Here is a 115,343-nt window from a genome sequence, read left to right as displayed (position 1 = left end):
CGCGGATTGTGGGCCGTGGTCCTGATCTGGATGGTCGGGCATTGGTTCAGCAAGTCGGAACAAGCCGCCGGCGGGAAAGTGATGACCCAGCGTCTGATCGCCGCCGGTCTGCTCAGCATCGCCATTGTGCTGGTGGTTTGACCCGAGCCCATCGTCACCTTTCGCTCCCGCGAAAATCGCGTCGGAGAACGATCGAGAACGCCGGGAGCCTGGGCCCAGCGCGCTAGCGTCAGGTATCGCCGGCGAAACGACCGGCCCCGCGGCTAGCGCCCAGCGGCTTGCATATTGTCACATGGCGTTCCGCGAAAGTCGCGTCCGAGCGGCTCAATGTTCTCTCAAGCGGCGTCCATCAATCGCGTCGCAAATGCGCTCGATGGAAACATCCTTGGTCTGGCCTACGCGGCACACGCACGTCGCCGAGCTTCCTTCCGCTTCCCACCGGCGCATAAAAGAAGCCGAGGACTGAAAACAGTCCCCGACTTATCCGTTCTTTCAAAACGTTGAACGTTTGATCAGGCAGCCGCTTTGGCTTCGCCACGGTTGACCAACCACAGCAGAATCGGGCTGGCGACGAAGATGCTGCTGTACGTCCCGACCAGCACTCCGATCACCAAACAGAACGCGAAGGCGTGAATGCCGGCACCGCCGAAGGCGTACAACAACACGACCACAATCAACGTCGTGATCGACGTCAGCAACGTTCGGCTGAGCGTTTGATTGATGCTGCTGTTGATCATTTCACCGGTCAACCGAGGACTCTTGCCCTTCGTTTCACGGATCCGGTCAAACACGACGATCGTGTCGTTCAACGAGTAACCGATGATCGTCAGCAACGCGGCGACGACGGTCAGGCTGATCTTGAAAGGATCGATCAACAAGAATCCCAACGCGTCGGCCAACCAGTAGCTGACGGCAATCGCACCCAGCGTGATCAGCACGTCGTGGATCAACGCACACACCGCGGCGACGCCGTAGATCACACGTTGGAATCGGAACCAAATGTAGGCGATGATCGACAACAGACTGGCGAACAACGCCCCCAAAGCACGGCTGATCATGTCGCCGGCGACACGCGATCCGACGCTGCTGCTGCTGATCCAAATCGGTTCACTACTCAGATCGCTTTCCAGTTGCGACATCACGGCATCGGCTTTGGCCTGGCCCATCGGCAATTGGACCTTCCATTGATCGAACGTCAGTGCCGAATCCGGTGCCCATTCCGATGCGTTGTCGCCCATCGGAGTCAGCTTGATCTCGCGATCACTGACTTCGATGCCTGCCGCCGAGGCGGATTGAACGATCTTGTCGATCAAAGTCTTTCCGTTGATCGCGGCCCCGGCGTCTTCATCGCCGACGCCCAACTGGACCACTGCCGTGCTGAACACGATGCCAGGCAGCTCCACTTCCATCGTTTCATCCGATTCGCCTTCTGCCGAATCGCTGTCGGCGGCTTCATCGCCGTTCGCGTCGTCCTCTTGGGCATACGCGGCAGCCAAAGTCGTTCCCGTTTGCGGGTCGAACAGCCCACGGCTGGGGTCCAGGCTGCGACGACGTGGCAACCAACTGGCGTCACCGGCCGGCGTGATACTGACTTGATACGTGACCAAATCGGCGACGTCGGAGTTTTCAAATCCTTGTTCGATCAACGCTTTCAAATCGTCGACCTGGTCGATCGGCGCGTCGACTTTGAAGACGGTCCCGTCCGGGATGCCTTCGATGCTGACACCGTTGACGGTCCCTTGCAGATCATCACCGCTGTCGCTGACCAACACACCGTCGACGATCGCACGGACCTGGTCCGTATCGACCGGGCGATCGACGCGGAACTGGACCGACGATCCACCGGCAAAGTCGATGTCAAAGATGCTGCTGCCACGCATCACCAAGCTGGCGATTCCCAGGGTGACAAGCAACCCGGAAACCACCATGGCCATCTTGCCCTTGCCCATGAAATCGAACTGACCACCGCCGGCCAGGGACGACCGGATGCTGTTGACAAAATCCAGCATGCCAAGCGAAAGGAAACCCTTCTTTTCGGCGATGTCAAAGATCGTTCGCGAAACATAGATCGCGGTGAACATTGAAAACAGGATCCCCAAGATCAACGTCACGGCAAAGCCGCGGATCTGGTCGGTGCCGATCGCGTACAACACGATGGCCGTGATCAAGGTGGTCAGGTTGGCGTCGATGATCGTGGTCGTCGCACGCCCGAAACCGTTGCGAATCGCCATCCGAGGCTTCGCACCCTTTTTCAGTTCTTCGCGGATGCGTTCGAAAATCAGCACGTTCGCGTCGACCGACATCCCGACGGTCAAAACCAGACCGGCCAAGCCAGGCAACGTCAGCGGTTGGTTGATCAACACCATCGTCGCCAGAATCATCGCCAGGTTCAGCAACAAGGCGATACAAGCGACAACCCCGGAAAACATGTAGTAGACCAGAATGAAGATTAGCACCAACGCCAAGGAAACGACGATGGCCCAAACGCCTTTTTCGATCGTGTCTTTACCAAGCGTTGCATCGATCTGGTTTTCTGCGATCGGCTGGGGCGTCAAAGCCGCCGGCAATTGACCGGCTTCCAAAACCGCGACCAAGCGATCGACTTCTTCGCGAGTGAAGTTGCCCGTGATCCGACCTTGTTTTGAAATGGGCTCGTTGATCGTCGGAGCCGACAACAGGACGTCATCCAGCACGATCCCCAACTGGCGTTGACGCGTTCCCACGGGCGCGTTGTTGGTCGTCAGTGCACGGAAGCGGCCCGAACCTTGGTCCGTCAAGTTGAACGCGACGGCGGGACCGCCACGTTCGTCAACCGTTCCCGATGCGAACGACAGGTCTTCGCCTTTTACGTCCAACAGCGGGTCGACGACCATCAAGATCTCCAGACCGCTCATCCCTTGATCGGCGACCCAGCGTGCCAGAGTTCCGGGTTCGTCGCTGAACAAGGCTTGTGCCGGCGGGTTGACCAAATTGCCGGTGTCCGGGTTGCGCAGCGTGGCGTTACCGACGCCCAGCCGGAACGGACGGACTCCGTCGACTTCGTTGGCTTCGCGGCCCACGGCGACCCAGCGTCCGTACAACAGTCCGTCGGTCGAACCGACGATCTCACGCAACGGGTAATCCGATTCCGCGTTGGTGCGTGCCAAATCGATGATGGCTTGGTGGTCGGCTTGGTTGGCGACAATCGCGAACCGCAAAATCCCGGCTTCTTCGATCAGCTGTTTGATCCGGTCGACTTCACGCTGGTCGACTTCGGGCACGATGATTTCGATTTGGTTTTCGCCGTACGGGCGAATCACGATTTCTTGCGTGCCGCTGGGGTTGATCCGCTGGGTCAGCGGTTCGACCAAGCTTTCGGATTGAATCCGCTGGCCCCCGTCGGCTTGTTTCTGTTCGTTTTTGGACGGGTCGATTTCGTAAACCAGGATCGTTCCACCACGAAGGTCGACACCCAGGCCGGGCAGCTTGTTCAGCAAGACCACGGCACTGGCGGTGACCGCCAACAGGATGAAGCCCAGGCGGGTGGCCATCTGTGGCATCCGCATCGCCTTGGCCAAGAATGATCCCACCACGAAAGGCAAGATCAGGACGGCGGCGGCGATCGCGATGGCGATCCACGGGCCGGCGGCACTGGGCTGATCCGCCGCGACATCGCTGGCGTTGACCGAAGCGGACTGGGCCAGAATCATCAGCCCATCGGTGAAGTTGCAGTCCATCGTTAGTTTCTTGAATCCGGTCGAATGGTTGGGGGCCGTGTTGTGACGCCATCATGGCGTCGCCGGCAGTGAGAGAGGTGGTGTGGGAGATAAAAAAATCGGGGACGCGATTCGTTTCCTAAGCCTTTTCCGTGGTCGCGGCCGATTTGCCGTCGGTCTTTGGCTTGTTGGCCGATTCGGTGATGCTGGCGATCGCCGATCGATTGACCTTGATCCTGGTGCCGCCGCCTTCGTCGATCTTCAACGTCACCACGCCGTCATCACCGCCGACGGACACCACCGTCGCGTGAATGCCGCCGATCGTGATCACCCGATCGTTCTTGGACAACGACGCCATCATCTTGGCCTCGTCCGCCTTCTTGCGCCGTTCGGGGGCAATGAAGGTCAAATAGAAAATGACGAACAACGAGATCGGCAACAGCAACGGATTGGCCAACAAACGCTGGACAAAACCGGGGTCTTCGCCGCCTGCGGCGCCATCAACCGCGGCTCCGTCGGCGGCCGCCCCGGCGGCGTCACCACCGATTTGGGCGAGCATTCCGGCGACCGCATCGAAGCCGTCAATAGCCGATGCCATCATCAACGCCGGTTCGGCGGTGATTGTGTCAATAAAAACGTGAACGTGGAAACTGAACAAAAGCGGGCCGCCTTTGCCGTCAGAGGCAATTGGGGGCGTCCGTCATGCGGATGCCGTCTAGCCCCGCACTGGGGCGCGTGAAACGAATGCGGCATGATATGGAAGCCCAAAAAAGGTCACAAGCCCAGCCACCTGAACGACTTTGCGTGGTTTCGTTTCACGCCCCGACGATCGACACCCCGGAACCGGCAAAGCGGATCACCGATCGACGCACTTTTGCTCCGACACCCGATCCCGCCCGGGAAGCGCTGGCATCCAACACGACCAGCGCTTACGCTCGCTCCTCCAAAACTGACTCCAACCCTCCAACGCTATCCCCAACCCGCTCTCTTGCCCAAGCCGCCCGAGCCCTCCTTTCCGACAGGCGATGACCTGTGGCCGATCGCTGCCGAGGAAATTGCCCAAGCGATCCGCCATCGATCCGAACTCGCGGACTGGGCGGCCTACGATTCACCCATCAAGGATGACTTGATCCGATCGCTCTGCGAGACGTTCGGGGTCAATCATGCTCGACCGGTCAGCAGCGGGTCGTTGGCCGTCGAACTGGCGCTTCGAGCCTCCGGTGTCGGCCCGGGCGATGGCGTCGTCGTCGCAGCGTTCGACTATCCGGGCAATTTCCGAGCCGTCGAACTGTTGGGGGCTCGCCCCGTGCTAGCCGACATCGATCCGGACCGGGCCAGCATGTCGGCCACAAGCCTGGACGAGATCGCCGGATCGGATGTGGCGAAGTCGGTCAAAGCCGTCGTGGTGTCGCATCTATTTGGCCAGCCCGCCGACATCGCCAGAATCTCCCAACGGTGTCGCGAACGCGGATGGACTTTGATCGAAGACGCGTGCCAAGCCCCCGGGATGCGGATCGGCGGAAAACCGGCGGGCTGCTTCGGTGACGTCGCGACACTCAGCTTCGGCGGCTCCAAACCGCTGACTTCTGGTGGCGGTGGCGCCGTGTTGACCGATGACGATGCGATCGCGGCGCGACTGCGGTCCCTGGCCGATCGCCCCAGCGACGCCTTCGGGATCTCCACGTTCCAAGCCGCGGTGTTGCTCCCGCAATTGAAGAAACTGGCCGATGCGACCATCGCCCGCGAAGCCCGGGTGGCGCAGCTATTGCAGTCGCTCAGCGGTCGCTTGGATCGGTGGCAACGGGTCGCTGCGCCGGCCGAGTCGTCCAACGATGACGTGGGATGCCATTACAAGATCGCTTGGCTGGTCGCCGACGAATCGACGCGAGATCACGTGATCCGGCTGGGCCAGTCGAACGGCGTGCCGCTGGGCCAAGCGTTTCGATCGATGCACCGATCCAGCCCACGACGTTGTGATCGTCCGGTGCCACTGAACCACAGCCGCCAGTTTGGGGATCGCTGCGTCTTGCTGGATCACCGCGCGATCGCCTCCGCAGATTTCAATGCGGATCGGTTGGCTGACCGCATCGCTGGAATTGAGAAAGAAGCGGAACAGCGATAGGGAACCGCCGCGCCTTTCGCGAACCGAAAGGCGATGATCGCCGCGTGCGTGGGGCAGAATCAGTCGTCGATCGAGTCTTCGAAATCGTCGAAGCTATCGGCGTCGTCCAGATTGTCGTCGTCATCGTCGGAAGCCGTGTTCAGCCCGAATTCCGCGCTGATTTCGTCGTCGATCTCGATCTCGTAATCGTCGTCCAGCTCTTCTTCGAAGTCGTCGTCGAAATCGTCATCGAAGTCGTCTTCGTCGATGTCATCGAATTCATCGATGTCGTCGTCTTCGTCCAGCCCGTCGCCGAACCCGCCGTCACCGGGATTGCCATCGCCGTCCTGGCCGCCATCGTCGTCGAAGTCATCGTCCCCGTCGTCGTCATCATCATCGTCGTCGTCATCATCGTCATCGACCATCGCGGTCGGCGACGCCGTCACGTCCGAAAAGCTTTCGCGGGGGTCGGCCACCGAATCACCGACGCCGGCGGCGACAGCGACGGCGGTGGACTGGGCGATAGCGGTAACGGTGGACGTCGCGTCGATCAGTGACATGCTGGACAGTTGGGGGGTGGAGAAATCGAGGGCAAAAAGCGCTGAAATCAGAATATGGGGATTCTACGTCAACTTCGCCGGTTCGGCCGGTCAGCGAAAAGATGTCGGCATCGCGGCAAATGCCGACCCGTCATCGCCCGACATCCGATCAGATGATCGTGATTGGGGCTTGCGGTGCGGCCGGATCGAATCGCCGCGGAAGTGTTCAAAGGAGCCGGCGACCGGGTCGGGGCAGTGTTCTCGAACGTGACCTGGCCTCCGGCGGCGACATTTTGATAGCTCCGACGCTGGCGACAAGCCGACTGCGAGCCGATTGAGCCATTTTCCTGGCAAACCAGTAGAGAAAACTTGAGTCCGATGTCAGATCAACCCCATTGCAGTGCGACCCAACGTGCCGCGGCACGCTCGAGTCAAGAAACACGCGCCGGATCTGCGACCTGCTCTCGCCGAACCTTCGCCCGCCGTCTGAGCGGCCTCGCTCTGGTTGCTACCACCGGCGTTGCGGCCACCGGATGCGCGTCACACCAATACGGACACATGCTGGCCGCCGACGACAAAGACATGGTCGGCAGCCACGCCGCGGGTGCCGCCACGTGGAACCCGCTGGTCGATGAATCGGTCGCCAAATTGCTGTCGCGATGCCCGCCAAGCGTCCAGCCCGCGGGTTTCGTTCCCGGCGAAATGATGGCTCCGGCGATCGACGGTTCGGTCACCCCGGCACTGTCGACCGGTCCGGCCACCGTCTGCTTCATCGGCCTGGAGAACCGTAGCGCCGAAGAACTGGTGGACTTCAAAGAACAGTTGTACGAGCGGATCGATTCGCAGATCAACGGTGCCCAAACGTTCCGCAGCATCAGCCGGCGAATGGTCGACGCCGCCCTTCGAGAAACCCGCATGCGTCCCGATTCGCTGTACCTGCCGGAAAACCGATCGATCTTTGCCGCCGCCCTGGGCCGCCAAGGCACGCCGGTCGACTACTTGCTGTACGGCACAATCACCACGGGGACGACCGATCGCAACAAGAGCACCCAGCGTGATTACCTGTTGACCCTGGAAATGGTCAACCTTCACAGCGGCGACTACTTGAAGGAGTCGGCGAAGATCCGCAAGGGTTACCACAAGACTCGTGCCGGCAAGTGGTGGAATTTCGGTCTGTTTGACCAAGCCGACGGCTGAGTCGCCCTTTGCCGATGTCGTCCGATCTGTCATCCGCCACCGCGTTTCGAAACGCCCGCCCTGCCCCGGTGTGGACGACCGTCATACTGGCACTGGCGGTCTGCAACGTCGGGTGCGCGGTGCACCGCCCCGACATGGCGACGGCGCGATCCGCCTTTGCCGCCGGCGACCTCGGCGTGGCCGATGCGACGCTGCGTGAAATTGCCGACGGCCGATCCAAGGAAAGCGACGCTGCGTCGTTGGACTTGGCGATCGTCGAACTGGCGTCGGGCGATTCGCTGTCCGCCGAACAACGCTTACGAAAACTGCGTGACCAGTTCGACAGTCGACCGCTGCTGACACCGCTGGCCGATACCGCATCGATGGTCACCGATGACCGAACACGGATCTATCGCAGCAGCGGATACGAGCAAGTGATGATCCGCAGCATGCTGGCCCTGTGTTCGCTGTCACGCGATGCGGCCGATGCGGAAGCGTACACGCTGCAGGCCCAGATGAAGCAACAAGAACTGGCCAAGCACGCCGAAGAACGCGGGTTGATGGAAACGGTGGCCGAAGCGGGCACCCAAGCGTACCAGCCGATTGCGATGACGTCGTACTTGCGTGGCGTGCTTCGCGAAGCCACCCACCGCGACTATGACGATGCGACCAAGGCATACCAGTTGGTCAGTCAGATTCGCCCGGACTTTCGACCGGCCCACGAAGACATCGCCCGTGCCAGCGGCGGCACCCACAGCCGTCCGGGACACGGCGTGATTTATGTCTTGGCCTGTGTCGGTCGCGGCCCGGTGTTGGTCGAACAAGAAGCGGAAACGACGACAATGGCGATGAACATCGCGTCGGCTCTGCTAAGCAACGTCAACAACGACGAAGAGTCTGACGAAGACGACGATGATCGCCAAGTGATCCTGGGCAACATCGCCAGCGTCAAAATCCCCGTCGTGGCGATCCCCGATTCGCCCACCGCCGCACTGGCGACCACGATCGACGGTCAAGTCTACGGAGCGACCCAAACGCTGACCGATGTCGCCGACTTGGCGATCCGCCAAAACGAAATCGAACGGCCTTGGACGATCGCCCGCGCGGTGATGCGACGAGTCACCAAGGAATCGATGGTCGCCACAGCCGGCCGACAACTGGGACTGTCCGGCACGCCGGGCAAGCTGTTCCATTTGGCCGCGGCATCCGCGTGGAGCGCCAGCGAATCCGCGGACACCCGGTGCTGGGGACTGTTGCCTCGCGAAGTCCAGGTCTTACGTGCCGAGTTGCCCACGGGTTCACACGCGGTCACATTGACGCCGCTGGGTTTCGACGGCGGCGAAATCGGAACTCCGGTGCAAACGACGGTTTCGATCGAAGACGGCCGGAACCACTACTTGATCGCCATCGCGCCCGGTCGACACGTCTTCTTGGCCGGCGAACCAACGCCCTAACCGCCAGCCCAAACGTCGCCTTTCGCTCCCGCGAAAATAGCGTCCGCTTGCGCAACTTTTGCGGGAGCGAAAGGCGACCATTCGGATCGAAACTGCCGCCAGCGATCGCTCAATAATGAGGCGGGCGTTCGTCTTCCAGCGTCATCGGTGGCTCGTCCTGGCCACCGCCCGCCTTCAACGACTTGATCTCGTCACGCAGACGACGAATCGTGCGTTCCTGCTGCATCAGCCGCTGGCCGTGTTCCACCACCACGTCGTTCAATTGATCCAACAAGCGGATTTGATGCGCCAGCTGAATCTCCAGCTGAGTCAACCGATGTTCGGGGTCCCGGTTCATGGCATTCAGTCAACTCTGATAACTCAGTCAACCAAAAAACAAAACGGCAAACGTTCAACGCAACGCCGCACGGCGGATTCCCCGGCGGTCGGTGCAAAGCGTGGTTTCGAATCGTGTCGCTTCGGATCGCGCTATTTCAAATCGTCAAACGTCCGCAGTTGGTACGGCAAGTCCACGTAGTCCAACACTCGGCACAACGCACGCACGGCGACGCCCATCCCATCCGGACCGCTGAACCCGCCGAACTGGCCGCCGCCCTTCAGGTGCGGTTCCAAGTCCATGAACACGCCGTCGACGCCGCGAGCCGTCATCCGCTGGTTCAACGTCGGCATGAAATCACGCAGGTCGCGCAAGATCGCTTCGTGGGCACTGTCGCCGCGGTCCGCGGGAACGAAATGGCTGGCCGATTCCTCGTCGACGTGTTCGACGCGACCGGTCAACGCGGGATCGCTGTAATCCTTGATGTGCAGCCAACCCAGGCTGGGCTTCATCGCCAAATACTGGCGGTACACTTGGTCCGGCGTGAAGCCTTGCATGACGATGTTCGCGCCGTCAAAGATCGTGACCATCGCGGGATGATTCACTTGGCTGGCGATCTTTGCCAACAAGTCGCCACTTTGTCCGACCAAGTTCGCTTCGACTTCCAAACCGAACGTCAATCCACGCGCGTCACAGGCCTCGGCGATCGCCGTCAGTTGATCGCAAACCTGGTCCAAGTGGTCTTCCGGTGCGGTTCCCTTGGGATGATAGAACGAGAAACCACGCAGCAACTTGCATCCGAACGCTTCGGCCCGGTCACAAGCCGTTTGAACGTCGTTGGCCAGATATTGGTCGAACGGAATGAACTTGTTCTGCGTTCCGTCCTCTTGGTCCAACAACTTCACCTTGCCGATTGGCGAACCAATGCTGCTGACCTTCAGCCCGTAATCGGCCTGAAGATTGACCAGGTGATTGATCTCTTTTTCCGACAACGCCATCACGTTCTTGATACCGTCGCCGGCATCGACGAATCGGATGCTGTGATACTTCAATCCGATCGCGGCGAACGCGGTGTACTGCTGGATCGCCAGTTTTTCATTGGCGGATTCATCGGCAAAGCCGGACAACAAGATTGGCGGGCAGGTCATGGTGGACGTGGCGGTCTTTTGGGGTGGGAATCTGAAAACGGATGGCCGGCGGTCGCCCGGCGTGCCGTTACGGCTCGGGATATTCGACCGTGATGTTACTGCGCAGACCACCGCGGGGCGTCCATTCGCTGTCAACGCGAGCCCGCCGCGGCTTTACGACGGCCAAAAAGTCGTCCATGATCCGGTTGGTCACCGCTTCATAGAAGATGCCTTCGTTGCGAAAGGCCTGCAGATACATCTTCAAGCTCTTCAGCTCCACGCACACCTGATCCGGGATGTAGGTGAAGATGATCTTGCCGTAATCGGGCTGGCCCGTCTTCGGACACACCGAGGTGAATTCCGGGCAAATGTGTTCGATGGTAAAGTTGCGTTCCGGGTTGGGGTTGTCGAAAACCTCCAACAAGTCACGAAACGAATTTTCGTTTGAATCAGTCACGTTGGGTCCTCCAGAAATCTTTCGCGAAGTTTGCCAGCCGGTCGCCGAATCGGGTAGGGGTGTCGGTCCGCGCGTCCCGATGTTGCCGGTCGCAGAAACCTTCCTCAGTCGGCAAGGCGAAGGCGGTCTGACGGGGACGAACAGCTTTTTCATCCGGCTCAGTGGCTGCAACTTGCGGTGCTGGTTCTGCGACACGCCCTACGCATCCTGGCAACCGACCGGCCAGCGACACACCGTCGGTGAACTGGTCCGCCAAGCGATTCAAGCGTCGCGATCCGGCGATTGTCGGCACGTCGTGCTGACCGGCGGCGAACCGCTGATCTTTCCGGCCGTCGAAACGCTGTGCCGGCGACTCCGCAGCGAAGGCCTGCACGTGACGATCGAAACCGCCGGAACGGCCTGGCGCGATCTTACCTGCGATCTGCTGTCGCTCAGCCCCAAGCTTTCCAGCAGCGGACCGGCCCCGGAACAGCACCCACGCTGGGCCCGGCTTCACGAACAACGCCGGATGCCAGTCGCGACGATGCGGCGATTGATCGACGCCGCGGTGGACCACCAAGTCAAATTCGTCGTCGACCGAATCGACGAGACGGATGAAACCTTGGATATCGTTTCAGCACTGGGGGTGGCCCCGGCACAGGTCTGGATCATGCCGCAGGGGGTCACGGCCGAATCGCTGGACCAGGCGGCGAAGTGGCTGCGTCCCTGGTGCGACCGACACGGGTTTCGGTACTGCGATCGGATGCACATCCGCTGGTACGGCAACCGCCCGGGGACCTAGTGCCGCGAAACAGCAGCCCCCAAAAACGCGGGCTTAGGTGCACGGAAACGCCCTACTTCGACCAGCTCAAAGTTCACCCCTCTTTTTGACCAGCCGGCGTCTTGTTGTTGACAATCATTCTCGATAAGCTGCGGCTCTTCAATGCCCAGCCAGCCACGGCGGATGCGAGATCACCGATCCGACATCGCGCCTAGCCAGCCACGCAACACTGCTTCCTGATTTCTTCCAGGGTTCATCGCTCATGTGTGGTATGTGTGCCTGCGCTGCTGACGCGCGCCGTCGGTTTTTTCGTCCCGTTCACCGCAACGCCGGCTTCACGCTGGTCGAACTTCTGGTGGTGATCGCCATCATCGGCGTTCTGGTGGGCTTGCTTCTTCCGGCCGTCCAGGGGGCACGCGAAGCGGCCCGGCGAATGAGCTGCAGCAACAACATGAAGCAGATCCTGCTGGCGACCCATAACTATGAATCGGCATACAAGCGGCTGCCGCCCGGCTGGACCGAACCGGGCAACGGCAAAGGCTGGTCGATGCAGGCCCGTATCTTGCCGTTCTTGGAAGCCACCAACTTGGCGGACAACGTCAACTTCGGCTTCGGATACACCGAAAGCTTCGTCGATGTCGATGGCGTGTCGACACCGATCGCCGCGGTACGCGTTGCGACCTATCAATGCCCCAGCGATCCCGGCGACCAGCCACGCATGGGTGACGACGGGCCGGAATACTACAAGCTGAACTATGCCGCCAACGCCGGTGTCTGGTTCGTCGTCGACCCGCGAACCGGCGAAGTCGGCGAAGGCATGTTTCATCCCGGCCGGTACTTCAAATTCCGCGACTGCATCGACGGGCTTAGCAACACGCTGGCGATGGCGGAGGTGAAGGGATGGACGCCTTACCTGCGTGACGTGGGAACGGTCGGCGAGATGGACGCCCCCGAGTTCGCCGAAGACGTCTGCGATCTGGGCGGCAGTTTCAAACAAAACACCGGACACACCGAGTGGGTCGACGGCCGATGTCACCAAGCGGCGTTCACGTCCTTGTTCCCACCCAACCACCGTGTGGCCTGCCTGCAATCCGGCGTCGAATATGACATCGATTTCACCAACATGCGTGAAGGCCGTGATCCCAGCAATCCGGCACGCACCTATGCCGCCGTGACGGCACGAAGCTATCACGTCGGGGGCGTTCACGCCGGGGCCATGGACGGTTCGATCCAGTACGTGTCCGAATCGATCGATCGCGAAATTTGGCAACAGCTGTCGACCCGTAACGGTCGTGAAATCGCCCAGTGGCCGTGAAATCACGCAGTGGCCGTGATCTGGCATCGGCCACCGTCTTGAAATCGATCGTCGCCTATCGCTCCTGCGATGGCAGCGTTGCTTGACGCATCTTTCGGCGGAGTGAAAGGCGACTTTGTGAGCCGCACGGCGCTAGCCGCGGGTTAGCCCGTTTCGCCAACGCAGCCCGGCGCCTACACATTCAGCCCAGCGCTACTTTCGGCGGAGCGAAAGGCGACGATGTGAGCCGCAAGGCGCTAGCCGCGGGTTCCGCAGTTTCGGCAACGCAGCCCAGGGCGATGGCTGCATTGCAGGTCCCAACATACGCAACACTACCAACTCTGCACTCGGCCTTGATTCGGCCAAAATTTGGAACAACCCGCGACGCTGAGCCAGCGGACCAACTAGTACGAAAACGTTTCGGCGTCTTCTTTCGGAGCCGGTTGGTAACCCAGTGGTTCCATGCTGCTACCCGCCCTGCCCTGGCTCAGACTGCGAACGGCACTGCTGTAGCCGAACATTTCTTTCAGAGGCGCATGGGCGGTGATCACCGTCATCGCACCCCGCTGTTCGGTGCCGGCGACGATCGCGCGTCGTTGCTGTAGGTCGCCGACCAATTCGCCCATGTAATCTTCGGGCGTCGTGACTTCGACTTTCATCACCGGTTCCAGCAACACCGGACCGGCCTGTTCCAATCCTTTGTCGAACGCGTCGCCCGCCGCGATCCGGAACGCCACTTCGTCACTGCCCTCTTCGGCCATCTCCGCGTCGGTGACTTCGATCTTCACACCCGACAACGGGAAACCGGCGATAAAGCCACCGCCTTCGGCCCGCTGACGGAATTCTTCAATCGCCGCAGTCCGCACGTCATTGGGCAGACAATCCGGCGGCAATCGATCAAACACGATCACGGGCTTGGAAGCATCGTCCAGCGGCGAAAACGTCGCGTTGATGCGAGCGAACATCTGCTTGTCACCGATCTGGCGGTTGCACTGGCCGACGACACTGGCGGTCCCGCCGATCGTTTCGCGATAGTTCACCCGCGGCTTATAGAACTTGACGTTCAAACCAAAGTCGCGCGTCAAACGGTGCTGGATGACTTCCAGGTGCAATTCGCCCATCCCGCTGATCAGAGTCTGGCCGATGTCCTCGTTTTCCACCGCCTGGAACGTCGGGTCTTGTCGACGCAGCATGTCCAGCGTCTCGTCCAACTTCTTTCGGTCCGCCGTGCTTTCCGGTTCGATCGCCATCGACAACACGGTGTCAGCAAACTTGATGCTGGGCAGTTCGATGTTTTCCTTGACATCACAAACGGTGTCACCGGTGATCGCGAACCGCGGCCCGATCACACAGCAAATGTCGCCGGTGGTCACGGTATCGGTTTGGCCGTCGCGATCCTTTTTACTCGCGTGGATTTGCCAAAGCTGAGCCACATTTTCTTTCTTGTCGCGGTTCGGACAGTAAACGCGGCTGTTCTGTTTCAATTCGCCGCTGTAAACACGAATCCAATAGTTGTCGCCGGTCTTGGCGGGCAAGATTTTGAACACCAAACCGCAAAACGGTTCTTTCGGGTCCGGCTGTCGCGAAAGTGTCTTGTCTCGCTTTTTGGGATCGACACCTTGCACCGGAGGCCGATCCAGTGGGCTGGGCAAATAGTCGCCGACACCGCTCATCAACGGTTGGACGCCGATGCCGTGCAGCGCACTGCCACAGAAAACCGGCTGGATGGTGCGCTCCAGCGTTCCCTTGCGGATCGCGGCGATCACCATTTCTTCGGGCACCGGTTTGTCTTCCATGACCAATGCCATCGCCTCTTCGTCGATTTCACAGACGGCTTCCAACAATTGCTCGCGCCACAGCGCCGCGTCATCGGCAAACTCATCGGGGATCTCCGTCTCCGTGACGTTCTTGCCTTCGGTCTCCGGATCGAATTGTCGCATTTTGTTGCGGACCAGATCGATCGTTCCGCGGAACGGGTCGGCGACGTGCGGCGGCCCCTGGCCGACCGGCAACTCCACCGGAACCGGGCGTCCGCCCAGTCGCGGACCGATGTCGTCGATGACGGATTGAAAATCCGCTCCCTCGCGATCCATCTTGTTGATGAACACGATGCGGGGGACTTCGTACCTGTCGGCCTGGCGCCACACCGTTTCGCTCTGTGCCTCGACGCCTTCGCGGGCACTGAACACGACCACCGCACCGTCCAGGACACGCAAACACCGCTCCACTTCGGCCGTAAAATCAACGTGCCCCGGCGTGTCCAACAAGTTGATGTTGAAGCCTTTCCATTGGTACTTCACACAGGCGCTGAAGATCGTGATCCCGCGTTCTTGTTCTTCCGGATCGTCGTCGGTGTCGGTGGTCCCATGGTCGACTCGCCCGACACGGTGCTTCTCACCGCTCAGGTACAGCATGCGTTCGGTAACCGTCGTCTTGCCGGCATCGATGTGCGCGATGATACCGATGTTACGGATCTGGTTGATGTCTTGTGCCATCTGCGGCAGGGGCTCATGCGGCTTTAACGGGACAGCGGGCGCCGAGAGGCATCCGCCATGGGGAAGCAGAGAGAACTCAGCCGAGCAAAATACGGAGATCACGTCCGCGTGTCGACCGAATCGACAAGGTTATCGGCCCGGCCGGATTCTGGAAAGCGAAGGGGGACGCTGCTTTCGCGGGAGCGAAAGGCGACTTTGTGAGCCGCGAGGCGCTAGCCGCGGGTTTTACAGCGTCACGATTGACTCGTTGCCAACCGGACCGGCGGCTAGCGCCTTGCCGCTGATTCGTGAGCCGCAAGGCGCTAGCCGCGGGTTCCGCTTTTTCAGCAACGCAGCCCGACGCCTACACAATCGGCCCAGCATCACCTTCACCCTCCCGCCCCGCGGGAGGGTCGGAATCGAGGAACGAGATTCCGGGGAGGGCTCATCCGCCGCCGCACCCTCCCGCACGCTACTTTCGCGGGAGCGAAAGGCGACTTTGTGAGCCGCAAGGCGCTAGCCGCGGGTTTCGCTGTTTCGGCAACGCAGCCCGACGCCCACACATTCAGCCCAGCAGCACCTTCACCCTCCCGCCCCTTCGGGAGGGTCGGAATCGAGGAACGAGATTCCGGGGAGGGCTCTTCCGCCGGCGCGCCCTCCACTCGCGAAGGCTTTTCGAAATTGCGCTTTTACCCGAGACATTGCTCTTTTTGGTAACCCGAAGCGTGAGCGAGGCGATGTCAACATCACTCCTTCCTCGCTGACGCGTCGGGGTACCAGAAAAACGCAACTTCAAAACGAAGGCTCGCCCCTTCCGGAGGGAGGGTGATGACTGGTTGACACGCCGCGTCAAACGGCCCCCCCCAAATCTACACTGAAGCTAGCTTCGGTCGGCGCATAAAAAAACCGCGGCTCGAGGGGCAAATCGAGCCGCGGAACTCAGCCTGGCGATGGGGCAAATCACCAAGCAAAGTGCGCGAATGCCTTGTTGGCGTCGGCCATACGGTGAGTGTTCTCACGCTTCGTGTAGGCGACACCTTCTTTATTAAAGGCAGCCAAGATCTCATCGGCAAGCTTTAGGTGCGTCGGACGACCTTTTTTCTCACGAATTGCGCCCAGCATCCAACGAATCGCCAGACTTTGCTGACGAGCGCGGTTGACCTGCATGGGCACTTGGTAACTAGCCCCCCCGACTCGCTTGCTGCGAACCTCGATGTAGGGCTTCACGTTTTCCACGGCCGCTTCGAAAACCTCGATCGGTTCGCCGGCATCCGGCTTGCGCTTGGCAATTTCGTCCAACGCATCGTAGAAGATCTTTTGTGCAACCGTCTTCTTGCCGTCCAGCATCAAGCAATTGATGAACTTGCTGGCCAACAGCGAATTGTGGCGAGGGTCGCCTTTGAGGTGAGTATGGCTGGCGGTGAAACGTCCCATAGATTCGGCCTGGTCCTTGGACTTTCGTCAGGTATTTCTGATTTGGTTGGGTCGGATAAAAACAGACGACGACCAGCCCGACAAAGCCGATCGTCAAACAGTGGGGGAAACGAAAGCTCCGCCCGGCCTACTTCTTGGCCCCGTAACGGCTGCGCGACCGCTTACGGCCTTCGACGCCCAACGCGTCACGCGAACCACGGATGACTTGATAGCGAACACCGGGCAAGTCGCGGACACGACCACCACGCACCAAAACGATGCTGTGTTCTTGCAGGTTGTGGCCTTCGCCCGGGATGTAAACGGTGACTTCTTTACCGTTGCTCAAGCGAACCCGGGTGATCTTACGCAACGCCGAGTTCGGTTTCTTCGGCGTCATCGTCTTGACCTGCAAGCAAACCCCTTGCTTTTGAGGGCACCGATCCAAAACGGGTGCCTTACTTTGGGATTTCTTGGACTTGCGTCCCTTGCGAACGAGCTGATTAATGGTTGGCATGAGCGGTGGGAATGTCCGTTTTCGTCCGTATTCTCTACATTCGGTGTTTCATCACGCCAGCGATTCGACCGCTTCGGTCGCAGGCCGCGCGTGAAGATCTGGCGAGGCTTTCGCCAGGGAAGGACGCAAGTATCGGGCCATTACCAACCCTGTCAAGGCCTTTTGCTGGCATCCCTGCCCCATTCGGCCCATTTTTGCCGCCCGATAAACTGTCGTCCGCCACGCATCATTCCTCCAGCCCCATTTCGACCGCACGTTGCCCATTCTGACGATCGAATCCACCTGTGACGAAACGGCCGCCGCCGTGGTCGACCGCGATGACAAAATCCTGGGCCAGTGCGTCGCCAAACAAGACGAATTGCACCGCCATTTCCGCGGCGTGGTCCCCGAAGTCGCCGCTCGGGCCCACTTGGAACGCATCCTGCCGGTGATCGAAACGGCGATGAACCAGGCCGACGTCGCGGGTTCGGATCTGGAAGCGATCGCGGTGGCGGATCGCCCAGGCTTGGCGGGCTCTCTGCTGATCGGATTGGTGGCCGCGAAAACCTTGGCGGTCGCCTGGCAAAAACCACTGGTCACGATCAATCACCTGCACGCCCATTTGTACGCCTGCCAACTGGCCGTCGATCGTCCGGTGTATCCCTGCGTCGGCATGATCGTCAGCGGCGGTCACACCAGTCTGTACCAATGCGATTCGTCCTTGGACCTGACGTACCTGGGCGGGACCATCGACGACGCGGCGGGCGAAGCGTTCGATAAAGTTGCCGCAATGTTGTCGCTGGGCTTTCCCGGCGGACCGGCGGTGTCGAAGCTGGCGGCGTCGGGAAACCCCAAAGCCCACGCCTACCCGCGATCGATGATCCGCGACGACGGGTTCGACTTCAGCTTCAGCGGACTGAAAACCGCGGTCCGCTATTCGATCGTCGGACCGGGCCAGCAGGATTTCAGCCAACTGGATCTAAGCGATGATCAAAAGGCCGACGTGTGCGCCTCCTTCGAAGCGGCCGTGGTCGACGTGCTGGTGGCCAAGGCGGCCAAAGCGGTCCGCCATTGCCAGGCGGATCGATTGATCGTCGGCGGCGGCGTGGCGGCGAACGGCGTTTTTCGAAGCCAGCTGCAAGACGCCGCGGACCGTGACGGTTTTGACTTGGTGATCGCTCCGGCCGATCTGTGCACCGACAACGCGGTGATGGGGGCGATCGCCTGGCAGAAGATTCGTCGCGGCGAATACGCGTCGCTGGACATCGACATCCAGCCGGGCCTGCAACGCGGGTTTTAGGCAGGAACCAGATCTCCCGGGATGAGACACTCTCGCGCTACTTTCGCGCAGCGAGAGGCGACATTGCCGAGCTGTATCCGCGTTAGCCGCGGGTCGATCCTAAGCGGAAAGAAGCCAAAAGGAAAACCACGACGACATCGACAGCCCGGGGACCATCACTGAACCGGCGGCTGGACGATCTTGCGAGCCTGGGCGTTGCGGATGAAACGCTGAATCACCTCGCCGTCCCGCAGCGGATCCTCCGTCTCGTCCTGCCACTGTCGCAATGCACCGGTCAATCGCTGCTGGACGTCCGTCATCGCCGGATCGCCGGCCAAGTTGTTCAACTCCCAAGGGTCCGCCGCCAAATCGAACAACTCATACTCCGGTGCGTCGGCGAATCGCAGGTAACTGGCCTCGAACACCGCCGGAATCGCCTCGCGATCACGCGATTCACTGATCGACGGATCGCCATCCATCCGCGACTGGACGTCTCGGCCGGGCAACAAATTATGAATCAACTTGTACCGTGAATCTCGGATCGCCCGACGCGGATAAAACGGCATCAATCCGTGCGAGTGGAATTCGCCGACCAAGTACCGACGGGCCGTCGATTCATCCCCCTGAGTCAACCTGCGCAGCGAACCCCCTTGGACGTGATCGGGAATCGCCACGCCAGCCGCATCCAAGATCGTCGGCAACAAATCGATCGTCGAAACCAACGCCAAACTGGTTCGCGGTTTGGTCAGCCCCGGCCAGCGGATCATGAACGGAACACGCAGTCCGGCTTCGTAACAAGTCGTCTTGCCACGCGCAAACGGTGCCCCATGATCACTGACGAACAGCACCAGCGTGTTGTCCGCCTTTCCCGATTCCTGCAACTGTTCCAACAGCAAGCCGATCGCCGCATCCAACCGGTGCACGGCGTTGTAATACCCCGCCACGCGGTCCAGATGCTCTTCGGAACGATAGCCTTGGAACGCGAACGGCTGGACATCGCCGGCGGTCATGATCTTTGCCGGAACCCCGGCGACTTGATCACGATAGAACCAGGGCCCCTGACCGTTTTCGCGATCCCAGTGCGGATCGGAATAGTTGACCATCAAAAAGAACGACTGGTCGCCAGACTGGTCGATAAACTCCGCCGCCGCATCGGCCGTCTTGACCACGTCGCGTGTGTTGACGCGAATCCGCTGGTCGAATTCAAACGACGACTCCGGTGCAACGTGCAGTTTGCCTGCGATCCCGGTGCGATAACCCGCCGGCTTCAATAGATTCGGAATCGTCTGGTCACGGAAACGCGGATGCAGCGAATACCCGCTGTTGACCAACGCGTATTGCCCGTTGGTATGCGGGTAGGTCCCCGTGAACATCGCACTTCGCGATGGACTGCATGACGCCTGGGCCACATACGCGTTGCGAAACACCGTCGACTGGGCGGCCAAAGCGTCCAGGTTCGGAGTCCGTGCCACCGGGTCCTCATAGCACCCCAAATGCAGCCCAAGGTCGTCGCTGGTGATCAGCAACACGTTGATCGGCGCATCGTCGCCGACCGCACGAGATGTGACGAACGAAACCAGCGCCAGCGCCGCCAAACCGCAACGCACAGAAAACGGAATCAGGTCGCGGCCGGTCATCAGAACAGTCTCCTGGGCAGTGATGGCGAATCTTGTTCGCCGCCCAGGATATCAGCTCTTCGCTTTGATCGTGCGCAAGTGCAGTTCTTCCAACTGTTGACTGTCGACCTCGCCCGGCGCCTCGGTCATCAAGTCCGAAGCCTTTTGAGTCTTGGGGAACGCGATGACTTCGCGAATGTTCTCCAAGCCCGCGAACAGCATCACCCAGCGGTCAACGCCAAGCGCGATCCCGCCGTGCGGTGGCGCGCCATACTTCAGTGCGTCCAGCAAGAAACCGAAGCGATCCTTGGCGGTTTCCTCGTCGATCCCCAGCAAGTCGAACACTTGTTGCTGGACGCCGGGGTCGTGAATCCGGATCGTACCGCCACCCGCTTCGCTGCCGTTGATCACCAAGTCGTATGCTTGGGCGTGACACTTTTCGGGTTGATCTTTCAGCCGCGGCAAATCGTCCGCCAGCGGTGCGGTGAACGGGTGGTGCATCGCCACGTAACGGTCGGATTCCTCGTCCCGTTCGAACATCGGGAACTCGGTCACCCAACTGCAATTCAGATCGTTGGGTGAGAACAATTCCAATTCGACGGCCATGCGTTTACGCAGCCCCGACAATCCGCGACACGTCACATCCCAGGTGTCGGCCAAGAACATCAGCAAGTCGTTGGGCTGGCCGTCCAGTTTTTCCTTGATCTCCGCCAGATGTTCGGCGTCAAAGTTCTTCGCGATCGGGCTCCAAAGCGATCCGTCTTCTTCGACTCGGAACCAAGCCAATCCCTTGGCACCAAAATCGTTTTGAACCCAACTGGTCAGCTCGTCGATCTGACGGCGTGAATACTTGTCGGCGGCGTTCTTGACGTTGATGCCGCGAACGAATTTGCCGGCGTCGGCGGTCCCGCGGAACACGCGAAACTCCGTCTTCTTGGCCACATCGGTGACGTCGACGATTTCCATGCCGAACCGCAGGTCGGGTGCGTCGCTGCCGAAACGACGCATCGCTTCTTCGTACGTCATCCGCGGCAACGGCAATGCGATGTCTTTGCCCAGGACTTCCTTGGCCGTCGCGGCGACCAATCCGTCGATCAGGCTCATGATGTCGTCCGCGTCGACGAACGACATCTCCAAGTCCAGTTGGGTGAATTCCGGCTGGCGGTCGGCCCGCAGGTCTTCGTCGCGGAAACACTTGGCGACTTGGACATAGCGGTCAAAACCGGCGACCATCAAGATTTGCTTGTACAGCTGGGGTGATTGCGGCAGCGCATAAAATTCCCCGGGATGCACGCGGCTCGGCACCAGATAATCGCGGGCGCCTTCCGGGGTGCTGCGGCCCAGGATCGGCGTTTCGACGTCGATAAAATCGTGCTGGGCGAAATAGTCCCGCATGATTTTGACGATGCGGCTGCGCAAGACCATCGCCCGCTGCATCTCGGTCCGACGGAGATCCAAAAAGCGATACTTCAGCCGCAGATCTTCGCCCGGCAATTCGGCCTGTCCCGGGGTGAACGGCGGCGTCGCGGCGGCGTTCAGGATCTCGAAATGCTCGCTGCGGACTTCGATTTCCCCGGTCGGCAGCTTCTCGTTGGTCTTGCCTTCCAAACGATCCGAAACCTTGCCGCGGATCAGGATCACGCTTTCGGCAGGCACGTGACCCGCTTGGTCGATCAGCGATTTGTCGGCTTCCGGAGGCCCGATGACGACCTGGGTGATGCCGTATCGGTCACGCAAATCGATGAAGACAGCGCCGCCGTGGTCGCGTTTGCTTTCGACCCAGCCGCATAGGGTGACTTCCGTTCCGACGTCTGATTTGCGGAGCTGGCCGCAGTTGTGGGTCCTGAGCACGGGGGATCGTTTCTCGTGGTTGGCTGGCTGGATCGGCGATGCCGAGTTTTTGGAAAGCCGAAGATTCTAGCCACCAAATCCGCCGCGTGAACGGGACTGGTTCGCTGGCACAAGCCGGTGCCAGCGTGTTGGCACTAGTGTCTTGCGATCCTGAACGCACCCCCGCGCACGCTACTTTCGGCGGAGCGAGAGGCGACGATGTGAGCCGCAAGGCGCTAGCCGCGGGTTTTGTTGTTCCGGCAACGCAGCCCGGCGCCTACACATTCGGCTCAGTACCACCTTCACCCTCCCGCAAGCGGGAGGGTCGGAATCGAGGGACGAGATTCCGGGGAGGGCTCTTCCGCCGGCGCACCCTCCCCTCGCTAAGGCTCGACCCTCCCGGAGGAGGTAAAGGGAATAGGCAGCCGCTTCGGCTCAAACCCGCTTCCGGGGAGGGCTCTTCCAGCCGCCTAATACTCCGTCGGTGCCGGGCGTTCCAGCGGATCCTCGGTCGCCTCGTGAGGCACCGGGACCTCCGCATCCTCATGCTCGTGATCGATCTTGATCGCCTTGTAACCGCCGATCGATCGGTAATAGATCAGCAATCCCAAGAACCCGATCGCCATCGTCGCCGGCACATAGGACGTCAGCGTCAACGCACGACGGCCGCCGAACAAATACGAATCCTGAACCGCCGAAAAGTCCGTGTCGGCGTTGGCCAACAACACTTCCTTGTCCGCTTCGTCGATCAGTTCCGCATCAGCCAACGCCTGGGTCGAAACCGGCTTGCCGTCTTCGCCCAACTCCGCCCCATTGGCCGCGTTCAACTTCGCCGCATCCAACGGCCGGTACTCGTAACCCCAAGCGGTGATGGCTTCGGGTTCGGCATAGCGTTCGAATGTTTCTGGCGCGGTCTGCTGCAGATTCTCGCTCATCGAAAACCCTTGCTGAGTCCCGATCCGCGGGCCGGCAATCTGGCCGACGCACAACATCCCGGCCGCTCCGAGGGCCCCCATCGCAACCGATCCACTTTGCGGATACCGTTCGCCCGCGACCCCCAACATCGTCGGCCACAGGAACGCTTTGCCCAGCGAATAGAACGTCGCGGCGACAAAGATCATGCCGACGCTTTGGATCGGCGACCCCAACCACAACAGTCCCAAGCATGCGATCACCGAACTGCCCAACAGCAATCCGATCGGGTTGATCTTGTGGACGATCGGGCCGGCAAAGAACCGCAGCACGAACATCAACATCGACGTGTAAACCAGAATCAGCACCGAATTGGGCAACAGGTTCTCCATCAGCTTCGTCATCCACGAATCGACGCCCAATTCCATGTAGCCGATCAACGCGTGCAGAACGATCAAAACCAGGAACGGGATCGAAGCGAAACACGAGAAAACCGTCGCAAAATCGCTGCTGGATTCGCCCACCGTTTCGGGGAACTTTTCCGGGATCACCATGATGCCGTAGGCCACGACGACAATCGCAAAGCTGGCCAAGGCCCATTGCCAGGGCAATTCGGTGAACCAGGCTTCTTCGCCGATAAACCCAGCCGCAAACAGACCGCCGACGATCATCCCGGCGGGCCATCCGGCGTGCAGGATATTCAAATAGTGTGTTTTATTGTCCGGATACAACTGGGCGATCAGCGGGTTGATGACCGCTTCGTACAATCCCTGACAGATCGAAAACAGGAACGCACTCCAGAACAAAACGTTGAACACGTTCTGCGTCGCGTTCTCCGGATCCGATTCACGCCATCCGTCAAATAGCGGGTTGGCGATGAACAACATGACGGCACTGACCAAGTGCAATACGAACGCCAGCATCAGCAGTTTCTTGTAGCCGAATTTTTCGACCAAGATCCCGCCAAAGAAAATCATCAACCCGAAGCCCAGGAACCCTGCCCCAAGAATCGCACCGAATTGACCTCCCCCGATGTTGAATTCGCGTTCCCAAGGACCACCGGCCGCCGTCCTGGTGGCGAACCCGATGCCCGATGCGACCAGCGTTAAAAAGCTGGCCAGCATCAATTTTCCACGTGCAAAATCCACAGACGAGTCTCCTGGGTTGGATCGAATTCGAGGCGGGATGAAATTCGGAAAGGAATGGCAGACCGCGGATGCTGGGGGTAAACGGTTCGTCCGTCAACCTTGGACCGCGGCTTAGGGGAAGAAATCAAAACGTAATCGGACCACGAGGCCGTCGCCACTAGCACTGCCGGTATACTCACCCCAGAACTTGAAAATATTCCCGGCGGCCTTGTCGGCACGATCCGACGAGTTTCGCCCGAATCGGAAGCTCGTTCGCGAGGCTCAAACTTCGCACGGCCTCGCCGAAGCCCACCCGATCTGACGTTCCATCACTTCCTTTCCCATACCGGAATTCTGCCCATGCGTCTGTTCCTGTCCTGCCTGGTTGCGACCGCCCTGATGACCACGTCCGCCCGCGCCGACAAAGCCGAATCAGCCGAGCACGAATGTGCGTTGAACTTCGAAGTCAAAAATATCGAAGGCGAAACGGTCGACTTGGAAGACTACGAAGGCAACGTCGTGCTGATCGTCAACGTCGCCAGCAAGTGTGGCCTGACCCCGCAGTACGAAAATCTGCAAGCGATGTACGAGAAGTACAAGGACCAAGGTTTCGTGATCCTGGGATTCCCGTGCAACCAATTTGCCGGCCAAGAGCCGTGGGAGGAATCGAAGATCCTGGAATTCTGCACTGGCGAATACAACGTCAGCTTCCCGATGTTCAGCAAGCTGGAAGTCAACGGTGACGGCGCCGCTCCGCTGTACAAATTCCTGACCAGCCAAGACGTCAAGCCGAAGGGAGCCGGCAAGGTTTCATGGAACTTTGAAAAGTTCTTGATCGACCGCGAAGGCAACTTGATCAACCGCTTCGAGCCTCGAACGAAGCCCGATGACAAAATCGTCGTGAAAGCCGTCGAAGCCGAATTGGCCAAGAAGTAACGCCAACCCTGAGCCGAGCGCGCGACCCACGGGTCGCGCATCGGCCAATCATCTCAACCATGCGGCTCACAAAGTCGCCTTTCGCTCCGCGAAAGTAGCGTCCGAGCCCTGAAGCAACGCACCTGAATCGGCCCCGATCCCGCTACCGTCGAGTCGCACGGGCCAAACATCTCAACCATCGGGTCACATAGTCGCCTTTCGCTCCGCGAAAGTAGCGTGCACCCATCAATGACGGTGGTACCGGTGGCACTGCATGCATCCGTCAGGTGCCGCACCCGGGCGATGGCACACCGCACAATCCGCCTTGGTCATCTCTGCAAAACCCACCGCGTTCACCCGCTGACCGGCCGAATCCATCACGGCCGACTCATCCACGCGGTGACAGTGCTGGCAGTCCGACAGTCCCGCGATCTTCAAATGCGGTCCGTGTGAGAACCGATGACCGTCATCCGGCGTCATCGGTTCGTTCCACCGGACGTCGCCCGTCAAACGCATCGGATCCACTGACGCCCCGTCGTGGCACTGCGCACAAGACTTCACCACGGGATCCGCCAAGGTCCGCTGAACCACGGAATCGTCCAGACGCCCCGATCGAGCCATCGATAACATTGCGGTCGCAACGGGATCAGCGTGCCCGGTCGGACGGTAAGCCAGTTTCAGCAGAAAATCATCGCGGTACCATCCGCCCAGCGACAACAACGTGTCACTGTCGAACCGCTCGGCATCCGTTTTCGACGCATCAAACCAGCGTGACTTCAACGCCTGGACCATTTGTGGTGCCAAAGACTTCGCCAGCTCCGATGCAAACTCTTGTTCACAGCCAGCATCGACCAAGCGGCGAAGCAACTCGGGTTGCCCACCTTTAGCGATTGCGTTGATCATTCGCGCGACCGTCGCGGCCAGATTGGTTGCTAATCGCAAATCGCCATCGTCATAAGGGTCCAGCAGCGAAAGATCTTGCACGCTTGCGATCTGGGATTCGGTCCAACCGTCGCCGCGCAACAACAGCGATTGCAAAGCCGACACCTGGCCATCCAAAAACCCGGTCGCCGCATCGGGCCAGCGGATTCGTTGCCCGGAACCGGCCATCGCGTCGACCACATCATCGGGCAGCGACGGCAGTGACAAGGCCACGATCCCCGGCGATGCCGCTGCCCTTAACGACGCATCATGACATTCCGCGCATGCCGCCCGGTAATCCACGTTCGCGAAATCGCCAAACGGCTCACCACTCGGTCTTGCAAGCCCCGACTGGTGACACGCCTGGCATTCAAACGTTGCCGCAACGCCATCGCGCAGTGTCGCCGGGAAATGCTTCACTTGGTGACTAGCGTGGTCAAACGCCACGCGACGACGTCCTGACTCATTCACGTCTGCTGTATCGCGACGGTACGGATACCCACGAAATTCCGGATGGGCCGACGCGAAATCGCCGTAAGCTTCGATGTGGCAACTTTGGCACTGCTGGTCGGACATCGCGACCAAACTGCGATCATCCCCGTGATGTTCCCGATGGCAGACACTGCACTGCACATCCGCATGCACCGTGCCCGCTGTCTGATTCGTTTCGCCACCCAGCCAAGCGGCCGGCGAGAATGACGCCAGCGATACGGCTGGCCGGCCATCGCGGCGACGATCGATCAAGCGTGCGGTGATCTGCTGTTGCTGCGTGGGCGTCCAGTTGTGCGCCGCCAAAGCGGTCGTGCGGTCGATCGTCTTGGCGTGACAATCCAAGCACCGTTGCGATTGTGCGGCGGCGGCATTGTCGTGCTTCGATCCGTGACCAGAAGCCAAACCGAACCAATCGGCCAGTGAACTTGGATCCACCGCGTGACAGGCACGACAATCCGCGGCACCAGAGTTTGCACCGGATCCGTGCAGGCTGCCGGACAAGATCTGCGCATGCGGCGTCGAAAGCGGCCCCGGTCGAATCACCGTTTCAGGCCCCGCCAATAGGCCGGCACTGATCAACAGCAAAAGACTCGCCGCGATCACCCCGCCGCCGATCAATCGCTTGCGGCCTTTCCAAGTCCGTCGCACGCGACATGCACTTGCACCGGAGATCATCGCAAGCGGACAACGTCCCTGCGTCCCGGGGCCACCAGAACACGCATCCTTTTCACCCAATCGACCGCACTGAAAACGACCAGACGGTCGATCCATCGACGGAGGCTTGGGCAGCGAAAGATCACCATGACGCATACGATTGCCCTACCCCGTGATGCCGATGGCGATGACGACATGAACGGTGGCCAACACCACCAACACGATCGACAACGTGGCGTGTGCGGCGACCCAGATTCGCAGTCGCCACTGCAACGCGTACTGAAAATCCACTTGATCACGACGACGGACCAATCCCATCATCTGATCCACTGCCAGGGCTGACGCCTCGTCCAAATACCGACGCTGGTGATTCAAATCGGCCAACAATTTTTGTCTGATTCGTGGCGTCGGATACAGTCGCTGCGACAGACACAACGGCCGTGCCAGATACGGCTGCACTTTGTCGTCGAAGATTCTTTTGACGATCCTCGCGGCATCCCCATCACCGAGTTCGCTGATGACTCGCGTGGCGGCGTCGTGCAATTGGCTGCGATGCCAACCGTACTGGTCAAAGCGAATTTCTTCGCCGACTCGACTGATTCGTCGCGGAACGGTTCGGCTGGCGTACAGCCCGTAAAACCCGCTCAGGCTGGTCGCCAAGAACGCGACCGACAACGTGCCTTCCAGCCAGCCGTCGCCGACCAGAACCGGCACATGCGTGACGTACACCAATGCGGCGAACAACCCGGTATAGATGTGAACTTGAGTCCAAGTGCTGACGCTGCCCAGCGGTAAAACCGGGATCCGCCGACGCATCCCGATCATCACCAATACACCCAAGCATGCCGCCAGCGTGAACCCTGACAACCAGCGGGCATCCCCCAGCGAAGCGACCACTTCGCGATGGAAAGCGGCGTAGACCAACGCAATCAAAACAGTGCTTGCCAGCGAAACCCATCGCCGCCGCTGCCGCTGTGTCCAAACGGTCCGCATCCCCAGTCGGTCCAGTGCCTTGGCCGATGTTGCTGTCGCCCAGCCCAGACCACGACGCATGGTCGATGCCGCCAACAGATTGCGGGTGGTGTTTGACGAAGAACGGCTCATTCGCGCCGCTCCCGCATCAACGTTTGCAGTTCGCTCGTTTCGCTCAGATCGATTCGCACCAATGCATCATGCGGGCAAGCCGACACACAGGCCGGGCCACCGGGCTGCGAGACACACAGATCGCATTTGACCGCTTTACCGATGGGCTTTTCGTTTTGCTGATCCAGGTACGGTCGCCCAGCGCGATCAACGATCTCCACCATCTCGATCGCGTCGTAGGGGCACGCGTTTGCACAGGTCTTGCAACCGACACAAATCGGTTCGTGAATCTGAATCACCCCCGTCGCTTCGTCACGCAGGATCGCACCGGTCGGACACCCGATCATGCAAACCGGATCGGTACAGTGCATGCACGCGTTGACGAACTGGAATTGGTCGTGACGCAAACCTGTGCGAGCGAAACGTGGGTTTCCGTCGTGAGTCGCCGCACATGCTTTCACGCAATCATCACAGCGGGTGCACCGGTCCAAATCGATGACCATCGCCTGGCGACCATTGTTCAATCGTTCTTGAACGACGAACTCCAGCATCGACGTGGAATCCAAACGCTGGGCACGATGATCGGTCACGACGGGCAAACGACTCGATGGCTCGTTATCCCGGCGCGGCTGTCGACGCCGATCCAGGGCTTCGTCACCGGCCCCGGATGCCCCGGTACCGTCATCACGCAACATCTGTCGCCCGACGTCGGCGGGCAGTTCACTGCGCCGCACGAAAGGCAGAATCTCCGTCGCGAAGACTTCCGCGGGAATGTGCAGCGTGTCCAGAAACCCGACTGCCCGCAATTGATTCTGGATCGGTCGTGGTGGTGCAGTTTCGGGCCGAGTCGCGTTGTAAGCCAGCTCCTCCAGTGCAAAGACCTGTCCTTTGCCAAGGTATGCCGTCGTGCGAAATCCGTCACCGTGCGGCTGACACAGACGCCCGAAGCCGGCGCGGACGATGATCAGATCCGTCGGCAACCCGCCCTGCTGGATCACCAACGGCTCCGATTCAATCTGTTGTTTTGGCGATAGCTTTCGCGACTTGCGATACTCGGTGTTCCAAGCCAGACGCCCGAACGATCGCAATTGTGTCGCCGCAACCACCTTGATCATGCGATCATCGGGCAAATGCCGCAGCAGGGGGACTTCGCGCAAATGCAGCGGCAACCATTGGCTGCGGTAATGCTGGTCCATCTGTTCGGCGAATCCCGGGTCGTTTCGCAATAGCTTCAGACCCTGCCAACGGATCTCCAGCAGCGCAGATTCCGTTTCCGCCAACACCGTGGCCGTCCGTGGCGACCGATACATTGCCGCAACTTCGCCGAACAGTTCCCCCGGCCCCAATCGCACCGATTGGTTTTCCGACAGCACAGCATCGACGTCTTGCAGAAACAGAGCCGTGTGATCGTCGTCGTGGTGGATCGTTGACTTTCCGTTTTTGGTCGGACGCACCGCCGCGATCGAACGTGATTCGGGATAGCGACTGGGAAACAGGTATTCCGCCAGTGCCCCGGCCCATGTCTTTTGGGGCGGTGTTTCACGGCCCATTTGTTCTTGCCGCAGCGAATCGATCATCAACCGCGTCTGGCCGGCCAGCACCAGAAAGGCACTGTTCCCATAGTCACCTTCGCGGACGATCAATTCGCCGGCCTGATAACGTCGCAGCCTGCAATCGTTCTTCAACACGCCTTCCAACGGCGTGGATCGCGGGAATTTGGACGAATCCAGCGACGCAAACGGCTGGCGCGACCGCAGCCAAGCGACGTCGCTGTCGCTCATCGACGGATCCATCGGCTCGTCCCATCGTTTGGGCCGAGTCACTGCGATCGAGGGCGAAGATTCCATGCCGGTTGCTAAACCGCATCGATCCGGCGGGTCAAGATCGATCCCCCGGCTTGCCCTGTTTCACAAATCGTCGCTCCATCGCTGCCCGAAACGGGAAACACCAAGCGACACAAATGTCACTTTTGACGGTCGGTCACGACAAATGTGTTGGTTGCAACGACGGGACGCGAATGCCGGTCATCGCCCCACCGAAATTCTTTAAAGAATTTGCCCCTGAATCAAATCCTGCATTCCGACTTTGGGGCATCCAAACCGCGATTGGCCTCGCGTGATGCGACCGGATGACTCTGCTGCATCGGTCCCAAAGAAACGCTCGGCACGGTCCTTGCCAAAGGAACTTCTCTCAACAGGCACTCGCATCCACTGGTCTTTGACGCCGCACCAACGCGTCCCAAGACGCCACGAGCGGGTCGAGTCGCCGCCGTTTGGACGAACACGAAACTCCGAAGCGAGAGGGAATGATGAGAAAAGTCGCGATCTATGGAAAAGGTGGCATTGGCAAAAGCACCACCACACAGAACACCGTCGCCGCCCTGGTCGAAATGGGCAAGAAAGTCATGGTCGTCGGCTGTGACCCCAAAGCGGATTCAACACGATTGTTGTTGAACGGTCTGGCTCAAAAGACGGTCTTGGACACCATCCGCGAAGAAGGCGAAGACGTCGAACTGGAAGACATCCGCCGCGCTGGGTTTGGTTCTTCGCTGTGTGTGGAATCCGGCGGCCCCGAACCCGGCGTCGGCTGCGCCGGTCGCGGGATCATCACCAGCATCAACCTGTTGGAACAGCTGGGTGCGTACGAAGAATCGGAGCAACTGGATTACGCCTTCTACGACGTGCTGGGTGACGTCGTCTGTGGCGGATTTGCGATGCCGATTCGCCAAGGCAAAGCCCAAGAAATCTACATCGTCTGCAGCGGTGAAATGATGGCGATGTACGCCGCCAACAATATCTGCAAAGGCATTCGCAAGTTCGCCGAAGCGGGCGGCGTTCGTTTGGGCGGGCTGATCTGCAACAGCCGCAAGGTCGACAACGAACGCGAAATGATCGCCGAGTTTGCCAACCGACTGGGCACGCAAATGATCCACTTCGTTCCTCGTGACAACGACGTCCAACGGGCCGAGATCCGCAAGATGACGGTGATCGATTGGAACAAGGAATGTCCCCAAGCGGATGAGTATCGCACGCTTGCGGGCAACATCGACAAGAACGACATGTTCGTCGTTCCCAAGCCATTGGAGGTCGAACAGTTGGAATCGCTGCTGTTGGAATACGGCCTGTTGGAAGGCGCCGCCGCCTAGCCATCGATCTTCGTCATACACCAAACACGATTCGTCCGCATTTCATTTTTCCACGGCCAACGCGCCATTCCAGGAGAATTACCGTGTCCGAACACTCACCTTTCGATGACGATTCCGAGGTTGCCGTGACCAGCGAATCGTTACGTGACGACCTGCTGGATGCCTATCCCAAAAAAACACGTCGCAAACGTGAAAAACAGGTCGTCGTCAATCATAAACAGGCGGACGAATCCGGTTTGGTTTCACTGCCGGTGATTGGTGCCAACACACGCACCATTCCCGGCGTGATCACACAACGTGGTTGCAGCTATGCCGGCTGCAAAGGCGTGATCCTGGGGCCGACGCGTGACATCGTCAACATTACCCACGGTCCGATCGGCTGTGGATTCTATTCCTGGCTGACACGCCGGAACCAAACGCTGGCACCGACCGACGAACACGACAACTTCATGCCGTACTGTTTCAGTACCGACATGCAGGATGAAAACATCATCTTCGGTGGTGAAAAGAAATTGGCCAAAGCGATCGAAGAAGCTTATGAGATTTTCAAGCCCAAGGCGATCGCAGTCTTTTCCACCTGTCCGGTGGGCTTGATCGGCGACGACGTTCACCAAGTCGCCGCGGAGATGAAAGAAAAACTGGGCATCAACGTGTTTGGATTCAGCTGTGAAGGCTACAAAGGCGTTTCCCAATCGGCCGGACACCACATTGCCAACAACCAAATCTTCAAACACGTCGTGGGTGAAGACAACACCAAGCGCGGCAAGTGGTCCATCAACCTTTTGGGCGAATACAACATCGGCGGCGACGCCTTCTTGATCGAAGACCTGTTGCAGCGATGCGGCATCGATTTGGTCGCCACGTTCAGCGGCAACAGCACCTACGACCAGTTCGCCAATTCGCACATGGCCCAATTGAATTGTGTCATGTGCCACCGGTCGATCAACTATGTCGCCGACATGATGGAAAAGAAGTATGGGCCGCCCTGGATCAAGGTCAACTTCATCGGTGCCAAAGCGACGGCGAAAAGCCTGCGCAAGATCGCCGAGTATTTCGACGACCAGGAACTGACCGAAAAGGTCGAAGCGGTCATCAGTGAAGAATACCCCGCGGTGTTCGAAGCCCAAAAAACCTATAAGCCTCGGTGTGAAGGCAAACGAGCGATGCTGTTTGTCGGCGGGTCAAGGGCCCACCATTACCAGGAATTGTTTGCTGAACTGGGCATGAAGACCATCGCTGCCGGCTATGAGTTTGCTCACCGCGACGATTATGAAGGCCGCGATGTGCTGCCCGACATCAAAGTCGATGCGGATTCACGGAACATCGAAGAACTGCACGTCGATGCGGATCCCGATCATTACCGGGGCGATGACCGCGCCAAGGCGATTGAGCGTGAACGGGCGGGATACAAGTTCAAAGAATATGACGGCTTGATGGCCGACATGCCGGAAAAGGCGTTGGTGATCGACGACATCAACCATCACGAATCCGAAGAACTGATTCGCCGCATGAAGCCGGACCTTTTCTGTGCCGGAATCAAAGAAAAGTACGCCGTTCAAAAGATGGGCGTGCCCTGCAAACAACTGCACTCTTATGACTACGGCGGCCCCTACGCCGGATTCCAGGGTGCGATCAACTTCTACAAGGAAATCGATCGCATGGTGAACGCCAAAGTCTGGTCGATGATCCAGCCTCCCTGGTCGGACGAGGCCAAGCAGAACGCCCCGTCATCATCGTCGATTCGCCGGGACGGCTAAGCCAGCCGGATCGACCTGTTGATCACGCCGGAACTTTCTTTCCATCTATACCCTTCCATTCACGGATACCATCATGACATTGCTGCGCCATACCTCGGCGGACCAAGACGTCCAGCGTGAAGCGTTGACCGTCAATCCCGCCAAGACGTGTCAACCCATCGGTGCGATGTACGCCGCGCTCGGGTTGCATCGATGCCTGCCACACAGCCACGGTTCCCAAGGTTGTTGTGCCTATCACCGATCCACGCTCAGCCGACACTACAAAGAACCCGCCATGGCGGGCACCAGTTCATTCACCGAAGGCAGTTCGGTGTTCGGCGGCCAAGCTAACTTGCTGGCCGCGATCGAAAACATCTTCACGGTCTATAACCCCGACGTGATCGCGGTTCACACGACGTGCCTGAGCGAGACGATCGGCGACGACGTGCCACAGATCGTCGAGGCCGCGATCGACAAGGGATTGCTGCCCGAGGGCAAGATGGTGATTCACGCCAACACGCCATCCTATGTCGGTTCACACACCACCGGCTTTGCGACGATGACCAAAGCGATGGTCGACTACATCGCACAGTCCAGCGGCGCCGAAAAGATCCGCGACCAAGTGAACCTGATTCCTGGTTGGGTGGAACCGGCCGACATGAGTGAACTGAAACGACTGGTCAAGCTGATGGGGCTGGATCCGGTCACGTTTCCCGACACGTCGGGCGTGTTGGATTCACCACAGACCGGCATCCATGAAATGTTCCCCGCCGGTGGTGCGACGGTCGATTCGATCCGTTCGGCGGGCGATTCCTGTCACACGATCGCATTGGGTCCGATTTGCAGCGGCCCGGCCGCCAAAGCTCTGTTTGCCAAGTGCCAAATTCCGCAAACCACGATGCCACTGCCGATCGGGCTGAAAGCCACCGATCGATTCATCATGAAGTTGCGTGAGATCAACGGCGGCTTTGTCCCCGATGAAATCATGACCGAACGCGGACGCGTGTTGGATTTGATGACCGACATGCACCAATACTTCTATGGCAAGACGGCCGCCTTGTGGGGCGACCCCGACCAATTGGTTTCGCTGGCCGAACTGCTGATCACGCTGGACATGATTCCAAAGTTCGTCGTGACTGGAACACCGGGCAAGAAGTTCTACAAACGCATGGGCGAAGTCTTGGGCGACCACGCACAAGGCTGCAAGGTCGACCAAGGCTCCTGCGCCGACATGTTCCAACTGCACCAGTGGATCAAGAGCGATCCGGACAAGGTGGATCTGCTGATCGGCAACACGTATGGCAAGTACATCGCTCGTGACGAAGACATCCCGCTGATCCGTCACGGATTCCCGATTCTCGATCGCATCGGTCACCAACACTTCGCGACCGTCGGCTATCGCGGGGCGACACGAATCTTGGAACAGATTTTGGACGCTTTCCTAGATCGTCAAGACCGCGACGCTCCCGAATCCGGTTTCGAACTGGTGATGTAGATCGCCGCCGTCATCATCCCGCAAAGTGCAATACGAAGGATGCAACGCCATGCGCGAGGCCATTGATATCCTGGACGCCCGCCGCCGCCAGGTTCACACCAAAGGATCGCAGCCGTTCCAGCTGGACTGTGAAAAACACAGCGTTGCCGGTTCGGTCAGCCAGCGGGCGTGCGTGTTCTGCGGTTCACGGGTCGTGCTGTATCCGATCACCGACGCCCTGCACTTGGTGCACGGACCCATCGGATGCGCGGCGTACACCTGGGACATTCGCGGGGCCCAATCGTCGGGATCGCAATTGCACCGCATGTCCTTTTCGACGGACTTGCGTGAAAAGGACGTCATCTACGGCGGGGAAAAGAAGTGCGAAGCGGCGTTGATTGAACTGATCGGGCGGTATCGTCCCAAAGCCGCGTTTGTCTACGCGACCTGCATCGTCGGATTGATCGGTGACGACTTGGAAGCGGTCTGTCGGCGCGTGACGGCACAAACGGGCGTGGAAACGATCCCCGTGCACAGCGAAGGGTTCGCCGGTTCCAAGAAAGACGGTTACACGGCCGCCTGCGCGGCACTGGATCGCTTGGTCGGTACCAGTGAATCGCCGCCGCCGGACGGACCTTCGATCAACATCCTGGGCGACTTCAACATCGCCGGTGAAACCTGGATCATCCGCGATTATTACGAACGGATGGGCGTCAATGTCATCTCCACCATCACCGGGGACGGACGCGTCGATGACATCCGCCGGGCTCACCAAGCCCAATTGAACGTCGTGCAGTGCTCGGGATCCATGAAAGGCTTGGCCCGGCTGATGAAGCAAAAGTACGACATCCCGTTTGTTCACGTGTCGTATTTCGGATTGGAAGACGTCAGCAAGGCCCTTTACGACGTCGCCGAACAATTCAACGATCCCGCGATGATGCAACGCACGACTCAGTTGGTGCGTGATGAAATCAGCGCCGTGATGCCCCAACTGCGACGCTATCGTGATGCTTTGCAGGGCAAGAAGGCGGCGGTCTACACCGGTGGCGCGTTTAAAGCGTTCAGCCTAGTACGTTCTTTGCGAACGTTGGGCGTTCAAACCGTGATCGCCGGTTCGCAAACGGGCAATCCCCAGGACTATCAGCAACTGGAATCCTTGTGTGACGACGGGACCGTCTTGTTGGACGACACGAACCCGTTGGAACTGGCAAAGTTCATCGACCAGACCGGCGCGGACTTGTTGATCGGCGGTGTGAAAGAGCGTCCGATCGCTTACAAGCTGGGCGTCGCATTCTGTGACCACAATCACGAACGCAAACGTTGCTTGGCCGGATACGAAGGCATGGTCAACTTTGCCAACGAAGTCTATTCGTCGGTTTGCAGTCCGGTTTGGTCCCTGTCACCACGCAAACGACACGCGCCGCCCGTCAAGCGATCAATCGGCCCAGGACCGTTGGTCACAGCCGATGCCGGGTTGCCGCTGAACACAAAAGCCCCGCAGTGCCCAACCGCGGCGACCGTCCCATCGGCGGGTTCCGATTCACACGCCTGTGGCGTTTGTCAGTTGAAAGCTCACTGCAGCGGCTTGGCTGCCCAAGAAACGGAGACGGCATGATGACCGATCAAGGTTCCAGCTTTGTTGCCACCCGAAACGCATGCAAGATGTGCACGCCCTTGGGTGCCTGTTTGGCGTTCAGCGGCGTGGAAGGCTGTTTGCCCTTCTTGCACGGGTCCCAAGGCTGTTCGACCTACATCCGGCGATACTTGATCAGCCACTTTCGCGAACCGATGGACATCGCGTCGTCCAACTTCGACGAACAGTCGGCCATCTTTGGCGGGCAAAACAACCTGTCGATCGGGCTGCGGCACGTGCTGGAAAGCTATCGTCCCAAAGCGGTGGGAATCGCGACGACCTGTCTGAGCGAAACGATCGGCGACGACGTGTCGATGTTCCTGAACGAATTCCGCAACGAACAAGCGGGAAATGCGGACGTGTCGATCCCGCCGCTGATCCACGCTTCGACGCCCAGCTATCACGGCAGCCACTTCGACGGGTACACCGAAGCGGTGGCGGCGATCGTCGACACCCTGGCCGAAGGCGGAAAGCGACAAGCCGACCTGGTCAACATTCTTCCTGGCATCGTGTCGCCTGCCGACCTGCGTCATCTGCGAGAAATCGTTAGCGATTTCGGACTAACGCCGGTTTTGACACCGGATTACAGCGAACGATTGGACGGTCCGCCGTGGCAACAGTACCAACGGATTCCCGATGGCGGTACGCCTATCGACATGATTCGGCGATGCGGAACCGCCGCCGCGTCGATTCAGTTGGGGGATACGCCAACGGGACGTACCGCGGCGGGCATCCTGGCCGACAAGTTTGACGTGCCCGCCATGGTGTTGCCGATGCCGATCGGTGTGCGAGCCAGCGATCAAATGTTCGCAGCGTTGGAAAACATCAGCGGCCGCCCGACCCCCAAACAACACGCCGACGAACGCGGGCGATTGGTCGACAGCTACATCGACGCCCACAAGTACATCTTTGGAAAGTGTGCGATCGTTTTCGGCGACGAAGACTTCGTCGTATCCACGGTTGGATTCCTGGCGGAGATCGGCATCCAAACCGTCTTGTGCGGATCGGGCGGCCAGAGCGGAACGCTGAAAGCATCGATCGATCAAATCGAAATGGGCCCAAGTGAACCGCCGCGAGTGATCGAAGGCGTCGACTTTGAAGACTTGACCGAAGCGGCCGACGACGTTCACGCCGACCTGATGATCGGTCATTCCAAAGGCTACAAGCTGGCCCGCCAACTGGGCATTCCGTTGGTCCGCATCGGATTGCCCGTTCACGACCGCTTCGGTGCTTCGCGATTGCTGCACGTCGGCTATCGCGGCACCCAACAACTGTTCGATCGCATCGTCAACACGTTGTTGGAACAGCGTCAAGACATCAGCGAAATGGGATACACGTACTTGTAGCCCCACATCATCGCAAAAGACTTCGTTCCCCGGTTTCCTTCATCCGACAAGGCCGATTGCCATGAGTGTTCAATGCCATCCGTGCTTTGATCCCGAAGCCCGACACCAATATGGACGCGTGCATTTGCCCGTCGCGCCGAAGTGCAATGTCGGATGTAATTTTTGCAACCGCAAGTTCGATTGCTTGAACGAATCACGACCTGGTGTATCCAGCACGCTGCTGACGCCGGAACAGTCGCTGACGTACCTGAACAAAGTCGTTGACCTGGTGGACACACCGATCACGGTTGTCGGCATTGCCGGCCCTGGCGACCCGTTCGCCAACGCCGACAAAACGATGCGCACGTTGCGATTGGTTCGCAAGCACCATCCGTCGATGCTGTTGTGTGTCGCCAGCAATGGCCTGGAAATCGCACCGCACGTCGAAGAATTGGCCGAGCTGAAGACCAGCCACGTCACGCTGACCATTAACGCGATCGATCCAAAGATTGGTGCAAAAATCTATCGGTTCGCTCGGCTGGGACGAAAAGTCTTGCGTGGTATCGAAGCGGCCGAGGCTTTACTGGACCAACAACTCGACGCGATCGATCTGCTGAAGTCTCACGGGATGACGGTCAAGGTCAACAGCATCGTGATGCCGGGGATCAACGACCATCACATCCCCGATATCGCCCGCTTGGCCGGGCGGCTGGACGTCGATTACCACAACTGCATGGCGTTGTATCCGCTGGCCGACACGCCTTTCGCCGACTTGGACGAACCCGACGCGACGATGATGACCGACATCCGCGTGAGGTGCGGCGAATTTGTTCCCCAGATGGAACACTGCCAACGCTGTCGCGCCGATGCCGCCGGCATGTTGGGCGAAGACAACGCCGAAGTCGTCCAACAAGCGTTGACCGAAGCCGCATCCATGGAAGCTTCACCCAGCGACCAGCGACCCTACGTCGCCGTCACGTCGTTCGAAGGCCTTTTGATCAACCAGCACCTGGGGGAATCCGAACAGTTGTGGATCTTTGGCCGCGACCCCGACGGCAGCTTTCGCCCGATCGAAACGCGTCCCACGCCGTTGCCCGGTTCGGGTGAAAGCCGCTGGGACGAATTGGCGGATCGACTGGACGACTGCAGCGTTCTGCTTTGTGGCAACGCCGGCCAAAGTCCCAAAGTCGCGTTGGCCAAACACGGCGTCCGCGTGCTGGTCGCCGAAGGCATGATCGAAGATGCCTTGCACGCGATCTATCAAGGTCAGAAACCTCGCATGCCCGCCCGCGTGCTGGCACAGGCATCGGGTTGCGATACCGACGGCGTCGGCTGTGGCGGATGTCCCGGTTCGGGCACCGGTTGCGGTTGATGCGATTGAATTCCCAAGCGTTTTCCGACCTGTTTTCGTTCCGTTCGTTTCACCGCGCTTTGCGAAAGGCAATCCGATGGACACCAGTCGTTTTCATTTGATGATTTGCAACAGCTATCGCACCAACGGCGAACCCAAAGGCGTCTGCCATCGCAAAGGTGCTGCGGGGTTGCCACAGTACTTGGAGGACGAAATCATCGACCGCGGCATCGATGCGATGGTGTCGACCACCAGTTGTTTCAAACGCTGTGGCAAAGGCCCATTGTTGGTCGTCTATCCCGAAGGTTGGTGGTACAGCGAAGTCGACGAAGACAAGATCGACGAAATCTTGGACGCGTTGGAAGACGAACGTCCGGCCGAAGCCTTGCTTGCGGAATAGTCACCGTGTCGGCTTCATGCAATCAACCCTCGCCCACGGCAACTTCATCGCCGCGCACCATTCGCTTGGTCGACACCACGCTGCGTGACGCTGCCCAATCGCCCGGCATCGTTTTTTCCGCACAAGATCGGCTGGCCATCGCAAATGCTTTGGCCGAGATCGGCATCGACGAAATCGAAGTCGGCTGTCCCGTCATGGGCGATGACGAACAAGCCGTCATTCGTCAAACGTTGGGCATGGATTTGCCTTGCCGAATCACCGGATGGTGTCGCGCAAGCGTTGCGGATTTGGACGCCGCCGCGTCGTGTGGTCTGCGGTCGGTCCACGTGGCATTGCCCGGATCCGATTTACAGATCCAGACGCTGGGCAAGTCGTGGACCTGGGTGATCGAGACGCTGCACTGTTTGGTTGACTTAGCCCGGCAACATTTTGATTTTGTTTCCGTCGGGTTGATGGACGCTTCACGCTGTGACGACGCATCGATCGTTGAATTTGCACGACATTGCGAGCAACTTCAGATCGATCGTCTGCGTTTGGCCGACACGGTGGGCCTTTGGAACCCGATGACTGCGGCCCACATCGCCGGTCTTGTACGCGAGGCAACCAGCCTGCCATCGATCGGTGTTCACTGTCACAACGATTTGGGCATGGCGGTGGGCAACACCTTGGCGGCGCTGCAAGCGGGCGCAACGGATGCCGACGTGACGGTTCTGGGGTTGGGCGAACGTGCGGGCAACGCGGCATTGGAAGAAGTCGCCGTCGCATTGGCGGCCACCACGGACATTCGCACGGGCATCCGACGCGAACAGTTGTGCCCTCTGTGTCGGCAAGTCGCGGCGGCCTGCGATCGAACGATTCCGCCGCAAAAACCGATCGCCGGTGACGGCTTGTTTGTCCACGAATCGGGCATCCATGTGCACGGTGTGCTTCGCAATCCTGCGGCATTCGAACCGTTTGCCCCTGGATCGGTCGGCCAATCGGGTCGTCAAATCCGCGTGGGTTCGCACAGCGGACGTTCTGGACTGACCGAAGCGTTGCGTGCGGCGGGGATTCCAGCCCGTGGTGACGAGGTTTCCAAATTGATGGTCAAAGTCCGGGAGGAAGTGGCACGGACACGACGCAGCATCACGCCCCAACAATTGGCGGAACTGTACCGGTCCCGCTAGCACAGCGGCACAGCGTCGCATGACGGACAAAACCAGATGCAGGGCATGGAGTGGGAACTCCATTTGCTGCCCCAGCATGATTGATCGATTCGCCTACTTTTCATGCACCCCATCTTGCCGATTCCGTTGCTAATCGATCCACCGGAGTGCGACAGAATTGTCATCGGCCGTATCGTTTCGGCCGGATTCACGCCATTGGATGCTCTGACCGCTTCAAGTACGAAACTTGTACTGTGTCCACCAAGCCACCGCATGACCTGCCCACACATTGTTCATCTCGATGTGATCTGCACAACGATCAAGCATCGGCGCACGCTTGTGCGACGCAAAAAGATCGTTGGCGTCGACAAATGGCCGCACTGTCGTCGATTGCGGAGGTGTTAAACGCACGCTCAGGTCAAAGTCAAACGTTGCACGACATCCTGCAGGTTCTGGAACAGACCCTGGGGATGATGCGGACCACGGTCATGTTGCTGGCGGCCGACCAGCAGCGGTTGGTCATTGGTGCAACTCGCAGTGTCCCGCCCAACGAAACGCAATCGGTGCATTATCAACGTGGCGAAGGCATCACCGGCCGGGTCTTGGAAAGCGGCCGATCCGTGGTCGTGCCCAGCGTTTCGCAAGAACCCGGATTCGTTGACCGCATCCACCAGCGTGCCCGTCGCCAAGCGGACGATAGCAGCTTCATTTGTGTGCCCATCATGGTCGGCCGTGAAGTGATCGGGACACTGGCCGCCGATCTGCCGCCTTGCAAATCCGGTCGACAAGAAGCCGACGAGCTGGACGAAGCCGAACGGGCTTTGACGATCGTTGCCGCGATGATCGGATTCGACGTCCGCGTGCGACGCGATGAACGGGAAGAACACGAGGCACTGCAGGAAGAAAACTTGCGGCTGCGCGATGCCTTGGAAGAACGCTTTCGTCCGGAAAACATCATCGGAAACTCGCGTCCCATGCGAGCCGTTTATACACGGATCCGCCGCGTCGCGACCGGCAACACAACCGTCCTGATACGCGGCGAAACCGGGACCGGCAAGGAATTGGTCGCGTCGGCAATTCACTATTCCAGCGGTCGATCGAACCAGCCCTACATTCGGGTCAATTGTGCCCAGTTGAGTGAAACACTGTTGGAATCGGAACTGTTCGGACACGAGAAAGGTGCCTTCACCGGTGCCATTGAACGGCGGATCGGACGCATCGAAGAAGCCGAAAACGGAACCTTGTTCCTAGACGAAATTGGTGACTTTCCGCCCGCGATTCAAGTCAAGTTGTTGCGGTTTCTGCAGGAGCATGAATTCGAACGGGTCGGTTCCAATGAAACGTTGACGGCGAACGTCCGAGTCATTGCGGCGACCAACTGTGACCTGGAAAGTGCGCTGAAGGAAAAAACGTTTCGCCAAGACCTGTACTATCGCATCAACGTTTTTCCGATCGTGTTGCCCGCACTACGCGAACGACGCGACGACATCTTGCTGCTGTCGAATCACTTCGCCGAGAAATACTCACGCGAAATGGGCAAACAGATTCGCCGGTTCAGCACGCCGGCGATCGACATGTTGATGTCCTATCACTGGCCGGGCAACGTTCGCGAATTGGAAAACTGCATCGAGCACGCCATCCTGTTGGCCGACGGCGACGCAATCCTGGGCCATCATTTGCCGCCGACTTTGGAGATGCCGGATGCGGCCGACGATTCGCTTTCCAGCCGTCTGGATATCCGCGTGGAAGCACTGGAACGTGACATGATCAGCGACGCGTTGAAATGTGCTTCGGGCAACGCCGCCGCTGCGGCACGGCAACTGGGCATCACCGCCCGAATGATCCGGTACAAGATGAAAAAGCTGGGCTTGGAAACTTAGCGTTGAAGCGCCGGCGTTCGCAGCGATCGCATCCGTTTCAGGCGATGACGCCCGCGGCCCACAGTCCCAACGCCGCAACACCGACCGGATAGCACCACCACGCGAACCAGTGCAGTCGGTCCAGGCGGCTCCAACCGATCAGCCATTTCAGCGCGACGATCCCGACGACAAACGAGACGACGGCACCGACGATCAGCAACATCGCTTGGTTGTCCGGCGGACTGCCCGATTCGGGGTCCAGCAGATCTTTGGCGGTCAACACCGTGGCGCCCAGGATCGCGGGAATCGCCAACAGGAACGAAAACGTCACCGAATCTTCGTTCTTCAGCCCCATCAAACGGCCGCCCAAAATCGTCGAACCACTGCGGCTGATTCCCGGCAGAATCGCAAACGCCTGGAACGTGCCGACGGCCAACGCGCCTTTCCAGCTGAGCTGTTGATAGTCACCGCTGCGTGGCTTCAAACGGCCCAAAACGATCAACATCGTTCCGGTCAACAACAGCATTGCGGCGGCCAAAGGCGTGGATTTTAAAACCGATTCGAACGCCAACTTGATGCCCACGCCGATGACGGCCGCGGGAATGGTGCCGACGATCAACAGCGGGATGACGGCCTTGTCACGGCTGAGCAAATTCAGAATGTGCCGCCAATAGATCACCAGGATCGAACCCAGCGTTCCGGCGTGCAAAATGATTTCCAACGTCGCCGATTCGCCCAGTTCCTGCAGCGCCGGCGATTCGTTGATCGTCTGCAGCAGCGACCCCAGCAAGACAAGGTGGCCCGATGAACTGATGGGCAAAAATTCGGCAATGCCCTGGACGATCGCCAGGATCAATACGTTCAGAAGGTCGGCCACAGATCGTCGCTTGGGTTGGCTAGTCGGGCGATGGCGTTTTATCGATCAGCAAGTATGCTCCGTCCGAACCGATTGCGATAGCCAACACGCCGGAAGCCCTGCGACAGAGAACCGACCCGATGACGAACGATTCGATCCGAACGCAAAAACCGGATCAAACGATTGCACCGGAATCAACGGATGAATCCAACATCGCCGGCAAATCTGGCGGATCATGGATGCCCGGACCGGCCGATTTTGTGAACGTCGTTCGCGGTTTCTTCATGGGCGCCGCGGACACCGTTCCGGGCGTCAGCGGCGGAACGGTCGCCCTGATTTTGGGCCACTACCAACGGTTGATCGCCGCGATCAGCCGCATCGACGGCCATTTCGTCTCCTTGGCCGGTCGCGGAAAGTGCGTCGACGCGTTTGCTCACATCGACGGGCGATTTCTGGTCGCCCTGGCCATGGGAATCGCATGTGGCATCGTTTCGCTGGCCGGGCTGATGCACTGGTTGTTGGACCACCGGATGGCCGAAACGTTGGCTGTCTTTTTGGGCTTGGTCTTGGCCAGTGTCTGGGTCGTCCGACGCGAGATCGAAGTTTGGACGGCCGACCGCTGGATCGCTTTGGGCTTCGGCGCAGTCGTCGCGGCGGGGATCACCATGCTGGCCGGTTCGGCCGGATCGTTGTCGTTGCCCTATCTGTTCTTCAGCGCTTCGATCGCGATTTGTGCCATGATCCTGCCCGGCATCTCCGGTGCCTTCATCATGTTGCTACTGGGCGTGTACTATCCGGTGACGGGCATGGTCAAAGACGCCGCAAAACTGAACTTCACGCCCGAAACGCTGATCAAGATGGCGGTGTTTGCGTCGGGATGCCTGTTCGGCTTGCTGGCGTTCTCCAAAGTCTTGCGTTTCCTGCTGGCTCGGTTTCGTGACACGACGATGGCCGTGTTGATCGGGCTGATGATCGGTTCAGTCGGCCGACTGTGGCCGTTCCAAGTCGTCACACCGGAGACCGCGGACTTGGACTTCAAAGCACGGCAATTCGATTACGTTTCGCCGGCAGCCTTCACCGGTTCCGTCCCAATCGTCATCGGTTGCGTGATCGCCGGTGCCGCCGTCGTCCTCATCGCCGAATCGGTCGCGTCAAGATTGCAGCATTCTTGAACCAACCCCATAAGATTCCGATCGCCAGCGCCATCCACGCCAGCGCGGCAATCGCCATTGACGGCCAAAACCAGGCAGGCCGGTATTCCCACCGCACGACATGCCGACCCGCGGGCAGTACCACGCCCTGCTTCAACCGATCGACCGGAACCACCGGCGTTGTCATGATCGATTGTCCGCCGGCGAAATCTTCGGTCGTCACGCTGGCGGTCCAACCGCCGTCTTGCAACACTGGACGGATCAGCAGAATCGGATGGTCGCATTCGACGATCGTTGAAATCGACGTATCACCGTCCGCAGCAAGCTGAACGTCCACACTGGCCTGGACAGGCTGCTGCGGCAGTGTCACGGCAACACTGTCGGCATTCGTTTCAATGGTGGGAATCGGACGGCCATCGCTTTTCCACACGCGATTCAGAACGTCATCGGTCGACACTTGGCGGCTGACCAACGCCGCGGTCGACCACTGAAACGTTCCGTCATCGGTGGCATTGGCGTTCTCTGGACCGGGGTCCGGCAAAAACTTGACGTCACCCACCCGCAACGTCCGACCATTGATCGTCAAACGTTGAAAAGACTCGGTCTGATGAACGCGTCCCCGGATTCCCAGCCAGCGACGAACCGATCGCCAAAACGCTTCGCCTTCCGCCGCCGTCATCGAAGCGGTGATGCGGTTGGCACTGCGCCAAAAATCGCCCATCGCGTGACTGCGGATCGACGTCATGCTGTTCAACACGGCGGTCGAATCGGCCAAGTGCCATCGACCGAACCAGCCCATGCGTTGGCTGGCTTCGACCTCCAACAACCGATCGTCATTCGATGTGCCGCGCCATGCGGACGGCCAGCCCGTTTGCTGCCGGGTGCGTAGCCAGCGTCCGGCGGCCACTTCATCGCCCGGATCGACCGGCGATTCCTTGGCCCAGGCCTCCAAGACTTGTTGCTCGGCCGATCGATTCAGTGTCGGCACGGTTCCGATCGCCGCAATCGATACGTCCAGAGTGATGACCGCCAGCAACCCGATCGTCCATGCCGCTGAATCATGACGACGGTAATGCAGACAAAGCGCCAGGCCACCGAAAGCCAAAGCGGCGTGAATGCATCGCCAACGGATTTCCCCCAGCGCGCCGGCCACGTCCAACGGCCCCCAATATTCGTCGCGGATCGACGCAGCACCGGCACCCATCCGATCGATCAAGCCGTCACCGGCCAGCCACAGGCCCACCGCCCCGGTCATCGACACGCCAGCGACGCAGAAAGCCGTCACCAACGCGGCACGAAGCGGCGGCGCCCCAGCATCCAAACCACAAGCCAAAACGCGACGGTCAAGCAGCCGGCTGGTCACCGCCAATGCGGCGGTCGATGCGAACGCGAACACGGGCAACCATTTAGCCGGGTATCGAAACGCGTCATAGCCGGGGACGAACTGATACAGCCACCAATACGGCCCGCCGATCGCGCTGTCGATGCCCGACGGAAACCCCAGGACGTTCTGCACAGCCCAAACGACACCGAACCATCCCATCGACGCCCACAGGCAGACCCCGGCGATTCCCCACCACCAACCCGCTTCACGCCAAATCCGACGTCGGCGACGTCCGCGACACCACGCCGCCAGTCCCACAACCAACGCCGCCGACGTGTACAGCGACGGCGTCCAAACTTGGCCGTCGCCGGGAATCCGATGGCTGATCCGCCGGTATTGCGGCAACAAACGCCCGGATGCGACCGGCACGACCAGTTCAGTGATATGCCAAGGGGCCACCGAAAACTGATAGCTTTGATACCGCCGACTGCCGACTTTCGGCGGCGCCCACCAAGCCCCCGTCTCCGGTGCATCGGCTAGTTCGTCATGGATTTGTTGACCGGAACGTTCGCTTTGTCGCACCCACGCCATCGATCCGGCGATCTGGGGTGCTGACAGCGCGGCCGCCAAACAGGGCACCGCGACGATCCAGGGTGATGGACTTCGTTGCCAACGACGTGATTCGCCGTTTCGCACTCTCGTCGACTTGGCAAATCCGACCCAACGAACCAGAGTCACCGCCAGAGCGATCAAACCCACGTGCAGCGCCGTTTGTGGATCGCCGCCCAGCACCATCATGGCCATCGCGACCGACGCCCACCATCCATCACCACCGCGAAAGCAACGCCCAAGCCAAGTCGTTGCACCGGAGCGGAACACCACCATCGGCGTGATGGCCCACGGCAACCAAGCCGCCGACACCAAGAATGGCGGATTGACCGCCAACGTCATCACGCATCCAGAAAACGCATAGATGATGCCGCAAGCGGTGGCCACCGACCGGCGACGCGACATACCGATCGCAACATCACGCATCGCGACCGCCGCCAACACCCAATGCACAACGATGTACCACGACATCGCGACGTCGCCATCCAGCGGCAATGCATAGATCAGTGCACGGATCGGATAGAACAGCGCCGTTGTCGATTCACCGACCACGGGAATGCCGGTTTGATCCAGCGGGTTCCACAGCGGCAAGGTTCCCGCCGCCGTTTGCCGTGCCAAGTGATCATACAACGGCGTGTAGAAAAAACTGACGTCGCGAAACGCGAAACGCTGTACACCCGAAAGCACGGGCAAAGCGACGATCACCAGCACGGCGATCGCGAACCAGACGCTGCACGCAACACTGCACAACCGGCCCGCCAGACGTTCGCCGATCGGAACTGTCGAGCGCATCACGCCGGTCGCTGGATTGGTTTGTCGACAACGCCCAGCGCCGCGACGCTACTGACCGACGGTGACGATGCCGCTGCGTGATTGATCCCGCAAATCATCGGCACGTTGGACGACCGTCTCGGTGGGCTGCATTTCTTCGGGGACCAATTGCACGTCCACGATCCGTTCGTCGCGCAGTTCACCCGGCCACAATGTTTCGCTAAAGAATTCCACCACCGGCCACTGGTACCAGGGCGGTCGGATATTCTTGCGGATCGTCTCGGTCCGAAAGCCGGGTTTTTCGATGCGAATTTCACGGGTGCCATAGTAGACAAACGGGGTCGCCGCCGGCGACGTTCCGATCACCTGATTGTCCACCGAGACCTGGGCCCCGGCCGGATGGGTGCGGACCGTCATTCGACGACGCACACAGCCGCTGGCGGCGATCGGAATCAGCAACACGACGCCAAGCGTGCACAACCGACGCACGACCGGTGGGCATCGGCGGACCGACGGGCACTGGCCGAGTGGCGATAATCGTTGTGGCAAAAACGGCATCACGGTTCGATTCCGGCGAATCGGGCCAAACGAGCAATGGGAAACGACAGCAGCGTTGGCACTACCACGCCGTTGGCCCGCGAGGCAACACCGGCTTTCGCCCGCGAAGTCACCCGCTTGATGAAATCTGACGGGAAAATCGTTTTTTTTCGGCGATCCGTCTGGACAAGGCCTGGGTTTAAACGATTGTTTTAAACAGACGTTTAAATCGCTCGTCCTCGTTTCCTTGTCGCCTCATCCGATCACGGTCACGCTTTGAATCAGTCCGCCGATCCGTCATTGATCGACAGCGCCGCGGTTCCCCATCGCACGGGGCCGCTGGGCGAATCCGCCACCCGATTGCTGCAGCACGCCGGGCCGATCTTCGCGGAAAAGGGGTTTCAAGGGGCAACGTTGCGCGAGATCGCCAATGCGGCCCAGACCAATGTGGCCAGTGTTTCCTATCACTTCGGCGACAAGCTGGGCTTGTACCGGGCGGTCATCGCCCAGATGCGATCGGAACGCGAAAAACGCTTTCCGGCGCCCGTCATCCAGACGCCACCGGCGGGCCAGCCGCCCATGATCGTGCTGCGTCCGATCGTCCAAACGATCCTGTCCCGGATGCTGGCCTGTGACGAAAACGGCTGGCAACACCGGTTGATGATGCGTGAGTTTCAGCAGCCGACGGTCGTTTTTTCGCAAATTGTTCACGAATACTTCCGCCCAATGTTCGAACTGATGAAGTCCACATTGGGTCAATTGATGGGGCCACAGGCGGACGAAGCGACCGTGCACCGGATGGTGTTCAGCTTGATCGGCCAATGTGTTTACTACCGAATCGGCGATCCCACGATTCCACATTTGTTGACACCAAGTCAGATCGACGCCGTGATGGACATCGATGCACTGGCGGATCACATCTGCGGTGTGATGTCGGCGGCCATCGAATCGTATCGCCACGGCCATTTCGCCGGCGACGCCGAACCGCCACACGATTCCACCCAGGTTTCGGTCGAAACACTGCCCAGTGATTCGTCCTGCTGATGACAGCGTCGGCGGCCAGACCGCCTGACGTTCCAACGAACCATTCCCTTTCTTCCATTCGCTGACCAAACGACACATGGATTCTACGGCTTCACCCACCGTTGCCGATCCGGACAACGATCGAACAGCCGCCGGCAAGAACGTCGGACCGAGCGACGATACCTTGCGCGCCGAAGACATCACCTTCGACGAAACGGTGCCGCCCCTGCCCAGATCACATTCTCGCGGATCGAGAATGCTGTTCTTGCTGTTGTTCAACGTCGTGGTGCCGCTGTTGCTGTTGGCCGCCGGCGCCGCGGTGATGATTGCACTGGGATCCGCGACACCGGAAACGCAGCCGTTGCCGGGCTCGGATCGCGCGTCCCAGATGATGCGGATGCCATCGATCAACGTGGCTCAGGTGCAATCCCTGGAAACGCTTGGCGGTGAACTGGATTTAACGGTCGACGGCACCGTCGTTCCGTATCGCGAAGTCACCATTGCGACGGAAGTCGCCGGACGAATCGTCTACAAATCCGATTTGTGCGAAGCGGGCAGCGTGGTCAAAGCCGGCACCGTGCTGATGCGGATCGACAAGACGGATTACGAACTGGAAGTCGAACGGCTGACACGGCAAAGAGAACAAGCCTATCAATCGATTCGCGAAACCGAACAAGAATCGCTGGGCACGCAGCGTTTGATCGACGTTGCCAAAGACGACTTGGAACTGCAAACCCGGGAATTGAAGCGTCAACAATCGCTGCCCAAGGGATTCGCCAGCCAAGGGGAAATTGATCAAGCCCAGCGTGCCGTCTTGGCCGCCAACCAACAGATCGTAACGCTGGAAAACCAGCTGAGCCTCCAACAGAAACGGTTGATGACGCTGCAGGCTTCGCTGCGACTGGCTGAAACCCAGCTGCGATCGGCCGAGGTTAATCTGCAGCGGACCGAAATCACCGCGCCAATTGACGGGGTGATCGTTCGCGAAGATGCCGAGTTGAACACTTTCGTCAATCGCGGAAATACGATCGTTACGATCGAAGACACGTCCAAGGTGGAAGTCGCCGCGCAATTGCGAATGGACCAGGTGTATTGGCTGACGACGCAAAACCGCACGGATTCCGGCGGCGAAAACGCCAACGGTTCCGGCGCCGCATCGGCCGACTTGACCGGCCCCGGCCAGGGTTACCAGTTGCCCAACACGCCGGCAACGATCGAATACGAGATGTCTGGACGCCGCGCGGTGTACCGCTGGGACGGACACCTGATGGGTTTCGACGGCATTGGATTGGATGCAGCGACACGCACGGTTCCGGTTCGCATTCTGGTGGATGCCCCCTCGGAATACCGTGATGCGACGGGACAGGTCCATCACACGGCCGGCCCCACGGCTTTGGTGCGAGGCATGTTTGTGACCGTTCGCCTGCACTTAAAACCGAATGTGCCGCTGTACGTGATTCCCGAAAAGGCGATCAAACCGGGCAATCGCCTGTGGCACTTTTCCGCCGACGAATCCGTCTTCGACTTGCCGAGTTCCGAGGAAAGCCAGGACGTTGCACCGGAGACCGTCGTCGCGTCGGACAATGAACCTTCCCAATCGACGAACGCAGATACCAAAGACGCCAACGACAACGGTTTCGATCCCAGTCGCTGGATTCCTGGACGTGTGAAGGTGGTCGAATCGATCATCCCGGTCGATCGCTTGAACCCCAAGTTCGCTCCGTCTGATTCGGTCACAGCGGAAGCCACCGAAAGGGATGATTCGTTCGTCGCCGAAACCACGGATTGGTGGATTTGCGAAATCCCCGACGGTGACATCACCGACGGGTCGATGGTCGTGCTGTCGCCGTTGCCCGCGATTCCGCGAAGCGGTTTGCCCGCTCGAACGACCAAGCCTGACGCAAACGCCGCCGCACCCGCGAAGTCGGAGACGCAAGAATGAAAGGAGTGATTCGCAGGGCAATCGAAAATGCGCCGGGAATGAACGTCTTGATGCTGGCCTTGATGTTGGTCGGCGGCGCTTGTCTGGTGAACATGCGACGCGAAGTGTTCCCGGAATTCGAACTCGAAATCGTCCTGGTCCAAGTACCCTATCCCGGTGCGACGCCCAAGGACACCGAAGAAGCGATCTGTCAAAAGATCGAAGAAGCCATTCGATCGATCGACGGCATCAAAAAGGTCACCTCGATCGCTCAAGAAGGCAGCGGTTCGGTGCTGGCCGAATTGAATTCCAACGTCGACGACGTGCAAAAAGTGCTGGCGGAAATCGACCGCGAAGTCAACCGAATTCCCAGCTTTCCGGTTTTGGCCGAAGACCCACAAATCCAGCAGATCACGTTCCGCGAAGCGGCCATTCGCATCGGAATCATCGGCCCGGACGATCGATCCATCGAAAGCGAATTGGCGCTGCGTGACATTGCCGAACAAGTCCGCGACGACGTGTTGATGCTGCCGGCGGTGTCATCCGCTTCGATCATGGGCACCAAACCGTTTCAGATCGATGTTGAGATCCCCGAAGCCCAACTGAGGCAATACGGATTGTCACTGGGCCAGATCGCTTCGATCCTGCGACAGCGTAACGTCGAATTGCCCGGCGGCCAGTTGAAATCCGACGGCCAAGAGGTCTTGCTGCGTGCAAAGAACAAAGGACGGATCGGCGAAGAAATCGGCAAGTTGCCGCTGATCACCCAGCCCGGCGGTGTTGTGCTGACCGTCAACGACATCGGCACGGTTCGCGATGAGTTCGAAGACGTCACCGCGGGTGGCGAGATCAACGGCGAACCCGCGATGGTCGTCAACGTCGAGCGGACAAAATCGGAAGACCTTTTGACGCTTGTCGATCAAGTGCACGAGTACGTCGACCAGCGTCAACTGCCGCCCGGTTATCGGTTCGCGGTTTGGGGCGACACCAGCACCGACGTTCGCGACCGTCTGTCGTTGTTGTTGCGTAACGGTGCGTCGGGTTTGTGCCTGGTTTTCTTGGTGCTGGCGCTGTTTTTGGAATTACGTCTGGCGTTTTGGGTCGCCTTGGGAATTCCAATCTCGATTCTGGGTGCAGGTGCGGCGCTATCGCTGGGCGACCAGACGCTGAACATGCTCAGCATGTTTTCGTTCTTGGTGGCTCTTGGGATCGTCGTTGATGACGCGATCGTGATTGGCGAAAACATTTACGCCCATCGCCAGATGGGCAAATCGTTTCATGATGCCGCGATCGATGGCACATTGGAAGTTTTTCCCAGCGTCGCCGCGTCGATCGCCACGACGGTGATCGCTTTCGCACCGATGTTTTTCGTCAGCGGCGTGATGGGCAAATTCATGGCGGTGATCCCGTTTGCGGTGATCGCCATGCTGATCATCTCGCTTTGGGAAAGCACGTTTGTTCTGCCCAGCCACTTGGCACACACCCATGCCGGGTTTTTCCGCTTGATCAACGTGATCCTGTATCCCATTCGGCCGCTGGGTTTGGCGCTGGGCTGGTTGTCAGACCGTGCGACCGAGTCGATGGACCTGTTTCGGCGACGCGTCTATATGCCGGTACTGGCGTTCGGATTGCGTAATCCGGCGATCCCGATCGCCACGGCTTTTGCCATGTTCTTGGTCACCGCGGGGATGATCCGCAGCGGCATCGTCCCGTCGATTCTGTTCCCCAAAACGGACAACAATCTGTTGCAGGGTTCGTTGCGATTCCCCGACGGCACGCCGGCAACCGACAGCGAAGAAGCGACCAATTTGATGGAACGGTCGATCCGCGAAGTCAGCCGCGAAATCGCGATCGAAAAGGCAGCCGAAAAGGGCACGACGCCGGAAGAGCTGAAAGCCAAGGCCGCGACCGACAGCACCATCCACGTGTCCCAGTGGCAGGGTCCGGTCAAGTTGACGTATCGCGAACTGGGGACCGTCACCAACACGCAAAATCAAACCGGTGGCGGCGGCAGCGGCAGCCACGTCGGCCAAGTCTTTGTCGAACTTTATGACACCAAGTATCGCGAAACCCACAGCGATGACATCATCGCCCGCTGGCGACGCAAGGTCGGCGAAATCGCAGGCGTCGACCGTATCAACTTTGGCACCATCGGTGTGGGACCGGGCGGAAAAGCGATCGAGTTCAAAGTCTTGGCCCCCAGCGATGATGTCGAACAGTTGCTGGCCGCGACCGAGGATTTGAAAGTCAAGCTGGCCGAATACAACGGCGTCTTCGACATCAGCGACGACAACACGCCGGGCAAGTGGGAGTTCCAGTTCAAGGTCAAAGACACCGCGAAAGCGACCGGCATCACCGCGACCGACTTGGGCGAAACCGTTCGCAACACGTACTTTGGTGCAGAAGCAATGCGGCTGCAGCGTGGACGCCACGAAGTCAAATTGATGGTGCGATACCCCGAAGAAGAACGCAGCAGCCTGGTCAACTTCCGTGAAATTCGTGTCCGTGGTGAAGACGGCCAAGAACGACCGATCACCGAACTGGCCGACATCGAATTGCGACGTGGCTTTTCGGAAATCAACCGAGTCGATCAGTTGCGCAGCATCACGATTTCGGCCGACTTGGACGAAACCGTCGCCAACGCCGATTTGATCATCGGTGAACTGAAAAAGTCGTACATCCCGCAATTGATCGGACGCTATCCAGCGATCTCATTGCGTTGGGAGGGCCAACAGGAACAAAGCCGCGAATCGGTCGGCAGCCTGGCGGTCGGTTTCGGCGTCGCGATCGTGTGCATGTACGTGTTGTTGGTGTTGCAATTCCGCAGCTACGTTCAACCGCTGTTGATCCTGGCCATCGTCCCGTTTGGGATGATCGGTGCGGTTTGGGGGCACGCGTTCATGGGATTGCCGTTGACGTTGTTCAGCATGTTCGGCCTGGTCGCTTTGTCCGGTGTGGTGGTCAACGATTCGATCGTGCTGATCGACTTCATCAATCACCGTGTTCGCGATGGTGTCCCGGTGATGGAGGCCTTGTTGGAATCCGGCAGTCGACGGTTCCGGCCGATCATGCTGACCAGTCTGACCACCATCGCGGGGCTGATCCCGTTGCTGATGGAGAAATCATTCCAAGCCAAGCTGCTGATCCCGATGGCAACCAGCTTGGCCTTCGGGTTGATGCTGGCCACGATGCTGGTGCTGTTGCTTGTCCCGGTGTTGTACCTGCTATACTCGCGGGTTGGATTCTTCCTGGTTTGGATCACCGCCAAGATTGGTTTTGGTAAAGACCCGGATGAAGAAGCCCGCGCCGCGGGGATCGCATCGCCGGCCTAGGCACTGTTTTTCAATTCAACACGAAGGCCAATGAAAACGGTAACCCGACGCGTCAGTGAGGGATTCTTGATGAATGAATAACTTCGGCCCCTCGCTGACGCTTCGGGTTACCAATTGATATACAGTGCCTAGGCAACCGAAGCCGTCGGCCGCCGACGGTCCCCCCGTTGCCCACCACGTTTGATCGCCCGCCCGTTGCCCCGATCGATGAATTCATCACTCCGTCGCATCACCGGGCTGTGGGCCGCGCTGACTTGCGGTCTGGTCTTGTTGGGATGTCAGGGCGATCGCGATGGGATCAACGATTCCGATTCGTCCGGATCGCAGGCGGCCGCACCTCAGGCACCATCCGCGACCGATGACACGTCGACGTCAATCGACGAAATGCGACAGCTGGTTGCATCGGAGCAGTATGACCAGGCCGAAACGCTGGTCACGGACGTGCTGATCCGTCGTGGTGACGATCCCGCGGTGGTCGAAGTCTGCGGCGATGTTGCCGCGGGACGAAACGCACACCAGGATGCGATCGACCGCTATCAATTGGCAGTCGACTTGACCGCGAATTCTGGCGATTCGCCCTCTGCGGAATTGCTGGACAAGTTGGCAAGGCAGTGGATGAATGCGGGTCGTCCTTTCGAATCGCTGGAGATCTTGGAACGCTTGGTGCGTCAGTATCCGGCCCGGGATCAGTCGCGAACCGACCTTGCGGGTTTGCAGTTGGCGCTGGGATTGGAAAATCGTGCCGAACCTCACCTGCGGTATCTGATCCAACGTGGCGTCGGCGCGATGGGCGAACTGATCGTCTTGACCGATATCACACGACCGCAAAGCGACCGTGCCATTTGTGAATTCGCGTTGCAACAGAACCCGGGTGACCTGCGTCCGCGGTACAGTCTGGTACGCCACGATGTTTACGAGGGACGCTGGGCACAATCGCTGGATGATCTGCGGTCCGTTTGGCAACAGCACCCTGAGTTCCCCGAGGCCAGCGCGTATTACGGTCGGGCGTTGATCGAGACGACTGAACCACAAAGCGGCGACACGTCTCCGATCGCCCAGTGGGAACAAGCGGTTACACCGGAGACAAAACGTCTGTCCGCCTACTGGATGGCGGTCGGACGCTGGGCGGAAAAGAATCGCCGGGTCAAGGCATCAGCGGTGGCGTTTTGGAATGCGGCAAGACTGAACGAAAATGATGGCGAGGCGTTGGGCAAGTTGTCCGGTGCGTTGGCGGAACTGGGACGCGGCGACCAGGCCGCCGAAGTGGCAGGTCGTGCGGCGGACATCAACGCCATGCGTGACGCGGTGGAAGCCTTGTTTTCGTGGAAGAAGCACTCGCAGCGTGCCTCGGTGATGATCGTCCGGTCCATGGATCGGCTGGGCCGCGCTTGGGAAGCCGCCTCATGGGCCCGGCTGGCCACGATGATGCAGCAAGACCCTGATCCCAGTGCGATGGAAGTCTTCCAACGCATCCGTGCCGGAATGACCGCCACGACGCCTTGGCAGGATCCCACGAAACTGGTTGCTCGAAAGATTGATCTGTCCAGTATCGCGGCTGACTTGAGCAACGAGCGTCGCACCAGCCCCGCCGAAGTGGACGTCAACACAACCGGTCCGCCGATTCGATTCGTCGACCAGGCGGCCGAGCGAGGTTTGGACTATGTGTGCGACATCGGCCCGGCCGAAAATGGCGAAGCGGGCTTGTACATCTATCAATCCGGTGGTGGCGGCGCCGGCGTGATCGATTACGACCTGGACGGTTGTCCCGATTTGATGCTGACGTCTTGCGGTGGGACGCCGCGCAAGGCCGATTCGACAACCAACCGATTGTTCCGAAACGTCGATGGCCGGTTTGTTGATGTGACCGAGGCCAGCGGGACCGGTGACGCCTTCTTTTCACAAGGCGTTGCGGTCGGTGATATCGATTCCGATGGCTTCCCCGATTTGATCGTCGCGAATTTCGGGCGCAATCAATTGCTGCGCAACAACGGCGACGGAACGTTTCGCGACGTCACACGGCAATTCGGCTTCGGCGGTAACCAGTGGACCACTTCGCTGGCGATCGCGGACATCGACGGTGACGCGTTGGCGGATGTTTTCGAGGTCAACTACATCGGTGGCGACGACGTGATCGACCGCAAATGCATGCGGGAAGGCACGAACCAACATCGATCGTGCGCGCCACTGGTTTTTCCTGGCGAAGCGGATCGGTTTTGGCGGGGCACCGGAACGAATCGCCTGGCCGACACGACCGTGACAGCCATGGACGTGAACCAGACCGGTGGCGGCCCCGGACGCGGCTTGGGGTTGGTCGTCGGCGACTTGGACCGGCAAGGCGGAATGGACGTCTATGTGGCCAACGACATGTCGGCCAACCATTTTTGGACCACCGTGCAGACGCCGGCATCGCCGGAAGGTTCGCCGACGGTGCTGCGCGAACAAGGCGCGCTGGCCGGAGTCGCCTTTGACGGGCGTTCCCTTTCGCAGGCTTCGATGGGGATTGCCGCCGATGATGCGGACAACGACGGTGACATCGATCTCTACGTGACGCACTTTACCGACGACTACAACACGTTCTATTCCCAAGTCAGTGGTGGATTGTGGGCGGACCGCACCGAAGGGTTGGGGCTGGTCAAGCCGACGATGGCAATGCTGGGGTTCGGGACCCAGTGGATCGACGCGGACAACGACGGATGGTTGGAATTGGTGGTCGCCAACGGGAACGTCGACGATTTTTCACACAGCGGTCATGCGTATCGGATGCCGATGCAACTGTTTCGTCGTGACCCAAGCGGTCGCTACCGGGCGGAATCGTCCGATCAGTTGGGGCCCGCGATGTCCGCGGAACGCTTGGGACGTGCGTTGGCGACGCTGGACGTGGATGATGACGGCCGGACCGATGCGGTGGTGACCAACCTTTTCGATCCCGTGACTTTGTTGGTCAATCGTACCGGGGACGCGAATCCAGATTCCGCGATCGCGTTTCAGTTGATCGGCACATCCGATCATCGCGATGCGATCGGCGGTTCAGTGACCGTGACAACGGATTCATCGAAGTGGACGCGTCAACGTTTGGCGGGCAATGGTTTTCAATCCAGCAACCAGAATCGATTGCACTTCGGCGTCGGCCGTGGTGTGACGGTGGTGGATGCCGAAGTGCGTTGGCCCGGCGGCCAGTCGGGCCAAGCGACGGGCTTAAGAACCGGTCACGTGTACCGATGGGTCCAGGGTTCCCAGCGTCCCGTCCCGCTTCGGCGCCTGCAGGCCGAACCGCTCAAGCCATAGTCGCCTTTTCGTTCTGCGAAAATGCGTGACGCCGATGCATGCAGGGTTGCTACACGTCGTCCAGCGTTTTGGTGGCGACTGACAGCCCACTGATGACGCCCAGCAGGAACAGCACCCAGAACCCGTGGTCACGATCGAAGTAGACGGTGCACAACTGCAACGCCAACCCGACCACCACCGCTGCGATCGTCCAGAACGTCAGTGCCGTATTGGGAAAAAAGTATGTCGAAGCGTCGCCTGAAATCCGCTGCGCTGTTGCCGCGGCCACGACGAACAACAAGACCAGCAACACCACACCGATAAGACCAAACCGCAACCCCATTCCGATGAACGTATTGTCGACGATGCCGATCTGTCGCAACACGTCAGGGTCAGTGGTCAGCCCCGGCAAGTTTCGTGGTGGAAACCCCGAGCTGTCTTCGGTGCCGTAACCCATCAAGCCGCCTTTGATCACCAATGGGCCGTAAATCTTCATCACCAGCCAGCGATTTCGTGCGGAGCTTTGAATGACGGCTTCTTCGCTTTCGTCCAAGACAACGATGCGAGATTCAACCGGTTGATCCGGGCGGCTTTCCAAGCCCCGCATGACGCGTTCGGGGGCGATCACCGCGGCGGCAACGACAACACACAAACCGGCCAAGGCCACGTAGCGAACAATTCGATTCGCCATCGATGCGACGATCACGGCGACCACCACCGACGCCAAAATTGGGCCTCGTGACATCGTTGCCACGATCCCCAAAAACAGAGCGATCAGCGTCAGCGCACCTGCGACACGCTTGTTCCGATCCGAATCGGTTGAACTTTGAAAGCGATCCAGCAACGAAGCGGCCCAAGGAACCAACGTCAACAAGACCACGCCCAGGAAGATACAGTGACGCGTCGGCCCGTTGGCACGATAGGCAATCCCGTACCGCAGCCGCCGTGCAAAGTCGACGCGATCGTCTCGCGGTGCAATCAACGTTTCCCAGACGTTGATATTCGTCAAGGCTTCAAGCACGGTCGCGGTCGCCAAGACAATCGCGACGCCGGCGAACCAGGGCGACAGGTTCCGCAGACTGCTCCGGTGCATCGATGCGAAACGGCCGGCGGCATAGGGCAGCCCCCATTCACCATAGGCCGCAGCGGCGGTCATCAGCGGTGGTGCACCGTGGACCGTATCGGCAACGACGTGCCAGATCACCAAAGCGATCATCAGTGCATCCAGCAATGTGATGGGCGATAGGAATCGGTCGCCGCTGTGCACGCAGTACGCGATCAATCCGATCACCGCGACGGCGGTTGCCACGTTGATCGGAAGACCGGCCAAGTTGATTTCAAGCCAACTGGCCGACAGCAGACTGCACGCCATCGCGACGCCCAGTGCCTGGGCCTTGCCCTGCCGTTGTCCAGCCCAGGCCGCCACGCCCAGACAGATCGCCAGCATGACGAAGAATGCTGTTTCCGCGGTCATCATGACAGGGGCGTTTCTCTAGGGTATTGGTTGGATCATGCCGCACCAACGGTTCAGCCAATCGCCGTTGATTGCGTCGGCAGTGATTCCGTCGGCCGTGATTGCGTTGCCGTGATTGCGTTGCCGAGCGGGCATCACCGTCGTCGCGAGCGCTGGCCCGCGGTGACGTTGTGGTGCGAGTTCTGTCGATCGCTATAGAAAACTTTGGCCGGTCCGCGAAAGACGCCTTTAAGGACCGTTGCCGCGGCCCAGCATTGCCACCGCGCCGCCGGTTTTGGTACTCAGCCCATTCGGGACCCGCCCGATCGACACGCCACGCGTCAGGAAACCGCGTGAAACTGACGATCCCATGGCGGTCGACTGTCATCACTGTTGGAACCATTCGATGCGATCGCCGGACCGGCGTTCGCGGGGCCGTCATCGTATGAGCGAACAAAGCGTTTTAAAGATCGGAACGGTCGGGATGCTTGTCCTGACCGCAGCGATCTTTATCCACGGGCGAATGCGTCGCGGCACCGATGCCGTTCATGCCGATACCCGATCCACGGACGCGTCATCGGTCCGTTTGGCTTCGTCGGATTCATCGTCGGCCGCTTCGATACGACCGACCGCCGAGCTGGACATGGCGTTCGACAAGACGGCCGAAGCTGAACGATCGGGTCGCCTGAAGTTCGGCCAAGCGATGGGCATGAACTCTGGCGACGAAGCGGTGTCGAATCTTGCCGGCGCCGCCGTTGCCGATTCAGTCAGCGAGCCAGACGAAACCAACGCGATCGAAACACCGAGTGAATCGTCAAACGCATCGCCGTCGGGCCGTCTAGCGGCTGAAGCTTGGGCGACCGCCGATCAACATTTGCGGCCCAAACGCCCCGTGGGATCCTCAGCGAAATCGTCGCGACCGCCTCAAACGCTGGACACCCGTCAAGCCGGATTCACGGCATCGGAATCACCACTAGTGCGTGTCGGTCGGATCGAAGCGGTGCCCGAGCGAAGCGACCTGCGAACCCTGTCGATGATTCCGCGGACGCCGGGCGAAGTCCTGCGGTTGTATTCCGCGGCTCGCGATCAATCGTGCCGCTTGCTTGGCGAAGGCGTCGCGGTGCACGAACCCTTACAGATCACGCCAGGCTCCGCTGGTGTTTTCGGTCGCATCGACGCGGTCACGATCAGCTTGGAATTGGCTCAAAGCGGTCGCGACCGGTTGCCTGCGGTGACCCGATCCCAAGTGCTGAAATACTTCCAAGAACACCGCTTGGCCGTACAGCCGGTTGTCTATCACGACGCCAACGGCCGATGCTATTTCGGCAACGAATGCAAAGCCGCCTTTTTCCACCAGCTTTCTCAGCCGGGGCCGGGATCATCGGTGACCGGCAACCCCGAACCGATGATCCAGTCCGCGGTGTCGCGATTCCGATCGCTGGGCATCGTGCCCGACGCACGATCGGCCGGACGACGTTACAGCCTGACCGACGCTCCAGAAATGGGGCGGACTCTGGCGCTGGCGTTCGCCTACCAGCAAGAAACCGGATCGCTGACCCAGGGCCGCACGACCGTGGTGGAGCTAATGCTATTGCACCTGCCACCGGATTTCGGCCCGCGCAATCCGCGGCTGTCTGTGTTCATCACCCAAGGCGGCGGCGCGACGCTGCATCAGTTGTCCGCGCCCCTGCGGTCCCCGGTTGCCGCGTCGGCATTGTCAAGGGCCCCGTCGATCACCGCCACGGTGCGGTTTGACAAAACCACCTTGCTGGGCATGTACCCGGCCGATCCGGTGGTGACCGATGTTCAGTTCCGGTCCGATCGATCCGTTCCGCTGGCGACGCTGTTGGCGCGACTGGATGATGAATCCGGCGGCAGCGATGACGAGGGCGGTCCGACAACGCTTTCCAACTTGTTGGACCAATTCGAATCAATCGCCCAGCAATCGGAGTCCGATCCCAATGGTTCCGGCGACGCGTCGATGCACTGGTTGGATCGAATACGCATGGAAAAACAGCGGCAATTGCAACAAACGCTGCAATCGGCCGGGCGGCCGGCAAATGGCGACTCGGCACTGGGCCGACCGTTGCCGCCGCTGCGTTGACGCGGCGGGCCGTTTCCGAGTGGAAAAGTCGCACACGGACCTTTCATATTCTGCGGCAGGTCGCTACACTTCGCCGCTTCAAATCACGACGACGAACGTTCATCGATACGGACCCCACAGCGATGTCCAAAGGTAAATCCAAGATCAAGACCCACAAAGGAACCAAAAAGCGGTTCCGTTTGTCCGCCAAAGGCAAGGCGATGCACCGTCCGTCGGGCACCAGCCACCTGGCACAGGGGTTGAGCAAGAAACGTCGCCGTAACCTGCGTGGCACGACTGCCGTCGACACCTGCATGGAGCCGACGATCCACGCCGCTTTGAACGGATACAGCAACTAAATCCGGATCGGCAACGGTTGATCTTGGCCACCATCGGTCGCCCGCGACACGTTGCCTGACGCCGGCAAATTCTGTCTTTCCACTCCGCGTCCGGTCGGCAAACCGGACACGCCACGGCCATTTTGCCGCTGGCGACAACCCGTCTGGGCATGAACATCGATCCCATTGTTTCGTGGATCGAGGCCTGAGGACGGGACATTCTTCATGATCCAATAGCATCACCACAGCAAAGGAACCCCAGCCATGCGTTCAACCAAAGGCGCCGCGCGTAACAAAGCCAAGAAACGTTTGTTCAAGCGAGCCAAGGGGTATCGTGGCGGACGCGGAAATCTGACGCGTACCGTCAAGGAAACGTTGCTTCGCAGTGGTGCGTATGCTTTCCGCGATCGTCGTGTTCGCAAGCGTGAATTCCGCAAGCTGTGGATCATCCGGATCAGCGCCGCCGTGCAACAGCACGATCTGCGGTACAGCGAGTTCATTCACGGGCTGAAGAAGGCCGGGATCGAATTGGACCGCAAGTCCCTGTCGCACATGGCGATCGAGGACAAGGCCGGCTTTAAAGACTTGTGTGACAAGGTCAAAGAAGTTCTGGCAGCCGCCTGAAACTCCTGTGCGAAAGATGAGGACGCCGCTGGAGCCAATCGCGGCGCCCCCCACTCACCCTCCACAAGCCAATGTCCCTGCAACAATTCGTCGCCGCGTTGGACGACTTGGCCGATGACGCCAAGCGCGCGTTCGATGCCGCCGCCGATCCGGACACTCTGGAAGAAGCCCGCATCAAATTCTTGGGTGCCAAGAAGGGCTTGTTGAAATCAATCCAGAAACAAATCGGGTCCGTCGGCAAAGAAAACATGCCGACCGCCGGCCAGCGTTTGAACGAAGTCAAATCGCTGATCGAGCAAACGTTCCAGGCCACCCGGGACCGATTGACCGGGGATGCCGCCGACGGCGTCGACCCGACCTTTGATCCCACCCTGCCCGGTATCGCACCGGAAATCGGGCACGTTCATCCGATCACCCAAACCATCGATCACTTGATGGAGATCATGGGTCGGATGGGCTTCGAAGCTGCCGAAGGCCCCGAAGTGGAAGATCCGCACCACAACTTTGTGGCGCTGAACATCCCCGAAGACCATCCGGCACGGGACCCGCTGGACAACTTCTATCTGTCCGTCGGTGATGGCCAGGCGTCGCGTTTTGTGGAAGGCACGCGGTTGCTGCGAAGCCAAACCAGCACGGTCCAGATCCGTGTGATGGAACAACGCCAACCGCCGATCCGGATCATCTCGCTCGGCCGGGTGTACCGTCCGGACGCCCCCGACGCGACCCACTTTCCGATGTTCCATCAGATGGAAGGTCTGATGGTGGACCGGAACGTGACGATGGCCAATCTGAAGACCGTGCTGCGGATCTTCGCGACCAACTACCTGGGCGATGACGTGGAAATTCGTTTCCGCCCCTCGTTCTTTCCATTCACCGAACCCAGCGTCGAAGTCGACTTCCTGTGGGACGGCAATTGGGTGGAATTCGGCGGTGCGGGAATGGTCGATCCGAACGTCTTCAAAGCGGTCGGCTACGACCCGGAACAGGTCAGCGGATTCGCATTCGGGCTGGGCGTCGAGCGACTGTGCATGCGTCGCCACGGCATCACCGACATCCGCGATCTATACAGTGGCGACCTGCGCTTCCTGCGCCAATTCTGACGCAAGCATCGCCATTCGCAGGGGCGGAAGATGCGTCCGCCCATCCTGACTCCCACAGCCGAGCCCTCGTGGAGGGCTCGCGAGATTCGTTTTCGCCACATTCGCGAAGCGTAAGGCGTTCATTTGCGGAGCGACAGGCGGGAACGAGTCCAGACCGAACGACGATCGTAAAAACAGGATTTCGCATTGACCGCGAAATCGCCGCCAATAAACTGAAGCGTTATTGAGAATCGTTTTCAACAAAACGCTTGATTGGGCGGGCGTCGTGCGGACCGAATCAGTCCTAGAAATTTTGCCGGGTTTGACCGACAGCCAGCGGCTGGTGATCGCCAGCGAGAGCTGTGATTCGGGGTGTTCGATCGCACCCGAAACGCTGGTCCTGCGTCACGAAAGCTATTCCGATCACGTCGGTTGGTTCGTACAGAGCCGCGTGTCGATCGAGCCGCATCAGTTCGCGGCGTTGCGGAACGTGATCACATCGCGTGGCGTGCGGGCCGTGCCCCACAGCAACGGGGCGTCGGCGGCCGAGACGGCTTCGCCGACCATTCTGAAATTCCCGCACGCGGGATAATCCCACCGCGGATCCGGTCACGGACCCGCGATCGATCGAGCATTCTCAGCCGATCTTTTTCTTCGAATCGTCTTCGATGATACCGACGTTCTGGGCCGCGTCGGTGTTCCGCAGCAGCTTGCTGTACTCGTCGACGCCTTCTTGTTCCTGCAACAAGATGTCTTCCAGAAAGACGACCAGTGCCCGATCGCCATCGGCCAGTTCCAACGCCTTGGTGTACATCTCCACCGCCTTGGATTCGAATTCCAGGCTGTACTGCAGGACTTCCTTCAGATCCTTGGATTGACGAATCTCATTGCGGGTTGCAACCGGGACTCCGCCCAACGCGACGATCTTGTCACCGATCAACTGCGCGTGTTTGAAGGATTCCTTGGCGTCTCCCAAGAACTTATCTGCGTAGACTTCACGCCACGGGCCTTCGTGGATGAAGCTGTTTTGCGAATACTGGGCGACCCCCGTCCATTCGTGTTTCAGGATCTCGTTCAGAATTTCAATGACCGGTGCATAATCCATAACGGCATTCTCTTTTTAATGTCTCGATGGGTTGTGTCTGGATTGGGTGACTTGCAACGCCAATGCCAAGTCGACAGGGAACCGTATCGGTTTGCCGTTTTTTGTCAAACTGTGTCGGATCGGTTTTTCAGCAGCTTTTTGCCTGTTGAGAATGCGATTCAAAAGCCGCAGGCATACGTGGTGGATCGGGCGCTATAGAAAAACAGCCGAGACGAAAACGTCTCGGCTGTCACCATGGATTGCGGCTTGATCGACTGGAATCGGATCAGGCGTCGTTTTCCAAACGGAAGATCGTCACGGCCAACGGCGGCAGATCAACTTGGATACTGTCGGGACGCATGTGGTGGCCGACGCCGGTGGATTCGCGACCGGGATAGTTCCCCATGTTGGACCCACCATAGGCTTCGCTGTCGCTGTTGAAGATTTCCTTCCAGTAACCCGACTGCGGAACACCGATGCGGTAGTCCTTGCGAATGACGGGGGTGAAGTTACAGCAGACCAGGATCGGCGGAGCGTCATCCAGGCCCTTTCGCAGATAGATCAGCACACTGTCTTCGGCGTTCTGGCAATCCACCCATTCGAATCCGTCACCGCTGAAATCCAGCTCGTGAAGCGACGGGTTTTTGATGACCAGCTTGTTCAAATCAGACACCAGCTGTTGCACACCACGGTGGGTGTCGAAGTCCAACAGGATCCAATCGGGTCCGGCTTCGCTGTCCCATTCGTTCCACTGGCCAAATTCACCGCCCATGAACAACAGGTTCTTTCCGGGGTGCGTCCACATGTACGAGTACAACAGACGCAGGTTGGCAAATTTCTGCCACATGTCGCCGGGCATCTGGCTGATCAACGATCCTTTGCCGTGGACCACTTCGTCGTGCGACAACGGCAGGACGAAGTTTTCGGTGAAGGCATAGATCAGGCTGAACGTCAGTTCGTTCTGGTGATACTTGCGGTGGATCGGTTCGTGACGCATGTACGACAACGTGTCGTTCATCCATCCCATGTTCCACTTGTACGTGAATCCCAGACCGCCGTCGTAGGTCGGTCGCGACACGCCGGGCCATGCCGTGGATTCTTCCGCCGCGGTGATCGCGCCGGGGAACTGTTCGTGGACCGCGATGTTGAAATCACGCAGGAAATCGATCGCTTCTAAGTTCTCGCGACCGCCGTATTGGTTGGGCACCCAGTCGCCCGATTCGCGGCTGTAATCCAAGTACAACATCGATGCGACCGCGTCGACACGCAAGCCATCAATGTGGTACTTATCCAACCAGAACAGAGCATTGCCGATCAAGAAGTTACGGACTTCGTTGCGGCCGTAATTGAAGATCATCGTGCCCCAGTCCGGGTGTTCGCCCTGACGCGGGTCGGCGTGTTCGTACAGCGCCGTACCGTCAAAGCGTGCCAGACCGTGACCGTCTTTGGGGAAGTGGGCGGGGACCCAGTCGACGATCACACCGATGCCGTTTCGGTGCATGTAGTCGACGAAGTACATGAAGTCTTCTGGGGATCCGTGCCGGCTGGTCGGGGCAAAGTAACCGACCGCTTGGTAACCCCAGGAACCGCTGAACGGGTGCTCCGAAACGGGCATCAATTCAACGTGGGTGAAGTTCATGCGGTGACAGTATTCCGCCAACCGCTTGGCCAGATCCCGATAATCCAGCCAGCCGTGCGGACGTCCCGGGCCTTTCATCCAGCTGCCCAAGTGGACTTCGAACACGTTCATCGGCGTGTGCAACGGATCTTGGGCCGCCCGCTGTTCCATCCACTCTTCGTCTTGCCACGAATGGACCGTCAAATCGGCGACGATCGACGCGGTCAGCGGCGGCAATTCGGCTGCGAAACCGACCGGGTCCGACTTGTCGACCCATTCGCCGTGTTCGGTCAACAGACGGAACTTGTACCGATCGCCGACCTTGGCGCCGGGAATGAACAATTCCCAGATGCCCAGGTGGGGATGGATCCGAGCGGTGTGCTGGCGTCCGTCCCAGCCGTTGAAATCACCAACGATCTGGACCGTGCGGGCGTTGGGTGCCCAGACGGCGAAGTTCACACCGGCCTGGCCGTCGATCGTGCGGACTTGAGCGCCCAACCGTTCGTACAGTTGATAGTGACGGCCTTCGCCCAACAGGTAACGATCAAAGTCGGTCAGGATCGATGGGGCGGCGTAGGGATCATTGACTTCGCGAAGTTCGCCGGTCTTGTCAGCCATCTGAATGCGGTATCTCGAGTGTGCGGAACTGCGGGTGGTCGGATCGCCATCTTCTTCGGCTCGGATCGGTTCGTCGACCACCGGATCACAAATCGCTTCAAAAAACCCGGCCGGGTGCAGCCGACGCATGGTCCGCCGTTGGCCCGCCGAATCGATCACCCAAGCCGACTGTGCCTCGGGTAAATACGACCGGATCGCGGTAGCGGTTTGCCCGCAATAGTCGATCGTGTGAGGCCCCAGCACGCTGGAGGGATTTTCCATGTGCCCGCTGACAAGGCTGTTGACAACGGACAAGGGAACTTGGGTTTGCATGGTATCACCGGGTACGCGTATCGAAGGTGAAGGTGGATGGGTTCGGGTCAAAACGGGTCGGCCGTGGGGAAGCCGGTGATGTTCGGGAATCAGGTAGATGCAGCGATCGTCGTGCCATAAATGGCTGCGTCGAAGTGCCGCGCCGCGATCCGCCCGCCTCCGCTTTCGGGGGCCGGTCCCGGCGTCAACAGCCATCGACGCAGTCGGTCGGGGACCGCTGCGGCGGAGGCGACGGCTGTTGAAACGCCATCGATCGGTGATCCGGACCGGGACGAAACTTCGCCGGTGTCGACCGCGGATCGTGTGGGACGGTGGCCGCGTCGTCGCCGCGTGACGGGGACGCCGCCGGTGTCGACGGTTTGGTGCGGCGTATCGATGCGGACCGTGGATGCGTCCGCGTCGGTTTCTTGGTCCAAACCAGCGACGGGGTCTTGGCCCAAGCTGACGGTCCGTGAACTGATCAGGCACGCGTCGACGCGGTGGATCGACAGAGCGCGGTCGACCCGTCGCCACAGTTCGGCGTGCTGGACTTCCACGCGGCGGCCGAAGTGTTCCCAAACGAATCCGTTGCGACGCCAACGCGGAAGCGAATCGGTCAACGACCGAATCAGGTAGCGATTGCTGGACAGCAAGGTGACCGACGACGCACCGTCGATCGCTTCCAATCCACGCAGGGCCGCCATCACACTTAAGCGGTTCAGGTCACCGAATTCGACGTCGCTGGCTTCCAGTACCAATTCGCCGGAAGCATCTTCCAACGAAAACTGCCAACTGCCCTGCTCCAAAGATTCAGCGTGGGCTTGGCAGACCAACAAGTACTGCGACAACGATTGATCGGAATGCTGAAGCGGCGATGGCGAATCAAAATCGCTCACCGCATCCATCGAAAACAGCATGGGTTCGATTTTCTCGGGTCGGGGACGCCATCGTGCGACCAATGCTTGCACCCGAGAATCCGTGGGTCCAAACCTGGGCCGATCCGATGACGGACGGTCATTGAAAGCGCAATCCATGCTGGCGGACGGTTTTCCGAAAACAGAAAACGCCGATGCCAGTGGAATTCGGCAAACCCGACGGAAACCATGAGGTTGACCCGACCAGAAAAGTCAACGCGAATTGTCCAGCCTTCGCGCATGCGATAAGACCCACAGAACCGTCGCTGTCGGCCGTACAAACGGACGTCGCATGATGACGATCGACGTCGTTGAAGCGGTCATGCTGACTGTGCACGCTGTATGTGCGCGCGGATTGAAACAGTGCATTAGATGCACGGGCCGACACAGTCGCGACCGACCAAAAAGAAACCCCGCAGCGGATCTGCGGGGGGCAGCGCACACATGGGGCCAGAGCACGCGTTGGGATCACGTGCGGAACGCAACGCCAGGGTCGCCACGCGATGGATGACGCGTGGGACGCGGGCGATGCACTACAGGGCTTCGCTGCCTTCGAACATCGTCACGTCGGCACCGTCCAGGAAGCTGACCAGCGATTTCGCACGATACGGTTGCTGCAACTTACGCACGGCTTTGCTTTCGATCTGGCGAACACGTTCGCGGGTGACCTGAAAGATCTTGCCGACTTCTTCCAACGTGTACGTGTACCCGTCGGCCAGACCGTATCGCAGTCGCAAGATTTCGCGTTCGCGATAGTTCAGCGTTTCCATCGCCAAGTCGATCTGTGCTTTCAACGCTTCGCGATTGGTTTCCAGCAACGGATCGTCGTCACGGTGGTCTTCCAAGAATTCACCGAACGCACTTTCCTCGTGATCGCCGACCGGCTGGTCCAGTGACAACGGCTGGCGTGACATCTTCAGGATCACGCGAGTGTCGTCCAGATTCAATCCGCTGCGATGGCTGACTTCTTCGGCGGTGGGTTCGCGTCCGAATTCTTGCACCAAGTCGCGGGTGATTTGGCGGATCTTGTTCATCGTGTCGATCATGTGAACCGGCACACGGATGGTGCGGCTTTGATCGGCGATCGCGCGAGTGATGGCTTGACGGATCCACCAGGTCGCATACGTGCTGAACTTGTATCCTCGTTCGTGTTCGAATTTATCCACCGCACGCATCAGCCCCGTGTTGCCTTCTTGGATCAGATCCAAGAACGACAAGCCACGGTTGCGATACTTCTTGGCGATCGACACGACCAATCGCAAGTTGCCGGCCGACAGAACACGTTTGGCGGCATCGTAGTCTTCGCGGAACGCGTCACACTGACGCACACGACGGGACAACGTGCGGGGTGCTTCCAAGGTCAACCGCATCAGGTACAGCAATTCGCTGCGCAGTTCATCGGCGGTCGGCATTCCCGGCATTTCCAGACGTTCGGGATGTGCCAACAGTTCGCGGATTTCTTCCATCCGCTTGCAGTTCTTTCGCAGACGTTCGAACACGGGCTGCAGCTTGCCGGTCCGCAGGTTCATTTCCTCGACCAGCCGAACCGCTTTGTTGCGACGCACGACCAGGTTTCGCCACGCCGCGCGGCGTTGACGTTCGGGCAATCGCTTGTTGATCGCGACCATGTAGTCCGAACGGTTTTGGCTAAGCAAGTGTTGCAGGGTGCGGACGTTGGGCACGATCCGCTGCATGATCGCCTTCTTTTCCTTGGCATTGGTCACGCTGACTTCGATCGTGCGGTCCAGTCGCAACTGTTTGTCGCGGACCTGTTCCAGCAACTTGCAGGCGGCTTGCAGGACAAAGTCGGTCGCCAACAGGCAATGGCGGTAACGGACGCGGGTCTTTTCGATCTGGATCGCCGCGGAAACTTCCTGGTCCCGAGTCAGCAAAGGGATCTGGCCCATTTGCATCAGGTACATTCGCACCGGGTCTTCGGTGGGATCGGCTTCGCTTTCCGGGTCGTCGTGTCGAGACGTGCTGGACGCTTCGCCGGTTTCGTCATCGATCGCGTCGGCGAACTCTTGTCCCATCACCCGGCTGCGGCGATTGACGGACTCCTCGGCGTCAAATGCGTCGTCTTGCAGACTTCGTCGGCGAAAATTCTTGTCCATCAACGTCTCCTCGTCACCCGTGGCGGTTTCGTCTGGTTGGTGGGAGGGGTACCAAGCAGGACGGGTGCCGGAGTGGAACTGGGGAGACATCTGAATCATGACAAGCCGTTGTGAACGTTAGACTTACGCAAAAACCATGGCCGGCGGTGGCGTCGCAATTCGGTGCCAAGTGATGCATCCGTGCGGCATCACGTGTTGCGAAAAGTCGACATGCGTTGTTGAAAAGCGTCGCGCCACCGTTGAGACTTCCCGACCCAACATTCCCCCGTGACAGCGAAATTCCTTGCAAAGCGATCGTTCGCCGACGGACCATCCGAAAATGAACCCTTGGCGAACCAATCCCGGTGCGAAAAAACCCTTTGCAAATAAACCCTGTGCACTCCAACGGTAGGTCACGGCTAACGACCTACACCGACCGGTTTTCACGATTTACAATTTTGACGTCGGGTGATTCCGGTAAGTTCCCCGGTTGGAAGACCTTTATCCTGTGCCTGAATCTGATCCCGCATCCCGTTCTGACGACCAGGCGGCCCGCCCGCCGTCGTTTTCCAGTGATACCGTCGTCTTTGCGCGGTGGGACGGGATCACCGCAGCGATGTGCCACCACAGCGATCGGGTGGCCGACCAGCTTAGGCGACTGGAACAACTTTCGGTGCCCGAAGATTTGCTGGACAACCTGAAACAGCGGTTGTCGGAGGAACTGCCTAAGTTTGACCGCGTCGATGCGGTCATCCATTTTCTGGTCGGGCATCTCCAGGCGGCCCGCAGTCCCACCGCCGCGCTGGCATTGTTCGAACGTGACCCTGCGGCGTTGTCGGCTTTGTTGCAAATGTTTGCGACCAGCGATGTCGTGGCCGAAGCGATCATTGCCGACCCTGAATCGTTCGACCTGCTGCGTCTGACCGACGGCCAACCCGCCAACGTGCAGTACCTGGTCGACGAATTGGTCGCGGAATTATTGTCCGTGTCGGACCTACAGCGGGCCGCCGATTGCGTCCGCCAATTCGCAATCCGCGAAACGATCCGCGTCGCCTATGGCGAATTCGCCCATTCGATGGTCCCCGTCCAAGCCAGCGCGGAACTGGCCACCGTCGCCGACGCGATGGTGATCGCGTGTTTGGACGACGCGGTCCGGCGGGTCAGCAACCAGTGGGGATTGCCCGTCCAGGTCGACGGGGCCCCGCCCGAATTTGCCGCCATTGCGATGGGGGCCTGGGGTGCAAAAGAACTGACCTATGGCGGTGAAGCCGACTTGATCTTGCTGTGCCAACAAATGGACCGCAAGAACAACAGCCACGTGGCATTTTATCAGTCCGTGGCCCAGACGACGTTCATGCTGTTGAACCACGACACCTCGCTGGCCTTTCGATTCAACCTGAATCGCCAACCACGAATCGATCCCGACGATTTCATCTGCAGCTTGCCCGAAGCGATCCGGTTGGGCGAATCCCAGACACAGATTTGGCCTCGCTTGGCCTTCGTCCACGGGCGGCGTGCGGGTGGATCGGAAAAGCTGGCCGATGCCTACTTGAAACGCATCCGCGCCGGCGTGTTCCGGCGATTGCTGACGCGATCGGATTTGACGGAATTGAAAACGCTGCGGGGCAAGATGGAACGTCGCATCGAATCCGCAGCCGACGACGGACTTGAAACGACGCCACCTCAATCGCTTCCCTCCGACATCAATCGTGACGCGGGCGGCCGTACCGATATTCGTTACGCCGTTCGTTTTCTGCAATTGCTGCACGGCGGCGAAGACGCGAAACTGCGGACCGAAAACACGCTGGTGGCGATCGATGCATTGGAAAAAACCGGCTGCATCACTCACCAGGAAGCGTCGCTGTTGACCAACAACGACGCCAAACTGACGCGACTGGAACATCAACTTTCCGTGATGAGCGGTCGGCGTGAATCAATGTTGCCCGACGACCCGGCTCAGATGCAACGCCTGGTTTGGCAACTGGGTCTGCGTGATCAGGCCGGTCATCAAGGTGACGTCGAGCGTTTCGAACGATCGTTGCGAGAGATCTTGCAAGTCAATCGCCGGATCATCAATCACCTGATGAACCACGGTCAGCCCGAAGACGAATCGGTCGCCGACGCGGAATCGGACGGGGAAGTCCCCATCGAAACCGAACTGATCTTGGACCCCAATCCGGATCCCGCGGTGGTCCGCGAAGTGTTGGACCGATACGGTTTCGGCGGTGCCCAGCGGATCATGGATGACCTGCAAGGTCTGGCGACCGAAAACAGCAGCTTTCTTTCGCCACGGCGATGCCGCCATTTCTTTGCCGCACTGGCGCCGGATTTATTGCGAGAAATCGCGACCACGCCCGACCCCCAATCCGCGATGGACCGGTTGGTGGAAATCGCCGATTCGATCGGTGCCAAAGCCACGTTGTGGGAACTGCTGAAATCCAGCCCGCCGACGCTGCGGTTGATGGTCCGGCTGAGCGCGGGTGCACCGTACTTGGCGAAAGTGTTGACGGGCAATCCGGGCATGATCGATGAATTGGTCGATTCGCTGGTCATCGACCAATTGCCATCGGCCGAGCGTTTGGACCAGCAATCGATCAGCCTGTGTCGCGGTGCGGTGGACCTGGATCCGATCCTTCGCAGTTTCAAAGACGCCGCCCACCTGACGATCGGCGTCCGCGACATGTTGGGCAAAGAAACGGTTCGCGATACGCATCGTGCCCTGGCTGATACGGCCGACGCGGTGCTGCGACGGATCGTGGAAAACGAACAAGAAAAATTGGCGGCCCGGCTTGGCGATCCCGTCGACGCGGGCGGCGATCCCAGCGAACTGTGTGCCGTTGCGTTCGGCAAGCTGGGCGGACGCGAACCGAATTATCACAGCGATCTGGACGTTCTGTTTCTGTACACCGCCAACGGGAACACCCAGCGCCGCGTCGGCGGGCCTCGTGCGACGACGACCAACCAACACTTCTTTAACGAATTGGCGGGCAACGTCGTCAACCACGTCAACGGCGACGTCCGTGGGCCCGGGCTGTATGACTTGGACAGCCGTCTGCGCCCGACCGACGAAGAAGGCATCTTGTCGGTCACCATCGACACGTTCGCACGACGGTTCAACCAAGGCGTCGCGCCGCTGTGGCAACGTTTGGCACTGTGCAAAGCACGACCGCTGTCGGGTTCGAAACAGGCACGCTTGCGGATCAACGAAATCATCGCCGATGTGCTGCGACGGACGACGTGGCACCCCAGCATGATCGACCAAGCGCTGCAGATTCGAACTCGCATGAGCGAAACGGCGTCTCCGCAAAACTTCAAACGCGGCGTGGGCGGCACCGTGGACGTGGAAATGCTGACCCAGATTTTGCTGTTACGCTGTGCCAGCCAGACCGATCATGCGGGACTCGTTTCCGAAAACCGCGCGACCGGAACGCTGGAACTGATCGCCGCGCTGGCCGACGACGCGCGACTGGATTCCGGCGACGCCGATGCGTTGTCGGCAAATTATCAAACGCTGCGTTCGATCGAAGCCCGACTGCGGCTGATGGATTACGATCAGCGTCACGAATTTCCCGACGATGCAATGTCGCTTCGCACCCTGGCGTTCCTGATGCGGACCGACGTCGGCGACTTACAACAGCAATACCAAGACGCCCGTGACGGCAACCGCCAGATCTTCACGCGGCTGATGAAACCCGAGTGATTGATGGATTCGAAACCGACGTCCCCGGCCGGCAACACGAATGAATCGCGTGACCCGGCACGTCTGCGTTCTCACCGCTGGTTCGGCCCCGATGACCTTCGCAGTTTCGGTCATCGTTCTCGATTGAAGGGCGCCGGTTTCGATGATGCGGACTTTCAGGGCAAACCCGTCATCGGGATTTTGAATACCTGGAGCGACCTGAACACTTGCCATTCGCACTTTCCCCAGCGTGCCGACGAAGTGCGTCGGGGGATTCTGCAGGCCGGCGGTTTCCCTGTGGAAGTCCCCGTATTGTCGCTGGGCGAAATGCTGATGAAGCCCACGACGATGTTGTATCGCAACCTGTTGGCGATGGAGGTCGAAGAAGTCCTGCGTTGCCACCCGATCGACGCGGCGGTGTTGATGGGCGGATGTGACAAGACCGTCCCGGCATTGTTGATGGGCTCGATCAGCGCCGACATCCCGTCGATCTTTCTGCCGGCCGGCCCGATGTTGAAAGCCCGCTGGAAAGACCAAACCTTGGGCAGCGGCAGCGACGTTTGGAAGTATTGGGACGAACGTCTGGCGGGCAACCTGTGTGACGCGGATTGGAAAGGCATCGAAAACTGCATCGCCCGCAGTGCCGGGACCTGCATGACGATGGGCACCGCCAGCACCATGGCATGCATCACCGAAGCGATGGGCTTCAGCCTGTCCGGTGCCGCTTGCACGCCGTCGGTCTTGTCCCAGCATTCGCGTTTGGCCACGCAAACCGGACGCCGCGCCGTCGACATGGCGTGGGAAGATCTTCGGCCGTCCAAGTTCATGACCGCCGGTTCGATCGACAACGGCGTGATCACGTCTCTGTCGATCGGTGGCAGCACCAACGCCATCGTTCACCTGATCGCGATCGCCGGGCGTCTGGGCATCGACCTGACGATGGACCGGTTCGATCAACTTTCCGATCGCACTCCGGTGCTGGGCGATATCCGACCGGGCGGTCGTTACCTGATGGAAGACTTCTATGACGCCGGCGGCTTGCCCGCACTGTTGAATCGGATGACGGATTTGCTGGACACCGATGCGTTGACCGTCTCCGGTGTGACGCTGGGCCAACAGATCAGCGGCGCCGAAGTGATCGACGACGAAGTGATTCGTCCGCGTGACAATCCCGTTTCACCCGTCGGTGGAACCTGTGTGCTGCGTGGCAACTTGGCCCCATCAGGATGCGTGATCAAATCCATTGCCGCCGACAAACGATTGCTAAAGCACCGCGGACCGGCGTTGGTGTTTGACAACTATCCGGCAATGAAAGCGGCGATCAACGATCCGGACTTGGACGCCAGTGCCGACAGCGTGCTGATTCTGCGTAACGCCGGTCCCTTAGGCGCCCCCGGCTTTCCCGAATGGGGCATGTTGCCGATTCCACAAAAACTGTTGCGGCAGGGCGTTCGAGACATGGTCCGCATCAGTGACGCGCGGATGAGCGGGACCAGTTACGGCACCTGCGTACTACACATTGCACCGGAGAGTGCCGCATCCGGGCCGCTGGCTCTGGTTCAAACCGGTGACATGATCGCAATCGACGTCGAAGCCAGAACGATCCACTGGGAAGTCGACGATGATGAAGCGGAGCGTCGACGGTCCGCTTGGGTCGCCCCCGATGTGACGCCGCCGCGCGGATACGGCCGGTTGTACGCCAAGCATGTCACCCAAGCCGACCAAGGCTGTGATTTTGACTTCTTGGTCGGACGCAGCCCCGACGCGGAACCATCGATCCACTGAACGGTCGCCTTACGATGGATTCCACGTCGCATCGAATCGGCCACGCCTTGCCCGGGGTCCGCCGGCGGCGACGTTGTCGCTAGAATCGCCCGCGTTCCGCCCTGCCCCTTCCATCAATCCCCCCGCTTCTCCGTCTCGTTCGGTCGTCATGTCATGAAAACGCAGCCCTTCCAAGCGTCCGATTTGCCTGAATCCGTCATCGCCGTTCCGCCGCTGGCACGGGACGCCGACGGAGTGGTCGACGGCGACGAAAACGACAAAATCATTCGCCACTTGGAAGCCGGCGGCATCCGGTGCTTGTTGTACGGCGGAAACGCAGTGCTGTATCACATGCGGCTGACGGAATACGAGGACATGCTGTCTCTGGTCGCCGATTCGGCCGGCCCCGACACCGTCGTTGTCCCGTCGGTCGGTCCGTCGTTCGGATTGGCGATGGATCAGACTGATGTCTTGGCGGATTATCCGTTCCCCACCGCCATGCTGTTGCCATCGCGTGACATCGTCGACCAACAGGGCATCGCCGCTGGCATCCGCGCGATCAGCAACGCACTTGGCAAACCGGTCGTCTTGTACATCAAGTTTGATCAATGGCTGTATCCCGACGTCGTCCGTGGACTGGAGGACGACGGAGTCATCAGCTGGATCAAGTACGCCGTCGTTCGCGACGATCCGTCGGATGATGATTATCTGCGTTCGCTGTTGGACGTGTTCCCGGCGGAGCGGATGGTCAGCGGGATCGGAGAACAACCCGCCATCGCTCACGTTCGTGGATTCGGCTTGGCCGGTTTCACCAGCGGATGTGTGTGTATCGCGCCGCGTCGTTCGATGGACATGCTGGGTGCATTGCAGGCCGGTGACTTGGAGGTCGCTGAAACGATTCGTCAATCGTTCCGGCCGCTGGAAGATCTGCGTGATTCGATCAGCCCGATTCGAGTGTTACATCACGCCGTGCAACTGGCGGGTATCGCACAAACGGGCCCGCTGTTGCCCATGCTTAGCGATTTGCCGTCGGACCAACTGGATCAAATCCAAAACGCCGTCCAGCAAGTCAGCCGCAACGTTTCGCTTTAGTCGGACGTTCGCGCCGAAAACATTCCGTCTGGATCCCACGCATCACCTTTGCACAATCGCCAAAGTTCCCTTTGCCATGTCGACCGCCACCGAAACCGCTGAAACGATCATCTTTCGCGACGGCCAACTGGATCTGTTGGACCAGACGAAATTGCCCACCGAATTGACCCGACTGGTCTGTACGAACATCGAACAAGCGCATGACGCGATCCGTCGTCTGGTCGTTCGCGGGGCACCGGCGATCGGCATCGCCGCCGCGTATGGCGTCTTGCTGCAAGGTCGTGATGCGGACCGCCAAGCCTTTGGCGAAGCGATGGATTATCTGGCGACCAGTCGTCCGACGGCGGTCAATCTGTTCTGGGCGATGGACCGCATGCGCGACGTGATGAACTCGCATGACGACGACGCGACGCTGTATGAACGTCTGCATCGCGAAGCGGTCACCATTCACGACGAAGACCGCCGGATGTGCCGCAGCATTGGTGCCAACGGCGCGGCGCTGATCCAAGGGTGTCGAAACGTACTGACACACTGCAATGCCGGTGGGTTGGCCACTTCGATGTGGGGCACCGCGTTGGCGCCGATTTATCACATGCACGAACAAGGCAAAGCACCCCATGTCTTTGCCGATGAAACGCGACCGCTGCTACAGGGTGCTCGGCTGACCGCATGGGAATTGTCACAGGCCGGCGTCGCGGTCACCGTGCTGACCGATTCCATGTCCGGCGGCCTGATGCGCTGCGGCAAAGTCGACGCGGTCATCGTGGGTGCCGACCGGATCGCAGCCAACGGCGATGCAGCCAACAAAATCGGAACCTATCCATTGGCGGTCTTGGCCAAGTACCACAATATCCCGTTTTACGTCGCCGCACCGACCAACACGTTCGACTTAAAGTTACCGGCCGGCGACCAGATCCCGATCGAACAACGCCATCGTGACGAAGTGGCACGGCCCGGCGGCGTTCAATTCGTCCCCGATGCGGCGGACGTAATCAATCCCGCTTTCGACGTCACGCCGGCCGAGCTGATCGACGCCATCGTGACCGAGAAAGGCGTCATTCGTTCGCCGACGACGGAGACCGTTGGCCAACACTTCGCAAACTGACACTGCCGTCTTGATCGTTTGATCCGCTTCATCGCACCGCCGGCACATCGATCGCATCAACGATCACGCCGGCGATCTTGCCAGCCAACCGATTCACCGATCCTTTGCCGTCCGGGTGCATACGGTTGCTCAGAAAGATAAAAAACAGATCTTTCGCCGGATCGATCCACAACACCGTCCCGGTGAATCCGCCGTGCCCGAACGCGGTATCGGACATCCCGGGGCCCCGGTTCGATGAATAGCCCGAGTGGATGTCCCAGCCCAGTCCGCGAACACTGACCTTTTCGCCTTCGACAATCTCATGCGGCCGGGTCATCTGATCCACGGCATCGGCGGACAAGACACGCACGTCCTGATACACGCCGTCGTTCAGCATCATCTGTGCGTAGATCGCCAGGTCCGCGGCGGTGGAAAAAAGTCCCGCATGCCCCGCGACACCGCCCATCGCATACGCGCGAGGGTCATGCACCTCGCCCACCATCCAGCGTCCGTTGCGTTTTTCGGTCGCCGCCGCCTGTGCCGCCAGATTTGCCGGCGGCAGATACCCCGTTTGCTTCATCCCCAGCGGTTGAAAAACATAGCGTTGTGAAAACGTGTGCAGGTCCATCCCGCTTTGCCGCCCGACGATATCGCCCAACAGGATGAAGCCAACATCGGAATAGACGAACCGAGTCCCCGGCGAATACCGCGCGTTCAGGCGATCGATGTTGGCCAAAGCTTGGCCAGGTCCCTGCTGGTAATCCGCCAATGCATTGTCGGGAAGATAGCCCGCCTGGTGCGTCATCAATTGGCGAACCGTCGCATCGCGAAGCTGCGGGTCCACCGTTGCCGGGCGGAAACGGACAATGGGATCATCAAGATCGACTTTGTTTTGATCCCACAGCACCATCACACTGGTTGCCGTCGCAATCGGCTTGGTCAACGATGCCAGGTCGAAAACCGTGTCCACCGTCATCGCCTTTTTCACGGGCTGGACTTGCCGGTGTCCGAACGCCTGTTGATAAAAGACGTTGCCGCGACGCCCCGCCATGATCACGCAACCGGCCATTTCACCCTGGTCGATCGCATCCAGAACCATCGGACGGATCGCAGCCAATGCCTGACCATCAATCCCAACACGTGCTGGACCGGCATCGGGCAGTTCACCGCGGCAAATTCCCGTCGCAACAATCAACAACGTCGACGCAACCAAGGCAACACCCGGGTTCAAACGTCTGATATCGCTCCGGACGAAGGCCCAGCGTTTTGGCAATCTCATTGGCGGCGACTTTCAAGGCAAAGATCGAACCAGGCCCCGTGGCCCGGGCGCCGTGGCGACTAAACAGAAACAGCGCCACGAATATACGCCCAACGCGACGATCCGCGTGATTCAGCCCCGCTGTCGTTTTAGACAACCGCTTCGGCCGGACAGTCCGTGATCGACTCCGTTTCCATCCGCGTCAGCCATTCCAAGGTGGTGCCGGCAAAGATCCGCAAAAAATCCGCCGTGTCTTGCTGCGTAAACTCGCCACGGTTCCAGTTCGCCGATACACAGACCTGTCCCCAGTTAATACAGACGCCCAGGGTAATGTTCGTGTTTCGCCGCGCCGGCGGTGCGATCAAGATGTTTTCCAGATAGCTGTCTCCGATGCGTCGGCGACCGCGTTCTTCTGGGAAATGACTCTTCATGCCACGCGAAATGTCACCGGTGTAGGTCAGCACGCTGGTGGTCATGTTTCCGCTGTATCGGATCGCTCGGCGCAGACGATTCGGATGGTCGGCAAACCCTTCCAGCCCGCCGACAAAATCCATGTGCACACGACTGTCTTTGATAAACTGAGTTTCCGCTTGGACGCTGCACAACAGATCATGCCAATCTTCGCATTGACCGTGGGTCCGCCCCAAGAATGCGAAACTCAATCGGTTGGTTGCGGGCATGTTCAAGTCCGCGCGGCTTCGCAAATCGACCGGCATCAACAAGCGAATCCGCGTCTTGGATCGATCGGCCCCGTGACGGCGGTTCCACAATCGGCAAACTCGAAACAGCACCGTCAACATCAAGTCGTTCATGCCGACTTCGTGGCGGCGACAACAATCGACCAGTCGTTGCGAAACGGATTCGGAAAAGATGTGGTGCCGCAGCGGCTGGCCCGATGTCGCTTGCGATTCGGAAACCTCACCGGTGTGTTTCTCCGGTCGCGAAGCCGCATTGCCTTTCAGCGGCCGGGGTCGCTGGCAATGAAAGTAGTACGCGTTTTTGATACGGTCCCAAGTCGTCAATTGAATCTTGGGCTGACGCGACAGGATGCTGGAATAGTCCGCGCGGTCGCACAATCGACTGACGTCCAATTGCTCGCCGCGACGGACACGACGCCTGGTCGATTGCGACGCGTTTTCATCCGCGCTGTCGGCCCGGTTGTCGGTCGCCTTTGCATAGGCCGCCAACACGTCGATCAAGACGCGGCGCAAACCCACACCGTCACAGGCCGCGTGATGCAACTGGATGGTCAACCGCGACTTGTCCGTCGTGGGATTCACGTCATACCAATAACGGCATCCCGGATTTTTAAACAAATCGATCGGTCGTGGCGACGGCTGGGACAAACCGGCGGCGTCCTTCCCAACAGCGGCACCGGGTTGCACCGGAGCCTGCAGGATCGGAAAGTCCGCTGGATCATGCAGCGTCGGAACGAATCCGGGATCATAGTCCCAATGAAGCAGCCCATCCTTCTGCACCAACGTGGACGCCAACAGCGGGTGTCGATGAACGGTCTGGCAGAGCGCCTCGTGCAGAACCATCACCTGCAACGGCGTCGCGAAGTGCAGTTCGATGAAGCTGGTCATCGGACAGGCGGAGTCGTCGTCGAACACCAGCAGTTGTTCGAAGGCGGTCAGACGCAGCGGAAACGTGTCACCGTGGCGGGGCAGCGATGATTCGGATTCAGAACCGATGGCCGACGCGGGATCGGCGGGCACTTTGGACATAAGGCGACGACAGACTGGATGGGGAACCTTGGTAACGACAGCCGATGCCGCCACAGCAATCACATGCTCCAAACAGTCCCTTGCCGGTACACATGCACAGTGATTCGACCCCCGGTGTACAAGGTAGTTCCCGCCGTCAAAGGTGCAAATTCAGGCTTGACGACACCTGTGATCCGGCTGATCCCCCAGAGCCGCGGGGCTGATATCCGGCGGAACACACCGCCGCCTTCCCGGCACCGGATTTCCCGATTCGATCTCCGATTCCCAATTCCATCCCGGCGGCGTGACCAAACGTGTCACGGGGCTCGGCGATAGTACGAGTGTCCTGACGACGGCAGGGCCCAATGCGAATCCCGATCTGAAACACGTTGCGTGTCTCATTTTGAAATCGCCCAAGCGAATTGCGACTTTGCAATGGTTTTTGGGTGCGGATTCGGGCTCTACGGCGTGCCACAGTGAACCGAACCACGGCAATTGGGACTTGAGATTTTCCCGGCAATTTGTTGAAAATACCCGGCACGCCGCAAATCTTGAGTCCATTTCCTCGAAATCGGAGAACTTTCGGCACGCAGTTCGCTCCCCGATGTCAGTGACAGTCAGCGCCTTTGATGTTTGCGGCGCACGAATGCGAAAGATTGACGCTATTTACACGGAAGGAAATCGAAATGCTGGTTCTTAGTCGTAAAGTTGGTGAGAAGCTGATCATCGGTGACAACATCGTTTTGACGCTGAACAAGATCAGTGGAAACCGCGTTGCTATCGGGATTGAAGCCCCTCGCGAAGTTTCAATCGTGCGTGGGGAATTGCAAAAGGCGATCCTTGCCGAATCCGGCGACTCCAACTGCGGACGCAGCCTGGAGGAGATGTCGGGCGTCTCGATCGCCAGCATGCCTGATTGCTAGACGCCGATCGCGACGCCGCAAACGACCACAGACCGGGTGGACGATTGTCCGCCCGGATGTCGGCCGAGCGTCACTGTTGATTCTTTTTGAACCACCTGTCACGGTCTCGTTGGCACAGCGGCCCGGACGAGTCTGGATTTTTCTGGTCTAAATTCTCAGCGGGAATGCCGCTTTCTGTCGTCTGCTTGCAAGCACACGTCGCCATTGCGTGCATGCGTTCGTCCGGTGCGATGTCATCCAGTGACGTCACGCATCGCATCTGACCCTATCGCTGGCTTTCCTGGACCGCCTCGTTCTGTGTCTTGATCTGTGCCTTGAAACGACCGGCCGCATCAACAAACGGTGAAGCCTAGCTGGCTGATCGTGATGTTTCCGGCAAAGCACTGGTCCACATCGCGCCCTTTCTCTCGCGGTCGATTCTGGAAATTCAGGTCGAAATGGATCCGCCCGTCTTCGTGACGCACCGTTCTAGCGTGCGGTAAACGGTCGACGTCGCACATCACTCGCGGCGGTATCTCCGATTCGGGAGGCAATGCTGGCATATTCACATTCCACAGTGGAACCCGCTGCGGTCGATCGGAAACTTGCCGATTCTGGATGACCAGCGTCAAAAATTCTTCCAACACCGCGCGCATCCACACCGGAACGTGGTCCCAGCGACGTTCAATCCCAGGATGGCGGTATTGCGACGCGGCCATCGATGCGATCCCGTGGCTGGACGCTTCCCTAGCGGCGGCAAAGGTCCCGCTGACCAACAGATCGACACCCAAGTTTGCTCCCGCGTTCACGCCAGAAAGCACCGCATCCACCTGGTGGCTGATCGCAAAGGCTCGGACACAGTCCACCGGCGTGCCGTCAATACTATATCGATCATCTTCGATTCGGTTGGCTTCCAAGACCCGGCCGGTGGTCACACCATGGCCGCATTCGCTGCGGCATTGATCGGGTGCGGCGACGATGATCTGAGGACGCATCGCAAACTTGTCCATCAAGTCGGCAACAGCGCCACTGTCCAGCACGCCACGGACCGACTTTTCCATCGCCGCGATGCCGGGTGCATCGATTCCGTCATCATTGGTCAACAGAATCTTGAACTGGGATTCGTTCGTTTCGTTGGATGTTTGCACGATGCTGGGTGTGAAAAGTTGACGAAACCGGCGCGGGAGACCAAACAGCGGCGCGACCCCGTCTCCCGAGTCGGCCGCGATCCAATTAGGATTCGCGTCATGAATAAGACAAACGTTGCCATTGTGGGTTTGGGGACCGTTGGTTCCGGCGTCGCCAAACTGTTGTTGGATCACGGGGATCGTACCGCGCGACACGCGGGCCGCACGATGTGGCTGAAAAAAGCCGTCGTCCGCGACCTGAACAAGCCCCGTGATGTCGAATTGCCCGACGGCGTGGCCACTGACACTTTGGCCGACGTGTTGGACGATCCCGATATCACGGTCGTTGCACAATTGATCGGCGGTCTGGAACCGGCCCGGACGATCATGCTGCAATTGATGGAAGCCGGCAAGGACATTGTCACGGCGAACAAAGCCCTGTTGGCCGAACACGGTCCGGAACTGTTTTCCAAAGCACGCGAACTGGGCCGCAGCATCGCATTTGAAGCAGCCGTTGCCGGCGGAATCCCGATCGTCGCCAACATCAGCCAGTGCCTGTCGGCCAACCAGATCACGACGTTGGAAGGCATCTTGAACGGCACCAGCAATTTCATCGTCAGCCAAATGGACCGCTACGGTTCGGCCTATGACGACGTTGTTCGCAAAGCCCAAGAATTGGGGTACGCCGAGGCCGATCCGACGATGGACGTCGACGGAACCGATGCCGCACAAAAACTGGCGATCTTGGCCCACCTGGCGTTCGGCGCGACGATCCACTGGTCGGACATTCCCCGCACCGGCATCGACGGCTTGGATCCAGCGGACCTGCGGTATTCCAGCGAACTGGGCTATCGCATCAAGCTGGTTGCCACCGCACATCAGGCCGATGACGGACTGGAACTGTCCGTCGCACCAACGCTGGTTCCTTTGGGGACGCCGTTGGCCGAGGTACGTGACGCATTCAACGCGATCCGCGTCGTCGGCGATGCCGTCGGCCCGGTTTTCTATCATGGCTTGGGGGCCGGCCAGATGCCCACCGCTTCGGCCGTCGTCGCAGACTTGATCGATACTGCCGTCGGCCGGACCAAAATCACGTTTCAAACGCTGGCCTATTTCACGTCCGATCACCCGGCACGCACGAAACAACGTGACACCGATCGCTTGGCCGGCCGTTATTACCTGCGACTCAGCGTGGGGAACCATCCCGGTGCGTTGGCAAAGATTGCGGATGTTTTGGCCCAGCACGACATCTCGATCAGCTCGGTGATCCAGCACGAAAACCAGCCCGACCAGGCCGGTCAGCAACAAACCGATCCGGTGCCGCTGGTGATCATGACACACGAAGCCGGCGAAGGTGCCGCCCGCCGCGCGACCGAGCAAATCGAAGGATTGTCGATCGTCCAGGGTCCGGTCGTACGGCTGCGCGTCAAAGCGTGACGGATATCGCGGCCGGTTGACCGCCGGTCGGCGACAGAAATTTGCGATCCGACGTCGCGCGGCCAAATTGAGGGCTAGGTTCAAGTAACGTTGCCGATGGTGCACCCAGACGACATGGGGCTGCGCGATCGTTGCAACCGGAACCACCTGACCCGGCGAAGCAGCAGTGATCCAAGTCCAGCACCTGACCAAGACCTACGAAGATTTGCATCGCGGCAGATTTGTCGCGGTCGATCGGATCAGCTTCACCGTCCGTCCCGGCGAAATCTTTGGCTTATTGGGACCCAACGGTGCCGGCAAGACGACGGTCCTGCGAATCCTAAGCACGGTTCTGTCGCCCACATCGGGGATCGCGACGGTCGACGGGTTCAATGTCGAAAGCGATGCCGCAGAAGTCCGGCGTCGCATCGGATTCGTCAGCAACAACACGGCCATCTATGAACGGATGACGGCGTGGGAATTGGTCGAATACTTTGGCCGCTTGCACGGCATGGGCAATGACCAACTGTTGCACCGGATGGAGAACCTGTTTGATCGATTGCGGATGAATGATTTCCGTAACGTTCCGGGCAGCAAAATGTCCACGGGCATGCGGCAAAAGGTTTCGATCGCTCGGGCCATGATCCACGACCCGCCCGTGTTGGTCTTTGACGAAGCCACGTTGGGCCTGGACGTATTGGTCGCACGCAACTTGCTGTCCGTCATTCGTTCGCTGCGTGATGCGGGCAAATGCCTGATCTTTTCAACGCACATCATGAGCGAAGTCGAACGCCTGTGCGATCGCATCGCCATCATGCACCGCGGGCGAATCCTGGACAGCGGATCGTTGGCCGAATTGACCCAACGCCATCGTGAGGATGACTTCGAAGAATTGTTCTTTGGTCTGCTTAGCCGCCACGAAAACTTGGATGCCGAATTGGCCGAAGGAGTCGCATCATGAAGACGGCCGCCGCGATCAAACGACGTCTGGCCATGATGGCGGACAGCCCACGCATCGGCGCGATTGCGTTGATCTATGCGCGAGAGATGCGTGACCAACTTCGCGACCGACGAACGTTGTTCACCATCGCGGTGCTGCCGATCTTGCTGTACCCACTGGTCGGCATGCTGCTGTTGCAAATCGCCCAGTTCACACGACAGCATCCGACCACCGTGTGCGTGATTGGTCGTGATCACTTGGACGGTTTGCCACCGTTATTGAACGGCGAAGACGCGTTTGCAGAAAACTTGATCGACGAATCGGCCAAGATGGAAATGTCGTCCTACTTGTGGGACGAAATGGCTTTGGCCCCCGGACACGAATATTTCGAAGGCACCGAAACGCCGGAAAAACAGGCCCGCCGCCTGGACGCGTTGACCACGAACCTGGTCCGCAGTGGACGATTCGATGTCGTCCTGCAATTCCCGCCCGGCTTCGCGCAAAGCACCGACGACGCGAACGGGGCAAGCGACGCCGACACGCTGAAGCTGATGTACAACGTCGGCTCGGATCAATCCATGGTGGCCAAGGATCGTGTCATCGGCATCTTGAATCGCTGGCGTGGCGATTGGGTGCGTGATCGATTGGAATCCTCGGGAATCGACCTTCAGCAATTGGAACCCTTCCAAGTCAACAGCGTCGACATCGCGCCGGAACAAACACGCGAAGCCGCATTTTGGAGCAAGCTGTTACCGTTCGTGATGCTGGTCTGGGCGATGACCGGCGCGTTTTATCCGGCGATCGATTTGGTCGCCGGTGAAAAGGAACGCGGCACCCTGGAAACCCTGCTTTGCAGCCCAGCGCTGCGCAGCGAAATCGTCTGGGGCAAATTGGGCGCGGTCATGACGTTCAGCATGATGACCGCGATCCTGAACGCCGGCAGCATGTTGGTCACCAGTTCCTTCGTCTTTAAACAAATCGGTGTCGGCCCGGACGGCGTTTCCAACATGGGCGCGCCGCCACTGGGACCGATGATGTGGCTGTTGGTCGCCTTGGTGCCGTTGTCCGCATTGTTCAGCGCTCTGGCGTTGGCGGTTGCCGCGATGGCACGCAGCAGCAAAGAAGGCCAGTATTACCTGATGCCCTTGATGATGGTCACGTTGCCATTGGTCTTGTTGCCGATGTTGCCCGGCACAACGCTTTCACCGGGAACCAGCGTGATTCCGGTGACGGGCATGTTCTTGTTGGTCCGTGCGTTGGTCGAAGGCCAGTATTACCTTGCGCTGGCACACCTGCCGATCGTGGCCACGGTCACCGGCGGATGTTTGTTGATGGCCACGCGTTGGGCACGACGACAATTCGAAAGCGAATCGGTGTTGTTTGGTGACGGCGATCAATGGGAACTGGGCATGTGGGTTCGCCACCTGTGGCGTGACCGACAAACCGCCGCGACGGTATCACAGGCCTTTGCTTGCGGCGCGATCATCCTGGTCGCACTCTTTTTTGGCAAGCTGGCCGTTACCGAAATGCCACAACACTTCGGCGGCATCGCTCAACTGATTCTGATGCCACAGATCGGCATGATCTTGGCTCCCACGCTGTTGATGGCAACGATGATGACGACATCGCTGCGGACCAGTTTGCGATTGCGGATGCCACACTGGACGGCGCTGCCGATGGCGGTGTTGATCGGTTTGACGCTTCACCCGACGTACGTCTTTTTGGCCCAGTGGATCAGCCAGATGTACCCGATCAGCGAACAAGCCGCCGCCGCGATGAAACCGTTCACCGATCAGATCAGTTCCGCGCCGTGGTTGACCATCGTATTCCTGATGGCGTTGGTTCCCGCAATCTGCGAAGAACTAGCGTTCCGCGGGTTCATTTTTGGCGGACTCCTGCGCGGCAACGGACGCGTCCGCGCCGTCGTGGTGTCGGCCATCATGTTCGGCGTGTCGCACGGCGTGCTGCAACAATCCATCGCCGCGACTTGCATGGGATTGTTGTTGGGCTGGGTCGCTTTGAAGACCGGCAGCGTGTTGCCCGGCATCCTGATTCACTTCACCAACAACGCGATGTCGGTTTCCCTGGAACGCCTGGTTCAGCTGGAAAATCCGGCAACCAATTTGCTGCTGCGTTCGACACCGGCGGGACCGGAATACCATCCGCTGTGGTTGGTCACCAGCATGGCGATTGCGATTTCTTGTTTGCTGTATCTGAACATGCTGCGACCTGCCGTCGACGAACAGGCGGCCGATCGCGTGCTGGGCAGCAACGACTTGGCCGACCCCACCGCGGCGTTGGTGCCGGCATCCTGAACGGGTTGTCCGTGTGGAGCGATACTGGGTCTGCCCGACGAAAGCACTGCCGGGCGGCGAACCGGGACTGCTGGCTACGCACGGGCAACGGCGCGCGGTAAACTGCGGCAATTCATCCCGCATTGTTTCCCGCCTATCGGTCGCCACTTAGCCCATGACAGACCCTGCCGCCAACGCCAGCATCGACCACGTCCTGATCGAAGACCGTCTGTTCCCACCGCCCGCGGAATTCACCGCCGACGCGATCATCCGCAGTGACCAGCAGTACCAGGACATGTACCAGCGGGCCAAGGATGATCCGGAAGCCTTCTGGCGTGAAGAAGCCAACGAGCACTTGCACTGGTTCGAACCATTTGGCGAAGTCTTGCAGTGGGAAGCGCCTCACGCGAAATGGTTCGTCGGCGGCAAGACCAACGCCAGCTATAACTGCTTGGACGCGCACATCGCCGCCGGTCGTGGCGATCGCACGGCGATCATCTGGGAAGGCGAACCGGGCGACACCCGCACGTTGACCTATCGCCAGTTGTTGTCCGAAGTCTGCAAGGCGGCCGCGGCACTGCAGGAACTGGGCGTTCAACAGGGCGACGTCGTCAGCATTTACATGCCAATGACACCGGAATTGGCCATCACGATGCTGGCCTGTGCACGGATCGGGGCCATCCACAGTGTGATCTTTGCCGGCTTTAGTGCCGAATCGATCGCCGACCGCAATAACGACGCCAGTGCCAAGTTGATGGTGACCTCCGACGGTCTGCATCGCCGCGGCAAGGTCTTGGAGCTGAAGAAAACCGTTGACGAAGCGCTCGCAAAATCGCCGACCGTTCAAAAGTGTTTGGTGCTGCGTCGCACCGCCCAAGACGACGTTCCGATGACCGAGGGCCGCGACGTTTGGTGGCACGATATCGTCGACGGCCAGTCCGACGATTTGCCCGCCGAGCCGCTGGACAGCGAAACCACCCTGTTCATCCTTTACACGTCCGGCAGCACCGGGAAACCCAAAGGCATTCGGCACACCACCGCCGGTTACAACTTGTGGGCCAAGCGAACGTTCCAGTGGGTGTTCGACCATCACGACGATGACATCTATTGGTGCACCGCCGATTGTGGCTGGATCACCGGACACAGCTATATCGTTTACGGTCCGTTGGCCGCCGGCGCGACGTGCTTGATGTACGAAGGCGCGCCGAACTATCCGGCCGAAGATCGGTTTTGGGAACTGGTCGAAAAGTACCAAGTCACGATTCTTTACACCGCACCGACGGCCATTCGTGCCTTCATCAAATGGGGCGATCAACACGTCGACAAACACGACCTATCATCGCTGCGTTTGTTGGGCAGCGTCGGCGAAGGCATCAACCCCGAAGCTTGGATGTGGTACCACCGCAAGATCGGCAATGAAAAATGTCCGATCGTCGACACGTGGTGGCAGACGGAAACCGGCGGCATCATGATGAGTCCGTTGCCCGGAATCACCGCCACCAAGCCGGGATCATGCACCCGCCCCCTGCCCGGTGTCGTTCCGGTCATCGTCGATGAAGCCGGCAATGACGTCGACGCCGAACACGGCGGCATGCTGTTGATGGGCCAGCCTTGGCCGGGCATGCTTCGCGGCATCTGGGGTGACGAAGATCGCTTCGTCGACCAGTACTGGTCGGCGGTCCCCGGAAAATACTTGACCGGCGACAACGCACGCAAAGACGGCGACGGTTATTACTGGATCATGGGCCGCATCGACGACGTGATCAACGTTTCCGGTCACCGGCTTAGCACGATCGAAGTCGAAAGTGCGTTGGTCAGCCACGACGCGGTTTGCGAAGCGGCCGTCGTCGGACGTCCGGACGACTTGAAAGGCCAGGCAATCGCCGCCTTTGTCACCGTCGCCGATGTCGAACCGAACGAAGAATTACGCAACGAGCTTCGCCAACACGTTCGCAAACAAATCGGTGCCCTGGCCCAACCCGATGACATCCGCTTCACCGCGACGCTGCCCAAAACCCGCAGCGGGAAAATCATGCGACGCTTGTTACGTGATGTCGCCTCGGGCCGGGAAGTCGTCGGCGACACCAGCACGCTGGAAGACCTGTCGGCGCTGGCCAAGCTTCGCGAAGAAGACTGATTCGCCGCGTCAGCCTTTCGGTCCGGCGACCCTAAGCCTTGCCGGGCCCGGAATTCAAATACCGATCCATCGGGATCGGCGGATAGCCGTCGTAAAAACGGCGGATCCATTGTGACGTCGACGGACCATCGCCCTGCGGTTCCCAGCCCAAACGCCGGAGCATCGGTGCGGTGATCGAGGCGTTGGAAACGTGGGCGACGATCACAAGAGCACCACGTGAACGTGCGACCCAGTTCAGTACGTGTCCGGCGCCCAGCACCGTCGATAGCTTCGCCCCACGTCCGGCCAACACAAAGTCCAGCGTCAACACGCCCGACATGCCGCGTGGGGAATGAAAGTCCAGATGGCAAACGTCGCCGTCGGGACGTGCAAATTTAGCCTGCCACCAAACTTGGGCAACCGAGACGGGAATCCAACCGTTTCGACGGGCGATGTGTTCCAAACGTCCGCTGCGCATCACGATCCGCCCGGCACGCCAGCACCGGATCAGAGACTCGTCGGCAATCGGATCAGTTGTTACTCTGTTCATCCTTATCGGGTCATCCTTATCGGGCACCACCCACGCGGCCGACAGCGGACGCCCGCGGGACGTGAATTTCGGACGACTGGATGGGGCCCCAGTACCGCCGAACCGCTTCATCGAACACTGATTCATTCCGCCCACCAAGGACGATGCCGGCATGTCGGCCATTGAAACCAACACGGCTGAATCATCAGTGCATCCGAAGCGTCGTCCGGTTTGGCGACGCATCACCGCCGTGGTCCTTGTTTCCTATGTTGTTGTGCTGACCGCGATGCTCATGCTGGAATCCTATCTTGTTTTTCCTGGTGCCAGTAAGCCCAACGATCTGAAAGACTGGCAGTCATCGCCAAGTTCCGCCACGCCATTTGAATATCCATCGACCGACGACGTGACGATCACGGGCCAGTTGGTCCGTCACGATGGCGGAGGATACATCATCTATTTTCACGGCAACGGCAACAAAGCCATTTGGAATCGCGGATTCATCCAGCGGTTGTCCGACGCAACATCGTGCACCGTTCTGGCCGCCGAATATCGCGGCTACAACGAAGACGGTCATCGTCCCAGTGAACGAAAGCTGGTCGATGATTCGCTGGCCGCGGTCGATGCAATGTGCGACGAATTCAACATCGCGCCCGATGACATCATCGTATATGGATCGTCACTCGGCGGTGGATGCGCCGCTGCGGTGGCCCAGCGTCGTCCGGTCGCCGGCGTCATTCTGGAACGATCGTTCGACCGCTTGGTCGATGTTGCCGCCGGTATGTATCCGTTTTTGCCGGTCCGTTGGCTGATGAAAACACGCTTTGATTCGGTCGCACGCCTAAAGGAATTTGACGGCCCGATCCTACAGCTTCACGGCGACAAAGACGGCATCGTTCCGATCAAACACGCGCGTAACTTGGAATCGGAATTGACCAGCACGCGGCGGCAATTCATCGAAGTCAAAGATTGGAATCACAACGACCCCGTCGATGACAACTTGTTGCACCGGATCGCCCTTTGGATCCAAAGCACTCGTCAATAGTCGCGTCATCGCTAACAGCAACCCAATGCAGAATCATCGCGTCTTGAAAGACGCCACCTGATCATGCATTCAGCCGCTCGGATGCCGACACGCGTCCGGTACAGGCGGGGCGGACGCGTATCGGCAATCAAACCGGTGCCAAGGCAGGGGGGGAAAGAAGTTGGAACACGGTTTAAATCGAGCAGAAATTAACGAAACGACAATACCGCGATGATGAACACGACCAGGTTAGGGAGGGCAGTTGGTCGCGAGCGTCTCGGATGTGGGGAAGCAGGGGAAACCGATGCGGCATCGTCGTCCCGTCACAGTTATTCTTGGCGACGTTTTGCCACAGGTGTCACCAAATGGATTCAAAACTTGCGGTACCCCACAACAGCCATTCAGTGCTGCCGAATTTGACGATTACGCGGCCCAACTTCACCTACTGCAGGCCCGAGCGTACACCCAAATGGGCGAGCCCATCTTTTAACATCCTCAGAATCGTTAAAACTGTGCGCCGGTGCGTGGACGACCGCAGGCACGATAGCGTGATTCCAGTTCACAACACGAAACAGGAAACACCGAAACGTTCGATCGGTAAAGGTTTTTGAAAATGCAAAACGAACAGGTCAGTATTCATCGCCCTCGCATCGGCGTGTTGACCTCCGGCGGCGACTGCCCGGGGCTGAACGCGGTACTACGTGCGGTCGCCAAGACGGCGTATTGGCAGGGCTATGAAGTCTTCGGGTTCGAAGACGGTTTCGAGGGGCTGATCGATCCGATCCGCTATCGCAAGCTGACGCCACAGAACACTCAAGGCATCTTGACCATGGGTGGAACAATTCTGGGCAGCACCAATCGTGGTCGCTTTGCGGCCCGCGTCGGTGTTTCCGGCCGCGCCGAGATCGCTCCCGAATTGATCAAGAAAGTCAGTGCCACCTTTGACGAATTGAAACTGGAAGGCCTGATTTGTGTCGGCGGCGATGGATCGTTATCGACCGCATTGCAGTTTCATGAAGCCGGTTTGCCGGTCGTGGGCGTCCCCAAAACGATCGACAACGATTTGTCATCCACCGCGTACACGTTCGGCTTCAACAGTGCCGTGCTGTGTTGTGCCGATGCGTTGGACCGCTTGCATACGACGGCGGCCAGCCACCGACGCGTGTTGGTTATGGAAGTCATGGGACGCCACACCGGTTGGATTGCCTTGCACGGTGGCATCGCCGGTGGTGCGGACGTGATCCTGCTGCCCGAGATCCCTTGGGAATACGACAACATCCTGGCCAAGATCGACGAACGCAAACAATTGGGGAAAGAGTTCACTTTGGTGGTCGTTGCCGAAGGGGCCAATTTGCCGGACGGATCGATGGTCGCGTCGGGTGAAGCCAGTGGCAACCTACAGACACGACTCGGCGGCATCGGCCACGTGGTCACCGACGAACTTAGTCGGCGTATCAAACAGGAAGTCCGCTGTGTCGTCTTGGGACACCTGCAACGTGGCGGCGGCCCGACGACGTTTGATCGCGTCCTGGCGACGATGTTCGGGACTCACGCGGTTCGCTTGGTGTTACAGAAAAAATTCGGCCAGATGGTCAGCTTTGACCCGCCCGACATCGTCAGCGTTCCGATCGCCGATGCGGTGGATTCGATCCGCACCGTCGACCCTAACGGTTCGGCCGTCATGTCGGCTCGCGCGCTCGGGATCAATTTCGGGGACACGCCCGGATATCAAAACCCGTTCCCGATTCCCGAATAACGAATACCCAGCAACGAAGTCAGAACGCGATCGCGGTGCGGTCGGCGCATAAAAAAAGACGGCGAGTCAACGCGTTGGACACGTGGACTCGCCGCCTTCACCAAAAAACGCAAAGTTACTGTCGTTCACATCGTCACATCACCCACCGTGACGTTGCATCGACAGCCCCTTTCGGTTGCGAAGCGTCGGGTCCTCCACATGGTTGACCCTCGCCAGCAAGATAGTCATTCGGCCATGTGTACCGACTGTCGGGATCGTAACTTTCATCCAGCGTCGATTCTGTTGACGCTTCGTCGACCGGTACCGACTGTGACGATTGTGCGGACGAAACAAGTTTTTCTGTATGTTACAGCGATGACACCATGACATGCACTGGTTTCAGTTTGCATCCGCATCGAAGCACAAAAGTTGATCACCGGCGCGAATCAGCAATCGTCCATCTGCGATCGCCGGCGTCGCGCCCACGGGCAACCCCAACTCTTTGGTCGAAAGCACCGACATTTCCTGATCCGCCGACATCACCGTGGCGACACCGTCCAAACTGATCACCAACCAACGGTCACCGGCCAAGATCGGCGAAGCACCATAATTGCCACCCAAACGTTGTCGTTTTTGCGTCTTTCCCGTCTTGGCGTCGATACAACTGGCGATCCCACGATCGTCGACGGCAAACATCAAGCCGTTGGAAATCACCGATGTCGGAACATAAGGTGCGCCGCTGGTCACACGATAAACTTCCCTGGCTTTTGCGTCGGGTCCCAAATCGCTTGATCCGGGTGACGGCAGTTCGACCGCAACCAATTGATTCCCGCCACCACCGCTGCCGCAGGTACCGATCGCCAGATTGCCGAACAACAAGGGGGAACTGCAGCAACGTTTGTCAAAAACATCGCTGTCGAACAACAATCGTCCGTCGGACGGATCCAGCCCAAAGATGCCGTTGCCCGTGTTGGCAGCAACCAACATCGTCGGACGTCCGTTGTCGTCACGTACGATCGCCGGAACGCCATAACTGGTGCGTGTCGACGCAAGTTCGGTTTCCCAGCGTGTTTCGCCGGTCGCTCGGTCGACGCTGATCATTCGACTTTGACCGGGTTGGTCACCCGGTTTTAACTGTTCCGCTTGTTGCGAATAAAACAACACGACTTGATCGCCGACGACCAACGGACTGGTCCCAAAACCGTGTTGACTTTGCCAGCGTCCAAAATCTCGCGTCCAAACTTCTTGTCCGTCATACCCCGTGGCGATCAACCAGGTGTGACGTCCGTCGCTGTACGCCCAGTAAAGATGGTCGTCGTCGGCCGCCGGAGTGGCCGACGCCAGCGTGTTCCTCAGGTGCAAGTGATAGACCTGTTGTGGCTTCGGCACCGACCAAACCAATTCGCCGTCGCTAAGGTTGCGACAATCCAGCGAAATCATCGCGGCCTGCGGATCGCTGCGAAGCAGATAGATACGGTCATTGACCACGATCGGCGATCCCACATCGCGGGACCCCAGCGTTTGTGCCCAGATCGGCTCCGTCGATTCACCCAACAATGGCAGTTGGCCTTCGGGTGCGATCCCCCGCGCATCGGGGCCATGAAACCCCGGCCAAGAATCGGCAAACACAGGCGATGTGGCCAATAATCCGACGGCAAACACCGCCCAGACGCGGCAACAGAATTTAACGGTCATATCGAAGTTTCCGGTGGGATGGTCGATGAAGTTTGCGATAGGTGAACAAGCGACTCGGCCGGTGTTTTTCGCGTGATGCGTCCCACCGGGGTGACCTAGCTTACCATTGCCCCGGCCCCATTTGTGTCTCTGATGCGGTCCATCTTGACCGGCAAAACGATCGGATTCCGGGCACTGATTCTGCGGCCCAAACGAACGCAATCGCCAACCGTCTGCCCCAATCGAATTCACGATGCCCGCGTCTTCCACCACGCCCACGTTTTCGACGCCCGCCAATTTCATCTTGCCGTTTCCCAGCGGCCCGGACGCCGACGCAATCGAAGGAAAGCTATCCGCTTGCTGGTGCGATCACTTCGACGGCTTGATGCACGATCGTGACGCTTGGGACCGCATGACTAACGGAACCCCGTTCGGTCAAACCTTGTGGTTGGCACCTTGGTGGGACCACTTGGCGGGCAATCGTCATTGCCGGACGCTGGTCGTTCGTGACGAAGCCGGGAAACTGTTCGGCGCGTTACCGCTGTACCATGACGACGCGTCGCCGCATTCGCTTCACAACATGGCCGACGGCAACACGTGTACCGACCACGTCTCCGTCCTGGCCGCCCCCGATCACACCGATGACGTGATCGATGCCATGGCCGGTTTCTTGGCCGACACGACAGCGGGACCTTCGTCGCGGTGGCATTCGATCCAAATCGACGGTGTCGTCGAAGGCGATCTGCGGATGGAATCCTTGCTACGTGCATTGGCCCGGCGCGGGGTGTCGGTGCATCGCGAATCAAGAATGAGTACTTGGTTCGTCGAATGTGCCGAATCGTTCGACGAATACCTGAAGAAGTTTTCACGCAAGCACCGTCACCATCACCGCAAACTGTTGCGTGACTTTGACCAAAGCGAAACGCTGCACGCGAGATTCGCCCAGAACATTGACGACGTGCGTTCGATCTTGGACGACCTGATTCGATTGCATCAAAACCGCTGGGTCGCCGCAGGTTTCCCCGGAAGCTTTGCCGATGCGACGTCGCGACGTTTCATTCATCGCGTGGCCGAACTTGCACTGCACCAAGATCGCTTGTCACTGTTGGCGTTGTGCCAAGATGACCAAACCATCGCCGCGTCGCTTTCGCTGATCGGCGACGACGAAAGAGCGTATTGTTATTGCACCGGTGCGGATCTGAAACTGTCCAAGGTCCAGCCGGGTAAAACGCTGAACATGTTCATGCTGCGTCACGCCCACCAGCAAGGTTATCGTGGCGTGGATTTCATGCGTGGCGACGAACAGTACAAATCACGGCTGCACGGCCAACCGCGTCGCGTGATGGACGTCCGCTTGGAAGCCCCTGGAATGGCCGGTCGCTGGCGACACGTTTCACGCTTGGCACAGACGTCGGTGAAGCAGACCATTCGCAAAACGCTGAAACGGCCGACGGTCGACGTCATCCCGCTGGCCGACTAAGACGTTCCCAAAGTCCCTTCGTCGGCGATCCGGCGCAGGTATTGGCCGTACTGGCTGGATGCGAAGCGATCGGCCTGGCTTCGCAGTTTCGCGGCATCGATCCAGCCTTGTCGAAACGCGACTTCTTCCAGACAAGCGATCTTCAGCCCCGTGCGATGTTCGATCGTGGCGACGAAGCTGCCCGCTTCCCGCAAGCTGTCGTGCGTGCCCATGTCCAACCACGCCGTCCCACGGCCAATCGGTTCGACCGTCAAGTCACCCATTTGCAGGTACCGTCGGTTCAGATCCGTGATCTCCAATTCGCCGCGCGGTGATGGCTGTAGCTGCTCCGCCAATTCACTGACCCGATCATCGTAAAAATAGATCCCGGGAACGGCGAAGTCCGATTCGGGTCGATCGGGCTTTTCGGTCAAAGAAACCGCATTGCCCGATTCATCGAAACGTACGACACCATAGCGGGCCGGATCTTGGACGCGATAAGCGAACACCGATGCACCACGACAGCGACGCATCGCCGATTGCAAATGGCCGACCAGACCATCGCCATAAAACAGGTTGTCGCCCAAGATCAGACAACAACGATGCCCGGCCAAAAAATCCGATGCGATCTGTAATGATTGGGCAATCCCATCGGCCCGCGGTTGGACCGCGTAATCGATTTGAATTCCATACGCCGTTCCGTCACCCAACTGCCGCTGGAACAGCGGGCGTTGTTCCGGCTTACAAATCAGCAAGACGTCGCGAATCCCCGCCAACATCAGCGTCGACAGCGGATAATAGATCATCGGCTTGTCGTGGATCGGCATCAATTGCTTGCTGACCGCAACGGTCAGCGGAGCCAGTCGAGTCCCATCGCCACCGGCCAGCAAAACGCCCTTCCAGGAAGCCGAATCGCCTTGCCCAGACCCCGAATCGCAATTCGCTTTGGGCTGCCCGCCCGAGCGATGCCTGCCCGATGATTCAGGCTTTTCTCGATCGTTCATAGGTCGATCTGATCCGGCCGAAAATTGCCGCCGTCCAGAAACTCAGCCCCGTGAACTTGCCACCAGACGTCCGCGTTCTCACTGGTCCATGGATAAAAGACTCGCAATCGATCGATCGCTTCGGCCAATTCACTGACCGATTGGAAACGGCGTTCCAACGATTTTGACATGCTGCGTTCGACCAATTCACGCAGTTCCGGCGGCACCGATTCACCACGATGCGTACTCATGCGGATCGGTTTCTCGTTCAAGATCAATGCGAACATCGATTCGGGGTCACATTCCGCATACGGCGGATGCGCCGACAACAAGAAATAGGCGATGCAGCCGATCGCATAGATATCCGATCGCGGGTCGGCCGATTCGGGAGACCGAAAACGTTCGGGGGCCATGTACATCGGCGTGCCCGACCAGATCGTTTCGGACGTATTGAACACATCGCCGGTGGGGTCGACCGGTTTGGCCAGACCGAAATCAAACACCACCGCCCAATCACCGACCGCCGCGTCATGCGACAGGATCACGTTTTGAGGTTTCAAGTCACGGTGCAACAACCCTTTGCCGTGCGCTTCGCCGATGGCGTCACAGATTTGCCGCAAGATGAACAATGTTCGTCCGAACGTTTGATGGCCGCTGCGGGCGACGACTTCGTACAGCGTCAGCCCCTCCAGAAACTCCATCACACAGTAAGCTTCGCCGTCCGGACTGCTGCCGTAATCGTAAATCTTCACGCAGTGCGGGCTGGACAACGTGGCGGCCAACCGGGCCTCGCGATCGAAACGCTGTTGATCTTCACGACTGCGGCGATCGCCTCGTAAAACCTTCAGCGCCGTATCGCGGCCCAGCTGTCGATGCCTTGCCCGATAAACCACGCCCATGCCACCGCTGCCCAATTCGCCCAAGATCTCGTAACGACTTAGCGGGTGCAGCACGGCTTCGTTCAATGCCGACCGCCGCGCAATCAGACTGGCGGTAACCAACGCGGCGACCGTCAACAGTCCGCCCAGCGACAAAAAGCCGAATCGTACGATCCCCGCCGCGGCGAACGCTTTGTCCGCCGGCTCTTCCACCAAGATCGCCAGTTGCCATCGCGGCATCCAACGCCACGCACCGATCACATGATGTCCGGCATAGCTTTCGTAAGGCGTCATCCGCATGCCGGTCCGTCCCTTGGACGCTCGCGCCGCAGCATAAGTCAGCGGTTCGACCATGCGGGAAAAAGGATCATCGTCATCGGCCCGCAAGATCTCGCTGACACGCATCACCGCGCTGATCTCGTCGGGATCCACTTTTAAATCACCGCGTCGCGCCGCGGCCACCGCATAGGGGCTTTCCGAAACCATGATGCCGTCACGATTGACCGCGTAGACGTCGGTCCCGCTGACCCGAGCGGTTTCGCTGAAGACTTGGTTGAAGTCGTCGAACATCTCAAAACCGCGAACCAACAGCGCCGCGATGATCTTTCCGTTGTCATCACGGACCGGCACGATCGGTGCCATCACAGGCCGGTCGGTTTCCGGCACAAAGCCCTCGGTGGATTCCACCATCCGTTCGGGCCCATAGATGATCGACTGGCCACGAAACACTTTGGCCAGCCCATTGGCTTGGTCCTGAACAATCGGATTGCCCACGTCGGCGCGATCGGGCAACCAACTGGCCAACGTCATACCGGTGCGATCCCAGACGACGAACTTGATATCGTCGCGACCGGACAGATATTGCAGTTGCTGCATGATCGTGTCGATCTCCGGTGCAGACCTTAGTGAATCCACCGGATCGTCACCGCGGGCAATGCCAACCAACTTGACCACGCATTCGCGGACCTCTTCGGCGCGAGCCCATGATTCGACCAGTTGGACGCGGTTGTCCAAGAACCGCGCCGATGATCGCAACAGGCCGTCCGCCAGACCCTCCAGATCATTTTGGACTTCTTTGCGCAACAGCGATGCGACGTTGCGATACGTCAGCCAGCCGACCAAGCAGGTCGGGATGATCAACGCCAACAACAACCACCAGGAATTGCGACGTCGGGCTTTGCGAGTCTGGTGAACCCACAACACCGTGTTGGGCGGCGGCATTGTCCCGCCACCACTGCCGCGTTTGGTCCGGCGTCCTGATCCGTAACGCGGAACCGCTTGGGTACGTTGCGCCCCGACGCGAGTGATCTGTCCACGATCCGTATCGCTGCTGCCGGTTCGTGTTTTTGGCTTACCTCCGGCGACTTTGGCGGGCCCTCGTTTGGTTCCCTGGTCGTCGCTTGGCGGCAAAGACGGTGCGGGAAACGATGGCGTCGATTCGGCATCGCCGCCCGCCGCGGCCAACGACTGACTGAGGTCAATGCTTCGTTCACCCTCGGCGCGAGCCGAATCGATGTCGTGTTCGGCCAACAACGACATGACTTCCTGCACCAACGAGTCATCGCCGCCACAGTTCGACCGAACCCAGGCTTCTTGTTGGTCGGGCGGCAATTCGTCAGCCGCTAAAAACAGGTCGCGGACCCGAGCGTAACGATCGGCATCCATCAGGCATCGACTGGCGGGGTATCTTCCGTCGATGATCCGGCGGCATCCGCTTCATCTTCGGGCAAGCCTTGGCGAAGTTCACGGCGCATCCAAGCCCGCGCCATGGCCCATTCCTTTTCGATGGTGCGAAGCCCCAAATTCACTTCGGCAGCAATCTCACGCATCGTCAGCCCGCCAAAGAATCGCAGTTCAACGATCTTCGCCTGGCGTGGATTCAACTTTTCCAGCGTCTGTAACAAATCATCCAACGCCATCACGTCGTCATCGCGATGCAAATGAAACGTGACCTCGTCGGTCAACTCACGGCGCTGCCAATTGCCGCCGCGTTTGTTGGCGCGGGTCTTGCGTGCGTGATCCACCAAGATGCGCCGCATCACCGTGGCGCCGATGGCAAAAAAGTGCGTCTTTCCCTGCCAATTGACCCGCGACTGGTCCACCATCCGAACATAAGCCTGGTGCACCAGCGACGACGAACTCAGGCGATCACGAGCCGGCTCGTTCCGCAAAAATTTTCCGGCCAACCGACGCAAGTCGTCGTACATCAGCGAAAACAGACGATCAGTCTCGCTGCTTTCGCCCTCGCTGCTACGCGCTAATACGTCGGTGATCGAATCCATCGCCCTAGTTCTTTTCTGCCAGTAACCATTCAGGTCAGTTTGACGACGCGGGTCAGTCTGACGACGCTCCGAAGGATCCGCTTCCATTTTCATTGCGAAGCGATCTCGCCAAAGGGATCACGTCCGAATCAAAGACGGTCGGCCATCCATTTGCACAACCAATTTTTGATCAACTTCAATATAGATTAACAACTGACAAATGATCCTGGGCGGCGTAAACGCGTCCAAACAGAAATTTAACCGCACTCGTATGACGATTACCCGGCGTGGCAGAATGTCGCTGTGGTATCCGTTTTCGCCCCGCCAATGCCATCACTTGCTCGGAAAATCACACCGAGCTTCTGATCCGCGATGCCGCCGCCGACGCGATCCCGATCGTGCTAAAGTGGATGTCGACGATGTCGTCCACATCGGGGGCATAGCCGCCCGCCATTGCAATCGCCAACGGTATCGACCGGTCCGCACACCAATCGATCACCGTCTGGTCACGAACCGACAAATCGTGCTTGGTCAGCGATAGCCGCCCCAGTCGATCGCCCTCAAACGGATCCGCACCGGCCAGATAGATGGCCAGGTCGTAGGGCCCGTGATTTGCCAACGCATTCAAGGCATCGACCAGCGTTCGACAGTATTCAGGTCCCTTGGTCCCGTCGGGCAAATCGATGTCCAGATGACTGGGCATCTTTCTTAGCGGGAAATTTTTGACACCGTGAATCGACAACGTAAAAACGTCGTCGCGCCGGCCCAACAGACTGGCGGTCCCGTTGCCCTGATGCACGTCCAAATCGATGACGGCGGCACGACCAATTTTGCCTTCGGTTTGCAGCACGCGAATCGCGACGGCCGCGTCGTTGAAAACGCAATAGCCTTCGCCCGCGTCGGCAAAGGCGTGATGCGTGCCTCCGGCCAGGTTGGCGGCGATTCCGTCCTCCATCGCCGCCCGCGCCGCGGCAATCGTCGCTCCGGTGCTTCGCCTGGATCGCTCGACCATCTTCGGCGACCAGGGAAATCCGATTCTCCGAATCTCCGCGGGCGTCAAACTGCCCTCGCAAACGGCACGCACATAGCGGAGCGTGTGACACAGCAAAAGCTGTTGGTCGGTGGCCGCCGGCGGCACAATCAATGGGTCCTGAAGGTGCCGAGAACTCTCAGAAATTCGCCTTCGAAGCCGGCGGTACTTGTCCATCGGAAATCGATGTCCATCCGGCAGCGGCAATTCAAAATGATCGGTGTAGTACAGTCGCAAAGCAAAATGTTTCCCTGACAGTCATCCGCAGCCGATACCGGATCGAACCGGTGGTGCTACGTTTTAACATGTCCGGGGAAAGAGGTCCCGCCTGTCGCCCGGGATTCCAGCAGTTCAGGCAGCCGACTCAGGCAGCCAGTTCCGCACCGCCGCCACCGACGCGCTGCGGAGCTCGGTAACGCGTCCAGGCTTCGCGAAGCCGCCGAGTCATTGGCTGTTCCATCCGTGTCGTCACCAGGGTTCCCACGGCAAAGGCGAATAGCAACGTGACGCCCAAAGCGACTTGGCTGGGATACCCGCCGTGGTTCAATCGATAGATCAGTGCACACCCCAAATTGTTGTGGCACAGATACAGTGCGTAGGAAATGGTGCTGACAAACACGAACGGCTTCAAACGCAAGACTGGGATCTTGCCATAAGCCGCCATCGTCACCATCCCGATAATCAACAGCGTGGCCACCGGATTGTGCTTGCCGTGATCGATGCTGTGGAACACGAACATCGCCGCGGCAATCAAGGCGATGTTCTTCCACATCGCACCCACGCCGGTCTTGATCTGGTACAGCGTGAATCCGATGGCAAACAACGGCACAAAATCCAGCAACAGCAGATGTCGAATCGCACTGGCGGCCGCAAACCAACCCGCTCCTTCGTGGCCCGTCTTCAACCCATCCAACAGCGGACAAACCACCAGCGAAGCGACCAACAGGATGCCCCAACAACGGACATGGTTTCGCAGCGCACCGCTGGTGAACATGGCCACCAACAACAGATAGAACAACATCTCCACCTGCAGCGTCCACATCACCGGATCGATGCACTCGTATCCAAACACCCGCGGAATCAACGTCAGGTTGGCGAAGAACTGCCCCGTTGAAACGGTACTTTCATTCAGCGGGGGCAATGTCATGACGGCCAAGTTCGCGACAATCACGATCAAGAACATCGGCACGATTCGAATCAGACGAGCCGCAACAAAGTCGGCCGGCTGGCGACGCCGCATCAGCGACATGCTGTTGACGAAACCACTGAGAATAAAAAACATCGCCGTGCCATAGGCGCCAAACGGCCATTGCCACCCCAGCGGCTGGACATAGCCGAACTTCACGTCATAGACGTGCGTGAAGTGGAACATCACCAGATTGATCGCCGCAAAGGCCCGCAACGCGTCCAATTCGACGATACGTTTGTGCGGCTTCAGCGTCGCCGGCTTGTTTCCTCCGGCGGTGGCGTCGTCGCCTGAGGGCGAGGCGACATCGATCGGGCTGGCGGCCGAGGCAACAGCAGAAGATTCCATAGATACCGATTTCGACGAATGTGCGGGCGAATACGATTGGACCGTGGTGTCGCATCACACGATCCTTTCGGAACGTCCCGGATGAGCACACGTCGCGCAAGCCTAGTTGGCCCCTGGGCAACTTGACGCACCTCCCCGCCGACTTGTGGGAAAAACCGTCGCATCCCATTCGCTTTACAACGCTGTTGCGGAAAACACCGACCGTAACGCCCCGAACCGAGCCTCCGGAACAAAACCCAATCCTAAATGGCTGGATCGACATCGCCAACGCGTGCATTAAGGGGACGCGCGCGTCTTAAGGGGACGGGGGTCTTTTCCGACGCGGACCCCAAAAAGAGGCCTGACCCCTTATTGCACGGGCGGTTCTGGTTGGGGTTCGACTTGATCGGTAGATGACGGAGGAGTGTCGTTGGACGAGAGCACTTCTGTCGCGGGGGCCTGTGGATCGCCGGGGTTCAAGAATTCTTCCAAAGCCTCGTCCCCCGGAAGGTCGACGTTTTCCATCGGTGGCGGAGGAACCAGTTGCAATTCGAAGTGATTGGTGCCTTGCAGCACGCGGACTTCGTCGGGCCGCAGCGTCGCGTCGTCGGCGAAATCGGGCCGCTGGACCTTCAACATCTCTGCGGGACTGATGTCGGCCGGCAATTCACCAGGCGTCATCTCATAACGGATCGTGTGGGACCCGATGACCGCGCCGGGAACGTTGGCCAAATAGATCGCTTCGAAGTGGCCCCGTTCGTTGGTGAAGGCCAACGAAGGCCGACCGCCGGAGACGGGATGAAATTCCAACGCCAGGTTGGGGACCGGCTTGCCGTCGAAAAAAACGGTGCCGGTCACCAAACCCAGTGATGACGACGGCGGCGGTGTGCAACCGAGTGACAACAACAGCCCCAAGCCGAACAGGGATCGAATACTGAACTTCATCCGTTCACGAACTCGAAGTTGATTTCGTTGCTGCCGTCGACGATCTCGACTTCGCTGGGCTGCAGTTTCTTTTTCCCACCCATGTCGGGCTTCCGCGAAACGGGAATGAATTCGCCGCCGGAATCCGCGGGCATCTCCGGTGCAGGCCCGTGCACTTCGTATCGGATGGTGTGTTTACCGATCAGGACCCCTTCAGTGTCGGGAGTATAGATCGCGTTGTAACGCCCTTCGCTGTCGGTGACGGCCATCGATGGACGCCCGCCGTCGACGGGCACAAATTCGATCGAAACGCCTTCGACCGGTTTGCCGTCTTGGGTAACCAAGCCGGAGACTTCGCCGATCGGTGGCAGACTCGAACCGCAACCGGTAACCAGGGCCAATGTGCCGATGGCTGCCAAGCCCTTCATGGCTCGCGTGAACGCATTCATCAATTCGTTATCCTTTGGTCGAACAAGAAAGTTGGAGGTGTTGACTGGAAAGTGGTTCATGAAAAAGGGGCCGGCAACGACCGGTCAGGGCCGTGCCGGCGAGAGAGATCAGCCGCCCGCGATGCAGGCGAAGGCATCGGTTTTCTGCGAAGCCTTAGAATTCTTGGTTGTACGAATAGCGGTCGTTGCGGCCGTTCATGGCCATGAAGACGTCGTCGAAGTCGACACTGTCGGTGATGAATTGCACCGAGCCGTCACCCATCGTGAACATCGCACCGCCGGGGTGGTTGGATCGGAAACCGTTGTGCAACGTGTATCCGTATTGCTGGGTGTAGTTGCCCGAATAAATACTGTTGATGGGCCAACGCGGAACGGTGATGTTCGCGGTCCATCCCAACCACCCGTGAAAGGCGGGGCCGGCATTCCAAGCACCACCGGCGTGGCTGCTGGGTCGGCTGTCGGTGCGGTTGCCGTCGGCATGCACCATCTCGGCGGAGTGTTCGCCGATGGCGATCGTATTGCTGGTGCCGTCGATGATGCTGGCGAAACGGGTGTTACGGAACTTGGAGTTGTGGATTCCCAAAACGCCGGCGTCTTGCATCCATCCGTAACCAGTCCACACGTTGCGTGAACCGTCCGAACGAGCGCCCGGCGTATAGCCGGCATCGCCGGAACGCTTGCCCGGCGTGAAGTAGTAGCCGATGACGCCGACGTAATCGACCACCTGAGTCATGTAGACCTCCGGTGCACCCAAGGCTTGCGTTGGACCATTGGCAGTGTTTTCACGGAAGTTGGGCAAGTCATTGGACGGGCAATTCAATCCGGGAACGATCGCGTCGTCCAAGACTTCCCAGTTACGGTTCGCCCCGTCTTGGGTGCTGAAGTCGGTGTCGACAAACGTCAGCTTGTCATACAGCGATGACTGTTCGATCTGAGGCAGAATTTGCACCAGCCACGAGGCACCGCGATTGGGATTGCCGGATGCTTTGGCGCCCACGTTGGCGGGAAAGACTTTGAAGGCACTGTGATAGTTATGCAGTGCCAGGCCGAGTTGTTTCATGTTGTTGGAACACTGCATGCGACGCGCGGCTTCGCGTGCCCCTTGGACCGCCGGTAACAACAGGCCGACCAACACGCCGATGATCGCAATGACCACCAACAGTTCCACAAGCGTGAAGCCGAAGCTTCGAGAGAGACGTCGTTTGGTTGAAGGACACATTCCTTGAGTTTCCAAATACATGTTTGAGATAAAGTGTCGGAATGCCGTCGGCCGCGCCGGGCGTGGCTCGAGAGAGGCTTCGTTGATGCCGTTTCGCATCACGCAAGCAACAGGCCACAAAGATCGAGGAGGCGCCGCAAACGCCGAAGAGAAACCGGTCCAAACGGTCCTTAGGGGAAACAGGTGGACCAAAGCTGACCGGTGGGGCGTCCAGACAAGTTTACAAATTTTCGGAAATTTTCCGAAACTTCTGAACGAACGGCACGCACAGGAGGGGACGAAACACCCCACCAGGTGCAAATTTCTCGCACGCCCATGCTCAACATGAAGGCACCTGTGCCTATTTCATAGTCAGGTCACGAGCGATCGACAGGAAACACGAGCGGTCGGCCTTGCGGGTGGATCGCCGGGGCTGCCAAACGGCACAGCATCCCTGATCGATCAAGCCGAACAGCCTGGGACAACGCGGCGGATCACCGACATCCACCGCGTCAACCGTCCCCTTTCGGGCGGACTGATGCTGATTCACAATCGTCGGTTTTTCCGCCCGCTTTTCCCGACTGGGTCGATCGGCCGACGATGAAATATGTGATTGTGATTCCCGACGGGTGTGCCGATGAGCCGCAAGAGTCGCTGGACGGCCGCACTCCGCTCCAGGCCGCGAACCTGCCCGCCATGGATCGGCTGGCCGCCGAAGGAACCGTTGGCACCGCCAACAACACGCCGCCCGAATTTCCGGCCGGAAGCGAAGTCGCCAACCTGTGCCTGCTGGGCTATGACCCACACCAATACTTCACCGGTCGTGCGCCGCTGGAGGCGGCCGCCCAGGGGATCAAGCTGGACCAGCGTGATTGGGCGATCCGCTGCAACCTGGTCACGATCACCGACCAGACGATGATCGACTTCACCGCCGATCATGTGTCGACCGAGGAAGCCGACGCGTTGTTGAAATCGGCCCAGGAAGCGTTGCAGGGCCCGGCCGGTCGGGAAGCCTACGGTGACATCGTCGACGGTCTGAATTTCGTCACCGGCGTCAGCTATCGGAACTTGTTGATTTTCCGTGGCAGCGAAGCGATGCCGGCTCCGTTTTCGCCGGAAACCCGATCGACGGCTCCTCACGACCTGACCGACCTGCCGGTGACCGACGCGTTTCCTCGGGGGCCGGGCAGCGATCTGCTGGTGCGATTGATGAGCGATTCGGCGGACCTGTTTGCCGACCATCCGGTCAACGTTGCGCGGGTGGAAGCCGGTTTGAAACCCGTGACACATCTGTGGCTGTGGGGTCTGGGCGGGGCACCGGACTTGCCCACGTTTCAACAGCGATACGACGTCCGCGGTGCGATGATCACGGCGGTGGATTTGCTGCGGGGCATCGCGGCGCTGGCAGGATGGGATCGGATCGAAGTCGAAGGTGCGACGGGATACCTGGACACCGATTACGCCGGCAAGGGTGCCGCGGCGGTCCAAGCGTTGACCGACTATGACGTCGTCTGCGTCCACATCGAAGCCCCCGATGAAGCTTCGCACGAAGGCCGAGTGGAGGCCAAGATCGAAGCTTTGGAACACATCGATCAACACATCGTCGCGCCGCTGCATGACGCCCTGCGTGACCAGGGGCCTTACCGCATGCTGGTCTTGCCCGACCACCCGACGTTCTGTCGAACCAAGAAACACACCCATGGGGTCGTGCCGCTGGTGATCGCGGGCGAGGGGATCGACGCGGACGTCGCCAAAACCTTCGACGAAGTGGCCGCTGCCGAATCGGATCTATCTTTTCCCAAAGGTTGGGACATGATGGATCACTTCATGGGTCGGTCCTAAACCTGCCCGCCGGCCGCTCAAATCAACACCGACGCGATTCCCAATTCTGTCGGTAACGTTTTCAAGCCAAGTCATCTTCCGTCGCGACAAGTCCAACGTCCCGCGCACGCACATTGACCGTTTTCTATCCCGTCATCTCGATTCCCTTCCATGTCTCTGATCGTCCAAAAGTTTGGCGGCACCAGTGTCGCCGACGCCGAAAAAATCCGCGCCGCCGCTCGCAAGGCCATCCGAGCTCAACGTGACGGCCATCGTGTCGTGATGGTCGTCAGCGCGATGGGCAAAAACACGGACACCTTGCTGACCTTGGCCGACCAGGTTTCCAGCGACCCGCCGGCGCGGGAACTGGACATGCTGCTCAGCACGGGTGAACAAGTCAGCGTCGCGTTGGTGGCGATGGCGATCGACGACATGGGCAGCCGGGCGGTCAGCCTGACCGGCGGCCAAATTGGGATGAAGACTGACAACAGTTTCAGCAAAGCACGCATCCAATCGATCAGCACCGAGCGAATCGAACGCTTGCTGGACGAAGGCAACATCGTCGTGGCTGCCGGATTCCAAGGCATCGACGACGACATGAACATCACGACCCTGGGACGTGGCGGCAGTGACACGACGGCCGTTGCCTTGGCCGCGGTCTTGGGCGCCGACGCTTGCGAAATCAACACGGACGTCGACGGTGTCTACACGACCGACCCCCGGTTGTTGCCCGAAGCCCGCCGGGTGGACGTGATCAGTTACGACGAAATGCTGGAACTGGCCAGCCTGGGTGCCGGCGTGATGCACAGCCGGTCGATCGAGTTTGCCAAAAAGTTTGGCGTTCCGATCCACGTCCGCAGCAGTTTTTCGGACACCGACGGCACGATGATCGTTGCCGAAAGCGAATCAGACAGCTCCGCGGTCAGCGGTGCGGCCATGACGGCGGACGAAGCCCGCGTGACGGTGCTGGACGTTCCGGATGTTCCCGGCAAGAGCCTGCAAATCTTTTCGGCCATCGCCGACAAAAAGATCGCCGTCGACATGGTGGTTCAAAACGTCGGCCAAGACGGAAAGGCGGACGTGTCCTTCACCGTTCCGCGGACCGAATTGATGGGCACCCTGCGTGCAGTCGAATCGGTCTTGCACCACGTCGGTGCCACCGGCGTCACGCACGACGATCAAGTGTCCAAGATCTCCGTGGTCGGCAACGGCATGGTCACGCAAACATCCGTCGCATCGCGAATGTTCCGCGCCTTGGCCGATGCCAAGGTCAACATCCAGATGATCACGACCAGCGAGATCAAGATCAGCGCGCTTGTGCCGCGCAGCCAAGCCGCCACCGCATTGCGTGCGGTTCACGAGGCGTTCGAATTGCACCGGCGTCCCAGCGACGCGAAATCATGGAGCAAGATCAAAGCGGATCGCGAAGTCGATGCGGACGTCGAACAAGTCATCGCTCGGTTGCGCAACGATGCACTGGAGGCGTTGACGTTGACCGACATCTCCATGGCCGACGGCCAAGCCAGCGTGACCATGTTCGGCGTGCCTGATGAACCGGGAATCGCTGCGAACATGTTCGAAACGATCGGCAATGCGGGCATCGTCGTCGACATGATCGTCCAAGGCTTTGACGGCGAAGACGGATCGACCAGCGTCAGCTTTACGGTCGAAGAATCGGACTTGGAAAAAGGCCTGCAAGTCGCCAAGGAAATCTGTGACCGCCACGGGATGCGGGACGTCCGTGGGACCAAGGGCATCGCCAAAGTGATGGTCAGCGGGATCGGATTGCGCAGCCACACGCAAGTCGGCACCGTGCTGTTCCGCCAACTGGCCGACGCCGGAATTAATGTGCAAATGATCAGCACCAGTGAATTGCAGGTCACCGCGGTGATCGATTCGGACCGCGCCGCCGAAGCGATCGAAAACTTGCGGCAAGCGTTCGCGGTCTACACCGGCCAAGACGACGCCTGAGCCCCCCATCCTGTGTCGGCCCGCCCGCGGTGGCCCGTCGATGCGACCCGCAAAACCGGAATGTGGGCTTCGTCCGGTGCATTTTCACGGGCTTCGGATCGCACAATTCTGCTTGGTTCCCGGCGACCGGGCGACTATCATCGGGCGTAACGACGGTTCAAGAGCGATCCGACGCCAGGGGAAGCGGACCACGGTGGCCAAAGGTCATCGGTCTGCTGGCGATGGTTTCGTCTCTTACGCCTCGATCGTCGTCACCGGTGTCCGTCCGGAACGGTCGCAAAACCACGCGGCCGCTGCGGCGGACGAAACTCGTTTCCGATGTGCCTCCGGCCCGCTCCTCTTCGCCGGATACCGAGGCGACACTTTCGCGACAAGGAACCTTTTCGTGACCACCCGACCGATGATGATTTCCCGATCCATTTTCGCTGCTGCCCTGTTTGGCGTTTTCGCCGCCATCGTTGCCCCGACGACCGACGCGGCTCGCCCCGAAAAAGCGCAAGAAGACGGCTTGAATGTCGAATTTTTTGCGGCGATGGATGCTGAACAAATCGAAGTCAAATTCATCCCGCACAATGCCACCAAGGCCAACGTGCTGGTGAAGAACAAGACCGACCAACCGCTGACCATCCAATTGCCCGCCGCATTCGCCGGCGTGCCGGTTTTGGCCCAGGACATGATGGGCGGCGGCATGGGAGGAATGGGCGGCATGGGCGGCGGCATGGGAGGAATGGGCGGTGGTATGGGTGGCGGCATGGGCGGCGGCCAAGCCATGGGCGGCGGCATGGGTGGAATGGGCGGCGGCATGGGCGGCGGCATGATGGGCGGCGGCATGGGCGGCGGCATGGGCATGGGTGGCATGATGCGAATCGCCCCCGAAAAGCAACACAAGATGACCGTCACCACGGTTTGCCTGGAACACGGCAAGCCCGACCCGCGTCCCAAGATGGCTTACAAGATCGTCCCCTTGGACCAGTTCACCGATTCGCGCGAAGTCCACGTCCTTTGTGACGCACTGGGCCGCGGCCAGCTGCCGCAAAACGTTGCCCAAGCGGCGACCTGGCACCTGACCGACGACCTGTCGTGGAATGAATTGGCGGTCAAGAACCGGATCGAAAGCAAGTACACCGGCAACGTCCGATTCTTTAATCTGGCGGAACTGAACGCGGCCAAGTTGGTCGTCAACAAGGCTCGCAGCCTGGCCGAACAGATGCCGGAAATCAGCACCGGTGACGAATCGGTCACGACCGACGCCGAAGCGGTTCCCACCGAATCGCCCAGTCTGGATCGCGTCGCCGGCTGATCCGCATTCGGCGGGCTGGACAGTCACGTCGGCTTCGGCCACGATTCGACCCCATGTTGAATCAAGAAGCCTACGAACTGTTCGAACACACTTGCGACTACGCCGAAAACTTCGGCCTCCGGCTTCATTCGGTTGCCGGCGGCCGTCTGTTAGATGCCGGTGTGCAAACGCCTGGATCGTTGGACGCGGGCCTGCTGTTGGCCCGACTGTGCATGGGCGACCAAGCGGACATTGCCATCGTCCCGGCGGATCCCGATCGGTTCGTGACGTCCAACCACGTTCACGTTCGTACCGACGCGCCACTGTGGGCTTGCCTGGGTGCCCAGTACGCCGGTTGGCCCGTCCAGACCGACGACTTCTTTGCGATGGGCAGCGGTCCAATGCGACTGCTGCGGGGTCGCGAGGCGGCCTTGAAAGACTTGGGTCTGGCCGAAGAAGGCCCCATCGCTGTCGGCGTGTTGGAAAGTGACAAGTTGCCCGGCGAATCCGTCTTCGCCCACATCGCCCAAGAATGTGGCATCCAGCCCGATGGGGTTCATCTGGCGATTGCCCCCAGCCACTCGATCGCCGGTGGGGCTCAAGTCGTTGCCCGCAGCATCGAAACGGCGATGCACAAGCTGCACGAATTGAAGTTCGACGTCCGCAGCATCGTGTCGGCCACCGGCACCGCCCCGCTGCCCCCGCCGTCCAAGCCCGGCGATATGGTGTCGGGCATCGGACGCACCAACGACGCGATGCTGTACGGGGCCAACGTGACCTTGTGGGCCGACGCCGATGACCAGGCAATCGAATCGGTGATCGAACAAGTCCCCAGCAGCAGTTCTGGCGACTACGGCCGACCGTTCGCCCAGATCTTCAAAGGATACGAGTACGACTTTTACAAGGTCGACCCGATGCTGTTCAGCCCCGCGCGGGTGACGATTCACGGCCTGCGCAGCGGACGCACCTGGATCGCCGGACGATTCAACACGGATGTGCTTCGCGAATCGTTCTTGGGCTGATCCATGTCCCATGCATCTTTGCCGGCCGGGACGCCCGATGGTTTCGCCCAACCGGATCGACCGCTTCGCATTTTGGTTTTGGGTGCGGGCGCTGGTTGGCATGCCGACCAGCTTCGACAAGCCGCCGACGACTTTGCATCCCCCGGCGTTCAGCTGGAATTCGGCCTGTACGAAGAACTGACCAGCCGACTCACGGGCTCGCGTTCATCCGGCATCCGCTGTGGTGATCAGGCGATCGAAAACTTCGACGCGGTGCTGACACGCACCATGCCATCCGGATCGATGGAGACGATCACGTTTCGCTTGTCGGTCTTGCACGCGATGGTCCGACACGGGATCCCCGTGATCAATCCGCCGGCCGCACTGGAAATTGCGATCGACAAATACGCCACGCTGGATCGTGTCGCACGACTGGGATACCCGGTGCCACCAACGATCGTGGTGCAAGACCGCGGCGAAGCCATGCGAGCGTTCGAAACGCTGGGCGGCGACTGTGTGGTCAAACCGTTGTTCGGCGGCGAAGGCAAAGGGGTGATGCGGATTCAAAACGCCGATCTGGCTTGGACCGTCTTCAGCACGCTGCAACAGATTCAATCGATCGCCTACATTCAAGCGTTCGTGCCGCCGGGTGGTCGCGACGTCCGAATCCTGGTGATCGGATCACGCCACATCGCGGTTCGTCGTGACAGCCGACACGACTTTCGCACCAACGCATCCCGCGGTTCAACGACCAGCCCCACCACCGCCAATGCGTCCTGGGTCCAAATGGCCCGCGACATCGTCACCGACATCGGATTGACGATCGCCAGCGTCGACTTGCTGATCGACGATGATGATCAAGTGCACGTCGTCGAAGTCAATGCGATCCCGGGTTGGCGAGGCACGCAAACCTGTCACAACGCAAAGATTGCCGCCATGATGTTGCAAGCCGCCGTGGACGTGGCGGTTCAAACCAAGACCTAAACAACACCGCAACTCCGCCCCGCCCCGCCTCGCCATCCTTTCACCGCGATCCCATTCGTCTCGCCCATGCCACAGTCTGACCTGTCGAACATCGCCAGCCGGATGTCGATGATGGCTTCGCTGACACCGTCCGCCGTGGCGATCGCACAGCCGTCCGGACCGCCGGTTCCCGCCGGCGAACGAAGCTACGACGTCACGACGTTTGGCGAACTGGACCAGCGGACCGACCGGATTGCCCGCGGACTGGTGAAGTGGGGCATCCGCCCGGGCGACCGACTGGTGATGCTGGTACCGTTCGGCGGCGAATTCATCCAGCTAGTCTTTGGGCTGCTGAAAGCCGGCGCGACGATGGTGCTGATCGACCCGGGCATCAACAAAAAGCACTTGGTTCAGTGCCTGGCCGACGCCCGTCCCGACGGTTTCGTCGGCATCCCCAAGGCTCAATTGATTCGCAGCGTGCTGCGGCGTCGTTTTCCCGACGCACGTTGGAACGTCACGGTGGGACGTCGGTACCTATGGGGCGGACGAACGCTGGCACAGATCGAAGAAATGGGTCGCGATGAATCGATCACGCTTCCTCAGGTGCAACTGCCTGATCCCGCAGCGGTGATCTTCACCACCGGCAGCACCGGTCCGCCGAAAGGTGTCTTGTTCACCCACGCCACCTTTCACGCTCAAGTCGACCGGATCCGTGATCGCTACGACATCCACCGCGGGTCTCGCGATTTGGCATGCTTTCCGTTGTTCGGTTTGTTCGATGCCGTGATGGGCGTCACCACGATCATTCCCGACATGGATCCCACGCGTCCGGCCGATGTGAACCCGGCACGACTGGTCGAAGCCGTCCGCCAATGGGACATTGACCAGGCGTTCGGATCACCCGCACTTTGGAAAACGGTGGTTCGTTGGTGCGACGAAAAACAAGTCGTCGGTCGACCTTTCGAATCGCTACGGCGCGTGTTGTCGGCCGGTGCCCCGGTACCCGCCTCGACGTTGGAAAAGCTGCGTGCCGTGGTTCACCCCGACGCCGACATCGTCACACCCTATGGTGCCACCGAAGCGTTGCCGATCGCATCGATCGAAAGCCGCCAAGTCATCACCGAAACCGGGCCGGCCGCGGACAAAGGCAAAGGCGTCTGCGTGGGGACGCGGTTTGAAAACGTTCGCTGGAAAGTCATCAACATTCGCGACGAACCGATCGAGTCGTTTGCGGACATCGAAGAACTGCCCCGTCGTAAGATCGGCGAACTGATGGTGACCGGGCCCATGGTGACGCAGCAGTACGTCGTTCGCGCCGATCAGAACGCTTACCACAAAGTCGTCGACGCGGACCAAGTGGTTTGGCACCGGATGGGCGATGTCGGCTACTTGGATGAAGAGGATCGGTTTTGGTTCTGTGGTCGCAAAGCGCACCGCGTGGTGACGGCGGAGCGGACGCTGTTCACGATCCCATGCGAAGCGGTCTTTAACAGTCATCCTTCGGTGTACCGGTCGGCACTGGTCGGCCGGGGATCACGTCCGAACCAAACGCCCGTCGTCTTGATCGAAGTCGATCCAAACCTCGGACCGCTGACGACGTCACAGCAATCGGAATTGATCGACGCCCTGAAAGCACTCGCAGCTCGCAATCCGATCACCCGCCGGATCACCGACATTCGTCTCCGACGCAAACCGATGCCCGTGGACATCCGCCACAACAGCAAGATTTTCCGCGAACAGTTGACCGCGGAAGTCAACGGTTAGGTTCAACGGGCAACGATCTGTCGTTCATTCTCCGGCCAGCGCGAGGGTCGGAATCGAAGAACGAGATTCCGGGGAGGGTTCTTCAAGCCATCGCGCCCTCCCCTCGCTTAGGCTCGACCCTCCCAAAGGGAGGGTGAACAGGAAATCGCGTTCAGCCCCGTATCACTTCACCCTCTCGTTCCGCGGGAGGGTCGGAATCGAGGAACGAGATTCCGGGGACGGGCTCTTCTGCCACAGCAAAATTCCCTCGCTCACACTCACAGCTTGCACAACGCTACTTTCGCGGGAGCGAAAGGCAACGCTAGCGTGTCCGGCTCTGGTCCGCCGGAAACAATTTCACTCCGGTGCAACGACTGGATCGTGACGATGGTCCAATCGCCCCAGCGTCTTTTCCAACAAGTGCAGCATCTTTTCGGCTGCACCATGGAACGCCGCCTTCACCGTCGCATCGTGATGACGCACCGACACAGGCTTTCGCCCTCTCAACCGGACTTCCATCACACAACGCTTGTCCTCATCCCCAAATTTTTCGCGGCTATTTTCGTCCGCCAAAAAGACTTCCACTCGCGTAATTCGATCTTGGTATCGTTCCAGCGTGTCCGTCACCGACTCTTGCACCAATTCCGTCAACCGATCATCACCTTGGATGTGATTGTCCGTGTGCACCAAGACTTGCATCATTGTTCGATTCCTCTAGATGAGCGGAAATTCTTTACAGTTTCATTATACGACGCAAACACCTTAGGGGTTTCCCAGAAACGGGTGCGACGCGTCGGATTTTGCCCTTAGGTGCGTGGGAATCCGAATGGTCAAAACGTGTAGCGGACGGTCCAATCGAACAAGACAGCTTCGCCCGGCGCGGTCGGTGCGTCGACGTAGGTAAAACCCGGTTCGTCGGTACGATTGTGATATTCCGTTTTCCATGAACTGACCTCCAGGCCGGTCGTCAAACGGTCGCTGACGCGATAGATACAGTTCGCGTAGATCACGTCGTTTTTCGTCCGCCCGATCAGACTGTCGTTGTCGTTGGGATCGTCGATGCTGTATCCGACGTGGCTGCTCAGCTTCGGCGACCAAGCATACGTCAACTCCCCCCATCCACCGGTGGACCGGATAGGGACTCGCAAGCAGGGACAGACACCCTGAGCGATCCCGCCCAGAATATTGCTCAGGTTTGATCCGGTGAAAAATTCCCCCTGAACGCTCCACCGCTCCGTCAGTGGCACGCGTGCCTCCGCGTTGAACGACCAAGTCCTCAGACGTACGTCGTCTTCCGGACCCAGCGCCGGATTGGCGGGGTGCCCCGTGGCAAAGTCAAAACCTGTTTCACCGATGTGCCCCGACACGCCCAGAATCATCGTGTTGCCGCCGACTGAGATTTCATCGAACGTCACGGCGGATCGAGCCTGGATCATCGGCCAATCACCGGTTTCACGAGTCACCCCGGTGGCACTGAACCCGGTCGCCAAGTCTTGAATGACGTTTTGTGCAATCGCCGCCTGAAGCGTCCAGGTCGTTGCACCGGAGCTAATGTAGCGTTCCCAGCGAAACTGGTTCCGCCGAAAACCGACGTTCCCGGCCGCCCATGAAATGGAAAAGTTGACCGTGTTGGGAATCAGGGGCGAAACGACATCCCAAGTTTGCCCACCCAAAATTCGATTGCGATCATTCTTGGCTTCCCAGTACACGTGCCGCAATCGAACATCGGGTTGATTGTCGGTCGTGAAGTTCCCCAAAAAATCGACTTCGAATCTTGCCCCGGTGTCCATGCCGCCGCACCAGTCGATCTGCGGTCCGGCAACTTCCAATCCGATGCGGCTGCGTCGAGCGTCCAGCTCCAACGCCGGTTCCCCTTGGTCTTCTTCGGACGCCACCCACAGGGCGAATCGCCCCGGCACCGTGCGGCTGGTCGCGTACACCAGATCCGTCCAAACGGTGCCATAGGGACGCAGCGTGAATTCGCCGATGCTAAGCGTCGTCGGCTTCGCTTCGGCCGGCAAACATGGCTCGCAGAAACTGGCGGGAACCACCGCCGGTTCGGCCCACAACGGCGTCATGTCAGCGATCGGATCGCCGGCCACATCGACCAGCGTTTCCATGGTTTCGTCACCCGTGACAGGATGGTTCGACCCGACAAGAACCAGCATCGCGCCCAGTATTGCGTACCGAACGACGCCCGCAAGCGAAGCGATGTGAGCAGAGCGAGCCACAGGGGGCTGAGTTTCACGACACATCCGACGCCGACGTCTTCGGGGAAGCAATTGAACCTGGTGTCAACAGTGTTCAAGTCGGCGTGTTGAATCGTTGCGATTGTGTTTTCCCATACAACCGGA

The 115,343-nt window shown here is 59.4% G+C and carries 82 protein-coding genes and 1 pseudogene (1 of these 83 cut by a window edge); 45 read left to right on the top strand and 38 right to left on the bottom strand.

The window, feature by feature from the left end:
- Nucleotides 1-141 carry the 3' end of a DMT family transporter gene (locus Mal65_RS11770; protein ID WP_145297594.1) on the top strand. It extends 762 nt beyond the left edge of the window, so only the last 141 of its 903 coding nucleotides appear in the window; the start codon falls outside the window, past its left edge; the stop codon is at nucleotides 139-141.
- Between the two features lie 371 nt (nucleotides 142-512).
- Here Mal65_RS11770 and secD read toward each other — a convergent pair whose 3' ends face one another.
- On the bottom strand, nucleotides 513-3,716 hold the full coding sequence (gene secD, locus Mal65_RS11765; RefSeq protein ID WP_145297591.1) for a protein translocase subunit SecD: 3,204 nt from the start codon (nucleotides 3,714-3,716) through the stop codon (nucleotides 513-515).
- A gap of 118 nt (nucleotides 3,717-3,834) precedes the next feature.
- The gene (gene yajC / locus Mal65_RS11760; protein ID WP_196784777.1) at nucleotides 3,835-4,296 is read right to left on the bottom strand and encodes a preprotein translocase subunit YajC; all 462 of its coding nucleotides are present in this window, start codon (nucleotides 4,294-4,296) and stop codon (nucleotides 3,835-3,837) included.
- Between the two features lie 387 nt (nucleotides 4,297-4,683).
- Between yajC and Mal65_RS11755 the strand changes: the two genes are divergently transcribed.
- The gene (locus Mal65_RS11755) at nucleotides 4,684-5,817 is read left to right on the top strand and encodes a DegT/DnrJ/EryC1/StrS family aminotransferase (protein WP_165701214.1); all 1,134 of its coding nucleotides are present in this window, start codon (nucleotides 4,684-4,686) and stop codon (nucleotides 5,815-5,817) included.
- Nucleotides 5,818-5,876: 59 nt separating this feature from the next.
- On the opposite strand, the gene Mal65_RS11750 is transcribed toward Mal65_RS11755, so the two are convergent.
- Nucleotides 5,877-6,356, bottom strand: a complete 480-nt coding sequence (locus tag Mal65_RS11750; RefSeq protein ID WP_174820161.1) for a hypothetical protein — start codon at nucleotides 6,354-6,356, stop codon at nucleotides 5,877-5,879.
- A 537-nt stretch (nucleotides 6,357-6,893) separates the two neighbouring features.
- Here Mal65_RS11750 and Mal65_RS11745 point away from each other — a divergent pair.
- On the top strand, nucleotides 6,894-7,532 hold the full coding sequence (locus Mal65_RS11745) for an LpoB-related protein (protein ID WP_231131349.1): 639 nt from the start codon (nucleotides 6,894-6,896) through the stop codon (nucleotides 7,530-7,532).
- 14 nt (nucleotides 7,533-7,546) lie between these two features.
- Nucleotides 7,547-8,965: a COG3014 family protein gene (locus Mal65_RS11740; protein ID WP_196784776.1), complete on the top strand. Its 1,419-nt coding sequence runs from the start codon at nucleotides 7,547-7,549 to the stop codon at nucleotides 8,963-8,965.
- 109 nt (nucleotides 8,966-9,074) lie between these two features.
- Here the strand turns inward: Mal65_RS11740 and Mal65_RS11735 are convergent, their stop codons facing one another.
- From Mal65_RS11735 to queF, 3 genes are all read right to left on the bottom strand, one after another.
- Nucleotides 9,075-9,302 carry a SlyX family protein gene (locus Mal65_RS11735; protein WP_145297582.1) on the bottom strand — a complete coding sequence of 76 codons (228 nt, stop codon included), beginning with the start codon at nucleotides 9,300-9,302 and terminating at the stop codon, nucleotides 9,075-9,077.
- A 131-nt stretch (nucleotides 9,303-9,433) separates the two neighbouring features.
- A complete protein-coding gene (locus Mal65_RS11730) occupies nucleotides 9,434-10,429 on the bottom strand; it encodes a TIM barrel protein (protein ID WP_145297579.1) in 996 nt (331 codons plus the stop codon).
- 67 nt (nucleotides 10,430-10,496) lie between these two features.
- Nucleotides 10,497-10,865 (bottom strand): preQ(1) synthase, encoded by a 369-nt coding sequence (queF, locus tag Mal65_RS11725; protein WP_231131348.1) that lies wholly within the window; start codon nucleotides 10,863-10,865, stop codon nucleotides 10,497-10,499.
- A gap of 79 nt (nucleotides 10,866-10,944) precedes the next feature.
- Between queF and Mal65_RS11720 the strand changes: the two genes are divergently transcribed.
- Nucleotides 10,945-11,646 carry a 7-carboxy-7-deazaguanine synthase QueE gene (locus Mal65_RS11720; RefSeq protein ID WP_145297573.1) on the top strand — a complete coding sequence of 234 codons (702 nt, stop codon included), beginning with the start codon at nucleotides 10,945-10,947 and terminating at the stop codon, nucleotides 11,644-11,646.
- Nucleotides 11,647-11,896: 250 nt separating this feature from the next.
- A complete protein-coding gene (locus Mal65_RS11715) occupies nucleotides 11,897-12,940 on the top strand; it encodes a DUF1559 domain-containing protein (protein ID WP_196784858.1) in 1,044 nt (347 codons plus the stop codon).
- Between the two features lie 383 nt (nucleotides 12,941-13,323).
- Here Mal65_RS11715 and fusA read toward each other — a convergent pair whose 3' ends face one another.
- From fusA to rpsL, 3 genes are all read right to left on the bottom strand, one after another.
- On the bottom strand, nucleotides 13,324-15,414 hold the full coding sequence (fusA, locus tag Mal65_RS11710; protein WP_145297568.1) for an elongation factor G: 2,091 nt from the start codon (nucleotides 15,412-15,414) through the stop codon (nucleotides 13,324-13,326).
- Nucleotides 15,415-16,353: 939 nt separating this feature from the next.
- Entirely contained in the window at nucleotides 16,354-16,827 is a 474-nt protein-coding gene (rpsG, locus tag Mal65_RS11705) for a 30S ribosomal protein S7 (protein WP_145297566.1), read from the bottom strand.
- A 127-nt stretch (nucleotides 16,828-16,954) separates the two neighbouring features.
- Complete coding sequence (rpsL, locus tag Mal65_RS11700) at nucleotides 16,955-17,320, bottom strand: 30S ribosomal protein S12 (protein ID WP_145297563.1); 366 nt, start codon at nucleotides 17,318-17,320, stop codon at nucleotides 16,955-16,957.
- Between the two features lie 256 nt (nucleotides 17,321-17,576).
- Here rpsL and tsaD point away from each other — a divergent pair, with 256 nt between their 5' ends.
- Entirely contained in the window at nucleotides 17,577-18,599 is a 1,023-nt protein-coding gene (gene tsaD, locus Mal65_RS11695) for a tRNA (adenosine(37)-N6)-threonylcarbamoyltransferase complex transferase subunit TsaD (protein ID WP_145297560.1), read from the top strand.
- 155 nt (nucleotides 18,600-18,754) lie between these two features.
- Here tsaD and Mal65_RS11690 read toward each other — a convergent pair whose 3' ends face one another.
- From Mal65_RS11690 to Mal65_RS11680, 3 genes are all read right to left on the bottom strand, one after another.
- Nucleotides 18,755-20,215 carry a sulfatase family protein gene (locus Mal65_RS11690; protein WP_145297557.1) on the bottom strand — a complete coding sequence of 487 codons (1,461 nt, stop codon included), beginning with the start codon at nucleotides 20,213-20,215 and terminating at the stop codon, nucleotides 18,755-18,757.
- 51 nt (nucleotides 20,216-20,266) lie between these two features.
- Nucleotides 20,267-22,045 (bottom strand): aspartate--tRNA ligase, encoded by a 1,779-nt coding sequence (gene aspS, locus Mal65_RS11685; protein ID WP_145297554.1) that lies wholly within the window; start codon nucleotides 22,043-22,045, stop codon nucleotides 20,267-20,269.
- A 449-nt stretch (nucleotides 22,046-22,494) separates the two neighbouring features.
- Complete coding sequence (locus Mal65_RS11680; protein WP_145297551.1) at nucleotides 22,495-24,084, bottom strand: MFS transporter; 1,590 nt, start codon at nucleotides 24,082-24,084, stop codon at nucleotides 22,495-22,497.
- Nucleotides 24,085-24,423: 339 nt separating this feature from the next.
- On the opposite strand from Mal65_RS11680, the gene Mal65_RS11675 reads away from it, so the two are divergent.
- Entirely contained in the window at nucleotides 24,424-24,999 is a 576-nt protein-coding gene (locus Mal65_RS11675; protein WP_196784775.1) for a glutathione peroxidase, read from the top strand.
- Between the two features lie 225 nt (nucleotides 25,000-25,224).
- Here the strand turns inward: Mal65_RS11675 and Mal65_RS11670 are convergent, their stop codons facing one another.
- The 3 genes from Mal65_RS11670 to Mal65_RS11660 are packed head-to-tail and all read right to left on the bottom strand — an operon-like array spanning nucleotide 25,225 to nucleotide 29,975.
- A complete protein-coding gene (locus tag Mal65_RS11670; protein ID WP_145297548.1) occupies nucleotides 25,225-27,162 on the bottom strand; it encodes a hypothetical protein in 1,938 nt (645 codons plus the stop codon).
- A gap of 48 nt (nucleotides 27,163-27,210) precedes the next feature.
- The gene (locus Mal65_RS11665) at nucleotides 27,211-28,149 is read right to left on the bottom strand and encodes a hypothetical protein (protein WP_145297545.1); all 939 of its coding nucleotides are present in this window, start codon (nucleotides 28,147-28,149) and stop codon (nucleotides 27,211-27,213) included.
- Entirely contained in the window at nucleotides 28,146-29,975 is a 1,830-nt protein-coding gene (locus Mal65_RS11660) for a cyclic nucleotide-binding domain-containing protein (RefSeq protein ID WP_145297543.1), read from the bottom strand. Before Mal65_RS11660 ends, Mal65_RS11665 begins: the two co-directional genes overlap by 4 nt.
- 458 nt (nucleotides 29,976-30,433) lie before the next feature.
- Between Mal65_RS11660 and nifH the strand changes: the two are divergent.
- The 9 genes and pseudogenes from nifH to Mal65_RS11615 form a co-directional block, all read left to right on the top strand.
- Nucleotides 30,434-31,273, top strand: a pseudogene (gene nifH / locus Mal65_RS11655) (nitrogenase iron protein); the annotation flags it as partial.
- 83 nt (nucleotides 31,274-31,356) lie between these two features.
- A complete protein-coding gene (gene nifD / locus Mal65_RS11650) occupies nucleotides 31,357-33,030 on the top strand; it encodes a nitrogenase molybdenum-iron protein alpha chain (RefSeq protein WP_145297540.1) in 1,674 nt (557 codons plus the stop codon).
- Nucleotides 33,031-33,103: 73 nt separating this feature from the next.
- Complete coding sequence (locus tag Mal65_RS11645) at nucleotides 33,104-34,504, top strand: nitrogenase component 1 (RefSeq protein WP_145297537.1); 1,401 nt, start codon at nucleotides 33,104-33,106, stop codon at nucleotides 34,502-34,504.
- Nucleotides 34,505-34,553: 49 nt separating this feature from the next.
- A complete protein-coding gene (gene nifE, locus Mal65_RS11640; RefSeq protein ID WP_145297535.1) occupies nucleotides 34,554-36,098 on the top strand; it encodes a nitrogenase iron-molybdenum cofactor biosynthesis protein NifE in 1,545 nt (514 codons plus the stop codon).
- On the top strand, nucleotides 36,098-37,462 hold the full coding sequence (locus Mal65_RS11635) for a nitrogenase component 1 (protein ID WP_145304853.1): 1,365 nt from the start codon (nucleotides 36,098-36,100) through the stop codon (nucleotides 37,460-37,462). The genes nifE and Mal65_RS11635 overlap by 1 nt, the downstream gene beginning before the upstream one ends.
- 61 nt (nucleotides 37,463-37,523) lie before the next feature.
- On the top strand, nucleotides 37,524-38,813 hold the full coding sequence (locus tag Mal65_RS11630) for a radical SAM protein (protein WP_145297533.1): 1,290 nt from the start codon (nucleotides 37,524-37,526) through the stop codon (nucleotides 38,811-38,813).
- 76 nt (nucleotides 38,814-38,889) lie between these two features.
- Nucleotides 38,890-39,192 (top strand): (2Fe-2S) ferredoxin domain-containing protein, encoded by a 303-nt coding sequence (locus tag Mal65_RS11625; RefSeq protein ID WP_145297530.1) that lies wholly within the window; start codon nucleotides 38,890-38,892, stop codon nucleotides 39,190-39,192.
- A 5-nt stretch (nucleotides 39,193-39,197) separates the two neighbouring features.
- On the top strand, nucleotides 39,198-40,358 hold the full coding sequence (locus tag Mal65_RS11620) for a hydroxymethylglutaryl-CoA lyase-like TIM-barrel protein (RefSeq protein ID WP_165701213.1): 1,161 nt from the start codon (nucleotides 39,198-39,200) through the stop codon (nucleotides 40,356-40,358).
- A 377-nt stretch (nucleotides 40,359-40,735) separates the two neighbouring features.
- Entirely contained in the window at nucleotides 40,736-42,217 is a 1,482-nt protein-coding gene (locus Mal65_RS11615) for a sigma-54-dependent Fis family transcriptional regulator (RefSeq protein WP_231131346.1), read from the top strand.
- A 37-nt stretch (nucleotides 42,218-42,254) separates the two neighbouring features.
- Here the strand turns inward: Mal65_RS11615 and Mal65_RS11610 are convergent, their stop codons facing one another.
- Complete coding sequence (locus tag Mal65_RS11610; RefSeq protein ID WP_145297525.1) at nucleotides 42,255-43,073, bottom strand: undecaprenyl-diphosphate phosphatase; 819 nt, start codon at nucleotides 43,071-43,073, stop codon at nucleotides 42,255-42,257.
- A gap of 119 nt (nucleotides 43,074-43,192) precedes the next feature.
- On the opposite strand from Mal65_RS11610, the gene Mal65_RS11605 reads away from it, so the two are divergent.
- Nucleotides 43,193-44,224, top strand: a complete 1,032-nt coding sequence (locus Mal65_RS11605; RefSeq protein ID WP_145297522.1) for a DUF368 domain-containing protein — start codon at nucleotides 43,193-43,195, stop codon at nucleotides 44,222-44,224.
- On the opposite strand, the gene Mal65_RS11600 is transcribed toward Mal65_RS11605, so the two are convergent.
- Both Mal65_RS11600 and Mal65_RS11595 read right to left on the bottom strand, forming a co-directional pair.
- A complete protein-coding gene (locus Mal65_RS11600; RefSeq protein WP_145297519.1) occupies nucleotides 44,184-46,928 on the bottom strand; it encodes a hypothetical protein in 2,745 nt (914 codons plus the stop codon). The genes Mal65_RS11605 and Mal65_RS11600 overlap by 41 nt on opposite strands.
- Before the next feature lie 48 nt (nucleotides 46,929-46,976).
- Complete coding sequence (locus Mal65_RS11595) at nucleotides 46,977-47,465, bottom strand: PEGA domain-containing protein (RefSeq protein ID WP_145297516.1); 489 nt, start codon at nucleotides 47,463-47,465, stop codon at nucleotides 46,977-46,979.
- A gap of 255 nt (nucleotides 47,466-47,720) precedes the next feature.
- On the opposite strand from Mal65_RS11595, the gene Mal65_RS11590 reads away from it, so the two are divergent.
- The 4 genes from Mal65_RS11590 to Mal65_RS11575 all read left to right on the top strand — a co-directional run bounded on the left by Mal65_RS11590 (nucleotide 47,721) and on the right by Mal65_RS11575 (nucleotide 57,005).
- The gene (locus tag Mal65_RS11590; RefSeq protein WP_145297514.1) at nucleotides 47,721-48,488 is read left to right on the top strand and encodes a CerR family C-terminal domain-containing protein; all 768 of its coding nucleotides are present in this window, start codon (nucleotides 47,721-47,723) and stop codon (nucleotides 48,486-48,488) included.
- A 76-nt stretch (nucleotides 48,489-48,564) separates the two neighbouring features.
- Nucleotides 48,565-50,409 (top strand): efflux RND transporter periplasmic adaptor subunit, encoded by a 1,845-nt coding sequence (locus tag Mal65_RS11585; RefSeq protein ID WP_145297511.1) that lies wholly within the window; start codon nucleotides 48,565-48,567, stop codon nucleotides 50,407-50,409.
- Nucleotides 50,406-53,720, top strand: a complete 3,315-nt coding sequence (locus Mal65_RS11580) for an efflux RND transporter permease subunit (RefSeq protein WP_145297508.1) — start codon at nucleotides 50,406-50,408, stop codon at nucleotides 53,718-53,720. The genes Mal65_RS11585 and Mal65_RS11580 overlap by 4 nt, the downstream gene beginning before the upstream one ends.
- A gap of 207 nt (nucleotides 53,721-53,927) precedes the next feature.
- A complete protein-coding gene (locus Mal65_RS11575; RefSeq protein WP_145297505.1) occupies nucleotides 53,928-57,005 on the top strand; it encodes a CRTAC1 family protein in 3,078 nt (1,025 codons plus the stop codon).
- 49 nt (nucleotides 57,006-57,054) lie between these two features.
- Here the strand turns inward: Mal65_RS11575 and Mal65_RS11570 are convergent, their stop codons facing one another.
- A complete protein-coding gene (locus tag Mal65_RS11570) occupies nucleotides 57,055-58,461 on the bottom strand; it encodes an O-antigen ligase family protein (RefSeq protein ID WP_145297502.1) in 1,407 nt (468 codons plus the stop codon).
- 460 nt (nucleotides 58,462-58,921) lie between these two features.
- Here Mal65_RS11570 and Mal65_RS11565 point away from each other — a divergent pair, with 460 nt between their 5' ends.
- From Mal65_RS11565 to Mal65_RS11545, 5 genes are all read left to right on the top strand, one after another.
- Nucleotides 58,922-60,541: a hypothetical protein gene (locus Mal65_RS11565; protein ID WP_145297499.1), complete on the top strand. Its 1,620-nt coding sequence runs from the start codon at nucleotides 58,922-58,924 to the stop codon at nucleotides 60,539-60,541.
- A gap of 122 nt (nucleotides 60,542-60,663) precedes the next feature.
- Nucleotides 60,664-60,879, top strand: a complete 216-nt coding sequence (gene rpmI / locus Mal65_RS11560; protein ID WP_145297496.1) for a 50S ribosomal protein L35 — start codon at nucleotides 60,664-60,666, stop codon at nucleotides 60,877-60,879.
- Nucleotides 60,880-61,122: 243 nt separating this feature from the next.
- Nucleotides 61,123-61,482 (top strand): 50S ribosomal protein L20, encoded by a 360-nt coding sequence (gene rplT / locus Mal65_RS11555; protein WP_145297493.1) that lies wholly within the window; start codon nucleotides 61,123-61,125, stop codon nucleotides 61,480-61,482.
- Nucleotides 61,483-61,553: 71 nt separating this feature from the next.
- On the top strand, nucleotides 61,554-62,582 hold the full coding sequence (gene pheS, locus Mal65_RS11550; RefSeq protein ID WP_145297490.1) for a phenylalanine--tRNA ligase subunit alpha: 1,029 nt from the start codon (nucleotides 61,554-61,556) through the stop codon (nucleotides 62,580-62,582).
- Nucleotides 62,583-62,805: 223 nt separating this feature from the next.
- On the top strand, nucleotides 62,806-63,153 hold the full coding sequence (locus Mal65_RS11545; RefSeq protein WP_145297488.1) for a hypothetical protein: 348 nt from the start codon (nucleotides 62,806-62,808) through the stop codon (nucleotides 63,151-63,153).
- A gap of 45 nt (nucleotides 63,154-63,198) precedes the next feature.
- On the opposite strand, the gene Mal65_RS11540 is transcribed toward Mal65_RS11545, so the two are convergent.
- The 4 genes from Mal65_RS11540 to Mal65_RS11525 all read right to left on the bottom strand — a co-directional run bounded on the left by Mal65_RS11540 (nucleotide 63,199) and on the right by Mal65_RS11525 (nucleotide 69,299).
- Complete coding sequence (locus Mal65_RS11540) at nucleotides 63,199-63,666, bottom strand: ferritin-like domain-containing protein (protein WP_145297485.1); 468 nt, start codon at nucleotides 63,664-63,666, stop codon at nucleotides 63,199-63,201.
- 265 nt (nucleotides 63,667-63,931) lie between these two features.
- Nucleotides 63,932-66,193, bottom strand: a complete 2,262-nt coding sequence (gene glgB / locus Mal65_RS11535; RefSeq protein ID WP_145297482.1) for a 1,4-alpha-glucan branching protein GlgB — start codon at nucleotides 66,191-66,193, stop codon at nucleotides 63,932-63,934.
- 89 nt (nucleotides 66,194-66,282) lie between these two features.
- Nucleotides 66,283-67,089, bottom strand: coding sequence for a ribonuclease H family protein (locus tag Mal65_RS26990; RefSeq protein WP_196784771.1), 807 nt, complete (start codon nucleotides 67,087-67,089; stop codon nucleotides 66,283-66,285).
- 530 nt (nucleotides 67,090-67,619) lie between these two features.
- Nucleotides 67,620-69,299 carry an RNA polymerase sigma factor RpoD/SigA gene (locus tag Mal65_RS11525; protein WP_145297479.1) on the bottom strand — a complete coding sequence of 560 codons (1,680 nt, stop codon included), beginning with the start codon at nucleotides 69,297-69,299 and terminating at the stop codon, nucleotides 67,620-67,622.
- Nucleotides 69,300-69,687: 388 nt separating this feature from the next.
- Here Mal65_RS11525 and Mal65_RS11520 point away from each other — a divergent pair, with 388 nt between their 5' ends.
- From Mal65_RS11520 to mtnA, 4 genes are all read left to right on the top strand, one after another.
- Nucleotides 69,688-72,879, top strand: a complete 3,192-nt coding sequence (locus Mal65_RS11520; RefSeq protein WP_145297476.1) for a [protein-PII] uridylyltransferase family protein — start codon at nucleotides 69,688-69,690, stop codon at nucleotides 72,877-72,879.
- 3 nt (nucleotides 72,880-72,882) lie between these two features.
- Nucleotides 72,883-74,643 carry an L-arabinonate dehydratase gene (araD, locus tag Mal65_RS11515; protein WP_145297472.1) on the top strand — a complete coding sequence of 587 codons (1,761 nt, stop codon included), beginning with the start codon at nucleotides 72,883-72,885 and terminating at the stop codon, nucleotides 74,641-74,643.
- Nucleotides 74,644-74,796: 153 nt separating this feature from the next.
- Nucleotides 74,797-75,714, top strand: coding sequence for a dihydrodipicolinate synthase family protein (locus Mal65_RS11510; RefSeq protein ID WP_145297468.1), 918 nt, complete (start codon nucleotides 74,797-74,799; stop codon nucleotides 75,712-75,714).
- A gap of 76 nt (nucleotides 75,715-75,790) precedes the next feature.
- Nucleotides 75,791-76,819 (top strand): S-methyl-5-thioribose-1-phosphate isomerase, encoded by a 1,029-nt coding sequence (mtnA, locus tag Mal65_RS11505; protein WP_145297466.1) that lies wholly within the window; start codon nucleotides 75,791-75,793, stop codon nucleotides 76,817-76,819.
- A 28-nt stretch (nucleotides 76,820-76,847) separates the two neighbouring features.
- Here the strand turns inward: mtnA and Mal65_RS11500 are convergent, their stop codons facing one another.
- Nucleotides 76,848-78,077, bottom strand: a complete 1,230-nt coding sequence (locus Mal65_RS11500; RefSeq protein ID WP_145297463.1) for a serine hydrolase domain-containing protein — start codon at nucleotides 78,075-78,077, stop codon at nucleotides 76,848-76,850.
- Between the two features lie 128 nt (nucleotides 78,078-78,205).
- Complete coding sequence (locus tag Mal65_RS11495; RefSeq protein WP_145297460.1) at nucleotides 78,206-79,783, bottom strand: hypothetical protein; 1,578 nt, start codon at nucleotides 79,781-79,783, stop codon at nucleotides 78,206-78,208.
- A 665-nt stretch (nucleotides 79,784-80,448) separates the two neighbouring features.
- Between Mal65_RS11495 and Mal65_RS11490 the strand changes: the two genes are divergently transcribed.
- Nucleotides 80,449-80,685, top strand: a complete 237-nt coding sequence (locus Mal65_RS11490; RefSeq protein ID WP_145297458.1) for a carbon storage regulator — start codon at nucleotides 80,449-80,451, stop codon at nucleotides 80,683-80,685.
- Nucleotides 80,686-81,017: 332 nt separating this feature from the next.
- On the opposite strand, the gene surE is transcribed toward Mal65_RS11490, so the two are convergent.
- Nucleotides 81,018-81,812, bottom strand: coding sequence for a 5'/3'-nucleotidase SurE (gene surE, locus Mal65_RS11485; RefSeq protein WP_145297456.1), 795 nt, complete (start codon nucleotides 81,810-81,812; stop codon nucleotides 81,018-81,020).
- 99 nt (nucleotides 81,813-81,911) lie between these two features.
- Between surE and Mal65_RS11480 the strand changes: the two genes are divergently transcribed.
- From Mal65_RS11480 to acs, 4 genes are all read left to right on the top strand, one after another.
- Entirely contained in the window at nucleotides 81,912-83,228 is a 1,317-nt protein-coding gene (locus tag Mal65_RS11480; protein WP_145297453.1) for a homoserine dehydrogenase, read from the top strand.
- A gap of 166 nt (nucleotides 83,229-83,394) precedes the next feature.
- On the top strand, nucleotides 83,395-84,168 hold the full coding sequence (locus Mal65_RS11475; RefSeq protein ID WP_145297450.1) for an ATP-binding cassette domain-containing protein: 774 nt from the start codon (nucleotides 83,395-83,397) through the stop codon (nucleotides 84,166-84,168).
- Nucleotides 84,165-86,462 carry an ABC transporter permease subunit/CPBP intramembrane protease gene (locus tag Mal65_RS11470; RefSeq protein WP_145297447.1) on the top strand — a complete coding sequence of 766 codons (2,298 nt, stop codon included), beginning with the start codon at nucleotides 84,165-84,167 and terminating at the stop codon, nucleotides 86,460-86,462. The genes Mal65_RS11475 and Mal65_RS11470 overlap by 4 nt, the downstream gene beginning before the upstream one ends.
- A 154-nt stretch (nucleotides 86,463-86,616) precedes the next feature.
- A complete protein-coding gene (gene acs / locus Mal65_RS11465; protein ID WP_145297444.1) occupies nucleotides 86,617-88,578 on the top strand; it encodes an acetate--CoA ligase in 1,962 nt (653 codons plus the stop codon).
- 31 nt (nucleotides 88,579-88,609) lie between these two features.
- Here acs and Mal65_RS11460 read toward each other — a convergent pair whose 3' ends face one another.
- Nucleotides 88,610-89,107: a hypothetical protein gene (locus Mal65_RS11460; protein ID WP_145297441.1), complete on the bottom strand. Its 498-nt coding sequence runs from the start codon at nucleotides 89,105-89,107 to the stop codon at nucleotides 88,610-88,612.
- Nucleotides 89,108-89,258: 151 nt separating this feature from the next.
- Here Mal65_RS11460 and Mal65_RS11455 point away from each other — a divergent pair, with 151 nt between their 5' ends.
- Together Mal65_RS11455 and Mal65_RS11450 are read left to right on the top strand one after the other, a co-directional pair.
- Nucleotides 89,259-90,128, top strand: coding sequence for an alpha/beta hydrolase (locus Mal65_RS11455; RefSeq protein WP_145297438.1), 870 nt, complete (start codon nucleotides 89,259-89,261; stop codon nucleotides 90,126-90,128).
- A gap of 592 nt (nucleotides 90,129-90,720) precedes the next feature.
- Entirely contained in the window at nucleotides 90,721-91,863 is a 1,143-nt protein-coding gene (locus Mal65_RS11450; RefSeq protein ID WP_145297422.1) for a 6-phosphofructokinase, read from the top strand.
- Between the two features lie 378 nt (nucleotides 91,864-92,241).
- On the opposite strand, the gene Mal65_RS11445 is transcribed toward Mal65_RS11450, so the two are convergent.
- Nucleotides 92,242-93,537, bottom strand: a complete 1,296-nt coding sequence (locus Mal65_RS11445; RefSeq protein ID WP_145297419.1) for a BamB-related PQQ repeat family beta-propellar protein — start codon at nucleotides 93,535-93,537, stop codon at nucleotides 92,242-92,244.
- A 232-nt stretch (nucleotides 93,538-93,769) separates the two neighbouring features.
- On the opposite strand from Mal65_RS11445, the gene Mal65_RS11440 reads away from it, so the two are divergent.
- A complete protein-coding gene (locus Mal65_RS11440; RefSeq protein ID WP_145297417.1) occupies nucleotides 93,770-94,996 on the top strand; it encodes a GNAT family N-acetyltransferase in 1,227 nt (408 codons plus the stop codon).
- On the opposite strand, the gene rfbA is transcribed toward Mal65_RS11440, so the two are convergent.
- The 8 genes from rfbA to Mal65_RS11400 form a co-directional block, all read right to left on the bottom strand.
- Nucleotides 94,993-95,979, bottom strand: coding sequence for a glucose-1-phosphate thymidylyltransferase RfbA (gene rfbA, locus Mal65_RS11435; RefSeq protein WP_145297413.1), 987 nt, complete (start codon nucleotides 95,977-95,979; stop codon nucleotides 94,993-94,995). The two genes, Mal65_RS11440 and rfbA, sit on opposite strands and share 4 nt — an antisense overlap.
- A complete protein-coding gene (locus tag Mal65_RS11430) occupies nucleotides 95,976-98,501 on the bottom strand; it encodes a serine/threonine protein kinase (RefSeq protein ID WP_145297410.1) in 2,526 nt (841 codons plus the stop codon). Before Mal65_RS11430 ends, rfbA begins: the two co-directional genes overlap by 4 nt.
- Entirely contained in the window at nucleotides 98,501-99,118 is a 618-nt protein-coding gene (locus Mal65_RS11425) for a sigma-70 family RNA polymerase sigma factor (RefSeq protein ID WP_145297407.1), read from the bottom strand. The genes Mal65_RS11430 and Mal65_RS11425 overlap by 1 nt, the downstream gene beginning before the upstream one ends.
- 328 nt (nucleotides 99,119-99,446) lie before the next feature.
- A complete protein-coding gene (locus Mal65_RS11420) occupies nucleotides 99,447-100,364 on the bottom strand; it encodes a histone deacetylase family protein (protein ID WP_145297403.1) in 918 nt (305 codons plus the stop codon).
- 127 nt (nucleotides 100,365-100,491) lie between these two features.
- Nucleotides 100,492-101,661 carry an acyltransferase family protein gene (locus Mal65_RS11415; protein WP_145297399.1) on the bottom strand — a complete coding sequence of 390 codons (1,170 nt, stop codon included), beginning with the start codon at nucleotides 101,659-101,661 and terminating at the stop codon, nucleotides 100,492-100,494.
- A gap of 348 nt (nucleotides 101,662-102,009) precedes the next feature.
- Nucleotides 102,010-102,585, bottom strand: a complete 576-nt coding sequence (locus Mal65_RS11410; protein ID WP_174820160.1) for a carboxypeptidase regulatory-like domain-containing protein — start codon at nucleotides 102,583-102,585, stop codon at nucleotides 102,010-102,012.
- Nucleotides 102,582-103,013, bottom strand: coding sequence for a carboxypeptidase-like regulatory domain-containing protein (locus Mal65_RS11405; RefSeq protein ID WP_145297396.1), 432 nt, complete (start codon nucleotides 103,011-103,013; stop codon nucleotides 102,582-102,584). The genes Mal65_RS11410 and Mal65_RS11405 overlap by 4 nt, the downstream gene beginning before the upstream one ends.
- 154 nt (nucleotides 103,014-103,167) lie before the next feature.
- A complete protein-coding gene (locus Mal65_RS11400; RefSeq protein ID WP_145297394.1) occupies nucleotides 103,168-104,232 on the bottom strand; it encodes a DUF1559 family PulG-like putative transporter in 1,065 nt (354 codons plus the stop codon).
- Nucleotides 104,233-104,811: 579 nt separating this feature from the next.
- Here Mal65_RS11400 and Mal65_RS11395 point away from each other — a divergent pair.
- The 6 genes from Mal65_RS11395 (at nucleotide 104,812) to Mal65_RS11365 (ending at nucleotide 113,010) form a co-directional block, all read left to right on the top strand.
- Complete coding sequence (locus Mal65_RS11395) at nucleotides 104,812-106,053, top strand: cofactor-independent phosphoglycerate mutase (protein ID WP_145297391.1); 1,242 nt, start codon at nucleotides 104,812-104,814, stop codon at nucleotides 106,051-106,053.
- A 150-nt stretch (nucleotides 106,054-106,203) separates the two neighbouring features.
- Nucleotides 106,204-108,003, top strand: a complete 1,800-nt coding sequence (locus Mal65_RS11390; protein WP_145297389.1) for an aspartate kinase — start codon at nucleotides 106,204-106,206, stop codon at nucleotides 108,001-108,003.
- Nucleotides 108,004-108,388: 385 nt separating this feature from the next.
- A complete protein-coding gene (locus Mal65_RS26985; RefSeq protein ID WP_231131345.1) occupies nucleotides 108,389-109,303 on the top strand; it encodes a hypothetical protein in 915 nt (304 codons plus the stop codon).
- Nucleotides 109,304-109,356: 53 nt separating this feature from the next.
- On the top strand, nucleotides 109,357-110,304 hold the full coding sequence (gene mch / locus Mal65_RS11375; RefSeq protein ID WP_145297379.1) for a methenyltetrahydromethanopterin cyclohydrolase: 948 nt from the start codon (nucleotides 109,357-109,359) through the stop codon (nucleotides 110,302-110,304).
- A 3-nt stretch (nucleotides 110,305-110,307) separates the two neighbouring features.
- Complete coding sequence (locus Mal65_RS11370; protein ID WP_145297376.1) at nucleotides 110,308-111,267, top strand: ATP-grasp domain-containing protein; 960 nt, start codon at nucleotides 110,308-110,310, stop codon at nucleotides 111,265-111,267.
- Nucleotides 111,268-111,333: 66 nt separating this feature from the next.
- The gene (locus Mal65_RS11365) at nucleotides 111,334-113,010 is read left to right on the top strand and encodes a fatty acid CoA ligase family protein (protein ID WP_145297373.1); all 1,677 of its coding nucleotides are present in this window, start codon (nucleotides 111,334-111,336) and stop codon (nucleotides 113,008-113,010) included.
- A gap of 336 nt (nucleotides 113,011-113,346) precedes the next feature.
- On the opposite strand, the gene Mal65_RS11360 is transcribed toward Mal65_RS11365, so the two are convergent.
- Together Mal65_RS11360 and Mal65_RS11355 are read right to left on the bottom strand one after the other, a co-directional pair.
- Entirely contained in the window at nucleotides 113,347-113,691 is a 345-nt protein-coding gene (locus Mal65_RS11360; protein WP_196784768.1) for an HPF/RaiA family ribosome-associated protein, read from the bottom strand.
- A gap of 128 nt (nucleotides 113,692-113,819) precedes the next feature.
- On the bottom strand, nucleotides 113,820-115,220 hold the full coding sequence (locus tag Mal65_RS11355) for a DcaP family trimeric outer membrane transporter (protein ID WP_174820158.1): 1,401 nt from the start codon (nucleotides 115,218-115,220) through the stop codon (nucleotides 113,820-113,822).
- Nucleotides 115,221-115,343 lie beyond the last annotated feature (123 nt).

The sequence above is a fragment of the Crateriforma conspicua genome, from assembly GCF_007752935.1.
GTDB classification, from domain to species: Bacteria; Planctomycetota; Planctomycetia; order Pirellulales; family Pirellulaceae; genus Crateriforma; species Crateriforma conspicua.
This window is presented reverse-complemented; position numbering and strand designations above follow the sequence as displayed.

Bases quoted from the DNA above. Each gene is read 5' to 3' on its own strand.
- rfbA (WP_145297413.1), bottom strand. From the start codon at position 95,979: ATGAACGATCGAGAAAAGCCTGAATCATCGGGCAGGCATCGCTCGGGC.
- Mal65_RS11430 (WP_145297410.1), bottom strand. From the start codon at position 98,501: ATGGATGCCGATCGTTACGCTCGGGTCCGCGACCTGTTTTTAGCGGCT.
- nifE (WP_145297535.1), top strand. From the start codon at position 34,554: ATGCGCGAGGCCATTGATATCCTGGACGCCCGCCGCCGCCAGGTTCAC.
- Mal65_RS11395 (WP_145297391.1), top strand. From the start codon at position 104,812: ATGAAATATGTGATTGTGATTCCCGACGGGTGTGCCGATGAGCCGCAA.
- araD (WP_145297472.1), top strand. From the start codon at position 72,883: ATGGATTCGAAACCGACGTCCCCGGCCGGCAACACGAATGAATCGCGT.
- acs (WP_145297444.1), top strand. From the start codon at position 86,617: ATGACAGACCCTGCCGCCAACGCCAGCATCGACCACGTCCTGATCGAA.
- Mal65_RS11540 (WP_145297485.1), bottom strand. From the start codon at position 63,666: ATGGATTATGCACCGGTCATTGAAATTCTGAACGAGATCCTGAAACAC.
- Mal65_RS11625 (WP_145297530.1), top strand. From the start codon at position 38,890: ATGGACACCAGTCGTTTTCATTTGATGATTTGCAACAGCTATCGCACC.
- Mal65_RS11470 (WP_145297447.1), top strand. From the start codon at position 84,165: ATGAAGACGGCCGCCGCGATCAAACGACGTCTGGCCATGATGGCGGAC.
- Mal65_RS11370 (WP_145297376.1), top strand. From the start codon at position 110,308: ATGTCCCATGCATCTTTGCCGGCCGGGACGCCCGATGGTTTCGCCCAA.
- Mal65_RS11595 (WP_145297516.1), bottom strand. From the start codon at position 47,465: ATGCCGTTTTTGCCACAACGATTATCGCCACTCGGCCAGTGCCCGTCG.
- Mal65_RS11635 (WP_145304853.1), top strand. From the start codon at position 36,098: ATGACCGATCAAGGTTCCAGCTTTGTTGCCACCCGAAACGCATGCAAG.
- Mal65_RS11500 (WP_145297463.1), bottom strand. From the start codon at position 78,077: ATGAGATTGCCAAAACGCTGGGCCTTCGTCCGGAGCGATATCAGACGT.
- Mal65_RS11455 (WP_145297438.1), top strand. From the start codon at position 89,259: ATGTCGGCCATTGAAACCAACACGGCTGAATCATCAGTGCATCCGAAG.
- rplT (WP_145297493.1), top strand. From the start codon at position 61,123: ATGCGTTCAACCAAAGGCGCCGCGCGTAACAAAGCCAAGAAACGTTTG.
- Mal65_RS11445 (WP_145297419.1), bottom strand. From the start codon at position 93,537: ATGACCGTTAAATTCTGTTGCCGCGTCTGGGCGGTGTTTGCCGTCGGA.
- Mal65_RS11390 (WP_145297389.1), top strand. From the start codon at position 106,204: ATGTCTCTGATCGTCCAAAAGTTTGGCGGCACCAGTGTCGCCGACGCC.
- Mal65_RS11690 (WP_145297557.1), bottom strand. From the start codon at position 20,215: ATGACCGGCCGCGACCTGATTCCGTTTTCTGTGCGTTGCGGTTTGGCG.
- Mal65_RS11660 (WP_145297543.1), bottom strand. From the start codon at position 29,975: ATGGAATCTTCGCCCTCGATCGCAGTGACTCGGCCCAAACGATGGGAC.
- mtnA (WP_145297466.1), top strand. From the start codon at position 75,791: ATGTCGACCGCCACCGAAACCGCTGAAACGATCATCTTTCGCGACGGC.
- Mal65_RS11525 (WP_145297479.1), bottom strand. From the start codon at position 69,299: ATGATTCAGATGTCTCCCCAGTTCCACTCCGGCACCCGTCCTGCTTGG.
- Mal65_RS11510 (WP_145297468.1), top strand. From the start codon at position 74,797: ATGAAAACGCAGCCCTTCCAAGCGTCCGATTTGCCTGAATCCGTCATC.
- rpsL (WP_145297563.1), bottom strand. From the start codon at position 17,320: ATGCCAACCATTAATCAGCTCGTTCGCAAGGGACGCAAGTCCAAGAAA.
- yajC (WP_196784777.1), bottom strand. From the start codon at position 4,296: ATGATGGCATCGGCTATTGACGGCTTCGATGCGGTCGCCGGAATGCTC.
- Mal65_RS11495 (WP_145297460.1), bottom strand. From the start codon at position 79,783: ATGTCCAAAGTGCCCGCCGATCCCGCGTCGGCCATCGGTTCTGAATCC.
- Mal65_RS11360 (WP_196784768.1), bottom strand. From the start codon at position 113,691: ATGATGCAAGTCTTGGTGCACACGGACAATCACATCCAAGGTGATGAT.
- Mal65_RS11565 (WP_145297499.1), top strand. From the start codon at position 58,922: ATGCTTGTCCTGACCGCAGCGATCTTTATCCACGGGCGAATGCGTCGC.
- rpmI (WP_145297496.1), top strand. From the start codon at position 60,664: ATGTCCAAAGGTAAATCCAAGATCAAGACCCACAAAGGAACCAAAAAG.
- secD (WP_145297591.1), bottom strand. From the start codon at position 3,716: ATGGACTGCAACTTCACCGATGGGCTGATGATTCTGGCCCAGTCCGCT.
- Mal65_RS11440 (WP_145297417.1), top strand. From the start codon at position 93,770: ATGCCCGCGTCTTCCACCACGCCCACGTTTTCGACGCCCGCCAATTTC.
- Mal65_RS11720 (WP_145297573.1), top strand. From the start codon at position 10,945: ATGTTGCCGGTCGCAGAAACCTTCCTCAGTCGGCAAGGCGAAGGCGGT.
- Mal65_RS11740 (WP_196784776.1), top strand. From the start codon at position 7,547: ATGTCGTCCGATCTGTCATCCGCCACCGCGTTTCGAAACGCCCGCCCT.
- Mal65_RS11575 (WP_145297505.1), top strand. From the start codon at position 53,928: ATGAATTCATCACTCCGTCGCATCACCGGGCTGTGGGCCGCGCTGACT.
- Mal65_RS11405 (WP_145297396.1), bottom strand. From the start codon at position 103,013: ATGAATGCGTTCACGCGAGCCATGAAGGGCTTGGCAGCCATCGGCACA.
- Mal65_RS11645 (WP_145297537.1), top strand. From the start codon at position 33,104: ATGACATTGCTGCGCCATACCTCGGCGGACCAAGACGTCCAGCGTGAA.
- Mal65_RS11735 (WP_145297582.1), bottom strand. From the start codon at position 9,302: ATGAACCGGGACCCCGAACATCGGTTGACTCAGCTGGAGATTCAGCTG.
- Mal65_RS11410 (WP_174820160.1), bottom strand. From the start codon at position 102,585: ATGAAGTTCAGTATTCGATCCCTGTTCGGCTTGGGGCTGTTGTTGTCA.
- Mal65_RS11490 (WP_145297458.1), top strand. From the start codon at position 80,449: ATGCTGGTTCTTAGTCGTAAAGTTGGTGAGAAGCTGATCATCGGTGAC.
- Mal65_RS11460 (WP_145297441.1), bottom strand. From the start codon at position 89,107: ATGAACAGAGTAACAACTGATCCGATTGCCGACGAGTCTCTGATCCGG.
- Mal65_RS11665 (WP_145297545.1), bottom strand. From the start codon at position 28,149: ATGAGCCGTTCTTCGTCAAACACCACCCGCAATCTGTTGGCGGCATCG.
- Mal65_RS11605 (WP_145297522.1), top strand. From the start codon at position 43,193: ATGACGAACGATTCGATCCGAACGCAAAAACCGGATCAAACGATTGCA.
- Mal65_RS11415 (WP_145297399.1), bottom strand. From the start codon at position 101,661: ATGGAATCTTCTGCTGTTGCCTCGGCCGCCAGCCCGATCGATGTCGCC.
- Mal65_RS11675 (WP_196784775.1), top strand. From the start codon at position 24,424: ATGCGTCTGTTCCTGTCCTGCCTGGTTGCGACCGCCCTGATGACCACG.
- Mal65_RS11745 (WP_231131349.1), top strand. From the start codon at position 6,894: ATGCTGGCCGCCGACGACAAAGACATGGTCGGCAGCCACGCCGCGGGT.
- Mal65_RS11670 (WP_145297548.1), bottom strand. From the start codon at position 27,162: ATGGATCGACCGTCTGGTCGTTTTCAGTGCGGTCGATTGGGTGAAAAG.
- Mal65_RS11585 (WP_145297511.1), top strand. From the start codon at position 48,565: ATGGATTCTACGGCTTCACCCACCGTTGCCGATCCGGACAACGATCGA.
- glgB (WP_145297482.1), bottom strand. From the start codon at position 66,193: ATGCAAACCCAAGTTCCCTTGTCCGTTGTCAACAGCCTTGTCAGCGGG.
- Mal65_RS11630 (WP_145297533.1), top strand. From the start codon at position 37,524: ATGAGTGTTCAATGCCATCCGTGCTTTGATCCCGAAGCCCGACACCAA.
- mch (WP_145297379.1), top strand. From the start codon at position 109,357: ATGTTGAATCAAGAAGCCTACGAACTGTTCGAACACACTTGCGACTAC.
- Mal65_RS11750 (WP_174820161.1), bottom strand. From the start codon at position 6,356: ATGTCACTGATCGACGCGACGTCCACCGTTACCGCTATCGCCCAGTCC.
- Mal65_RS11715 (WP_196784858.1), top strand. From the start codon at position 11,897: ATGTGTGCCTGCGCTGCTGACGCGCGCCGTCGGTTTTTTCGTCCCGTT.
- Mal65_RS11480 (WP_145297453.1), top strand. From the start codon at position 81,912: ATGAATAAGACAAACGTTGCCATTGTGGGTTTGGGGACCGTTGGTTCC.
- Mal65_RS11600 (WP_145297519.1), bottom strand. From the start codon at position 46,928: ATGCGCTCGACAGTTCCGATCGGCGAACGTCTGGCGGGCCGGTTGTGC.
- Mal65_RS11400 (WP_145297394.1), bottom strand. From the start codon at position 104,232: ATGTGTCCTTCAACCAAACGACGTCTCTCTCGAAGCTTCGGCTTCACG.
- pheS (WP_145297490.1), top strand. From the start codon at position 61,554: ATGTCCCTGCAACAATTCGTCGCCGCGTTGGACGACTTGGCCGATGAC.
- rpsG (WP_145297566.1), bottom strand. From the start codon at position 16,827: ATGGGACGTTTCACCGCCAGCCATACTCACCTCAAAGGCGACCCTCGC.
- Mal65_RS26990 (WP_196784771.1), bottom strand. From the start codon at position 67,089: ATGCTGTTTTCGATGGATGCGGTGAGCGATTTTGATTCGCCATCGCCG.
- Mal65_RS11580 (WP_145297508.1), top strand. From the start codon at position 50,406: ATGAAAGGAGTGATTCGCAGGGCAATCGAAAATGCGCCGGGAATGAAC.
- Mal65_RS11450 (WP_145297422.1), top strand. From the start codon at position 90,721: ATGCAAAACGAACAGGTCAGTATTCATCGCCCTCGCATCGGCGTGTTG.
- Mal65_RS11730 (WP_145297579.1), bottom strand. From the start codon at position 10,429: ATGACCTGCCCGCCAATCTTGTTGTCCGGCTTTGCCGATGAATCCGCC.
- Mal65_RS11365 (WP_145297373.1), top strand. From the start codon at position 111,334: ATGCCACAGTCTGACCTGTCGAACATCGCCAGCCGGATGTCGATGATG.
- Mal65_RS11570 (WP_145297502.1), bottom strand. From the start codon at position 58,461: ATGATGACCGCGGAAACAGCATTCTTCGTCATGCTGGCGATCTGTCTG.
- Mal65_RS11425 (WP_145297407.1), bottom strand. From the start codon at position 99,118: ATGGATTCGATCACCGACGTATTAGCGCGTAGCAGCGAGGGCGAAAGC.
- fusA (WP_145297568.1), bottom strand. From the start codon at position 15,414: ATGGCACAAGACATCAACCAGATCCGTAACATCGGTATCATCGCGCAC.